This is a genomic window from Pseudoclavibacter sp. RFBB5 (assembly GCF_002931555.1).
GTDB lineage: Bacteria > Actinomycetota > Actinomycetes > Actinomycetales > Microbacteriaceae > Pseudoclavibacter.
In genome coordinates this window covers 170,812-286,154 of sequence record NZ_PSTZ01000005.1, presented here as the reverse complement: position 1 = coordinate 286,154, position 115,343 = coordinate 170,812, and the positions used below count along the sequence as shown (strand labels likewise).

Sequence of the window (115,343 nt, the reverse complement as noted above, 5' to 3'; positions counted from 1 at the left end):
CCTCCGACTGCACTTCCGCGGAGAACGTCAGGGTCGCGCTCGCCGGGGCCACCTCCACGGCTTCGTTGGCGGAGGGGCTCGACTCGACCAGCGAGTCGTGCGCGGAGGCGTACTGCGACCCGATCCCGAGCGCGAGCGCCAGGAAGGCCAGCATCGCGGCGATCATCAGGCGGGAGGCGATACGGAGCGAGCGCACGGAGGAGGAAGAGGTCACCGGACCATCGTAGGCCAGGGGCCCGACCTGGCCCCTGGCACCGGCCTCTTCTCGTCCGGCCCCGTCTGGGCGAGCCCCGCTCGCCTGACGGCACCGACCGCGGCCGTCAGGATTTGCCGAGGAACTCCCGCTCCTCGAAGCTGTGGCGGCCTATCGCCGCCTTGAGGTCCGGCCAGCGCTTCAGGCTCCAGTCGTCGTTGATCAGCAGGGCGGCTTCGTCTCGCGCGGAACGGATGAGGTCTGTGTCCTCGATGACCCGGAGCAGCTTCAGGGATGTCCGCCCGCCGGATTGTGCAGTGCCGAGCACGTCGCCCTCGCGGCGCAGCTCGAGGTCGCGCTCGGCGAGCTCGAAGCCGTCGAGCGTCTCGGCCACTGCGTTGATGCGCTCCCGAGCAGTGGATTCCTCCTCGGAGTTCGAGACGAGCAGGCACAGCCCCGGGTGCTCCCCTCGCCCCACGCGACCGCGCAGCTGGTGCAGCTGCGAGACGCCGAAGCGGTCCGCATCCATGACGATCATGACCGACGCGTTCGGCACGTTGACGCCGACCTCGATGACGGTCGTGGCGACGAGCACGTCGATCTTGCCCTCCGCGAAGGCCCGCATGGCGCCGTCCTTCTCGTCGCTCGGCATCGCCCCGTGCACGGCGGCGACGCGCTTGCCCGCGAACAGCGGATGCACGGCGAGCGTCGGCGCGAGCTCCATGACGGCGGCGACCGGCTGCGGTGCCTCCTCACCCTCGGCGGGCTCCGCCGGCTCGGAGGGCTCGATGGCCGGGCACACGACAAACGCCTGCCGCCCGCGGTCGACCTCTTCCGCGACGCGCTGCCAGGCGCGTTCGAGCCAGTGCGGATGCTCGCGAGTCGCGACGACGAACGTCTCGATCTTCTGGCGCCCCTTCGGCATCGTCACGATGCTCGAGATGTCGAGGTCGCCGAACACGGTCATCGCGACCGTGCGCGGGATCGGTGTCGCGGTGAGCACCAGCAGGTGCGGCGGCTGGGCGCCCTTGGCGCGCAGCGACTCGCGCTGCTCGACCCCGAACCGGTGCTGCTCGTCGACGATGACGAGGCCCAGGTCGTCGAACATGACGTCGTCGCTGAGCAGCGCATGGGTGCCCACGATGATCTTCGCCTCGCCGGCGACGACGCGGAGCGCGGCCCGCTTGCGCTCGGCTTTCGGCATGCTTCCGGTGATGAGCGTCGGCTTCAGCCGCTCGGCGAGCTCCGGCCCCAGCGAGTCGATGATCGAGCGGTAGTGCTGGGACGCGAGCACCTCGGTGGGAGCGAGCATGGCCGATTGTCCGCCTGCGTCGGCGACCTGCAGCATCGCGCGCAGGGCGACGAGTGTCTTGCCGGAGCCGACCTCGCCCTGCACGAGGCGGTGCATCGGCACGCCGCGCGCGAGATCCTTCGCGATCTGCCGACCGACGGTCTTCTGGTCGGGTGTCAGCTCGAAGGGCACCAGTTGGTCGAAGGCCGCGAGCATCGGGCCGATGTCGTCGGTCCTGGCCCGGGCGGCGACGAGCTCGGAGATGGCGCGACGCTGCAGCAACGCGGCCTGCAGCACGTAGGCCTCGGTGAAGCGCAGTGACTCCCGCGCTCGTTCGAGCAGCTTGAAGGTCTCGGGTTGGTGGATGGCGCGCATCGCCTCGTCGTAGCTGTACATGCCGAACATGGCGCGCGTCTCGACGGGCACCGGGTCGCGCAGGAACGGGACCGCCTCGAGCACCGCCTGGACGGCGGCCGCGACCTTCCAGGTGGGCAGGCTGGCCGTGGCCGGATAGATCGGGATCGGCTCCTTCAGCCACTGGTCTCGACGCTCCGACAGGGCCTCGAGCGGCGCGTTCTCGAACAGCTCGTACTCGGGATGGGCGAGCTGGATCGCTCCCCGGTAGGCGGACGCCTTGCCGGAGAAGATGCCCGTCACGCCCGGCTGCAGCTGCTTCGCCCGCCAGCTCTGGTTGAAGAAGGTCAGCGAGACGATGCCCTTCTCGTCAGTGATCTCGACTTCCAGGATCGACCCGCGGCGCGCCCGCATCTGGCGGTCGCTGACGCGGAGCACGCGTGCGACCAGGGTGACGTGCTCACCGAGCGGCAGCGACTCGATGGCGGTCATCTCACCCCGACGCGCATATCGGCGCGGGTAGTGCTCGAGCATGCCGGCGACCGTCGTGACGTCGAGCTGCTTCTTGAGCTGTTGAGCGTCGCGCTTCCCGAGCACGTCCTCGAGCGGCGTGTCGAGGCCGAATCCGTCCATCAGCGCCTTCCTGACAGGGAGGCCGGGGCGAGCACCGCCCGGCGACGGACGGCGGGCGGTGCCGAGACTCGGAGTGCTGCCCTGACCACGAGGACATCGTTCCAGAGCGCCGACCGCTCACCTGCGCTCAGCTGCTGCCCGGCTCCCGGGTCCGAGAAGGCGGCGTGCTCATGCTCGACCCGGATGCGGTCGAGCGCGGAGCGTGCGTCATCCACCTCCGCGACTGCGGGGTCGGTGGCAGACGCAGAGGCAGGAGCAGGAGCAGGAGCAGACGTGTCTGCCGCGGCGCCGCGAGTCTCGACGGCGCCAGCGATGGCGGCGACGACCGCCTCAGGGGTGAGTCCGGCGGCGAGCCGGACGCCGTAGTCGACGGCGCTCTCGCAGACCTCCTGCCAAGCCGCGGTCCCCGCGCTCGGATGCTGCGGCGGCGTCCCGGTCAGGACCGCGGTTCGGCGCGCTCGACGTCTGGCGCCGCGCAGGAACGCCGGGATGAGGAGGAGCGCGATGATCGCCAGCGCTCCGGCGATGACCGCCAGCGTGATGAACACCGCGGTGAGATCGATGCCCGCCTCTTCATCCTCCTGCGCGCCGGGGCTGTCCGCCGCATCGGTCGGAGTCGGTGTCGGCGTCTCCGGCGGCACGGTCGGCGCCTCCGTGCTCTGCGTCTCGACAGGGGCCGGCGTCGGCGTCGTGGTCTCGAACGGGTCGATCGTCGGCGCGGTCGTCTCACCCGGGCCGGGCGCGACGAGGTTTCCGAGGGCACCTGCGGGCGTCGTCTCGAACATGACCCAGCCGTGGCCGGGCAGGTAGAGCTCTGCCCATGCGTGCAGCTGATCGCTCGTGACGGTGTAGACAGGCTGCCCCTCGGCGTTCAGCTCCCCCGCGGAGCCCGGCGTGAAGCCGACGCCGATGCGGGAGGGGATGCCGAGCATGCGTGCCATGACCGCCATCGACGACGCGTAATGCACGCAGTATCCCGCTCGTGCGTCCAGGAAGGCGGCGATGACGTCGAGGCTCGTTCCGTCGTACCCCTGCTGGACGGGCGCGGTCTCCGAGTACGCGAAGCCGTCGGCGAAGAACGCCTGGAGCTGCAGCGCCTGCGTCCCGGCGGGGGCACCCTCGTCGACGATTTCGCCCAGCACGTCGCGAACGCGGTCGGCACTCGGCCCCTCCGGCACTTGCGTGAGCGGTTCGAGCTCGGGCGGCACGTCGACCTCGAGCTGCGAGATGGTCTCGAAGCTCGGAGTCGGCACCACCGTCTGGATCTCGTAGTTCTGCGCCAGCGCTTCATCGTTCGCGCTGCGCACGTCACCGGTCCGCTCTTCGAGGAGGAACTCCCCCTGCAGGTCGACGATGCTGGCCGCGAAACCGGGTCGCGGGAGGAACGAGCTCACGCCGTCGTTGAGCACGATGCGCGTCGTGAACTCGCTCGACTGCGCCCCCGCCGAGACGCCGGTCGGGAGTGGCAGCTCGCCCCCGTCGATCGCCACGTTCCCGTCGAACGCGCCGGGAGTCCAGTCGTCGCTGCCGTTCAGGTCGCTGAGCGTCTGCAGCGTCAGGTACGGCAGCGACCCCTGGTCCGTGGTCGTCGCGTAGCGGAGCACCTCGACCGCGTTGTTGCGCCGAAGGTCCTCGCCGAGGTCGATGATGGGGTTCGCCCGGTTCGTGGACAGCCCGGTCGTGGACGTCTGCCGGATCGCGTCGATGCCGGTCGGCGCGGGGACGACGGTCGAGGCGACGAGGACGGCAACCAGCGACACCGCGGTGACGCCCAGCGCCCCGCCGAGGCCGGCCAGGCCTCTGCTGTCGACGAGGAAGCCCTGGTACGAGAGCTCCTCGTCGTGCACACGCTGGTGCCAGCTCGACACCGCGTAGAGGAACACCGCGAGCGCCAGCGCGGCGAAGACGTACGCCCAGCCGTCGAACGCGTCGATGCCGAGGGCCATCGGGATGAGCGGGAACGCGAGCAGCGGCAGCATCGCGAGCGAGCGACCCCTGATGCCGAACACGAAGAAGTCGCAGAGCACCACGATGATCGCGACGCCGATGAGCACGAGCATCGTCATGGCGTCGGTCTCGCGCAGTGGCGCCGCGTCGGAGCGAAGCTGCTCGACGAGCTGCTCGGTGAGCACACCCCAGCCCTCGACCGTCGCCCGCGGCGAGCCGCGCCCTGTGAAGCTCACGAGAACGATGGCGCCGCCCACGATCGAGGCGATGAGCGCCCAGAGCTGCGACCCGGTGAAGGTGCGGACGAGGGCGGCGGCCCCGAGCATGATCGTGACCAGGACGATGGCCTTCGCCGACCACGTGTTGGTGTCGAAGATCGGCCAGAGCAGGTTCGTCGCGCTGTAGATCAGCACGGCGAGCGAGACGGTGACCACCCATGAGCCGTTGGCGCCAGGGGTCCCCTTCCAGCCTTGGCGGCGACGCATCTGCGCCGTGGTCGTGGCCTGCGCGCTCATACGGTGGCCTCCAGCTCGAGCACGGGCGTGAACGGCCGCGCGCGGGCGGGTGAGTAGACGGCGACGTTCCAACCGGCTTCCGTGAACGACGTCAGGGTGGCCGGGGGCACGGGCCCGTCGGAGACGAGCAGCGCGAGGGCTGGCGAGGCGACGGACGAGAGCGATCGGATGGCGGCCAGGCCTTCCCCGCCCAGGTGACGGTGCACGTAGACGACGGGAGTGCGCGCCACGCGGGAGATGTCGTCGACGACCTCGGCGCAGGCCTCCCGTCGCTCGGCGTCGGGCTGCGTGAGCATGAGTCGGCGCATGACCCCTTCGAGGGCCTCCTCCGACGGCGTGCGCGTGCTCTCGGCGTCGCCGTCGAGAGCGGCGTGCGTCTCGAAGAGCTCGGTCTCGTACCCGAAGCGGTGGAAGCGTGCGAGGACCGAAGCGGCGAGAGAGACCGCGAGCTCGAACTCCGCATCCACGGCAGTCGACGGACTGGCCTGCTCGTTCATGAGGTCGATGATCGTCATCGGCGCCTTCGGCTCCTCGACTGCGGGTGCCCCGCTCGTGTCGAGGATCACCACGGAGGTGTCCTCGGCGTGGTGCTCCTCCTGGCGGACGCGTAGCTCTCCCGCGTGCGCCGTCGCACGCCAGTGGATGCGTCGCAGCGGGTCCCCTCGTCGGTAGTCGCGGGTGAGCACGTCGTCGGAGTCACCCGACTGCGCGACACCGGCCTCGACCTCGCCGCCGCTCTTGCCGCTCGGCACCGACATCGCCGGCAGGTCGACGACGCGTGGCCACACCTCGACCTCGGTCGCCTCACCGATCTTCAGGACTCGCCGGGTCAGGCCGAGGCCGTCCATGTTGTCGAAGAACAGGGGCCCGACCTCGTGGACTCCGCGCCGCATCGAATCCACACCGTAGGCGACCCGGCGACGCCGCTTGTCCTCGTTGCGGTTGATGCGTGAGCCGATCGCCGGCAGCACGCCGCCGACGCTGGACGGCTCCGCACCAGGCAGCAGATCCAGGTAGGAACTCGGCTCGAGCGCGATCCAGGACCGGTTGCGGACCTCCGTGACCACTCGCATCCGATCACCCACGGCGAGCGTCGTCGGGTAGATCGTGCGCTCGGCCTCGAGGCGCGGGCGCCAGATGAGGCGAAGCACGTAGGCGACGAGCGGCAACGCGACGAGGAACCCACCGAGGGCGAGCAGCTCGCCCCGACCGAAGACCACGGCGGCGGCTCCGAGCAGCACGCCGACCACCACCAGGCCGATGGCTCGGCTGGTGGGTCTCAGCCGCCTCTCGATGCGCTTCGTCGCCACGCGCTACGCGGTCGCCGCGCTCGTTGGGACGGCGATCTGCTGCGAGATCTGGTCGATGATGCGGGCGGCGGATGCAGACGCGGCGGTGCCCCTCGACCCGCGGGCGCTCAGCACGAGACGGTGCGCGAAGACGGGACCGACGAGCTTTGCGACGTCGTCCGGCACGACGAAGTCGCGTCCGGCGACCGCCGCAGCCGCGCGCGAGGCGCGGACGAGGTGCAGAGTGGCGCGGGGGCTCACGCCGACGCGCACATCTGGATGCTCGCGCGTGGCCCTCGCGAGATCGACGATGTACTGCTTGATGGCGGGGGCCACGTAGATTCGCGAGGCCTGCTCGATCATGGTCGATACGTCGGTCGCGCTCAGCGAGGCGCGCACGCTGGCGAGGGGGTCGCTCGAGTCTCGGCGGTCGACCATCGCGAGCTCGTCGTCGCGCTCGGGGTAGCCCATCGACATCCGCGCCATGAAGCGGTCCCGCTGCGCCTCGGGGAGCGCGTACGTGCCTTCCATCTCCGAAGGGTTCTGCGTGGCGAACACCGTGAACGGCGCGGGGAGCTTGTGCGTGACGCCGTCGACCGTGACCTGGCCCTCCTCCATGCACTCCAGGAGCGCCGACTGGGTCTTCGGGGAGGCGCGGTTGATCTCATCGCCGATGACGACGTTCGCGAACACCGGGCCCTGCTGGAACTCGAAGCGGCGCTCGACCTGGTCGTAGATCGCGACACCCGTCACGTCCGACGGCAGGAGGTCAGGGGTGAACTGGATGCGGCTCACGCTCGAGTCCATCGCCGCCGCGAGCGTCTTCGCGAGCACCGTCTTGCCGACGCCGGGCACGTCCTCCACCAGCAGGTGACCACCGGCAAGGAGCACGACGACGGCGAGATGCACCTGCTCGTCTTTCCCCGAGATGACCGACGACACGCTCTCGCGGATCTGACGCGCGCCATCCTGCAGCGCAACGGCTGTGCTCGATGCGCGCTCGCGCCCAGTAGGCGCGGCTGACAGGGCCGTCGCCGCCGCGGTCTCCGCGCTGTTGCCGTGTTCCATGGCCACCTCCGAATTCAAGTGCCCATCATTCCACGCACCCCCGACAAGTTCGGCCAGAAGCTCGCCACTGTGCATGCAGTCGCGGCCTCACGGCTACGATCGCTCCGTGACACGCATCATCGCAGGAGCCGCCAGGGGCCACTCGCTCTCCGTTCCCAAGAGCGGCACTCGTCCGACGAGCGACCGCGTCCGGGAGGCGATGTTCTCGTCGCTCGAGTCGCTGCTCGATCTCGGCGGTGTCGCCGTGCTCGACCTGTACGCGGGTTCCGGGGCGCTGGCGTTCGAGGCGCTCAGCCGAGGCGCGTCCAGCGCCGTGCTCGTCGAGCAGTCCAAAGCGGCCACGGCCGTGCTGCGCGCCAACGCCGAGCTGCTCGCTCGCGTGACGCGTGAGCAGGGCCGCCGCACGGTGACGACGCGTGTCGCGCAGAGCGCCGTGTCGAGCTTCCTCCGCACTCCCCCTGCCCAGCGTTTCGAGCTCGTGTTCATCGACCCGCCATACGAACTCGGCGAGGCGGAGCTCGCGGAGGCGCTCGAGGCGCTGATGCCGCACCTGGCGCCCGAGGCGGTCGTCGTGATCGAACGCGGCTCGCGCTCCCCCGCCCCGACCGTTCCGCACAGCTTCGATCCGCTGCGCCGCAAAGCCTACGGCGAGACGATCGTGTACAGCTACGAGGCACTGCCCGTCGAGGAATCAGACGCCGAGAAGTCCCAGGCGTAGGGGTCCCAGCCCCGCGCATCCCTCGGCTCACCGTCGACGCGCACCGCCGAAGCGGCCCCGTCTGCGGCCGGATGCACCCGCCCGATCGCGCGGAACCCGTCCGGCAGCGTCGCCCAGGCCGGAAAGGCCGCCAGCAGCCCGTGGTCCTCGCCGCCGACCACGACGAGCTCCACGGCGCGCGCCCGCCGCTGGGTCTCGTCGAGCTCCGGCATCGCGGCGCGCAGCGCCGCGTCGACCGCTTCGATGTCGGAGCCGAGCACTGAGGTGTCGATCTCGAGCCGCACACCGCTGGCCCGGGCCAGCCTGGTCGCATCGAGGAGGAGGCCATCGGAGACATCCATCATCGCCGTCGCGCCGGCCTCCCTGGCCGCGAGCCCCAGCGAGGCGTCGATCGTGGGCGCGAGATGCCAGTCGACCACGGCCGCGACGGCGTCGCCGCGCGAGCGCAGGGCCGCGATGCCCTCGGCGAGCGCCTCGCCCCGCGCATCCCGGGCCAGGGCATAGAGCAGCGAGAGCCCCGCACCGCTGCGCCCGGCCGGGCCGCTGAGGGCCAGGACATCGCCGGCCGCCGCCCCGGACCGCGGCACCGGCTCTCCTCCGCCCAGGTCGCCGAACGCCGTGATCGCGATCACGAGCTGCCCGCTCGTCGAGAGGTCACCGCCGATGACGCCGCAGTCTGGAGCCATCTCGCGGAGGGCCTCGGCGAAGCCCTCGGCCAGCTCCTCGACCCAGGAGACCGCCGTCTCGCCGGGGAGCGCGAGCGCCACGGTGATCGCGGTCGGCGCGGCGCCCATGGCCGCGACGTCGGCGAGGTTCGAGGCACACGCCTTGCGGGCGAGGTCGCGAGCCGACGACCAGGCGAGACGGAAGTCCGGTCCCTCGATCATGAGGTCGGTCGTGATGACGACCCTCCCGTCGCCGGCCGCCAGGACGGCAGCGTCGTCACCGGCTCCGAGCACCCCGGCTCTGGCAGCGGGAACCCTGGCGAGAATGCGCCGCAGCAGCTCGGCTTCGCCGCATTCGCCGACCGTGAACACGGCAGCAGCGGGACGGCGGGACGCTTCATCGGAAAGGGCGGGCACCCGTTCACGATAGCCTGGGAGCAAATGCTTCGAACCTCTCGCTCCGCCTCTCGAATCGGCTCCGCCGTGGTCGCGACCGCCGCATCCATCGTGCTGCTGGCCGCCTGCAACAGCGCCAGCGTGCCCATGGAACCCGCGCCGGACGCGGCAGCGCCGGAGTGCGCGGAAGTCTCGGTCCGTCTCCCCTCCACCGTCGACGGGCTCGAGCTGCGGCTCACGAACGCGCAGGCCACCGGCGCGTGGGGCACCCCGGCCAGCGTGCTGCTGCGCTGCGGCGTGCCGACCCCGGGGCCGACCACCGACTACTGCCAGAACCTCAACGGCATCGACTGGGTGCTCGACGACAGTCAGGCCCCCACGTACCGCTTCACGAGCTACGGTCGCACGCCCGCCGTCGAGGTCATCCTCGACTCAGACGTCGTGTCCGGGACGGCCGTGCTCATCGACCTCGAGGATGCGGTCGAGAAGCTGCCGAAGACGGGCGCCTGCGTGGGCGCCGACGACGTGCTCGGCTCCCAGTAGCGGCCCACCAGGTCGCTTCCGGGTGCTCTCCCCCAGGGCCGCCCGAGCCCCGCCGCTAGCGCGTGAGGCGCGCCTCGCGGGCCGCGGCGTGCGCGCTCGCCACCTCGATGAGCTCGGTGATGAGCTCCGGGTAGCTCATGCCGCTCGCCTGCCAGCACTTCGGGAACATGGAGATGGGCGTGAAACCGGGCATCGTGTTGATCTCGTTGACGACGAAGCCCTCGTCGGTGAGGAAGAAGTCGACGCGCGCGAGACCGGACGCGCCGAGCGCCTCGAAGGCGCGGACGCCGAGCTCCGCCATCTCCTCGAGCAGCTCGTCGCTCAGATCGGCGGGGCAGCGCAACTCGACACCTGAGTCGTCGAGGTACTTCGCCTCGAAGTCGTAGAACTCCGCCTTCGTCATGACGATCTCGCCGGCGACGGACGCGCGCGCACGCTCCCCTGGACGCGACTCGAGCACGGCGATCTCGACCTCTCGGCCGGCGACTGCCGCCTCGACGAGCACGTGGTCGTCCTCAGCGAGGGCTGTGGCCATGGCGCCGGCGAACTCCTCGAGCGCAGCGACCTTGCTCACTCCGACGCTCGAGCCGGCGCGGGCCGGCTTGATGAACACCGGAAGCCCGAGCTGGTCGATGACCTCAGCCGCCAGCGACTCACCCTGGGTGTCCCACTGATGCTGCGTGATCGTGACGCCGGCCGCGACCTGCAGGCCGGCATCCCGCAGCACGATCTTCGTGTAGTGCTTGTCCATGCCGACGCTCGCGGCGAGCACCGACGACCCCACGAAGGGCAGACCGACGAGCTCGAGCATGCCCTGCACGGTTCCGTCCTCTCCGAACGGGCCGTGCAGGATCGGGAAGACGAGGTCGACCTCGCCGAGCGACGTGCGCTCCGTGAGCTCGGCACCGGCTTCGGCACCCAGGGCGTCACCCTCGACTCGGGAGACGGTCACCTCGCGGTGCTTCGCGGAGTCCGGCAGGTGGATGCGCGTGCCGTTGTCGACGACCTCGGGCAGGTTCTCGGGGTCGAGCGCGAACTTGTCCGCGTCGTCGTCCTCCAGCACCCAGGCGCCATCCCGCGTGATGCCGATCGGCAGGACACGGTACTTGTCGCGGTCGATCGCGCCGAGGACACCGCTCGCCGTGGCGCACGAGATCGCGTGCTCGCTCGATCGGCCGCCGAAGACGATGGCGATGAGGGGCCGCGAGTCTGCGACTGCGGTGGCGTTCGGCTGAGCGGTCGACATGAGGGTTCCTTCCACGAGCGACTCTTCGCTCACCGCATCAAGGGTACGGGGTCGCCAGGCTGGGACCGGGCGCTACTCGCCGCTCGGTCCGTCGTCGGTCGCGAGGTGCGGTGCCAGGTCGGCGGGGCTCATGCGGCCGTGGAGGACGTCGTCGATCTGCGTCGCGATGGGCATGTCGACACCGTGGCGCTCGGCGAGCTCGAGGATCGCGCCGACCGACCGAAGCCCTTCGGCCGTCTGCTGCATCTGCGCGACGACGTCGTCGTAGACGTAGCCCTGCCCCAGGAGCCTGCCGGCCGTGAAGTTCCGCGAGAGCGGGGATTCGCAGGTCGCGATGAGGTCGCCGAGCCCGGCCAATCCGATCATGGTCGACGCCTGGGCGCCCATGGCGACGGCGAAGTCGGAGATCTCGGCGAGGCCGCGCGTCATGACCGACGCCTTGGTGTTCTCGCCGTAGCCGACGCCGTCGACGATGCCGACGGCGATCGCGATGAGGTTCTTGAGGACCCCGCCGAACTCGGTGCCGACCACGTCGACGTTCACGAACGACTTCAGGTAGCCGTTGCGGGCGAGTTTCGCGACGCTCACGGCCGTCGCCTCGCTATCCGACGCGACGACGATGGCGGTCGGCTGCTCCTTCGCGATCTCGAGCGCGATGTTGGGCCCGCTGGCGACCGCGATGCGCTCGGCCGGGAGGTCCAGGACGCCTGTGAGCACCTGGCTCATGCGGAGGCCGCTCGAGCGCTCGACGCCCTTCATGAGGCTCACGACGACCGCGTCGTCGTCGATGAGGGTGGCGAGCTGCCCGGCGAGCTCGCGCGCTGTCTGCGCGGGCACCGACACGAAGACGAAGTGCTGCCCTCGAACCGCCTCGACGAGGTCCGGCGTCGCGCGCAGGTTCCTCGGCAGGTCGATGCCGGGCAGGTAGCCCGTGTTGCGGTGCGACTCGTTGATCTCGTTCGCGACCTCAGGACGGCGAGCCCAGATGGTCACCTCGTGCCCCGCGTCCGCGAGCACCTTCGCGAACGTGGTGCCCCAGCTGCCGCTGCCGAGCACGACGGCGCGCTGCACGGAGCTCACGCCCCGCTCCCCGATTCCCGAGAGGTGGTGCCCCGGTCCTGCGGGAACCGGCCGTGCTCCGTCTGCCCGTGCTTGGCCGGGTCGTAGAGCTCGGTCGGAGCCTTCTCACCGCGGATGCCCTCGAGCAGTCCCGTGATGTCGTGCATGATGAGCTCAGTCGCGCCCTTCATGGCGCTCGCGCTGTGCATGCGCCCACTGAACTCGGCGAGGCTGACGGGCTCGCCGACGTGCACCGTGATGGTCTTGCGCCATCCCAGCGTGAGCTTCTTGGAGTAGCGGGGCAGGATGTGCTGCGCGCCCCAGATCGCCGTCGGGTAGACCGGGATGTCGGCACTCAGCGCAACTCGGGCGGCTCCGTTCTTGCCGCGCATGGGCCACAGCTCGGGCTCGCGGGTTAGCGTGCCCTCCGGGTAGATGATGACGCCCTGGCCGAGGCGTGCGAGCTGCTGCGCGGATGCGATGGCAGCCTGGTTGGCGCCGCGGACGTCACGCGAGACGGGGATCTGCCCGCTCTTGCGGAGGATCCAGCCGAGCCCCTTCACCCGGAAGAGCCGGTCGGCCGCCATGAAGCGCGGCGCGCGGCCGAGCTTCCAGACGGCCATCCCCATGATGAGCGGGTCGATCTCGCTGGTGTGGTTCGGGGCGACGATGAACGCGCCGTCGACCGGCAGCTCGCCCTTGATCTCCCACCGCATGATCGGCCAGCTCAACGGGAAGGCGATCGCCGCCAGGAACCAGAAGATCGACGGCCTGCTCTTCTCCGGCGAGACGCGCTTCCCCGCAGATCCCCGCTTCGCAGCGGTCACTCCTACGCCTCTACCGTGAAGTCAGCTCCGAGGGTCTCGAGCTTCGCGATGAAGTTCTCGTAGCCGCGCGCGATGATGCCGACGTTGGAGACACGCGAGGTGCCCTCCGCTGCGAGCGCCGCGATGAGGTGGCTGAAACCGCCGCGCAGGTCGGGGACCTCGATGTCGGCTGCCTTGAGCTTCGTCGGGCCGGAGATGACGGCGGAGTGCTGGAAGTTGCGCTGTCCGAAGCGGCACTCCTGGCTGCCGAGGCACTCGCGGTGCAGCTGGATGTCGCTGCCCATCTCGACGAGCGCGTCGACGAAGCCGAAGCGCTGCTCGTACACGGTCTCGTGCACGATCGAGACGCCGTGCGCCTGTGTCAGCGCGACGACGAGCGGCTGCTGCCAGTCGGTCATGAAGCCGGGGTGCACGTCCGTCTCGATGACGACGGGGCGCAGCTCACCGCCGGGGTGGTAGAAGCGGATGCCGTCGTCGTGGATCTCGAACGCTCCACCGGCCTTGCGGAAGACGTTGAGGAACGTGAGCATCTCGGGCTGCTTGGCGCCGCCGACGTAGATGTCGCCCTTCGTGACGAGCGCCGCGGAGGCCCAGCTGGCTGCCTCGTTGCGGTCGAAGAGCGCCTTGTGGCTGTAGCCGCCGAGGCGTTCGACGCCCTCGATGCGGATGACGCGGTCTGCGTCGACCGAGATGATGGCGCCCATCTTCTGCAGGATGTTGATGAGGTCCATGATCTCGGGCTCGATGGCCGCGTTGCGCAGCTCCGTGCGCCCGTTGGCGCGCACGGCCGTGAGGAGGACCTGCTCGGTGGCGCCGACGGACGGGTACGGGAGCGTGACCTTCGCGCCGTGCAGGCCTTCTGGCGCGCTCATCCGGATGCCGCTCGGCAGCTTCTCGATGACGGCGCCGAAGTTGCGGAGCACCTCGAGGTGGAAGTCGATCGGGCGGTCGCCGATGCGGCAGCCGCCGAGGTCGGGGATGAACGCCTCGCCGAGGCGGTGCAGGAGCGGGCCGCAGAAGAGGATCGGGATGCGGCTGGAGCCGGCGTGCGCGTTGATCTCGGCCATGTGGGCCGTCTCGACGTTCGTCGGGTCGAGGCGCAGGTCGCCAGACACCTCGTTGCGGTCGATCTTCACGCCGTGGAGGGTGAGGAGGCCGGCGACGACGCGGACGTCGGAGATGTCCGGCACGTCGCGGAGCACGCTGACGTCCTCGCCGAGGAGGGCCGCGACCATGGCCTTGGTCACGAGGTTCTTCGCGCCACGGACCTCGATGCGACCGGCGAGCGGGCGTCCGCCGTTGAAGACGATGGTGTCGCCGGTCAGGCCGACTGATGCGCCGGCGCGAGCCGAGTCGTTGGTGATCGTGTTCACTGAGTTGCACTCCCTGCGGTGGTGGACCTGCGGATCGGAAGAGTCCGCGGACGCCACGCCTCTCGGCGTGACTCAAAGGTGGAGATCGCGTGTTCGTCACGCAACGTCAACGAGATGTCGTCGAGGCCCTCGAGCAGACGCCATCTCGTGTAGTCGTCGATCTCGAACATCGCCGTCATGTCTCCGACAGTAACGGTGTTCGTGGTGAGGTCAACGACCGCAGCCGCACCCGGGTCCGCTTCCGCGGCATCCCAGAGCTGTTCTACGAGGTGCTCCTCCAGCGTGGCGACAAGCAGCCCTTGCTTGCCGGCGTTGCCGAGGAAGATGTCTCCGAAGCGGGAGCCGATGACGGCTCGGAAGCCGTAATCCTTGAGCGCCCAGACGGCGTGCTCTCGGGATGACCCGGTGCCGAAGTCGGGTCCAACGAGCAGGATGCGGGGGGTCTCCTGGTATTCGGGTCGGTTGAGGACGAAGTCGGGGTCTTGCCGCCACCCGTTGAAGAGCGCGTCTTCGTAGCCCGTCTTGGTGACGCGCTTGAGGTAGACCGCCGGGAGGATCTGGTCGGTGTCGACGTTGGAGCGGCGAAGCGGGACGGCGGCGCCTTCGATGCGGGTGATCTTCTCCATCAGACGGTCACCTCCTGTGGCTGCTGCGCGCTGCCCGGGGTCGCGGATGCGGCGGGCGGGTCGAGATCGGACGGACTGGAGAGCGTACCGCGAACCGCCGTCGCGGCGGCCACGAGGGGCGACACGAGATGCGTCCGCCCGCCCTTGCCCTGACGACCTTCGAAGTTGCGGTTGGAGGTGGAGGCGCAGCGCTGGCCAGGTTCGAGCTGGTCGGGGTTCATGCCGAGGCACATCGAGCAGCCCGCGAAGCGCCACTCCGCGCCGAAGTCGGTGATGATCCTGTCGAGGCCCTCGGCTTCCGCCTCGAGGCGCACTCGCGCGGAACCGGGGACGACCATGACGCGCACGCCCTCTGCCTTCTGGCGTCCCGCGATCACCGAGGTGAAGGCGCGGAGGTCTTCGATGCGGCTGTTCGTGCACGAGCCCATGAAGACGACGTCGACGGGGATGCTCTTCAGCGGGCGGCCCGCTTCGAGCGCCATGTACTCGAGGGCACGCTCGGCCGCCTGCCGGTCGTTGGGGTCGGCGAACTCGGACGGCTCTGGGACGACGCCGCTGAGGGAGACGCCCTGGCCGGGGTTGGTGCCCCAGGTGACGAACGGCTCGAGGGTGTCGGCGTCGATGGAGACCTCAGCGTCGAAGACGGCGCCGTCGTCGCTTCGCAGCGTTCTCCAGTAGTCGAGTGCCGCGTCCCAGTCTTCGCCCACGGGGGCGTGATCGCGGCCTTCGAGATACGCGAAGGTCTTCTCGTCCGGTGCGACCATGCCCGCGCGCGCTCCGGCCTCGATCGACATGTTGCAGATCGTCATGCGCCCCTCCATGGAGAGGGCCTCGATGGCGGAGCCACGGTACTCGAGCACGTAGCCTGCGCCGCCGCCCGTGCCGATCTTGGCGATGACGGCGAGGATGACGTCCTTCGCCGTGACACCTTCCCTGAGGGTTCCGTCGACGTTGATGGCCATCGTCTTGAACGGCTTGATGGCGAGCGTCTGCGTGGCGAGCACGTGCTCGACCTCGCTGGTGCCGATGCCGAACGCGATGGCGCCGAAGGCACCGTGGGTCGAGGTGTGCGAGTCGCCGCAGACCACGGTGATGCCGGGCTGCGTGAGGCCGAGCTGCGGTCCGACGACGTGCACGATGCCCTGCTCGGCGTCGCCGAGCGGGTGGAGGCGGATGCCGAACTCCTCGGCGTTGCGGCGCAGCGTCTCGATCTGCGTGCGGCTCGTGGTGTCGGTGATGCGGTTCAGGATGTCGACCGTCGGCGTGTTGTGGTCTTCCGTCGCGATCGTGAGGTCGGGGCGGCGCACGGGGCGGCCGGCGACGCGCAGGCCGTCGAATGCCTGTGGGCTGGTGACCTCGTGCATGATGTGCAGGTCGATGTAGATGAGGTCCGGTGAGCCGTCCTCGCCCTTGGCGACGAGGTGGTCTTCCCACACCTTCTGCGCCAGGGTCTTCGGCTGCGCCGTTGGAGGTGCGCCGTGTGCGTTGCTGCGTTCCGTCTTCATGCTGCTTGTGTCTCCTCGCATCTGGTCAGGCGCCTTGAACACCGCGACGGGATGCACCTGCGAAGTCAGGCCCCGTCGCGGCAGCAAAGGAGGAGCAGACCGGCAGACATGCGGACCATGCTAACACTGCGCCGTTTTCCGGTTTTCGGGCTTCGGGCGTCGGCGTTCGGAGGGTGAGTCGCGGCGGCGAGACCATGCGGCTCCTGACGGGACGAGGCTGAACGCGTCGCTCAGCTGCGGCGGATCGACAGTCGGTATTCGCCGAGCTGCACGACGTCGCCGGAGCGGAGTTCCGCTGGGACTCCAGGCTCAACCGCGAGGGCGCCGTGCGCATTCCCGCCAGGGAAGAGGGCGACGCCGTTGGTCGAGTTCAGGTCGTCGACGTACAGGCGATCTCCGTCGGCCCAGAACCTGGCGTGGGTCTTCGACATGGTCTGTGTGATGTCGGCGACCGCGGAGACCGAGGCGTCTGGGAAGCGTTCCTGCGAGGGGTTGCGCCCGATCACCACCGGACCGTAGATGGGGAGGCTGACGCCGTCGGAGAGCACGATCACCCATTCTGGGAGCGGCTGCTCGGCCTGCACGCCTGGCTCTTGCGGGTTCGGCTGTCGGGCGTCGATCTCCGTGGTGGTCGACGGGCCCTGGAACGGCGCTGCGGGCTGCGCACGATCGACCGGGGCGAACGGCGGTGCGAGCGGCGACTCGAGCGGCGCGCTGGTGACCTGCGCTGCCGCGCCGAACTGCGGCGCCGCCGGAGGGAGGCTCTGCACAGCCGGAGGGAGGCCCTGCGCAGCCGGAGGGAGGCCCTGCGCGGCTGGCTGCGGCGTGAGCCTGGGCCGTGGGGCAGGGAGGGGCGGCAGCGGGTAGTCGTCGTCGAGCTCGGCGCGGAGCCAGTCGTCGGCCGAGCCTTCCGTCGAGCTTCCGCCGCGTGCTGATTGCTCCGACCGAGCTACCCGGTCGGGCTCGTCTGCCGTTTCAGACATGCTCGCCCCCTGGCCGATCATTCCCGGCGGTACCTCGATGAACCCCGAACGTTCCACGTCGCCATGATACGGCTCGCGGGCGGCGCCGGAACGCAAATCGTCCTCGGAGGCGGCGCCAGAAGCCGACAGTCTTGCGCGCCTCGGCGACGGAGGCATCCGCATCCGCCCAGAGGAGCGCGAGCTGCTCATCCGTCGGCAGCTCGTCGCCGAACACAGCCTGGTCGCTCCGGTCGGCGATGGAGGCGAGCGATGGATGCACTGCCGCGGCCGTCTGCACCCGGGTGCTTCGTGGCGGCACTGCGTAGCCGAGCTCGGCGAATCGGTCGATGCTGTCGCTCCACGCCCCGGCCGCCCGGAGGTGCGGGGGCCCCTCGTGCTGTCGTTTCCTGCGTCGTCGCCGTTTGAGGATCCCGATCACGAGCAGCGGCACGAAGAACAGCGCGAGCGGAACGGCGAGCGATACGCCGAGGGTGAGGATCCAGCCGGGGAGGGTCTCCTCGTCGTCAGGCTCTTCCTCCTGTCGACGCTCGTCGGCACTCGTCAGCAGCTCGTCCGGCTTCTCCTGGGTCTGCGGCGGCTGACGCACCTGCGCCTTGGGCTTCGACTGGGGGTCGGTCGTCGTGTTGACGGGCACGTCGGTGCGCTCCGGTGTGGGGTCGAACGCGACCCATCCGAAGCGCTCGAATGGGACCTCGACCCAGGCGGTGACGTCGGAACCGCGGACTTCCGTGGTGCCGTCGCTCGTGACCTGCTCTGGCGCGTAGCCCATGACGACACGTGCCGGGAAGCCGAGCTGGCGGGCCATGATCGCCATGGCTGACGCGTACTGCTCCTCGTCGCCGACGAGGTAGCGGAGCTCGAAGAGCTCCTGCATGCGGTCGAGCCCGTGCCCGGCACGGGAGGGCACGGTGTCGCTGGCGGTGCCGTGGCTGAAGTATCCCTCGGCCATGAGCGCGTTCTCGATGGCCTTCAGCTGCAGGTAGGGCGACGTCTCGCCCGCGACGTAGCTCTGCAGCCGCTCGACGAGCGCGGTTGGCGCGGCGGGCATCTCCGGGTAGGCGAGGTCGACGACGTCCGCGTTGTCGAGCTGCCCTTCGATCGGGAGGTCCTGCACGAGTGCGGCGATCTCGTAGGTGTCGCCTTCTCGGAGCCCCGAGGTGACGAGGCCCCCGCTGGCACGAGCGTTGAAGCGGAAGTCCCCGCTGCGCTCTGGCAGGCTGCCGCCGGTGAGGTTCACGTCCGTCGGGACGCCGATGCTTGGCAGCCAGATGTCGGAGTAGTCGCGGATGGTGACGTCGAGATGCCGTTGGGACGACGCGGTCACGAAGGGGTTGCTCGGCACGACTCGCCCCGAGAGGGTGTAGCTGCCGGCTGCTTCGAGGGACTGCTGGGGGTCGGCGATCTGCCAGGACTTGCCCGAGTAGCTCTCGAGCGTCGCGAGGCGGATGCGGTCTCCACCCTGGAGTCCGGTCGCGTCGAAGAGCACGGCGTCTGGGTTCAGCTTGGAGTACTCGCGGAAGCCGGCGAGCGGGCTCGTGTGCGAGAGGGGGTCGAACGGCGGCGTGATCTGCTCGCGTGCGACGACCCGCTGGTCTGCGACGGTCGCCGCGGCGACGAAGCCACCGGCGGTCGTGAGCAGGGCGGCGACGAGGACGAGCACACCGGTGCCGAGCGCGCGGGAACGGAAGAGCGCGCGCCTGGCGTCCTTCGAGGCGACGTTGCCGAAGCCTCGGCGCCAGCTGAGCCAGACGAGGGCGACGGCGGCGAAGACTCCGCCGCGCAGCACGCCGGCGACGCTGTCGTCTGTTCCGATGAAGATCGCGCTGGCGAGAACGGCGAGGGGGCCGAGCAGCGCGACGCTCGGCGGCCAGACCGCGCGGGGCCGTGCGGGTGCGACCCAGAGGAGCAGCATCATCGACACGAGGGAGCAGGCGGCGGCGACGAAGTAGGGCAGCGCCGCCAGATGGCCGGGCTCGAGCAGCGGGGTCGAGAGGGTCACGGCGTCGCGCCACGCGAACACGGGGGCGCGGGCGAGGTCGGCGAGCGTCGCGAGGGTGGGCAGCACCCCGCCGAGGTCGGTCTGGGGCAGCGCGAACGCGGTTCCGAAGAGGAAGTAGCTGGCGATCGCCACGAGGAGCGTGTTGACGCGGGTGAGGCCCAGGCGGGCCCCGATGAGGGAGGAGCCGATGCCGACGATCAGTCCGCCGGCAACGGCCAGCAGGAACCAGCCGCTGCCGTAGGCGGGCGCGAACCCGAGGGATGCGACCATCGTGAGCACCGCGATGACACCCGCGTCGACGAGGGAACGGGCCCCTATGAGGGACGAGGTCGCTGTCTCCTGCGGTGCCCGGGTGGCTCGGTCGCGCCGGGGTGAGGACGTCTCCCGGGGTCCGCCGCCTGTCTGCCCCTTGGTCGCCGCGGTCATGTGCGCACCCGCGTCTCGCGCACCAGGCGCGGCAGGTCGTCGAGATCAGGCACCGTGCACACGACGGTCTCGCGGAGGCGCGTGCGGCTGGCGGGGTGTCCGATGGCGCAGCGGAAGACGACGAGGGTCACGTCGGCGGTGAAGACGGACTGCAGCTGCCCGAGCTGCGCGTCGGTCGTGGCGCTGCCGCAGACGAGGAAGACGATGCTGGCCTGCGGAAGCCGTCGGACGCTGAGGGCGACGAAGTCGCGCAGCGATGAGGCTGCCGTCGCGTGGGGCTGCAGCCTGCTGGTGCCGTCGAGCATCGATGAGACGGCGCGCGTCGGCAGCCGCCCGCTCTGGGTCATGGCGCTGAGGGCGACCCCTGAGCGGATGAGTTCTTGCGCGAGGGAGGCGAGCACCTCGACACCGAGCTCGAACTCCTCCTCGGACGCGTAGGCGGACGCCTCGAGTGTCTGCAGCACGTTGGCCTGCGAGCGACGGGTCTCCTGGAACTGACGGACCATGAGCAGGCCGGTCCGCGCGCTGGTGCGCCAGTGGATGTTCCTGCGGTCGTCACCGGGCTCGTAGGGGCGGAGGGCGTGGAAGGCGAGGTCGTCGTCGGTGATGCGCTCGCCGGTGACACCTTCGAGGTCGCGAAGGAGGCCCGCCACCTGGGCGGTGATGCGCACGGTCCTGGGGTGCACGAACAGCTCGAGCACGCCCGTCCATCTCGTGGCCCGCTCGAGCAGGCCGATGGGGTCGCCCCGCAGCGAACGGGCAGGACCTGCTTCGATGACGGCGCGGCGCGTGGTGGGCACGGCGAAGAGGTCCTCGTGCGTCTCGTCCGGCCCCAGCTGGGGCACGCTGAACTCGGCGGTCGCGTGACCGACCGGGAGGGCGAGGCGGGTCGGGAGGACGCGGCGCTCGCCGAGGTTGGTGACCTGCAGCCGGCCGAGCGCGCGGTCGCCGACGCGAACGCGCCGCGGCTCGAGGTCGACCTGCACGCCGAAGCTCTCGCGTCCGATGGTGAAAGGCACCGCGGCGGCGAACACGCCGACGAGCACTCCCCCGATTCCGATGAGCTCGAGCCACCCGAACACCGTCCCGACGACGAGCAGCAGGACGCCGGAGACGAGCACGACCCAGCCGAGCGGCGTGACGCACCTGATGGCGTCGCCGATCGTGAGCCGGTCGCGGTCCGCGATGTCGGCGTCGGTGGATTCGTGCGCGTCGGTCACTACGCGGCTCGGTGCTGGGGTGGGTCGACCTCGAGGAGGCACCGGTCGATGACCTGGTCTGGCGTGGTGCCCGAGAACTCGGCTTCCGGGTCGAGGATGAGCCGGTGTGCGAGCACGGGGTGCGCGAGGGTGCGCACATCGTCGGGAATGACGTAGCGGCGGCCGTGCGCGAGGGCCCAGGCCTTCACGGCGCGGGCGAGCGCAAGCGCGCCGCGGACGGAGACGCCGACGAGCACGTCTCGGTCGGCGCGCGTGGCGGTGACGATCTCCGAGACGTAGGCCATGATCGACTCGTCGACGTGCACGTCGGCGGCGAGCTGCTGCATGACGACGACGTTCTCGGCGTGGAGGATGGCGGGCACGCTGTCGGCTCGCTGCCGGTTTCCCGCATCCATGAGCAGGCGCACGGTGCTCTCGTGGTCGGGATAGCCGAGGGAGGTCTTCATGAGGAAGCGGTCGAGCTGCGCTTCCGGCAGCTTGTAGGTGCCGGCCTGCTCGACGGGGTTCTGGGTCGCGATGACGAGGAACGGCGACGGCACGGGATGCGGCGTTCCGTCGACGGTGACCCGCCCCTCCTCCATGACCTCGAGCAGCGCGGACTGCGTCTTCGGCGAGGCGCGGTTGATCTCGTCGGCGAGCACGATGGAGGCGAAGATGGGGCCGGGGTGGAACTCGAAGTCGCGCTTCACCTGATCGAAGATCGTGACGCCGGTGACGTCGGAGGGCAGCAGGTCTGGCGTGAACTGCACGCGGCTGTTGGTGCCATCGATCGTCTTGGCGAGGGCCTTCGCGAGCACCGTCTTGCCGGTGCCTGGCACGTCCTCGAGGAGGAGGTGCCCCTGACTGAAGAGGGTCGTGAGGGTGAGCTCGACGACGTGCCGCTTGCCGACGACCGCCTGCTCGATGTTGGCGGTCAGTCGCTCGAAGGCGTCCTGGAACCAGGCGGCCTGCTCTTCGGTCACGGTCATAGGGGCTCCTCCTGCTGGCGACGCCGCTGCGCGCCGGTTCTGGTCATTGTCTGCTCGGCCACCGACATTCGGGCTACCACTTCTCGAGCACGTCGCTCTTGACGACGAAGACGCCGTCCTGGAAGATCTCCACCCAGTACCCGCCGAGGCTGCCCTTGCATTCCGGGACGACGACGCCGCCCTCCGCCTTGAGTGCGGTGCCGCTTACGTTCGACTGCTCTCCGACCGACTTGTCGGCGCCCTGCTTGCCGTTGCTGTAGCACTTGACCGTGTAGGAGTCGACATCCGAGAAGTCCTCGCCCTTGATGATGAAGCTCTTCACCTCATCCGGTTGTCCGGGCACGGCCTTGCCGCCCGTGACCGCGACCTTGTAGAGCGGCGTGTAGCGCAGGTTGCCGATGGCGGGGTTCGCGGAGGTGGCCGTTCCGGCGGTGTTCTTCGCGGTGACGACGACGCGGACAGGGGTCGATCCGTACTTCGGCACGGTGATGCCGGTGATGTCGAGACTGAGTTGGGTCGGGGGGACGCTGGTGACCGCTGGGGTGGCCGTGCCGATCTGCACGCTCACGTCGTAGCCGGTGAGCCCGCCCCCGTCGCTGCTGGGCGCGGACCACTCGGCGGTGAGCGTGCCGGTCGTCTCGCCCGGAGCGGTCAGGCGGTCAGGGACGCTCACCGACTGGGGCGCCGTCGGCAGGTTGATCGGCTTGTCGGTTCCAGAGGGCTCCGAGGGGTTTCCGATTCCGAGCGCGTTCGTCGCGCGCACCGTGGCCGAGTACTGGACGCCGACCTTGAGCCCGTCCTCGCCCGTGAACGTGACGCTGAACACCGACCCATCGACGTTGCGCACGATGGGGCTGTTTCCCCCGGTGAGCGTCACCTCGTATCCGGTGATCTCGGAGCCGTTGGAGATGGCGCTCGACCAGCCCACGACGAGCGTGCCGAGCGAGCTGCCCTTCTCGAGCGTCACCGACGTGGGGATGCCTGGCACGTCCTGCACCTCGACGGTTGCCAGGCCGGTCGTCTCGCGGAGGGGGTCGCCGGTCTGGTCGCCGATGCGGTAGCTGACCGTGATGGTGCCGATGAAGTTCGTGGCCGGGACGATCCGCAGCTGCCCGTCCACGATTGACACGGCAGCCTTCTCGGCACCGCCAGACACGTCGCTCGCGGCGAGGAGCTCGAGGGGCGACTCGGGGAACGGGTTGAAGTCGTTTGCGGTGACGTTCATGGTGACGGGCTCGTTGCGTCGGGCGAGCTGCTCGTCCGGCACGGCGCGCGGCAGCGGCTTCGAGGTCGAGACGACCGTTACGGTGACGGTGCCCGTCTGCACGAACTCGCGGAACGTGTACGTGACCGTGTACTTCGCGACCGTGCCGACCTTCGCGGTGACGCCGGCCCCGACCTTGACGGTGCTGCCGTCGAGGGACGCCGTGAGGTCTCCCGCTCCGCCCGTGAGCTTCGAGAACTGCACCTGGGGCACGACGTCCTTGTTGGGGTGCCCCGTGGCGGTGCTCAGGTCGAAGCTCTGCTCCGTGCCCTGCTCGATGGTGAGCTGCGGGGCGACGAATGTGGGGGCCACGTCGAAGAAGTCGGGGTCGCCGACGGCGATCGGCACCCGGATGGTCGCGATGCCGGCGTTCGGGTCGTTGTCGCCGTCCGCATCCGACACCTGGAAGGTGATGGATGCGGGCCCGCGGAACCCTGGCTTCGGCGTGAACCTGAGCTCGGTGTCGCTCTGCACGATGGGGCTGCCGTCTGCCTGCTCGGCCCACGCCTCCTCCGGGTTGATGATCACGACGCGGTTGCCGGAGGGCGCCCGGACGAGGTCGTTGACGTTCCACGAGATCGACTCGCCGACCTTGACCTTCTGCGCGGGGAGGTCGGGGATGAGGAACGGCGACTGCCGCTTCGACTCCTCGGTGATGAGGGCGGGGACCATGAGGAATCCGGCCGCCGTGAGCCCTGTGTCCGCTGCTGTCAGCCGGTAGACGATGATCTGCCTGACGTCGCTGAGCGTCACCGTCACGCGTCCGTCCTCTTCGACCTGCGCCGCCCCGGCCCCGGCCCCCACGAGGTCGACGGCGAGCTCGCTCACCCGCCCGCCTGGGTTCGTCGCGCCGTCGCGCACGTTGACGCTCAGCGTCTCCGCGCCGGCGAAGTCGTCGAGACGGACGACGTGGTCGGTCGCGGTCGGCGGGAGGGTCGGGGCATCCGCGCTGATCGTGATGTGGATGAACGCGGCGTCCTGACCTCCCTGGCCGTTGGTGATCGTGTAGGGCACGGAGACGAACTCGCCGTCGCCCGGGACCGTGACGATGACGGAGTCGCCGTCGACCTCGGCGTCGAGGCTCGCGTCGACCCCGACGAGCTCCGGAACGAGCTCGAGCGGGTAGCCGTTCGGGTCGGAGTCGTTCTGCAGCGCGGGGACCGCGATGCGCGAGCCGGGCTTGGCGCGCACGGTGTCATCGACGGCGACTGGTGGCGCCGTGGCGGTGGGGCGGGCGACGACGCCCACCTTGATGGTGCCCTCGGCTCGCTGGCCGTAGCCGTCGACGACCTCGTAGCGCAGCACGTCCGTTCCGGAGGCGCCCGCGAAGGCCTCGTAGATGAAGGAGGTCTGCGTGACTTCCCGCACCGAGCCGAGCTTGGGGACGTCGACGAGCTGCGTGAGCTCGACGGAGTCGCCGTCCGGGTCGATGCCGTTCAGGGGCACCTCGATGCGCACGCTGGCGCCCTCGAAGACCCTGGCGGTGTCGGTGCCTGGCTCCGGCGGCCGGTTGCTCGACTCGTCTGGGGCCGTCACCTGGAAGGTGAGGTTCGCGCCGGCCTGCTCGCCGTGCTCGTCGACGACGGTGTACCCGAGCGAGTAGGTGCCCGGCTCGCTCGGCGCCTGGAGGCGGACGTCGTCGCCGGAGACGAACGTGTAGCCGTCGCCGACCTGCACGTTGTTGAGCTCCGGCGCGAGCGACATCTGCGCCTCGTCCGGGTGCGAGTCGTTCTCGAGCACGGAGACGCTCGTGTAGTCGCCGGCCCGCACCCGCCTGGTGTCGTCGACGGCGACGGGGGGCTCGTGTGTGACGGCTGGCTCGACCGGGACGACGACGATGTAGCCGACGGACGTCGACGCCCCGTCGGTGATCGTGTACGGCAGCTCGATGGCCTGCTGGATCGCCGCCTGCGAGGAGAGGCGGACGATCGTGTTGTCGATGAGTTCGACGGCGAGTCCCGCGATCCGCGCCTCATCCGTCGTCTCGACGCTCTGCACGGAGAGCACACCCGTGCCCGTCGACACGTCGTTGCCCAGCACGTCGACGGCGTTCGACTGGCCAGGGCGCAGGTAGGCGAGGTCGCGGACGGCGGTCACCTGCGTGGGCTCCGCCGCGGCGTCCTCGACGTCGAAGCGGATGATCCCGACCGAGGTGGCGGCCCCGGCCGTGACGGTGTACTGCACGTAGGCGGTCATCGCGGTCTCGGAGGTGAAGGTCACCGTGCCGAGGTCGGGGTTGAAGCTGGCCCCTCCGGTCGCCGTGCCGAGCTCCGCGATCTCGACGAGGCCGAGGGCCTGCCCGTTCGGCGAGAGGTCGTTGACGAGCGGCTGCGCGGTCACGGTCTCGCCGAGCACGCCCCTCGCGTAGTCGGGCGTCCCGATCGGGCCGAGTGTGCCTGGCGCCTCGACGCGGATGCGCAGCTCGCCGGCGGCCTGCGAGGAGCCGTCCGAGACGAGATAGGGCACGACGCGCTCCCCCAGCTCCGCACTGGCCGCCGTGAAGGTGATGCGGCCGTCTGGTGTGAAGCCGATGGCGTCGCCGACCGGTGCCGTCGCCCCCTGCAGGAAGATGGGGTCGCCGTCCGGGTCGATCCAGTCGGGGATGACGTTGTAGGAGATCTTCTGGCCGGCCTCGACGGCGACCGTGCTGGTCCTGTTCGTCGTGGGCGCCTGGTTCTCGGCATCCGCGGGCTGGATCCGGATCGTGAGCCGCGCCTCGGCGACGCCGCCCTGTCTGCCGTCGGTCGCCGTGTAGGTGAGCGTCTGCTCGCCGGAGGCCCCGTCTGCGGCACGGAACTGGAGGGCGCGCCCGTCGTCGATGAGGCGCAGCTCGCCGAAGGACTCCGGCACGTCCCCCGCGAGTCCGGTGATCGTGAGGATGTCGCCGTCGACATCCGAGTCGTTGTCGAGCACCGTCAGATACCCCGTGGATCCGGCGCGCACGCCGAAGACGTCATCCACCAGGTCTGGTGGCGTGTTCACCTCGCCCCGCTCGGCGAGTGTCGCCTCGAACGACTCCTCGGTCGCCTCGTTCTCCCCCTCGACGCCGTCGGCGTCCTCGGGCGGCACGAGCTCGTTCCAGTTCTCGACGAGCCGCATGTTCTCCTGCGGCAGCCACACCTGGCCCGTCGCGACGTCGTTGAGGGCGACGACGTTGCGGTTGACCCGGAAGAGGATCTCGCCGAGCGGCGGCGTCGACATCGACTGGATGCGCGGCTCGCCGCCACCGCACGCGACCATCGTCGTGGCGGTCTGCGCCCACGCCGCGTGCGTGCATCCGCCGACCACCGCGGGACGCGCGGTGCCCTCCGGCGTGGCCAGAGAGCCGTCGATGCCGGCGGGCACGCTGACCGGGTCGCCGCCGTCCAGGGGCACACGAAGGGCTCCGTCGACGGTCGCGAACACGATCTCGGGGGCCGCCGCGCCTGGCAGCTGCACGCGGAGCGCCGTCTCAGGAACCGGCCTGGCCTCGCCGTCGACCAGCAGCGAGCCAGCCTCGCGGTCGAAGACCACCGGCTGCTCCCCGACAGCGGTCAGCTCGTACTCGCCGGGGGAACCCGCGAGGGGTTCCCAGCTCTGCTCGGCGCCGAGGCCCTCCATGCGCAGGATCTGCTGCTTCTCGGGCGAGACCGCGAGCACCGTGCCGAGCGGCGTGACGACGACCTGCGCGTGGGCGCCGAGCTCCGCGACCGGCTCCGCGGTCGCCGCGTCGAAGGCGAGCGGCTGGGCGGCATCGATGAGCCATAGCCTGCCGGTTGCCGGGTCGAGGAGCGCGATCACACCGCCCCCATACGAGCTGCGACTGCCGGCAGGCGTCAGGATGCTCTCCCGCAGGTCGGTGAGCGCCGGGTCGACCCGTCCGAGGGAGCCGCTCGTCTGGTCATGCAGGAACACGGTGTCACCGTCCTGCAGGATGCCCACGTCTGCGGTGACGAGGCTCACGCTCGCGTCGAGCTCCTGGATCTGCGCGTTCAGGCGCCCCGCCCGGAGGTCCTGGCTGTTCGAGACCCAGACGTCGCTGCTCTCCACCTCGATCTCGGCGGCCGCGAACCCCTCGTGGAGGAGCGCGAACAGCAGGGGGGTTCCCACGAGGAGGGCGAGGACGAGCGTCATCGCCAGCTGGCGGCGGCCCCTCGGCCTCGGCGCTGTTCGGCGCATGCTTCCCCACCCCCAGCAGAGATCCTCAGCGCCTCACGCAAGGCGCACCGGACATCATTGTGCACGAGGAGCGGACGCGGGCGCGACCGCGCGGGCTCCCCTCCTCCTCGGGAGTCGGCGATGCTCCTCGGAACTCGGCGAGGCTGCCGGGCGCTCGGCGGGACTCTCCCGGACGACTCTGGCGGCTGCCAGGCGGTGTCAGCGGCGGTCGAGGATGTCGAGGTCCTCCGGAGTCACGAGACGCGTCGAGATGGCGTACTCGACGAGGCGGGCGCGGCGGTTGGACGCGAGCTTGCTGCGCCCGCCCCGCAGTCCAGAGACGCCGAACTTGTCGAGCTTGTCGCACACGTTGTCGAGCTTCCGGTTGAAGGTCGGGAGCGTCCAGCCGAGGCGAGCGGCCGCATCCGCCGAGCTCGGGATGACGCCGCGCCCCGGAACGGAGTTGCGCAGGACGTCCTCCGCCAGCGCGAGGATCAGCTCGCGCTGCGTCTCGGTGAGGTGGATGACGGCCTGCGTCGTGTTGCCGGATGGGGACATGTTGACGTGGGACGTGTTGTAGAAGTCCGACGCCGAGTGGATGGCGAAGTCGTACGTCGTGGAGCCGGCCGTGAACATGACCTGCATGTGCTGGAAGACGACCGGCAGCTTCGCGCCGGGCGACAGCCAGGACTGCACCTGGCCCGAGTCGTCGGTGACCGTGGCCGAGAGCACGGAGCCCACGTTGGAGAGCCACCACATGCCGAACTCGGCCTGGAGCACGAGGAACTGTCGGTGCAGGTACGGGTTCTCGTCGATGACGAGGTCCGCGTCGCGGCCGATCGTGAACGGCGCCGCCGGGTCCAGTTCGTACCATTCCCCCACGAATTCGACGCGCAGCGGTCCGAGTGGCGGCACCTCGCTGACGACTCGCTCGTCGCTGTCGGAGATCTCGACGGCCTCTTCCGGGATCTCGCTCGCGTCGACCGCAGAGGTGTACTTGCTTTCACTCATGGGTCCATCATGGCGGATCGGCGCGCTCATTGCGGGTAGCAGACATCGAGCGGTTCCGGACTGACCTTCCCGCCGCGCCGCACTTCCACCTCGATGCAGGCCTGGGCGCCCTCCGGTACTCCCGGGATCACGACCCATGTCTCACTTGTCGTCGCGCCGTCCTTGCCGTTCTCTCCGACGGTCCAGTAGTAGACGTCGCCGGGCTGCGGGTCGGGGTTCGACCACGAGAAGGTGACGGCGCCGTCTGGGCTGCGGACGGCGACGGGGGCGACGAGCACGGGAGGGAAGCCACCAGCGTCGATGGACACTGGGGTGGCGGTGGCGCGGCCGATCTCCTCGTCCCCGGGGGTGAGCATCCACGCGGCGGCGGCGGCAACGCCGATGACGACGACGAGGCCGCCCGCGATGAGACCGACGAGCGCGTTCCGCGAGGGCCTGCGCCTGGCGGCCGCCGCGTTGGCCTCGCTGACACCGGCCAGGTCGTCGGCCATCGTCGCCTCGACGCGCGCGTCACCGATCTGCTGGCTTCCGGGTGCGCCCCCGAATGAGGGCGCGATCGGCGCTGGACCGGCGGATGCGTGGCCCGGTGTCGTGATGCGGCGGGCTGTCGTCGGTCCGGAGTCATCGCTCGGCTGCGCGGCCGGGTGCTCGGCGCCCCGGGGCCTCCTGCCGGTCCGTGGGCCGCTGGCCGTCTCGTACCGCGCGGCGAACCCACCTGGCGACTGCTGCGCGGCGACTCGGACGACCGCGCGGGCGGACGTCAGCTCGGCCTTGCTCGCGCGGGCCCCTTCGTGGACCTGCGCGTTGACCAGCGAGACGGGCCGCAGGCTCGTCGCATCCGCATCCCCACCCCCGGTCGCGATGGGAGCGGAGATCGTCATGTTGGGCACGTCGATCGCGGTCGGCGCGTAGTTCAGCTCGAGCTCGACCCGCTGCAGCGCGTACGCGAACTCGACCGCGCTCTGGTAGCGGTGGGCGGGGTTGCGGGCCATCGCCTTGTGGAGCACGCTCACGAGCGACCTGGGGACGTCCCCGCGGTCGATGGGTGAGATGGATCCGCGCTCGATGCGGGAGATGAGGTCGAGCGTTGAGTTCTTCTGCCCCGGGCGTTCGAACGGGGTGTGCCCTGCGACCAGCGAGTAGACGGTCGCGCCGAGCGAGAAGACCTCGCTGCGCACGTCGGGCTTCGGTTCGTCCTCGAACATCTCCGGCGGGGACCAGGGCACCGACAACCCGCCGCCCCCTGCCGGGGCGGACTCGACGAGATCGCCGGCGTCCGCGAGCTCATCGTCGACCGCGGAGGAGATGCCGAAGTCGGTGAGCGCCGGCCAGCCGAAGTCGTTCGTGAGGATGTTCGCTGGCTTCACGTCGCGGTGCAGGATGCCGACGGCGTGTGCGGTCGCGACGGCGCTCGAGATGCGCACCCCCGTGCGCAGCACTTCCTCGACGGGGATCCGCTCTCGCTTGTAGCGTTCGGAGAGGCTGAGGCCCGACGCGAACTCCATCACGAAGTAGGGGCGGCCGTCGCCCGCGACGTCGGCCTGGAAGATCGTGACGATGTAGGGGTGCGACGACATCTGCGCCATGAGGTTGGCCTCGCCGATGAACGCCTGCCTGCTCGTCTCGCCGAGGTCGTCACCGCCCAGCAGCACCTTGACCGCGACGAGTCTTCGCGGGAACTGCTGCTCGTAGAGGAAGACGTCGGAGAAGCCGCCAGAACCTAAGTGCTTTCGGTAGAGGTAGCCAGGAATCTCGGGCGGCTCCGCTGGCGTTCGTCGCGGCCCGGCCACCGTCAGTGGCTCGCCGTCATGGACAGGTTGCGCACGGTCAGGAAGATGCCGCTGCCGAGGTCGATGACCGTGTTCGGCATGACCGCTGTCGGCTCGCCGGCTCGCAGCCGCTGCGGGCCGCGGCCGGGCATGACGACGTCGGTGCCGTTGCGCGAATGCAGGTCGGTGACGACGATGACGCCACCTTCGACGCTCATCAGCACGTGGTTGCGGGAGATATCGGTCGCTCCGGTGAGCTTGACGTGCTGGGGCTCGACACCCCCGGTCTGCTCTGCCCCCATGCTCGGCGCCCTGCCGAGCACAAGCGGACCCGCGAGCCCGACCGTGCCGCCCGTGGACAGCTCGACGACGTAGGCGGGCGCGTTCGGGGCAGTGGGATGCGCGGGCGCATGCGGGCGCGCAGCCGGCGGGGCGGATGGTGCTGTCAGGCGTGGCGCTGCGGGCTCTGCGGCCGGGGCCGCGACTGGCCCTGCCGGCGGTGCGGCCGGCGCAGCGAACGCCGCGCCCCCGCCTTCGGGGTGCGTCTCGAACGACAGCGCCTGCGCGAGCACCGTCTCACCGAGGTCGCCGAGCCCGACCTGGCTGGCACGGTCGCGCCTGAGGTCCTGGATCGATCCTCCGGCGACCGTGAGACCGTCGTGCTCCCCCTGCTCGGGGCGGTCGGTGAGCTCGGGGTGACCGCTTCGGCCTGCCGAGGCGACGTGGTGGGGCGGGAGCGACCCGAGCTGGGTCGCCGCCGGGTCGGGGTGGTCCTGGGATTCTCGGCGCGCGGCGCGGCGCGCAGATGCGGCTTGGCGGATGCGGCTCGCTTCGTCGCTCAGGATCGTGCGGCCGTCATGCTCCCCGATCAGGTCGGCCTGCGCTTCCGCGTCGAGGATCGGCACGGGGAACGTCTGCGCGTCGCGATTCGAGGGGTCCGCGTCCTCGCTCGCCTCGGGCTCCGATGCGCCTTCGGCTGCTGCATCACCGTCGGCGGGCGCGTCACCTTCGGCTGCAGGCTCGGATTCGGATTCGGAGGCGGGCTTGTCGAGCGCGGCCGATTCGTCGCGGGAACGTCCTTCGTCATCTGAGGGAAGCTCGAGGTCGACGGGCAGCTCGAGAATCGTCGCCTCTGGGAACGCCTCGCCGGATTCCGCCTTCGCTGTGTGCGAGCGTGGGGCCCCTTCGAGCTGCGCCTCGAGCGACTGCGAATGCTCCTGCACGGCCTCCCCCGGGCCGACGGTGCCGTCGAGGTCGGGGTCGGCGGTCGTCTCCACGGCCTCGAGGTTCGGGACTGATGCCTCGGCGACCTCGTGGTCGCGGTCCGCGAACAGCAGCTGGATCGGCACCTCGTCGCGTCCGAGCCTGTCGTCCTCGACGGTGACCTCGACGCCGCGCGCGGCCGGGAGCAGGGCTTCGACCCAGGTGAGCGCCTCCCGCGCATTGATGACGGCGGGGCGCATCCCGACCCGTGGCGAGTTCGGCAGCTCGACGACGCGCAGCGGCCCTCGCGCGAGGACCCGCAGGCCGTTCCCGTCGCGGATCAGGTACACGAACGGGGCGACCTCGCTGAGCGGGCCGCCGCCGAGAAGAGCCGCGAGGACGCGGTCGCACGAGAGGGCGCCGTCCGTGAACGCCAGGCGGGCCGCGTCGACGGCTCCCGCGGCCTCAGGGGCGTCAGGGGCGTCAGGGGCGTCGCCAGCGTCGAGCGCCGGGTCCGCGCGCTGCGACGATGCGAGCGGACGCGGGATCAGCAGCGCGTGACGGCGCTGACGAAAGATCACGGGAGCGTGTGCCGTGGCCTCGTGGGGTGCCTCGGTCATCGTTACCTCGGCGTCGTGTCTTCGAAGCTGTCGTCGGCCGGCGGAGCCGCGATCGGCCCCGTCGTCACGGTGGGCGCAGCGGATGCCTGGTCGGCGTTCGCGTATTCGGAGTCGATGACGACGACGCTCACGTTGTCGCGTCCGCCGACCTCGACCGCCGTCTGCACGAGCGTCTCGGCGAGCGTCAGCTCGGGCTCCGGGTCGGAGTGGTACTCGAGCATGACCTGCGAGATCTGCTCGTCGCTGAGCTCCTTCGTGAGCCCATCCGAGCAGACGAGGAACACCTGGTGGCCGTGCACCGGCATGAGCCAGATGTCGGCCTCCACGTCGCTCTCGGAGCCGACGGCGCGGGTGATGACGTTGCGGTCGGGGTGGATGAGCGCGTCGGCGGCCGAGATGAGCCCCATGGCGACCATCTCCTGCACGGCCGAGTGGTCGACGGTGACCTGCACGAGCGCGCGGCCGTTCCAGCCGTACACGCGCGAGTCCCCGACGTTGAAGATCATCCAGTGCAGCAGCTCTGCGCCGAGGTCGGCAAGGTCGACGAGCGCGATGCCGGAGAGCGTCGTGCCCGCGACGGCGCCGGGGCCGTCGGCCTCGGTCACGAGGTCCTGCACCGCACGGTTCGCGCGGTCGATGGTGCGCAGCACGCGATCCGGCGTCGCGGGCTCCTCGACCTGGAACTCCTCGTCGAAGGTCGCGACCACGGTCTGGCTCGCGCGGTCGCCGTAGGCGTGACCGCCCATGCCATCGGCGACGAAGAAGACGGGCATTCGTGCGAGCACGGAGTCCTCGTTGACCTGGCGCACACTTCCGACATCGCTGGCGGCACTCACGCGCAACGCGACGGCTTCCTCCGCGCGCGCGTACGACGAAGCCAGTTCAGTATTCACAAATAGCACCTCTGGAACTCTGCCCGGGTGGCCTGCCCCGAAGGCACACCTTGTACGCGTAGATCGCGCGTGCATCCATTGTGGCATTGCGGCGGCCCTGCTGCGAGACCCGCCGCGACCCCGTCCCGGCCTCACGCCTCTGCGATGACGCTTCCTGCCGGGTCGAGACCGAGTCGTCTGGTCACCCCCAGCCTCCCGAGGAACCGCTCGTCGTGGCTCACGACGAGGAGCGCTCCCCGGTAGTCGCCGAGCGCGCTGACGAGCTGCGCGGTCGATTCCCGGTCGAGGTTGTTGGTCGGCTCGTCCAGCAGCAGGAGCTGGGAGGCGGGGGTCGCGAGGAGGAGCCGAACGAGCGAGACCCGGAAGCGCTCGCCTCCGGAGAGCGAGGACACGGGCCGTTCGACGACGGCCCCGCGCAGCAGGAACCGAGCGAGCTGCGCTCTGAGCTCCTGCACGGAGGTCTCCGGCGCCGCCCGCTGCACGTTGTCCAGCACACTCGCCCCGTCGTCCAGACCGTCGAGGCGCTGGCGCAGGTATCCGACACGGTTGGTGGACGCGGTGACCCACGCTCCCCCGCGCGTGCCGATGCGCGCAGCCCCCTCGGCGCCGTCCGCGTCGGCCGAGGTGGCGATCGCCTCGAGGATCGTCGTCTTGCCCGAGCCGTTCGGACCGGTGAGGGCGATGCGCTCCGGCCCCATGATCACGATCGGCCGCAGCTCGCCCGCGGTATCCGGCAGTTCGAGGGTCGCGAGCCGACGCGACGACGCGACGTCGGGGTCGGGCAGCTGGATGCGGATGCTCGCGTCGTCCCTCACGCGCTCCTCAGCCCGGTCCACGGCGGCACGAGCGTCGGCGAGGCGCGCGTCGTGCTCCCCTCGGAGCTTGCCCGCGGACACCTGGGCGCGCGCCTTCTGCCCGTTCATGAGGATCTTCGGCGCCCGCTTGTTGGCCTGCGCCTTCTTCCCCGCTCGGAGGCTGCTCGCGATCTTCGCCTCCGCTTCTCGACGGTCGCGCTGCTCGGATCTGAGCGTGCCCTCGGCTGAGCGGAGGGCCTGGGCGGCCGCCATTCGCTCGCGTTCGAGCTGCTCGAGGTACGCGCTGTACCCGCCGCCGGTCAGGCTGAGCTCCCCTCGCCGGAGCTCGGCGATCTGGTCGACGTGCTCGAGCAGCTCCTCGTCGTGGCTGGCGATGACGAGCGTTCCACGCCACGATGCGACGAGCTCGGTGAGCCTGTCGCGCGCCTCCCGATCGAGGTTGTTGCTGGGCTCGTCGAGCAGCACGATCGGCGCACCGCCGAGGCGCAGACCGGCGACGGCCACGAGCATGGCCTCGCCGCCGGACAGGCTGCCGACGGTGCGGGTCAGCATCGCCTCGTCGAGACCGAGGCTTCGCAGCTCTGCCTCGGCGCGCATCTCGATGTCCCAGTCATCCCCGAGCACGTCGTACACGGCCGTGTCGATGGAGCCGCCCTCGATGGCGCGCAGGGCCGCGATCTTCTTCTCGACGCCCAAGAGGGCGGTGACGGGGAGGCCAGTATGGAGGGTCAGCTGCTGCGGCAGGTAGGCGACGTCCGCATCCGCCCGGATCGTCCCGCCGCTCGGCGTGAGCGTGCCTGCGAGGAGGCGAAGCAGGGTCGATTTGCCGCTGCCGTTGCGGCCTACGAGGCCGGTCCTCCCCGGTGGGAAGGCGCCCGTGAGCGAGTCGAGTGCCCGCGTCCCGTCGGGCCAGCTCAGGCTGAGGCGCTCGAAGGCGAGTGGGGTGATGGTGTGAGGTGTCGACGTAGACACGATGCTCCCTGGTGGTTCAGTGCGCGCACTGACACCGGAAGCCTCAGAAGGTGGGTTCGACGGTCGTCAGCGCACAGTGTGCGTTACGGGGGCGTCGAGAATCCTCACCGGCCTGCCAATCTGTCGGGAACAGGAACCATCCCAACGTATCCCCGAGCAGGATTGCCGTCAACCGAACCCGAGTGCGGGACCCTTGACCACGCATGCAGAAAGCTGACCACGCATGCAGAAAGCCCGGTTCGAGATGTCTCGAACCGGGCTTTCGTTGGTGATCCCAGCGGGATTCGAACCCGCGCTGCCGCCGTGAGAGGGCGGTGTCCTAGGCCGCTAAACGATGGGACCGTTTTGGCAACTCGGATATTCTGGCACACGGCGCGAAGACAATGCAAGTCCGGTTTCGGGTACGGCGCGTCGCGCGTCGTTCCGCGGGTCCTGTGCGGCCGACCAGACGCGGGTTGCTAGCGTTGTCGCATCGTCGCGCGTCCCACGGAGGCCGCATCTCATCAAGGGGGAACATGCGCCTCACCAAGCTCGAGCACGCCGCGCTTTCGATCGAGAAGAGCGGGTCGCGGCTCTTCATAGATCCGGGCAAGTTCACGACCCCGATCACCGAGGCGGCGGGGACGGTCGCCATCGTCATCACGCACGAGCACGACGACCACTGGACTCCGGAGCAGCTGACCCGCATCCTGGCCAGGAACCCGAAAACCCCGATCTTCACGACGCCCTCGGCGGCCGAGAAGATCCTCGCCGCCGATCTCCCGGACATCGGAGAGGTCATCGACGTCTCCGCTGGCGAATCGGTGCTGGTCGGGGGCTTCGATCTCGCGTTCTTCGGCGGCGAGCATGCCATCATCCACAGCTCGATCCCCCGCATCGAGAACGTCGGCGTGCTCGTCGAGCACGGCGCGCTCTACTACGGGGGCGACGCCTACAGTGCGCCGGAGGGCATCGACATCGACGTGCTGGCTGTGTGCGCGAACGCACCGTGGATGCGCATCGCGGAGTCGATGGACTACATCGAGCGGGTGCGCCCCAAGCGGGTGCTGCCCGTGCACGAGATGCTGCTCGCCAAGGTCGGGAAGTCGCTGGCGACGACTCGGCTCCGCGAGTCGGCGGAGCGCGCAGGTGCACTGCTCGTGGACCTGCAGCCCTTCGAGACGCTCGAACTTGACTGACGGCCGCCGCCCCGCTCGGGACGGGCTCTCGTGAGCTCATCCCCAGCGGGGCAGGCAAGTCCGCTCAGTGCTCGCGGAGCATCTCGATGAGCTCGTCCTTGCGCTTGTCCGAATAGCCCGTGAGGTCGAGCTCCTTCGCGCGCTGCTTGAGGTCCGCGACGGTCCAGTCCTCGTACGATCCGGATTCGCCGCCCTTCTTCCCGACCTCACTCCGCCCCTTCTTGGCGGCGGCGTTCGAGATGCGTGCGGCCTTCTCCTTCGAGTTGCCCTCGTCGCGCAGCTTCTCGTAGAGCTCCTGGTCCTTCAGGCTCGGCTGGTCGTCGGCGTTCGAGTTCTTGGGCATGATCCGCTCCTCTCGCTTCGATCCGGGTCGGGTCGCCTGTTCGGCGTCCGTCGACGTCAGAGGTTCTTGCCGCCCGTGACGGCGATGATCGCTCCGGTCGTGTAGGTGGCGTCGTCGGAGGCCAGGTAGACGTAGGCGCCCGCCAGCTCAGCCGGCTGACCGGCCCGCCCCAGGGGCGTGTCCTGGCCGAAGCTCGCGAGCTTCTCCTCGTCCCAGCCCGTGGCCGGGATGAGGGGCGTCCAGATTGGGCCAGGGGCGACGGCGTTGACGCGGACGCCCTTCGGACCGAACTCCTTCGCCATCGACTCGGTGAGCGACACGAGGGCTGCCTTCGTCATGGCGTAGTCGAACAGGCCGTCGCTCGGCTCGTAGCCCTGCACGGACGACGAGAAGATGACGGATGCGCCCGGCGGCAGGTGCTCTTCCGCGGCTCGAAGCGTGTAGATGGGCGCCTCGAGGTTCGTCTCGATGACGCGACGGATCTCCTCCGTCGGCGTCTCGCCGATGCTCGTCCGGTCGCGCTGGTAGGCGGCGTTGAGGACAAGCAGGTCGATGCCTCCGAAGGCGGCGACCGTCGCGTGCACGATCTCGGAGCAGTACTGCTCGTTCCGGAGGTCACCAGGGAGCAGGAGTCCGGTCTCGCCGGCCTCGTTGATCAGGCGCGCGGTCTCCTGCGCGTCCGCCTCCTCTTCCGGCAGGTACGAGATTGCGACCTTGGCGCCCTCCCGTGCGTAAGCGAGGGCGACGGCGCGACCGATGCCGGAGTCGCCACCGGTGATGAGGGCGCGGCGGCCTTTGAGCCGCCCGTGGCCCGTGTAGCTGCTCTCCCCGTGGTCGGGGGCGGGTGTGGTCTCGGTGGTGAGGCCGGGCTGCTGCTGCTCCTGGCCGGGGAAGCCGGAGTCGCTGAAGCGGTTTCTGGGGTCGGTGAGTGCGGTCATCGTTCGCCTCCGTCTGATCGGTGGTTCGTGGTGATCGTGGTCTGGCATCGACGCGGCGGTTCGCGGCGCAATGTACCGACGACGCTAGGGATCGAACGTTGACGTTCCCTGATCAGCAGGTGCGTGCGCGCTCAGTGCGGCGCGCGTCACCGGGTGCGTCGCACGCTGGACGCGACCAGGGCGGCGCATCCGCTCGCCACGACGGCGACGGTCACGAGCAGGGAGGTCATGCCGAACGTCGGTGCCAGCGCGGAGAGGATGGCGGGGAGGGCGAAGCCGATGTAGGTGAGCGCGTAGTACAGGCCGGTGATGCCCGCCAGGTTGCGGCTCCCCGCCATCGCCTGCACCTCCACGAGGCCGGTGAGCATGCAGATGCCGTACGCCCCACCGAGGAGGACGCCGGCCGCGCACGCGAGCAGCGGAGACTGGACGGCGACGTTGGCGGCGACGATGAGGGCCCCAACGGCGAGGAGTCCGAGGCCGACCGAGCCGGAGGCGCCGCCGACGCGCGCGGCGATGCGCGGCACGCTGGGCTGGATGAGGAACCCGACCGTGAGCGTGACGAGCGTGAGGAGGGCGGCGAACGCTATCTCGAGTCCCCCGAGCCGCTCGACGACGATGGCCGGCGAGACGGCGAACGCGAGCGCGGGAGCCGCGAAGACCCACGGTGCCATCGGCAGGATGACCGTGAGGAAGCGACGACGGTGCTCGGGCGTGATAGCCACGTCGACGATCGGTCGAGGCGGCCGATCCTCACCCGATCGAAGGGACCGCGGGCCGGCGGTCTCGGCTCCGCGCGCGATCGCGATGGCGGCGATGGCCGTGAGCGCGAGCTGCACGACGTACGGGGTCACGGTGGGCCAGGGAGCCCACTGCGCGAGGAGGCCGGCGACGACGGCGCCGAGGAGGAATCCGCCGGTGATGGTGAGCGAGGCGCGCCTCGCCGCGATGGCGGGTGCCACGGTTCCGCTCGAGAGCTCGCGGATCCAGGTCGTGCCGACGACCATCGCGAAGGCCACCGAGACGCCGGACAAGAGGCGCCCGACCATCATCGCGGTCGGGCTCGCGCTGCCGAGGGCGAGCACAACCGCGGCGACGACGCTCAGCGTCACCGAGGCGATCATGACCGGCTTGCGGCCGAAGCGGTCGGAGAGGGAGCCTGCGATGAGGAAGCCGGGGATGAGGCCCAGGATGTAGGCGCCGAAGAAGAGGTCGACCTGCAGCGCCGAGTAGCCCTCGACCTTGCGGTAGAGGAGCAGGAGCGGCGTGAACTGGTTGCCGCCCCAGGCCATCATGAGGACAGCGGGGGCCGCGGCGATCCAGGCCCGCTCGCGTCGTGGCGCGGGCGACGGGGACGCCGCGCTCACCCCTTGAGCACCTTCATCGTGAAGTGGGAGGTGACGCGGTGGACGCCGGGGAGCCGCCAGATCTTCTCGCGCAGCAGCTTCTCGAAGCTCTCGAGGTCGGCGACCTCGACGCGGAACGCGTAGTCGGGCGAGCCGAACATGCGGCGCACCTCGGTCACCTCGGTGAGCTCGACGGCCTGCGACTCGAACGCCTCCACCGTGGAGTGCGCCTGACTCGTGAGGTCGACGTCGATGAGCACCTTGAAGGCCCGCCCCACCTTGTCCGGGTTGACCTCGGCGTGATAGCCGAGCAGCACGCCGTCCTCCTCCAAGCGCCGCACGCGGCGCAGGCAGGGCGCCGGCGTCAGCCCCACGCGCTGCGCGAGTTCGGCGTTCGTGAGTCGGGCGTTCGCTTGCAGTTCGCGCAGGATTGCGCGATCGATGGTGTCCACACTTGATTATTGCCGAATCTGACGCCGCAAGGCTCCAATTCGCTCTCGGCATGCGCGCCCGACGTGCCAAGATCTCCGCATGACCACCCCAGACGCCGAAGCGCGCGACGCCGCGCCCCCTAGGCCCGCCGCGACGAGGCCTCGGGATGCGCGTGCGCTGGGCATGCGCGCAGGCACGGGCAGGGCCGCGAACGCGGGAGCAGGAGGGAATGAGCGCGCGAACGCTGCCGCGAGCCCGGATCCGAGCCTGACCGCGACACTGGCCCCAACCCTGGCGGCCCCATCGACCCGCGGCGCGCGCATCCGAGCTGGACTCCGCGACTCGCTCGCGGCGGGCCTCGGCGTGGTGCCGCTCGGGGTGGCCTTCGGGGTGCTGGTCATGCAGGCTGGGCTGCCCTGGTGGGTCGCGCCGTCGCTGTCGGTGTTCGTCTACGCGGGGTCGATCGAGCTCCTGCTCGTGGGCCTCATCGCGGCGGGAACACCGATCGCGACGATGGCGCTCACGACCTTCTTCGTCAACTTCCGGCACGTGTTCTACGCGTTCTCGTTCCCGCTGCACCTCGTGCGCGGGCGCCTCGCCCGCCTCTACTCGATCTGGGCGATGACCGATGAGGCCTACGCGATCGTGACACCCATCCCTCCCGCGCAGCGCTCCGCGACTCGCCTCCTCACCCTGCAGCTCGCCCTCCAGGCCTACTGGGTCGGCGGGGGCCTGGCCGGCGTGGCGCTGGCAAGCATCCTCCCCGGCGAGATCAAGGGCCTCGAGTTCTCGCTGTGTGCGCTCTTCACGGTGCTGGCTCTTGACGCGATCCGCTGCCGCGAGGATGTGCCGTCGCTGCTCATCGCCGGTTTGAGCGTCTCGCTGGGGCTGCTCTTCGTGCCGGACGCTCCGCTCTTCGCGGCGCTCATCCTCTTCGCCGTGGCGCTCGCGGTGCGCGCGCTGTTGGCCGCGAGGCGCGACCGCGGGGAGGCGCAGGTGAGCGATGTCTGACGTGTGGTGGTTCGTCGGGGCGCTCGCCGTCTGCGGTGGCATCACGTTCGCGCTGCGCGCGGTGCCGTTCGCGGCGCTCAAGCCGTTGCGCGATTCGAAGACGGTGCAGCGGCTTGCCGTGTGGATGCCCGCGGGGATCCTCGCGATCCTCGCGGTGGTCACCTTCAGCGATTTCGCCGTCGAGCCGCGCACATCCTTGTGGGCGGCGATTGCGCTTGCCGTGACGATCGGCGTGCACCTGGGGTTCGGGCGCAGGACACTGCTCAGCGTCGGGCTCGGGACGGCAACCTTCGTCGTGCTCGTGAACCTCTTCTAGACGATCACCCGCACGGCCGGCGCTCGCGCTCGCGCCCCTGAGCCATCTCGACGGCCCGCTTCACCTCCACCCCTGATGCACCTCGGCCCCTGCCTCACCGCGGCTCTTGCTTCACCGCGGCCCTGTGGGCTTCCAGCAGCGCGACTCGCGGACGTCGTACCCGGTGGCTGCCCTACCTGGCGGCCATCATGCGTGGCGCCGTCGTTGCTGGCGGCCGTCTCACCTGGCAGCGCTGTGGCGTCGTCGCAGCCAGCTGAAGGCGATGACCGAGATGGTCGCGTAGCCGGCGAAGAAGAGCAGCATGCCGAGGTCGTCCATCTCGTACCGGACGCTCTCGCCGCCGAGCACGAGGCGGTTCATGGTGAGCCACCCGAGGTGGGCGCCGATGCTCGTCCAGACGGTGGCGGATGCGGTGGCGTCGCGCGCGCAGATCAGGAGGTATCCGAAGGCGGTGAGCATCGTGTAGTAGACGATGGGGTCCTCGCCCGCCGGCGCCAGCAGGACCTCGTCGCCCGTCCCGCGAGCTGCTGCGAGGGCACCTTGGAGCGTGATGGCCAGAATCGGGACGACGAGGAACGTCGCGATGTTGAGGAGGGCTGCCGGGGCGGGCGGGAAGGCATCGCGGAGGTTCGTGAGCGCGTAGCCGCGGATCGCGAGTTCCTCCGGGACGGCTTCGAGGAGGAGCGCGACGACGGTGTTGGTGGCGAGGAACCCGAGGAGTCGCACGGGGTCGATGGCGATGAGGCTCACGACGCCGGTGACCTCGAGCGCCAGGAGCATGGCGAGGCCGGCGGCGACGAGGGTGCCGAGGCCGAGGGCGAACCCGGAGGCGTCGGCCCGGAGGCCCGTGAGCCCGATGCCGGCGAGCGATCGGCGATCCCACCGACGCCGAAGGAGCAGGATGACGCCGACGACGATGAGCGTGACGCAGCACGCCACGAGCACTCGGGATCCGAACCCGCTCGCGGCGGTCGCGTCGACCCCGAAGAGGAACGACGAGACCTCGGTGGAGACCACGAGGCCGGTCGCCATGACGGCGGCAGCCACCAGGGCTCGAGCGGTTGCGACCCCTCGGCCGAGGGTCGCAACTCGCCGCCGTCCGTGCTCTGCGCCTGCCATGCCGCCTCCCCCAGCTTGCGGCCAGTGTATTGGTCGCGACGTCGCATCACGGGCGGGGGCACGAGGGCCGAGTCGTTGGCGTCGGTCGTGAACTGGTTCGAGCGCGTGGGTCGTGGCCGGGCGCCGGCCGGGTCGTGAGCGCGGGCTGACTAGAGCGGCTGGCGCGAGTCGTAATTGGACTGCAGTGGGCGCGCCCGGTAGCCGTCCCGCATCATGACGACGAGGGTGGCTGCCACCCCGGCTGCAGCGATGAGGGCGACGATGATCCCGATGACGATGAGCGGGCTGAGTTCCATGGGCCACCTCCGTGATGGTGCGCGAGTCGTGCGGATGGGCACATCCAATCGCTGTATTGGTCTGGCCGTCGCGGTCCACTTCGCGCATACTGGATCCATGGAGTCAACGTCTGGTTCTCGTATCTCTGCCCGCACCCTGCTGTCGTTGGCGGGTGAGCTGCGCGACGATTCGGCGGCGTACGAGGCTCTGGCCGAGCGCATCCGCCTGCTGATCGTCGACGGGCGCATTCCGGTCGGCACTCGCCTGCCGTCCGAGCGGGAGCTTGCGGTGCAGTCCGGCCGGAGCCGCACGACGATCGTGGCCGCGTATCAGTCGCTGCGCGACAGCGGGCACGTGCTGAGCCGCCAGGGGTCCGGGAGTCGTGTGACGCTCCCCCGGCTCGGTCGGCAGGACTACCGTCCGACTGGGGAGGGTGAGAACTTCGGCGTGGACTTCGCGCGGGCGGTGCCGCCACCGGTCGAGGGGCTCGCGGAGATCATCGCGGACGCGTCGAGCTCGATGCCGCTCGCGCTCGCGGCCCCGGGTTTCGACCTCCTGGGAACGCTGTCGCTGCGGTCGGCTATCGCGGACCGGTACACGGCGCGGGGTCTTCCGACGACGGCAGACCAGATCATCGTGACGATGGGTGCGCAGCACGCGATCTCGTTGACGGCGCACACGCTGCTCACGCGGTCGGACGTGGTGCTCGTGGAGTCGCCCACGTATCCGCACGCCTACGAGGCGATGCGGCGGGCGGGCGCACGGCTCATCGCGACTCCGGTCACGACGGGCGGGTGGGAGATCGATCATCTGGTCGAGACGATCGAGCGCATGCGTCCGGCGCTCGCGTACCTGATCCCGGACTTCCATAATCCGACGGGGGCGTCGATGCGGCCCGAGGATCGCGTGCGCGTGACGGAGGCGGCGCGTGCGGCTGGCACGATTCTGATCGTGGACGAGACGACCGCTGACCTGTCCATCGACCGGCCGTGGGACGACGGCCCCTTTGCGCGCCACGCGCGGGGGGCGTCGCCGTTCTCCGGTTCGGGGGTCGTGACGGTCGGGTCGCTGAGCAAGGCCGCTTGGGCTGGCCTGCGCATCGGCTGGATCCGGGCCGATGCGGCCCTGATTCGCCGGTTCGTGCAGGCGCGCCCCGCGGGTGATCTTGGGACGCCGCAGATCGAGCAGCTTCTTGCGGAGCGGATCGTGCGGGCCCTGCCCGAGCTGCTGCCGCGGCGCCGCGAGCAGATGCGTCGCCACCGGGACGCACTGCATGAGGCGCTGAGCTTGCATCTGCCGGAGTGGCACGTGCCTCTGCCTGATGGTGGCTTGTCGATGTGGGTGCATCTCGCGCAGTCGGCGAGCTCCGCCATGACGTCGCTGTCGGAGGCGCGCGGGTTGGCGCTGGTCGCTGGGCCGAAGTTCTCGATCGATGGGAGCCTGGAGCGGTTCCTGCGGGTGCCGTTCACGGCGCCGATCGCTGACCTGGAGGCGGGCACTCGGATGCTTGCTGATGCGTGGGCGCAGCTGTCGGTTCGTGACGTCCGGACGATGGCGGATACGCGTCTTCCTGAGATGGTGTAGTCCATGGCTCTCTTCATCAGCGACATCGACGGCACCTTGCTGAGCGCGCAGCGGACTCTTTCGTCCAGGACGATCGAGGCGATCTCGGCGGTTCGGGCCGCCGGCCACCACTTCGTGCTCTGTTCGTCGAGGCCCCCCGAGTCGATGAGGGTGCTCGAGCGCCTGTACGGCGGTATCGGGTCGCCTTTGGTGGCGTACAACGGCGGGCTGGTGCTCTCGGGGAGCGGTGAGGTGCAGCATGATGTGCCGATCGCGCCCGCGGATGCGCGGTTCGTCGCCGATCACTGCGAGGCGTCCGGGTTGCATGCGAGTTTCTTCGCCGGTGAGCACTGGTACGCCTGGAACGAGGACGAGTGGACCGAGCGGGAGCGCACGCACACGTGGGTGCACCCGGAGGCGACTTCGGCGTTGGAGTTCGTCGCGTCTGGGGAGGTGGATGCGACTCCTCCGCACAAGATCATGTGCATGGGTGCTCCGGCGCTGGTGGATGCGCTTGAGGTGGCGCTTGGTGCGCGTTCCGGTGTTGTGAGCTACCGGTCGAAGGACACCTACTTGGAGATCGCGAACGCGGACTGTTCGAAGGGCACTGGCCTGCTTGCTGTTGCGCAGCAGCTGGGGGTTGGTTCCGAGGACCTGTATTACTTCGGCGACAACTACAACGATCTGCCGGCGTTCGAGGTGGTCGGCCATCCGATCGCGGTGGCGAACGCGCGGGCCGAGGCGCTCGCGGTGGTCGAGTCGGTGATTCCGAGCAACATTGACGATGGGGTTGCGGTCTTCCTCGAGGAGTGGCTCGGGGCGTGGCTCGAGGCGCAGATTGATGCGGCGCGACCAGTCCACTGACCCCCGAGTGGACCGCGACACGCCCGGGCGGATGCGATTGGATTGCAATATCCGGCATCCGCCGGCAGATCACGGAGGTGGACCCATGGAACTTCTTGTTATTGGTATCGGGGTTGTGGCGGTTGTCGCCTTCGCCGCTGAGACTGTCCGCGCTGTCCGCAAGGACGGCTATGCGCAGCGCCCCACGCGCTTCGGCTACAACACTCGTCAGCCGCAGCTCTAGTCGCGCTGCTGCACGCCGCTCCTTCCGAGCGGAATTGGACAGCAACCGGTGCCGCCCTGGTCTTCGTGATCTCGGCGGCACTTTCGCGTTTCGGCGCCGACCTTTCGATGTTCCGCGCCAGGCCCGCGGAGAACTGAGCCTGCCACACGGGAGGCTTCAGGGTCCTCGGTTGATCAGGGCCTTCGCTTGATCACGGTCATCGGCTGGTCAGGGTCCTCGGTTGATCAAGGTCTTCGGTTGAACACGGTCATCGGCTGGTCAGGGTCCTCGACTGGTTGAGGTCCTCGGTTGATCAGAGTCATCGGTTGGTCAAGGTCATCGGCTGGTCAGGGTCTTCGGTTCATCAGGGTCTTCGGTTGATCAGGGTCTTCGGTTGATTGCGGGGCGTGCGGTTGGGACGCTGCTGGTGGTGTAGCTGCCGCGGCGGGCGGTTCTGCGTGGGGCGTGATGTCCGAGGGCGGGGACGACGTGCCAGCGTCCGCTGCTGCCGTTGCCGTTGCTGTTGTTGCCGTTGCGTCCGTTGCTGCCGTTGTTGCCGTTGGTGAGGACGAGCCGTCCCCGGTGGACTTCGTGGTGGTGGAAGGAGCAGAGCAGGATGCCGTGTTTCGCGTCGGTGGGTCCGCCTTCGCTCCAGGGCTGCGCGTGGTGCACTTCGCACCAGCGCACGGGTGCGCTGCAGCCGGGGGCCCGGCATTGCCGGTCTCGGATCGCGATGGCTCGGCGTTGGGCGGTGGTGAAGAGTCGCTGCTTGCGGCCGAGGTCGAGGATCTCCCCGGCGCTGCTGCGGGTCGCGACGCGGATGAAGCTGTCGCACATCAGCTGCGCGGCGACGCTCGGCGGGATGGGTTCCCCGGTGCGCTCCAGGTGGGGGACGTCTTCGGGACGTTCCGCTGTTCCGACGATGCCGGCTTCGGTGGTCACGATGATGACGGTGGGGGCTTCCCCGCCGGTTCTGGGCGCGTCTGGTGACTCGGCGTAGGCGCGGACGAGCATCGTGAGCGCGTCGATCCGCTGCTGCTCGATCGACCGCGGATCCACGAGCGGAACCTCAACGTCGAGGTCAGCGTCCCCGCCCACGTCCCTCTCCTCGCCGGGGATTCCGCCTCCGGTTCCCACTCCGGCTCGGCCGCGGCTGTCGCTGTCGCTGAGCGCGTTGATTACGCCACCAAAGCTGTGGCCGTCGCTGTCGGTAGTTGACGGGAATCCATCCGGACCGAGGGCTGGGGCGAGGGGTTCCCCGCACTCGGACGCCGCCGGGAACTCCACCCTGCGCCGCGGCGAGAGCAGCGCATCGAACACCGACAGCAGCTGCTCGCCCTGCTCGGGCGTCGCCACGAACTTCCCGGTGACCGCGCCGTCGCTGCGCCGGGAGATCCACAGCCCGCGTTCCTCGGCGATCTTGTCGGCCCGCGGCTCGTCACCGTCCGGGTCCAGGTACGACACCCACGTCGCCGCCTGCACCTCCAGCACCTTCGGCACGGCTGGTTGTTCGTCTTCCGGGTTCACCCCGCACGCCGACGCGACCAGCTCCATTTCGGCCCGCTCGAGCTCGCCGACGCCCACGCGGTTCCCGGTTTGGTCCAGGCCCTTCGTGATCGCCGACGCCTGCGCGATCGACATGACCGCTGACCCGACCGCTTTCGATACGGCCGGATACTTCGCCGGGATCGGCTCGCCCGTGACGCTCAGCCGCTCCCGCGTCGCCGCCGCCACCCGCACCAGCGTGCTCGCCTCGAACGGCCGCACCGCAAGCACCTGCTCCACCATCGCCGTCAGGTTCCGAAACCCCGACTTCCGCGCCACCGACTCCGCACGCGGCGACTCATCCTCCCGCCGCAGCAACTCCCCAGCGACCTCCACCAACGCCGCATCCAACACACGCCGACGAGCCGCCAACTCCCGCAACGCGACCACGATCTCCGCATCCGGAAACCCCGCCAACTGACACCGCGCCTCGAGCAGCGCATCGACCACAGCCGTCTCCACTGACGACTGGCGATGCGACTCCTGCTCGAACTTCGATGCCACGATAACCTCCCCCAAGATCACCACCAGCGTAGCACTGGACCGCACCAGAAACCAGTCGTTGACCAGGGATTGTGGAAGAACATCGAAACTAGTTTCGACACCATTCGCGCTCACGGATATCCCCTGATGGCAAGAGTGATTCCTTCGGAAGACAGGCGATCTCGGTTGCTCCTGCGCCCCAGCAATCGCGCGCGACCTACGCTGACGGGATGACCTTCACGCCGCGAGTTGTCGCCCACGAGGCGCTCACGCGTGCCGACCTCGCGGCCCTGCGGACGCTCTTCGATCGCGAGTACCTCGACGAGCACGGGCCGTGGGATCCCGACCACCCATACGGCTACGCGGCGGCTTCCATGCACGCCATCGTCCACGACGCGGCCGGGACTGTCGTGGCGCACGTCGGATTTCAGCCCCGAGAGATCACGGTCGGCGAGTCCAGCGTTCTCGTCGCGGGCACGGGAGGAGTCCTCGTCGACGCCCGCTTCCGCGACAGAGGGCTGGGCGACCTGGCCATGTCGGCCGCTCAAGCAGCCATGCGAGCCAACCTGGACCTTGAGTACGGCTACCTCGGTTGCCGAGAGGAGGTCGTCCCGTTCTACGAGCGCACCGGCTGGCACCGCATCCGCGTGACAGAGCAGAGCGTCTCGCGCGCGCCCGCGACGAGACGCACGCCCACGCCGGACGGCACGCCAACGCCGAGCGGAACTGCTGCGCCACGCGGCATTCCCGAGACGAGCGCGACTCCCGAGACGAGCGGCATGTCCACGCCGGACGGCACTCCCGCGATGAGTGGCACGCCTTCGACGAGCGGCACTCCCGAGACGATCCTCGAGCACGGCGCACCCGTGCTCATCTACCCGCTCCGAGGCGACGTCTACGCCTGGCCCGGTCGATCTGCGGGGCCGACCCTGGTGAGTGCGCGCGAACTCGAGAGCTGAGCGTCCTCCGCGTCAGAACGTTCGGACTCCCCCAGCCAGGGAGCCGTGATAGAAGCACGCTCGGGCCCCCTCAGCCTGGCGGGCCGTGACGGCACCGTGCTCGGCTGCGTCCGCCGCCGCCCCGCGACCGCCGACCAACGGCTGACGGCTGTCGGTTAGCTAGGACGACGACCTCGGCCCTTCGCCGGCATCCCCCGCCGCCTGCGCCTCGAGTTCGCGGAGGCGCTTGAGCCGTGCCCAGGGCACGAACCCGATCCACATGACGGATGCGATGGCTGCGCCCATGATCATCGACGAGATATCCATGTCATCCACCCTACGAACTGCGCCTGGGCCACCGCATCGGCTGCACGACGGACGTCACCCTGGCCTGCTGATGGACCCGCGCGGTCCGAAGGCCACGCGGTAATCGCTCGATCGCCTCGCCACCAACGTCACCGGCTCAGCTGAGCACCGCACGACCGCCGCACGCTCACCGCACCCAGCCCGCACCGCCCGGTCACCCTGCACAGAGGACTCCGGTCACCGCGAACCCCGCCAGGACTTCGGTCACCGCAGACACCGCCAGGTCATCCGCGAACCCCGCCAGGCCGCCCGCAAATGCCTCCCGGCCATCCCATCAACACCACCCAGCGCCGCACCTCCCCTACTCGCCGCCCCACCGCCGGTCGCTGCGGTCAAGGAGCACGTAGACCGTGCGGATGAACGCGACGAACGCCCCGACCCCGCACACGCCGCTGACGGCGATGGACGCCCACAGCACGACGCCGAGCGTCTCCTGGTGATCCGTGCCGACGGCGAGCTGCGTGGAGGCGAGCGTCGAGACGACCCCGCTGAGCACCCCGATGAGGAGGAACACGGTCCACCACATGAACGACGTCGCCGCCGACCCGTCTGCGGCTGATCTGAAGGTGCGCTGGTGGTGCGGGGTCATGCGTCCAGTCTGCCGATCTGGTGCAGCCGATGAATCCCCGGAGACCCACGCGAGACCTGGGTCGTCGCGCAGTCGTGGCGCGCCGCCGCGTGCGAGGATGACCGCATGTCGCGCACCCCGACCGAGCTCCTGAGTCCTGCCGATCAGGAGCGCCGTCGCAGCCTTCGGGTCATGAAGGCGGTCGCCCTGGGTGCCCTGCTGTTCATGGCGGTCGTGTTCGTCGTCGCGTTCGCGCTGCAGCGCGACGTGCCCGCGTTCGCCTATGTGCGCGCCGCGGCCGAGGGCGGCATGGTCGGCGCCCTCGCCGACTGGTTCGCGGTGACGGCCCTGTTCCGGCATCCGCTCGGCATCCCGATCCCGCACACAGCGATCATCCCGAAGCGGAAGGACGAGATCGGCAGGACCCTCGGCGAGTTCGTCGAGACCGAGTTCCTGCGCGGCGACGTGGTGCGCGCGAAGCTGCAGGCCACGTCGATCGCGTCTCGCCTCGGCGAGTGGATCGAGCAGCCGGAGCATGCCGAGCGCATCGCCTCGGAGGCGTCGATCATGGCGACCGGCGTGCTCGAGGCCCTCAGCGACGACGATGTGCAGGGCCTCATCGAGGATCTCGCCCGCGAGCACCTCGTGGAGCCGCAGTGGGCGCCGCCCCTCGGCGAGTGGATGTCGCGTGTCGTCGCGACGGGCGCGCACCGGGGTGCCGTCGACCTCGCCGCCGACAGCGCCGCCGCGTGGCTGGCCGCGAACCAGTCCGCGTTCGACGGCCTCGTCTCGAAGCGCCTCCCCTCATGGGTGCCGTCGGTTGCGACGAGGCTCGTCGACACCACCGCCTACAACGAGGCCGTGAAGTTCGTGGCCGCCGTGCGGGCCGACGACGCGCATCCGGCCCGCGCCGCCATCGACGGCTACCTCGCGCGCCTCTCGGACCAGCTGCAGCACGACCCCGAGCTCATCGCCCGCTTCGAGGGCGCCAAGGGGAACATCTTCGACAGCCCGCGCATGCGCGAGCTGGCCGCCGAGGCGTGGAACGCCGCGAAGAGCGGACTCCTGCGCTCACTCGCCGACCCCGAGAGCACCCTGCGCACGCGCGTCACGGCGGCGCTCGTCGACATCGGCCAGCGGTTGACGACGGATGCGCAGCTGCAGCAGCGCGTGAACACGTGGGTCATCGACGCGGCCGTGTTCCTCGTCGACCGGTATCGGCACGAGATCTCGTCGATCATCTCGGACACCGTCGCGAGCTGGGATGCCGAGGAGACGAGCGAGAAGATCGAGCTCATGGTGGGCCGCGACCTGCAGTACATCCGCCTCAACGGCACGATCGTCGGGGCGCTCGCCGGCGTCACGATCTTCACGGTCGCGCATGCCTTCCTGGGCTGAGCACGAGCACGAGCACCACCCGACCGCGCCCCGCCCCCGCCGCCCAGCGAAGCGGCCTCAGCGTGGCCCCGTCGACTATCCGTACAGCTGCCGGTACCGGCGCTGAGCCGCGGGATGCAGCTCGATGGGGGTCGTGTCGATGAGGTTCGACGCCGTGAGGTACTGCACGCCGAGCGAGCCATCTGGAACGAGCTGTGCGGCATCCCGGATCAGCACGTCGACCAGGGCCCGGGCGACGTCGTCAGGCAGGTCGGGGCGCGCGAGCAGGTAGTTGGAGACGCCGATGGCCGGCACCGCCTCATCGCTCCCGTAGGTGCTCGCCGGCACCGCCGTGAGCGTGTAGACACCGGGATGCTCCGCTTCGAGGGACTCGAGCGCGCTCGTGAGGTCGAGCAGATCGACCGCCGCGTCGAGGTCCTGCACCGCCGGCAGCGGCAACCCGCCTGACCAGAAGATCGCGTCGACGGTGTCAGCCTCGATCGCGGCGATGGCCTCGTCGAGGTACAGCTCGGACACCACGGCGGCCTGGTCCCCGTCGAGGAGGCCGAGGGAGTCGAGCACACGCCTGGCGGTCAGCGCCGCCCCGGACTGCGGCGCCCCGACCGAGACCCGCCGCCCCGCGAGGTCTTCCACGCCACCGACCGGCCCATCCTTGCGCACGAAGCACTGCAGGTAGTTCTGGTAGACGCGTCCGATCGCGACCTTGTTCTGCGCGTCGGTCGCGGCCGCGTCGGCGAGCACGATGGCCAGCTCGGCGTCTCGCGCCTGCAGCAGGGCGAGGTTGGCGACGCTGCCGCCCGTCGTCACGACCTCGAGCCCCGTCGTGCCGGTCCTGCCGAGTGCGTCGCGGAGCAGCTCGCCGAACTGCACATAGGTGCCGCCCTGCTCACCGCACGCCATGCGGATGCGCGTGGGCGCCTGCCCGAGCGAGCACCCGGCGAGCGAGAGGGTCGCGGCCGCCGCCGCGCCTGCGCCCAGCAGGAAACCACGCCTCGTGACGCTCACCACGTGCGCACCAGACGCACTCGTGCCCGGAGCCCACCCTCGGGCGCCCGGTCGTAGCTGACCGAGGCCCGGTTGGCCCTCGCGAGCTCCCCGACGATCGCGAGGCCGAGCCCCGTGCCCGGCTTCGCCCGATGGTCGGGCGAGCGCCAGAACCTCGTGCCGAGCTGCGCGAGCTCGTCGTCGCGAACCCCGGGCCCGTCGTCGCTGATCTCGAGAAGCGCGTGCCCGGCTGCGCCCTCGAACTCGTCGAAACCCTCGTATCCGTCGAAGCCCTCGTGTCCGTCGAAGCCCTCAAGACCGTCCTGCGCGTCGGAAGCCCCGTCGCCCGTGGCGCCGCTGAAGCCTCCACGCTCCGCAGGCTGGCGCGACCCCGGCCCGCCGGCCAGACTCTGCCCGTGCAGCTTCGCCTGCACCGACCCCGACGTCTGCACCGCCTCGCCCCCGTGCTCGGGACCTTCCAGGACGAACCCCATCGTGACCGTCGCCCCGCCCCCCGCGTACTTTCTCGCGTTGTCGAGGAGCGTCTCGACGATCTCCTCGAGGTCGCTCTTGCGACAGACCACGCGCACCTCGCGCTCGTCGACGACGCGCAGCCGCATCCCTTCGTCGCGGAACCGCTCCTCGTGGGGCGCCGCGAGCATGGCCGCGGACGTGACGTGCTCGCGGGCGGCCCCGTCGGCGAACCCCGTCCTCCGCCCGCTGGCCTCCGCCGTCGCGCGATGCTCAGCGTTCGCGAGCACGAGCATCCGGTCGACGACGTGCTCCAGACGGTCCAGGTCGCCACCGACCGCCTCCAGCTCGGCCTCATCGGCGTCGTCTCGGGGCAGGGCGTCGATGCGAAGGCGGATCGCCGCGAGCGGATTGCGCAGCTGGTGGGAGGCCTCCGCGACGAACCCGCGCTGCTGTTCGAGTGCGTCCTCGACACCCCTCGACATGCGGGCGAACGACGAGGACAGGCGCCGCAGCTCGAGCGGTCCGGTCGCCGCAGCCAGGTCCGGCTCTCGCTGCTCCGCGAGCGCGTTGGCGGCGGCGTCGAGCGCGCGGACGGGCCGCAGCACCCAGCTCGTCCAGAACTGCGACGCCGCGAAGAGCAGCAGCAGGAGCAGGACGCCGGCGAGCGCGACAAGCGCCCACCACCCCGTAATCTCGGCTTTCGCCTCCGCCTGGTTCACCTCGAGCAGCACTGCGCCCGATGCCGCGCTCGAGCCGTTCGCGAACGGCTCCGCGACGAGGTGCGTGTCATCGCTCCACGGGTAGATGGTCGGAATGGAGCGCTGGGGCACCGTGCGCGACGCGGCGAGCACCAGCGACGCGGCCCGCGCATCCAGGTCGACGTCGCCGGTCGAGGCGACGAGCGCGCCCTCGCTGTCGACGACCATCGCAGATTCGCCGTAGACGTCGGCGAAACGGTCCAGGTAGCGGATGAGGCCGGCGGCGTCGTCGCTCGCGACCGCCGTCTCGGCGCGCTGCACGATCTGGTCCATGGATGTGGCCCGCTGCAGGGTGAGCTGCTGGGTTCGGTTCACGGCGATGCCCTCGCTCGCGGGGATGATGATGGCGATCACCGTGAGCAGGCCGAAGAGCATGAGGGGCAGCAACACCTGCAGCCTCATCGCGCCGGCTTCGTCTCGAGCCGGTAGCCGAAGCCGCGGATCGTCGTGATCGCGACAGCCGGGAGCTTCTGGCGCAGCTGCGCGAGGTGCACGTCGAAGGACCGCGAGGTCGCCGCGTAGGCATCGCCCCACACCTGGTCGAGCAGCTCCTGCCTGCTGACAGCGCGGCCGACGCGCTTCGCGAGCACAGCGAGCAGCTCGAACTCGGTCGGCGTCAGCGACACCTCGTCGTCGCCGACCGCGACGCGGCGGGAGAGGAGCTCGATGCGGGCCTCGCCGACGTGCACCACCTCTGGCTCGGCCGTCGGGGCTCGACGTCTGGCGACGGCGTCGATGCGGGCGAGCAGCTCGTGCATGCGCACGGGCTTCACGAGGTAGTCGTCGGCGCCGAGCCCGAGGGCGCGCACCGTGGAACGCTCGTCGCCGCGAGCCGTGACCACGATGACGGGCACCTGGCTGACCTGACGCAGACGCCTGAGCACCTCGAGCCCGTCCATGTCCTCGAGGCCGAGGTCGAGCAGCACGAGGTCGACGTCGCGGTGCGTGAGGAGCACGTCGCTGCCCCGGGCGACCTGCTGGCAGGCGTGATCGGCGCGCCCGAGCACGGCCGCGAGGGCGGCGGAGACGGACGCGTCATCCTCGGCGACGAGCACACGCATGCCCCAATGGTAGGCGCGCACCCACGGTGGCCGCCGACACGGGCGAGCGAACGGCACGCACGTAAAGGGAATGTAAGGATCCGCCCGCCGCCCCTTGCGCGCTGTCGAGAGTGGTGCAGTACACCCACACCGAGGTGGGGCCGGGGCTCCACCCCGCGGTCAGCAGCAGATCAACGACGATGGAGAAGTCAATGACGACGACACAGCAGCCGGGCAGCCTTCGCCGCTCGGTTTCCAACACCCTGAAGGGCTCGGCCGGCAACCTCGTCGAGTGGTACGACGTCTACGTCTACTCGGTCTTCGCCTCCTACTTCGAGTTCCAGTTCTTCGATTCCGAGGACAAGAACTCGCAGATCTACATCTGGGCGATCTTCGCCGTCACGTTCCTGATGCGTCCCATCGGCGCCTGGTTCTTCGGGCGCTTCGCGGACAGGCATGGGCGCCGCCTGGCCCTCACCGTCTCCGTGTCGATCATGGCCGGCTGCTCGTTCATCATCGCGCTCACCCCGTCGGCCGAGGTCATCGGTGCGGGTGCGGCGATCATCCTGATCATGTGCCGCCTCGTGCAGGGCTTCGCGACGGGCGGCGAGTACGGCACGAGCGCGACGTACATGTCGGAGGCCGCCATCCGCGGACGCCGCGGCTTCCTGTCGTCGTTCCACTACGTGACGCTCGTCGGTGGGCACGTGCTCGCGCAGGCCACGCTGCTCGTCATGGTCCTGTCCATGCCGACCGAGGCGATCTCCGAGTGGGGCTGGCGCATCGCGTTCGGCATCGGCGGCGTCGCAGCCATCGTCGTCTTCTACCTGCGCCGCACGATGGACGAGTCGCTCAGCGAGTCGGCCATCGAGTCCGTCAAGGACGGCACGTCGCGCTCCTCCGGCTCGATGAAGGAGCTCATCCTGCACCAGTGGCGCCCGCTCCTCCTCTGCTTCCTCATCACGATGGGCGGCACGGTCGCGTTCTACACCTACTCGGTCACGGGCCCCGGCATCGTGAAGAAGGCGTTCGCAGGCGACGACGTCGTCTCCGGCACGATCCTGAACCTCATCGCGCTCACCGTGCTCATGCTGCTGCAGCCCATCGGCGGCTGGCTCTCCGACATCGTCGGCCGCAAGACGCTCCTCGTGTTCTTCGGCGCAGGCGGTGTGCTGTACACCTGGTTCCTGCTCACGTACCTGCCGCAGCAGACCAACGAGCTCGCCGCGTTCGGCATCCTCGTCGGCGGCTTCGTGATCCTCACCGGCTACACGTCCATCAACGCCGTCGTGAAGGCAGAGCTGTTCCCGACGCACATCCGCGCTCTCGGCGTCGGCTTCGGCTACGCCATGGCGAACTCGCTGTTCGGCGGCACCGCGCCGCTGCTCTACACGGCGGCGGGCGAAGCCCAGCAGGTGCCGCTCTTCATCATCTACGTCACCATCGCCATCGCCGCGTCCCTCGTGGTGTACGTGTTCTTCCTCAACAACAAGGGCGTGAACTGGCTCGACGATGAGAAGGCCATGCGCGCCAAGGACGACGAGCGGGACGCCAAGCGCGAGGACCGCGAGGTCGCCGGCATCCGCTGATCTCAACGGTTCGCACCCATACGGGGAATGCAGGCTCGTCGCGCGACGAGCCTGCATTCTTCGTATGGATGCACCTGGACGAACGCGGGCGGAGGTCCGGAGCAGGCGATCGTCGTTGACGGAGGAAGGGCGGATGGCGCGGGCGCGTGAGTCAGATGAGCGCGGGGCGGCGCGTGCTCTCGGCTCCCCCGTCGGCGTAGATGACCTGGCCGGTCACGTAGCCGTTGTCCTCGCTGGTGAGCCACGCGAGGAGGTTCGCGACGTGGCTCGGGTCGCCCGTCAGCTGCCCGTCAGGGACTGCTTCTTCACGACCGAGCGCTGCGCGGCTCTCCGACGTCTCGAGCGCGCCCGCGGTCATGGACATGAACGCGCGCCCCGGAGCCACGACGTTCAGGGCGATGCCCTCGCCGCCCCACTCCGGCAGGGTCGCCGCGCGCCTCGCCCAGCGTGCGACGGACTGCTTCGACGTGGTGAAGAGCACGGACCAGCCGAGGGGCGTCACCGCGGATGCGAGCTCGTCCGCGTAGGCGAGGGCCGCTTCCTCGTCACCCGTCTCGATGAGGTCGAGCAGCTGGGCGTCGACCTCCTCGAGCGCGACGAGCGTGGCGACGACCGCCGCGCGCGGAGCATCCGACAGCGCGAGCAGCGGCCGCAGGCCCTCGAGCGTGGCGACGGCCCCGAAGTGGTTCACCGAGACCGTCTCAGAGGCAGGCCGCATGCGGTCTGCGATCGCGAGCGCACCGTCGACGATGCCCCCGCTGAGCTCGGTGGCCTGCGCGATGAGCTCGGCTCGACCTTCCGCACTCGTGAGGTCGACGTTGATGTCGGCTCCGGCGAGATCGACCCCGATGACGCGGTGCCCGTCTTCTCTGAGCTTCAGCGCCGCCGCCTTGCCGATGCCGGTTGCCGAGCCTGTGACGACGTACGTGCGAGTCATGGGTGAGGGTCCTTAGCACTGGGTGAGCCTTCGCTCAATGACAGAGGTGCCGCAGAGCTACGCGGCGGACCGTGCCCATGAGCACAGTTCAGGAGAGCCGAGGCGTGGGCGCCGAGGGTGGCTCAAGCCTAGAACTGAGGCAAGCGTCCGCCTCGAATTTAGTCCACTTCAGTAGGCCGCCTAACAATTGTCGGAGGTTCGCGACGCATCCGGACGCCACCCAGAGGCTTCACCGGAAGCACCCCCGTACATTGGCCGCATGACTTCTCGGAAGCCTCCCCTCCGTTTCGGATCGCAGACCGTGCTCGTCACGGGCGCGAGCTCTGGCCTCGGTGCCGAGTTCGCGCGCCAGCTCGCGTCGCGCGGCAGCGACCTCGTGCTCGTCGCCCGCCGAGAGGCGAAGCTCGAGAACCTCGCCGACGAGCTGCGAAGCCGGTACGGGGTGACCGTCTCGACGATCGCCGCCGACCTCGGCGCGGCGGGCGCCGCATCCATGCTCAACGCGGAGCTCGAACGCCGAGACGTGCACGTGACGAGTCTCATCAACAACGCCGGATTCGCGACGAGCGGTGCCTTCCATGACGAGGACGCGGAACGCGTGCGCGCGGAGATCGCCCTCAACGTGGCGGCGCTCGTCGACCTGACGCAGACGTTCATCGGGCAGCTCCGGCAGGGTGACGGCTTCCTCGTCAACGTCGCGAGCGTCGCCGGGTACCAGCCGACGCCTGGCTTCGCGGTCTACGGGGCGACGAAGGCCTTCGTGCGGAGCTTCACCGAAGCCCTGTGGGCCGAATCCGCGGGCACCGGCCTGCGGGTGCTCGCACTCGCGCCTGGCCCGACCTCGACGGAGTTCTTCGACGTCGCGGGCGAGGACATCGGCTCCGGGCTGCCGCGCATGACGGCCCGCCGCGTCGTGGCGATCACCCTGCGGGCCCTCAGGAAGCGCGACCCGGGGCCGTCGGTCGTCCCCGGGCCCGTCAACACGATGCTCACGCTCGCGTCGAAGTTCGCGCCTCGCAGGCTGCTGCTGCGCGGGATGAACCGCGCGTCGCGCTGACGAACCGCAAGTGTTCGTCAGCGCGACGCGGGCCGAGCGTGATCAGCGATCAGCGATTGATGGCGAGGTGCCCGAGCGCCGTGACCGGTGTGACGCGCCCGTCGGCGAGCTTGTACTGGCAGCCGACGATGCTGAGGGCGCCGCTCGCGACGGCGTCGCTGAGAACGCGCGAGCTGCGCACGAGCGCGTTGATCGTCGAATAGAGGTGGCGGCGCCCCACGGCGTCCGGGTCGATCTGCGCCTCGTCGACGTACGGCGTCGACTGGTCGCTCGTGAACCACTCCTCCTGGACGGAGGGCTGGATGCGCGCCAGCTCGTCCCTGATCGCGGGCGTCACGTCGTGCGGGTGCGCCGTGGTCTGGTTGATGGCGGCCTTGACGGCGCCGCAGGAGCCGTGGGCGAGGACGACGATGACGGCGACGCCCAGTTCGGCGACGGCGAACTCCATGGTCGCCGTCGTGTTCTCATTGGCGATCTGGCCCATGTTGCGAGCCACGAACAGGTCGCCGAGTCCGCAGTCGAAGAGGATCTCGGCGGCGACTCGCGAGTCGGAGCAGCCGAGGAATGCGGCATTCGGCGCCTGGCTTCCCGAGAGCTCGGTGCGGCGCTCGGTGCTCTGCTGCGGGTGCAGCAGGTCGCCCTTGATGAAGCGCTCGTTGCCGTCGACGAGGGCATCCCAGGCCTCCTGGGGTGTGACGCGTGATGAGGTCATTCGTTCTGTTTCCTTTCGAGGTTGACAGGCATGCGCCTGCACTGGAGGTTCTGCGGGGCAGGGTCAGGCGCGAAGACGCGCCTGAGCGGCCGCGAGACGGGCTCGAAGACCGTCGACGAGGCGCTCCCAGATCGGCAGCGACGTGATGAGCGCGGCGAGGATGATGACGGTGGCGACCCAGCTTGCGACGATGCCCGGGATCGGTGCGATGAGACTCGCCCAGAGCAGGATGCTGAGCGCTCCCAGACAGTAGGCGGCCCCCGCCTTCAGATGCCGGTGGCGTGCGAGGCCGTCGCTCGCGACCACGCGTCCGGTGACCAGCGCGAGCAGGACCGCGCCGACCGTCACTGCCGCCGATGCGATGAGAATCTGCAGGACCGGACTGGGCACAGCCTTGACGGACTGCAGCACGGAAACGCCGTCGAGGATCTCGCACATCAGGAAGATCACGAGCGCGCGCTCGAAGATCACGGTTCCGGCGTGCACGGACACTCGACGCCCGCCTGTGCCGCGGCGAGCCCAGGCGGCGATGCCTTTCGAGAGCGCGTACGTGGCCCCACCGGCGGCACCGCACGCGAAGATGATGAGGGCCGCATGTGGCGGCACGAGGAACGCCCCGACGGTCGCGCCGATCACGGCGGTCGAGACGGATGCGAGCCACGGGCGTCGGACTCGAGCCAGGCGCGCTTCTGCGGGCCCGAGCCACGACCCTCGACTGGTTCGATCGGTGTTGAAGAGGTACTCCGCGAAGACGAGCCACACGAACACCGCTCCGTAGGCGGCAATCGCCGGTCGAATGTGCAGGAGATCGGACGCGAACGCGCTCGGATCGGTGACGACCTCGATGAACGCATTCCAGAGGTGCGTGTCCCCTTCCCGGGCATGCTCGACCGCCACGGCGAATTCAGGCAGCAGCAGGCGCCCGAGGAGCTCGCCCACGACGAGCCCGAAGGTGAGGAAGATTCGACGGGACCGCTCGTCGATGCGAGTTGCGACGCCCGCCATGGGCACTGCGGACTTGACCCCCATCGTCGTCTCGAGCACCACGAGGAAGAGGAACGCGACGGCGATCTGGAGGCCGAGCACCTCCCAGGCGACGACGGCGACGACGGCCGTGAGAATGACCGGCACGGTGAGGACACGGTTGAGCTTTCGAATCAATAGGCTCTCCTGACTGATGAGGCGGACGAGCGGAGTCGGGGCTCCCCCACCTCGTCTTGGACCTGTCCAAGCTAGCAGTGAAGTGAACGACGATGCATTTCTCCTGATCCGCCCGGCGATCTGCCCCACCCAAGGGACCCATGAGACCCGGGGAATAGGGGAACTCCCCGTCAGGAGATCCGGCTCCGACGCTCGGCGTCGCGAGTCGCCAGCACTCGCCGACCGGAAGGTCGTCGTAAACCCCTGACTCGGCTGAGCAGTGCGGGTTTTCCGGCAGCACGCCTGGCGCTGAAGCGGGGTCTCGTGTCACGCTGACGCGGAACGATGACGGAACCCGGCTGCCGAACTCGACAGATCGGACCACTCGCCGCGACCATGCCCGCCAGTGGCACGGTCAGCGTGCGTGCCAGAAAGTGAACTGACATTCCTCGCGCGAAGTGAAGGGCGCGGGTCAGTGGAGGAGGCGTCCGATGCTCGTGAAATGCTGGCTGTAGCCGTCGACGAGCTTTCGGGCCACGGCAACCGAATCGACGAGCGGGTGCGCGGCGAAGCCACGCCAGGCGAGCTCGCGGGAGCCGCTGGTGGCTGCTTCGATGACGAGCTGCTCGGCCGCCTTGACCTGAGTCATGAGCCCGAGCATCTCGCCCTCGACAGGGGCGATCGGCCACGGATGCACGCCGTCGGCATCGACGACGCAGCCGACCTCGACCACCGCATCCTCGGGCAGGGCAGGTACGAGTCCGCCGTTGCGCACATTGAGGATCATGGTCGCCGGCGTTCCGGACGAGAGGGCGGCCATCAGGTCGAGGGCGACGCTCTCGTAGCCGCCTCCAGCGACATCCTCGACATCGCGCTCCTCGCCCTCTTCGCGGCTCTCGGCCATGTAGCTCGCCTCGCGCTCGTGACGTGTGCGCATCCAGGACTCGAAGGGGTCCGTGCCGGGGTTCGCGAAGAACGCCCCCTGCTGCGCGTCGAGATACTCGCCCCTCGTCGAGGCGGCGGCGCGGATGCTCTCGTTCGCTTCGCGCGTGAAGGAGTAGTAGTAGAGGTACTCGTTGGGCAGCGCGCCGAGGGCCCGCACCCAGTCGAAGCCCAGGAGGCGAGCCTCCTCGATGCGCTGCAGCGAGGCGTCCGAGGCGAGCAGTTCCGGCAGGCGCTCGACCCCGTCGACCTCGAGCGAGCGCAGCCAGCCGAGGTGGTTGAGCCCGACGTAGTCGAAGGCGAGCCCCGAGGAGGCGCTGGCGCCCGGACGCGCCGCCGCTGGTGCCCCCGCGACGGCAGCGGCTCGCCGCAGCAGACCGATCGGGGTGTCGCAGATGCCGACGACACGACCGCCGAGCACGCCGCGCATGGCTTCCGTGACGATGCCTGCCGGGTTGGTGAAGTTGATGACCCACGCCTCCGGCGCGACCCGACGGATCGTCTCCGCCAGCGAGATCATGAACGGGATCGTGCGCAGCGCGTAGGCGAGCCCGCCCGGGCCGACCGTCTCCTGGCCGAGCACGCCGAGCTCGAGGGCGATGCGCTCATCCGCCACCCGCCCCGCCGTGCCGCCCACGCGGACGGCGCTGAAGACGAAGTCGGCGCCCTGGAGCGCCTCTTCGAGGTCGGTCGTGACGGTGATCCTTGGTGCGAATCGACGCTCGCTCGCGATGCGCTCGACGATCACACGGATGATGGCGAGCCGCTCAGGTGAGATGTCGTAGAGGCTCAGCTCGTCGATGCGGACGGGGGCCTCGTCGGACGCGACCGCCTCGAACACCTGGGGAACGCGGAACCCTCCGCCTCCGATGATCGTCAGCTTCACGAGAACATCACCTCTACTTCCGCCTCGCGGAGGACGGCGAGCGTCGCCGGGTCCGCTTGTCTCTCCGTCACGACACCCGTGATATCGCTGGCCCCGCAGACCCGCAGCAGTCCGACCCCGGGGAACTTGGTCGCATCCGCGAGCACGACGGTCCGCTGCGACGACGCGATCATCGCGAGCTTGACGGGAACCTCGGTCCCGGTCGTGTCGGAGACCGTGCCGTCTGGACGGATGCCGCTGGTGCCGAGGAAGCAGACGGTGGCCCGGATCTGCGCGAGCGCCTGCTCGGTGAGCACGCCCACCATGGAGCTGTAGTTCTTCCGGACGACCCCGCCGAGCACGATGAGCTCGACCGTGTCGTCGTCCCGCAGCGCATCGACGACGGCGAGGCTCGAGGTGATGACGGTGATGCGTCGGCCGCGCAGCTCTCTCGCGAGGTGGGCCGTGGTCGTGCCGATGTCGATGAGGACGACGTCGCCGTCGCGCACCAGCTCGGCGGCCCGGGCCGCGATGGCGCCCTTCTCGGAGCTCTGGTGCGTCGCGACCTCGGAGAACGGAACCCGGTCGGGCTCGACGCTGCCGCCGCCTCTGACCCGGCGGAGCAGGCCCTCCGCGCTGAGCGCGTTGAGGTCGCGGCGCACCGTCGACGGCGAGACCCCGAACTGCACGGCCAGCTGCTCGACGGTGACCTGCCCGTCGGCGCGCAGCGACTGCAGGATGCGAGCCTGGCGGGTCGTGGTGAGCATGCGAGGCATCGTAGCAGTCACGGACGCGCAGCATTCAAGCGCGAGTGAGCACGACTTGACGCACGAACGATCACCGCGCAGGATGTGTGAGCAACACCGCTGTTGCACCCGAGAGGAGCCGCGATGGACTCCGCACGCGACCCCATGTCGCCCCTGATCCAGGCGCCCGCCCAGTTCCAGGCGCCGCAAGCAGGAGCGACGGCGGATGCACGCTTCGACGTCGTGCTCGCCGGCTCCGTCTTCTTCGACATCGTGTTCACCGACCTGCACGGCGTGCCGAGCGCCGGCACCGAGGTGTGGGCAGACGGCATGGGGTCGACGCCGGGCGGCATCGCGAACCTGGCGGTCGCCGCCAGCCGCCTCGGACTCACGACCTCTCTCGCGTCGGTCTTCGGCGACGACGTCTACGGGCGCTGGTGCTGGGAGCTCCTCGAGGAGCACGAGGGCATCGACCTGAGCCGCTCGCGCCGCTTCGAGAACTGGCACACCGCCGTCACCGTCTCGGTGGCGCAGCACGGCGACCGCAGCATGATCACCCACGGGCACCCGAGCCCGATCTCGAGCGACGCGCTGCTGGGCGACGGCATCTCGAGCCGCACCGCGCTCACCGAGCTGGGCGTCATGTCGAGCCTCGAGCAGGAGCCGTGGTGGCTGCGCGCCGCCGGCCAGGGCACCCGCATCTTCGCCGACGTGGGCTGGGACGACACGGGCGCGTGGGACCCGGCCGTCCTCGAACCGCTCGCCTCCTGCTACGCCTTCCTGCCCAACGAGCGCGAGGCGGTCGAGTACACGCGCACCGAGTCGCCGCTCGCCGCAGCCCGCGCGCTCGCCGCGCACGTGCCGCTCGTCGTCGTGACCTGTGGCAAGGACGGCGCGATCGGCATCGACTCCGCGACCGGCGAGGAGGTCCGAGTGCCGGCCGTGCCGGTTCGCGCGTACGACGCGACCGGGGCCGGAGACGTGTTCGGCGCATCCTTCGTGCTCGGGACCCTGCGCGACTGGCCGCTCGAGCAGCGCCTCACGTTCTCCGCGCTGTGCTCGGCGCTCGCCGTGCAGCAGTTCGGGGGCTCGCTCGCCGCGCCCGGCTGGGGTGACATCGCCGACTGGTGGGAGGCGACGCGAGCTTCCGGCGACGCCGACCTCATCCGCCGCTACGGCTTCCTGCAGGATGTGCTTCCCCCCGAGCGCGCCGGCGCGGTGCGCCGTGCGGAGGCGACCTTCCGCCTCGTCGACCATTTCCCTCCCGGAAGGCACAGCCTCTCGGGCGGACAGGGTCCCGCCCCGCGCGACGAGAATCCCGTCGGCTGACGCCCAAGCGATATCTTTACCCTCTGCTCCCCCGCTGCGATAGGAAGGCCCAACATGTACGAGAAGCACCGGAGAACCGCGGCGGCCGCAGGCGGCTTGGCGCTCATCCTCGCACTGGCGGGCTGCGCGCCAGGCACCGGCCAGACAGACGGCCCCGCCGAGCCGGCAGGCGACATCAGCACCGACATCTCGCAGGTCGGGGACGTGACGCTCACCGTCTGGGACCAGGAGGTGCGCGGCGGGCAGAACGAGCAGATCGAGCAGCTGAACGCGGCGTTCGAGGAGCTGTACCCGAACGTGACGATCGAGCGGAACTCGCAGGCCTTCGACGACCTGGCGACGACGCTGCGCCTGGCGCTCACCGACGACAACGCGCCCGACGTCGTGCAGGCCAACAACGGCCGCAACACGATGGGGGCGTTCGTCGAGGCCGGGCAGCTGCGCCCGCTCGACGACTACGCGGAGGCGTACGGCTGGTTCGACCGCTACCAGGAGTCGATCCTGCAGTACTCGACGTACAGCGACGACGCGAAGGTGTTCGGCGAAGGCAACCTGTACGGCCTCCCCCAGGTCGGTGAGGTCGTCGGCATCTTCTACTCGAAGGCGAAGCTCGACAAGCTCGGCATCGAGGTGCCCGGCACCTGGTCGGAGTTCGATTCCGCGCTCGCGACGGCGAAGGCGGCGGGCGAGACGCCCATGCAGCTCGGCAACATCGAGCAGTGGCCGGCCGGGCACGTGTTCGGCCCGCTGCAGGGCGGCTACGTGGATGCGGAGACCATCACGAACCTCGGGCTCGGCAACCCCGGCGCGAGCTGGACCACGCCGGAGAACGTGGAGGCGGCATCCGCCCTCAAGGGCTGGGTGGATGACGGCTACTTCAACAGCGGCGTGAACGGCACCGACTACGACGCCGCCTGGCAGGCGCTTGCAGACGGCAACGGCGTCTTCCTCATCGGCGGCTCGTGGCTCGCGGCCGACCTCGAGGCGAGCATGGGTGACGACCTGGGCTTCTTCGTGCCGAAGACGGATGACGGTGCGCTGGCGACGACCGGCGGCACCGGCCTCCCGTTCGCGATGACCTCGGCGGCCGACAACACCGACGTCGCGGCCGCGTACATCGACTTCCTGACGAGCGACGACGCGATGCAGATCCTCGCCGACACCGGCAACCTGCCCGTCAACAAGTCCGCCGAGCTGGCGCCCGAGTCCGGTGTCTTCGCCGACATCTACGGCGCCTTCGGCGAGGTCACGGAGTCGGGCAGCGTGCTCCCCTACCTCGACTACGCGACGCCGACCTTCGGCGACACCATCGGCCAGTCCCTGCAGGGGCTCATCGACGGGCAGCTCACGCCTGAGCAGTTCACCGAGGCCCTCGAGACCGACTACGCGGCCTTCACTGCAGCGAACGAGTGACCCCGGTGTCGTCGCTGATGAGGAGCATCCGTCTGGGCCTGGCCGTGCGTGCACGGCCAGAGCGTCTCCGCGGATGACGATCAAGGACCCGACGGCGCGCGAGCGCCGCCCAGCGAGGGGTGCCAGCCGTGGCACCCCCGCCTGGGTGCCCTTCGCGTACCTCGCGCCCGCGTTCCTCCTCTACGGCACGTTCCTGCTGTTCCCGCTCGGTCGGGCCGTGCAGTTCTCGTTCTTCGAGTGGGACGGGCTCGGCGCATCCACCTTCGTCGGCTTCGACAACTACGTGCAGATCGTGCAGGACGAGCGGCTGCGGGAGGCGTTCGGGCACGCGTTCGTGCTCATCTTCTTCTACGCGGTGCTGCCCCTCGCCGTCGGACTCATGCTCGCGGCGATCCTCACGCGGGCGAGGGTGCGGGGCCTCGGCTTCTTCCGGACGCTCATCTTCCTGCCGCAGGTCATCGCGATGGTCGTCGTCGCCGTCACGTGGCGGCAGATCTACGCGCCGGATGGTCCCCTCAACGGGCTGCTGCGCCTCGTCGGGCTGGAGAGCTGGACGCGGGCGTGGCTCGGCGACTACACCTTCACGCTGCCCGCCGTGGGGCTCATCGGCTCGTGGGTGTCGCTCGGCCTCGTGACCGTGCTGCTCATGGCCGGCATGAGCCGCGTGCCGAAGGAGCTCTACGAGGCCGCGCGGCTCGACGGCGCGGGACCCGTGCGCGAGTTCTTCTCGATCACCCTGCCGTCGGTGCGTGGCGAGATCACGGTCGCCCTGACCCTCACGATCGTCGCCGCGCTCAAGACCTTCGACCTCATCTACGTCACCACGAGCGGCGGGCCCGGCACGTCGACGACCGTGCCGAGCTTCGAGGTGTACCGGCGGGCGTTCGAGCTCGGCGAGGTCGGGGCCGCCACGGCAGTCGGCGCTGTGCTGACCCTCATCGTCTTCGCCATCAACTTCGTCGTGAACCGGATCGGGGACCGCGCATGAACGTCTCCGTCTTCGAGAAGGTCGCCAACTACCTGATCCTCGGCGTCTTCGGGCTCGTCATCCTCGGACCGATCAGCGTCATCGTGACCCTCGCGTTCGGGCCGGAGAACGCGACCGTCGCCCAGGAGGGGCGCATCTTCCACTGGGAGAACTTCCCCACGGCCTGGGAGGTCGCCCGCTTCGGGCAGTACATGCTCACGTCGGTGGTCGTCGCGGCGATCGTGGTCGTCGTCGCCGTGCTCGCCTCCATCCTTGCCGGCTACGCGCTCGGCACCATGAAGTTCCGGGGCGCGACGCCGATCTTCTACCTGTTCCTCCTCGGCATCATGGTGCCGACGGAGGCGTTCATCGTGCCCCTCTACTTCGACCTGCGCACCGTCGGGCTGACGAACACGGTGTGGGGGGTCGCGTTCCCGCAGATCGCCATGTCGATCGCCTTCGGCACGTTCTGGATGCGCACCTACTTCCGCTCCTCCAGCCAGGCCCTCATCGACGCGGCCAAGCTCGACGGGGCCGGCTCCATGCGCATCCTCTGGCAGGTGCTCGTGCCGATCGGCCGGCCCGCCATCCTCACGCTCGTGCTGCTGACGTTCATGTGGACCTGGAACGAGTTCCTCATCCCCCTCGTGATGTCGCCGAACGGCAGCGTGCGCACGGCGCCCCTCGGCCTCGCGTTCTTCCAGGGCCAGTACACGCAGGGCACCGCGCTGCTCGCGGCCGGCGCCATCATGGTGGCGCTGCCCGTCGTCGTGCTCTACATCTTCCTGCAGCGCCACTTCATCCAGGGGATGCTCGAGGGGGCGGTCAGGGAGTAGCCGGCCGGCGGGCGCCGGGCACGTCGCGCGTCGCCTCACCCGTGTAGTCGGCGAGCAAGGGCGGCGGCAGCGGGCCCTTGATGCGCTGCCCCGCCTGCTTCTCCTCCCACGCGTGGGCGAGGATCCCCACGGAGCGCGAGAGCACGAAGAGGCCCCTCGCGAGCTCCGGCTGCACGCCGAGCTCGGCGTACACGATGGCGGAGATGCCGTCGATGTTCATCGGGATGCGCCGCTCCCCCCGCTCGAGTGCGCGCTCGAGCGCCAGACCGGCGGCGAGGTAGCGGCCCGAGATGTCCCCCCTGGCGACGGACTCTTCGACGAGCCGCAGCAGCGGGTCGCGGCGCGGGTCGCGGGGGTGGAACCGGTGCCCGAAGCCCGGGACGAACATTCCCCGGCTCTTGTGGTCGGCGATCGCCTCGCGGGCGAGCTGCTCCAGCGCGACGCCCTCGGACTCGTGCCGGGTGACGAGGTCGTTGAGCAGCTGGACGCACTGCTGGCCGGCTCCGCCGTGCGTGTCGCCGAGCACGTTCACCCCGTTGGCGACGGCCGAGTTGAGGCCGACGCCGCAGGTGGCCGCCATGCGCGCGCTGGCAATCGACGGCGCCTGGGGACCGTGGTCGACGCTCGCGACGAGCGTCGCCTCGAGGAGCTCGGACACGGCCCGCGTCGGGAGCGCCCCGGTCGTGAGGAGCCAGATCGTGCTCACGAATCCGACGTTGCCGATGACGTCCTCGATCGGGTAGCCGCGGAGCTCGATCTCCCCCGGGGCGATGCGGGTGACGCTGGTGCTCCACCACGCGGTCGCGTCGTCGACGGTGGGCTGGCGGTCGGTCGTGCTGCTCATACGGCTCGCTCCTCGTGAAGTGCTCGGATCTCCGCCTCGTCGTAGCCGAGCTCGTGCAGGATCTCGTCGGTGTGCTGGCCGAGCCCCGGCGGGGGAACGGTGGGGGCGCTCGGTCGGTCATCGAGGCGGATGCCGTTGCCGAGCACCCGCAGGGTCTCGCCGTCGCGCCCGGGGAAGGGCAGATCGTGCACGAGCTCCCGGTCGACGATCTGCGGGCTGGCGAGCATCTCCGGAACCGTGAGGACGGCGGCCGCCGGCACGCCCCGCGCCGAGAGCAGGTCCTCCCAGTGCGCCGTGTCGTGCGCGCTCAGCGCCTGCTCGATCTCACGCGTGAGCTCCGCCCGGAAGCGCTTGCGGTCCTCCCGGTCGTGGAAGCGCGGGTCGTCGGCCAGCTCCGGGCGGCCGATCGCCTCGGTGAGCGCGACGAACTGCTCCTGCTTGTTGGCCGCGATGTTGAGCGCCCCGGTCGCTGTCTGGAAGGTCCCGGACGGCGCCGCCGTGCCGTTGTCGTTGCCGAGGGCGCGCGGCACCTGGTCGGCGACCAGGTGGTTCGACACGACCCAGCCCATCGCGGTGACGGCGGTCTCGAGCATCGACACGTCGATGCACGAGCCCGCACCGGTGCGCTCGCGTCCGTGGAGCGCGGAGGAGATCGCGAACGCGGCCGCGAGCCCGCCGAGCGTGTCGGCGATCGGGTAGCCGGCCCGGAGGGGGGAGGTCTCCGGGGTGCCGGTGACGCTCATCATCCCGGACCCACCTTGGATGATCTGGTCGTAGGCCGGCTTCGAGCGCAGCGGCCCCGTCTGGCCGAAGCCCGAGATGGCGCAGTACACGAGCCTGCTGTTGATGGCGCGCAGCGCCTCCCAGCCGAAGCCGAGCCGCTCGAGCACGCCTGGCCGGAAGTTCTCGCAGAGCACGTCGGCCTCGGCGACCAGGCGCTGCATGACCTCCCGGCCGCCGTCCGACTTCAGATCGAGCGTGATCGAGCGCTTCTGGGCGTTCTGCGCCAGGAAGGAGACCCCCATCAGGCTGCCGTTGAGCTCGGAGTCGGCCCCGAGCCTGCGGGCGAGGTCTCCGCCGTCCGGCACTTCGACCTTGATGACCTCCGCCCCCATGAGGGCGAGCTGGTAGCAGGCGTACGGCCCCGCCAGCACGTTGGTCATGTCGAGCACGCGGACTCCCGCGAGTGGGCCTGATGGGGTCTCGGTCATACCGTGACTTCCTTTCTCGCAGCGAGCTTCGTGCGGATGACCCGCACGATGACGAACGCCACGGTGAGTGCGAGGACGGAGTAGAGGGTGATGGTGATGGGGCTGTCGATGAGCACGCCGGGGTCGCCCTCGCTGACGGCCATCGCCCGGCGGAACTCGGTCTCGGCGAGCGGCCCGAGGATGATCGCGATGAGCATCGGGGCGACGGGCAGCCCGTAGCGCCGCATCGTGAATCCGATGAGCCCGATCACCACGACGAGCACGAGGTCGAGGATCTTGCCGCTCGTGGCGTAGACGCCGAGCATCGCGAAGAGCGTGATGCTCGCGTAGAGGTAGTGGCGCGGGATCTTCAGCAGCTTCGCCCAGAGCGGCGCGAACGGGAGGTTGAGGATGAGGAGCACGACCATGCCGATGAAGAAGCTCGCGAGCAGCGCCCAGACGAGTTCGCTGGAGCGCTCGAACAGGAGCGGCCCTGGCTGCAGACCGTACTGCCGGAACGCGGCGAGGAGGATCGCAGCGGTGGCCGAGGTGGGCAGGCCGAGCGCGAGCAGAGCACCCATGGCGGTTCCCGCGGTGGCGTTTCCCGCAGCTTCCGGGCCGGCGACACCCTGGATGGCGCCGAAGCCGAACATCGGCTTCTTGCGGCGCTTGTCGAGTCGACGCTCGGCGCCGTAGGAGAGGAACGTCGGCACCTCGGCGCCGCCGACGGGGATGATGCCGAAGGGAACGCCGATCGCGGTCCCCCGCAGCCAGGCCGGCATCGCCTGGCGGAGCTCGCTGAGCGAGAGCCAGAGGCGCCCCTTCGACTGGATGAGACCGGTGTCGTCGGAGTAGCCGCGGCGCCCTGCGACGGCGAAGACCTCGCCGAGCGCGAGCAGACCGACAGTGATGACGACGATGTCGATGCCGTCGAAGAGCTCGGGGATGCCGGCCGTGAAGCGCGATGTGCCCGAGATCGAGTCGATGCCGACGACGGAGATGGCCAGGCCGAGGACGAGCGCGGCGAGACCGCGGATGATGGACTGCGTCACGACCGCAGAGATCGCGATGAACGCGAAGATGGCGAGCGCCAGGTACTCGGCGGGGCCGAACAGGGTCGCGAGTTCAGCGAGACGGGGCGCGAAGAAGACGACGAGGATCGACGCGAGGATGCCGCCGATGAAGGCGCCGATGGCCGAGGTGGCGAGGGCCTGAGCCGCTCGTCCGCTCTTGGCCATGGCATGGCCTTCGATCGATCCGGCGATCGCCGTGCTGTTGCCCGGCGTGTTCATGAGGATGCCGGCGATCGAATCGCCGAAGAGCCCGCCGAAGAGCACGCCAGCGAACATGATGAAGGCGCCGATGGGGTCGAGCGAGAACGTGACGGGGAGGAGCAGGGCGACGGCCATCGCTGAGCCGAGGCCGGGGAGGACCCCGACGGCCGTGCCGAGCACGGCGCCGATGAGCACCCAGAGCATGTTGATGGGGGTCAGGACCGTGAGGAACCCTTCCCCGAGGTTTGCGAGCGTATCCATCAGAGGACTCCTACGAAGATGCCGGGAGGAAGGTTGAGGCCGAGCCCGATCGAGAACGCGATCTGCACGATGGACGACATCGCGAGCGCGAGGAAGATGTCGTACACGGGTCGGCGGCTGCCGAGGGCCCTGGAGATACCCCAGAAGAGGAAGGCGCCGGAGAGCAGCCAGCCGAGCGGGGTGAGCGCGGCGATGAAGACGATCGTCGTGCCGAGGGCGCCAAGCAGGGAGCGGACGTTGGTGCGCGGCCTGATGTGCTCGGCCGCGAGCTCCTTGTCCTGCACGACCGCGAGCTCGTCGCGGTCGAAGTCGGAGAGCTCGTCGACCTCTTGGTCGACGACCCTCTTCTCGCCTCGGAGCTCAGCAAGGTCCGGCTCTGCCACTCGCGTCGGTTCCGGGTTGCGGATGACGTCGACGGCCAGGAAGGCCGCCACGATGAAGATCGCGACCGAGATGATCGCCGGGAACACCTGCGGGCCCGGCTGCGAGACGTTGCTCGGCACGGCCATCGTGACGGTGCCGATGACGAGGCCGATCCCCACGAGGGTGAGGATCCCCGGCACGATGAGTCCGGTGCGGCGGCGCCACCAGCCAGGGCTCGCGGTGGTGTCGTGCTGCGTCCACGCTGAGGTGGGGATGACGCCGGTCATAGTCCGAGCTCCTCGATGATCTGGTCGACTCTCGCCTGGTCTTCTTCGATGAAGGCGGCGAATTCGTCGCCGGTGAGCACTGCTGGCTCCCAGTTGTTGCGTTCGAGCGTGTCCTGCCATTCGGGAGTGGCGACCATGTCCTCGAAGATCCCGACGAGCTGGTCGCGTTCTGCGTCCGTGATGCCGGGAGGGGCGACGATGCCTCGCCAGTTGGGGAGGTGGACGTCGACGCCCTGGTCCATGAGGGAGGGGATGTCGATGCCGTCGACGGGCTCTTCCGCTGACACGGCGAGCGCGCGGAGGTTGCCCGCCTCGATCTGGTCGCTGAACTCGTTGTAGCCGCTGACCCCGACGGCGACGGTGTTCGAGAGCAGCGCGGTGAGCACCTCGCCACCGCCCGCGTACGAGACGTAGTTGAGCTCGGCCGGGTCGATGCCGACATCCTCCGCGACGAGGCCGGCGAGGAGATGGTCGGTGCCGCCGACACCGCCACCGCCGACGGCGAGCGCGTGCGGGTCCGTCTTCCAGTCGGCGATGAAGTCATCCAGGGTCTGGTACGGCGAGTCCGCCGGCACGATGAAGACCTCGTAGTCCTCGGCGAGCCGCACGATCGGTGTCGTGTCGGAGAGGTCGACGGCGGAGTCGTTGACGTTGATCGCGCCCATCATGACCGTCCCCGTCATCATGAGGTTGGTCGGGTCAGCGCCCAGGCCCACGAACTGCGACAGTCCGATGGTGCCTCCGGCGCCGGGCACGTTGACGACCTGGACGTTGTTGACGATCCCGTCTGCACGCAGCGCCTGCTGTGCCTCCCGTGCCACTCCGTCCCATCCACCGCCTGGCGCCGCTGGCGCCATGAACGTGAGCTTCGTGCTCGGGTCGGTCCCGGTCGTCGAGTCGCTGGCGTCGAACGCCGCGATCCCGACGAGCACGGCGGTCGCGGCGATGCCGAGTCCGCCCATGAGCTTCCGTCTTGCTGTCACGATCACTCCCTTGTGATTGACTTGTCCACACAGCGGACACTTCTGTCCACCAGATGGTACGCTAGTGTGACCGGGCAAGCAAACGATCCGAAGCCGGAGACCCCATGACAAGCGCCGACGACGCCCCCGCCCAGCGGTCAGAGCCGGGTGGCATCCGCGCCGTGAGCCGCGCCCTCGATGTCCTCGACTGCTTCGAGAACGAGGGCCAGTCGCTGGCCGTCTCCGACATCGTCCGCCGCTGCGAGCTCCCTCGCACGACCGTGCTCCGCCTCGTCGACACCCTCGTGGGCGAGCGGATGCTGCAGCTCCTGCCCGATGGCCGCGTGAGCGTCGGCCCCCGCATGATCCGCTGGGGAGCCTTCGCGAAGGCGGCCTGGTCCGCTCCGGCAGCCACGCTCGATCGACTCCGGGAGCTTGCCGAGCAGACCGGTGAGACCGTGAGCCTCTACGTCCGCCGCGACCTCAAGCGCGTCGCCATCGCGCAGGCACCCGGGCGGCACACCATCCGCCACGTCGTCCAGGTCGGCGACGAGCTGCCCATCTGGCTCGGCGCCGCATCCACGACCCTCCTCAGCGGAGAGCGGCCCGAAGCCCTCGACGCGGTGCTCGCGCAGCTCGACGCCGACGAGAGCATCGACGTGGACACCGCCGCGCTGCGCCGTCGTGTGGATGAGATCCGCGAGCAGGGCTGGGGCCTCAGCCACGGCGAGCGGGAGTCCGGCAACAGCGGCCTGGCGATGCTCGTGCCCGAGAACCCGGACCGACCCCACCTGCAGCCCGTCGTCGTCGTGCTCGGCGGACCGACGGCCAGATTCGTCGACGCCCGCATCCCCGAGTTCGTCGACGCGCTCCGCGCCTGCGTCCGCGACGTGCCACGAACCGGGCTGCCGCCCGCACTCGAATGACCTCGCGGTGCGGTTCGAGACCGCCCGCGCCCGCAATCCAAGCAGGACCCTGAACCGACGAAGGAGACGGTGCGATGAGCGCAACGGTGTTCGTGACGGCCCCACGACTCGGTCACGCCGGGGTTCGAACCCTGGAGGAGGCCGGAAGCAGGATCATCTACCTGCCTGACGGCGGGGGTCGCGCCGAGGTCGAGGAGATCATGGCCAGCGAGGCCGTCGACGCGGTCATCTCCCGCACCGTCGAGCTGTCGGCCGCAGCCATCGAGGCCTGCCCGACGCTCCGGGTCATCTCGAAGCACGGCGTCGGCGTCGGCAACATCGACGTCGACGCGGCGACCGCCCACGGCATCCCGGTCTTCACCACGCCGGGCGCCAACGCCCAGTCGGTCGCCGAGCTCACGATCGCGCTCATGTTCAACGCCGCACGTCGGGTGTCCTGGATGGACGCGGAGATCCGGCAGGGACGCTGGAGCAGGGCTCAGGACGGGCGGCAGCTCGCTGGCGCCACGCTCGCCCTCGTCGGTGCCGGCCAGATCGGTCAGCGGGTCGCGCGCACTGCGGCGGCGACGGGGATGCGCGTGCTGGCCTTCGACCCGGGATTCGGACTGGACTCCCCCATCCCGGAGCTGACCATGGTCGGCAGCCTCGAAGAGCTGCTCGCGCAGGCCGAGGTGCTGAGCATCCACGTGCCGCTCAGCGAACGGACGCGCGGCCTCATCGGGGCCGAACAGCTCGCCCTGCTGCCGGCGGATGCGATCGTGCTGAACACGGCCCGCGGCGAGGTCATCGACGAGCCCGCCCTCGTCGAGGCGCTTCGCAGCGGCCAGCTCTTCGCTGCGGGCCTCGACACCACCTGGTCGGAGCCCATGGAGCCCGGCAACCCGCTGCTGGACTGCCCGAACGTCGTCGTCACACCCCACGTCGGGGGCTCCACCCCAGCGGCCCTGGAAGCCATGGCGCTGGCCGCCGCCCGGAACATCCTCGGCTGCCTCGAGGGCACGCCCCCGGACGCACGGTCCTGCGTGAACCCCACCACTCTCTCGATCGAACGGAGCAACGCATGACCGAGCAGGACCCCACCGCGGCACCCGCCTGGCCGACCGGCTACTTCATCGGCGAGCGTGCACCCGACCTCCCCGCATCCCTGATCGACGCGTTCCGTGAGATCCCCGTCGCCGTCGCCGGCGACTGCCTCGGGCGCTCCGTCGGCGCGCTCGGCCTCCACGCCTATCACGGCGACGCGCCGCTCTCGGGGCAGGCCGTCACCGTGAAGATCCGGCCTGGCGACAACCTCATGGTGCACAAGGCCATGATGGATGCCCACCCGGGCGACGTCATCGTGATCGAAGGCGGCGGCGACCTCAGCCAGGCGGTCATCGGAGGGCTCATCCGCACGAGCGCCATCACCAAGCGACTCGGCGGCTTCGTCATCGACGGGGCCCTGCGCGACGTCGCCGAATGGCGGGACGGCGGCATGCCCGCCTACGCGCGCGGACACACGCACCGCGGACCCACGAAGGACGGCCCGGGCCAGATCAACGTGCCCGTGTCCATCGCGGGCCTCGTCGTGAACCCAGGCGACCTGGTGCTCGGGGACCTCGACGGCGTCCTCGCCGTTCCAGCACCGCGAGCGGAGTCGCTCCTGCAGGACGCACGCAGGCACCTCGACCGGGAAGCCCGCATCCGCAAGCACAACGAGGAGGGCACCTCCGACCCCGAACGGTTCAACGCGCTCCTGCGCCAGAAGGGCCTGCCCGTCTGATAGCACTCGCCGCCGGACGGGGCGCGAGGCGCGGCTTGTCAAGCGCCGGGACCTCCCACCCGGCGCCGCGTACAGTGATCCGTCGGTCGTCGCGGCACCCCCGAGCCGCGGCCCAAGAGAGGCTTCCCGTGCGACGGTTCCACTGCGATGTGTGCGAGAACGAGGTCTTCTTCGACTCCGTGTCCTGCGAGCGCTGCTCGTCGAAGCTGGGCTACGTGCTCGGCCTCGACGACGTGCTCGTCGAGGGCGGCGACGCGGCGGCGGACGCGGGCCTGCGGCGATGCAGCAACGCCGAGCTCGCCGGATGCACGTGGCTGACGGCGCAGCCTGGCGGGCTGTGCGAGAGCTGCCAGCTCACCCGCACCCGGCCGAGCGACGCCGACGCGAAGGGGCTGCGCCTCTTCCCCATCGCCGAGGAATCGAAGCGCCACCTCGTGCGCGACCTCACGCGCCTCGGCTTCGCGACCCGCCCGAAGGCGAGCGGGGAGCCCGCGACCGTCGGCCAGACGCCCGTCTTCGACCTGCTCTCGAGCGTGTCCGAGAGCGTCACGATCGGCCACGCCAACGGCGTCATCACGATCGACCTCGCAGAGGGCGACGACAGCTACCGCGAGCAGGTGCGGCAGCGCCTCGCCGAGCCGTACCGCACGATGCTCGGGCACTTCCGCCACGAGAGCGGGCACTACTACGAGTGGCAGCTGGTCGAGCAGACCGACCGCATCGACGAGGCACGGGAGCTGTTCGGCGACGAGCGCGCCGACTACCAGGCCGAGATCGACCGGCACTACGACCAAGGCCCTCCCGAGGGGTGGCAGCGCGACTACCTGAGCAGCTACGCGACCATGCACCCGTACGAGGACTTCGCCGAGACCTGGGCCCACTACCTGCACATCCAGGACACCCTCGAGACGGCCGTGGCCTTCGAGCTGCTGCCCGCGCCGGAACCCGGCGCGTCGGCCCGCGACGTGGTCCTCGACAGCTGGATGCCGTTCGCGACGGCCATGAACGTCGTCAACCGCTCGCTGGGGCAGCGCGACCTCTACCCGTTCGTCCTGCCGGACACGGTCATCGAGAAGCTCGCGTTCATCCACTCGCTGCGCGAGCCCTCGAGCATCCCGGCCTGACCTGGGCACGGCAACGAGCAATCGCCGGCCGGAAGCCCGTTGCGCGCTGTCGTCAGTCTGACGGCGCCCCTCAATCACGTCCGGTGTCGTCGACGGTGAGCAGTTGGAAGCCGATCGCAGCCTGCACCGCCTCGGCCCGAGTTGAGCAGGACAGCTTCTTGTAGATGGAGCTGAGCTGAGACTTGATCGTGTTCGGCGAAACGTGCAGCTGCGCGGCGATCTCGGCAGTCGTCTGCCGACGTCGGAGGGTGTGCAGGACACGCAGCTCGCCCTGGGTCAGCTTCGGCCGCGTCTCGACGCGGATGTGGTTGAGGCCAGCAATCGTCGCATCGAACGACAGCTTCGCGTGCTCGTCGAGTTCTGACCTCACGTGCGCGAGTACCTGCTGCGGAATCTGGCTCAGCATCCTCCGAGCGTTGCGGCGCTGTGCAATGTGGACTACGCGCTGTGCCGAGACAGAGTCGAGCGATCCCGTCCTCGCGACGGAGAACCACGCGGTGAGCAGTATCCGTTCAGTGTGCTCAACCGGGGAGAGCGTGCGGTGCTCAGCCATGCGCCCGAGATGCGCGTCCGCGAAGTCCAGTCGATCGTCGGCCAGCGCCAGGCGCACGGCTGCACTGGCCTCGAGAAACCCTTTCCGCTCCCCGTTCAGTGCCGCGCTGCGCGCCTGTTTCTTCGCGCCGAGCGCCCAGAGCGCATCGATGGACGCTGCATTCATAACATCGATGGCCAGGGACCCGTGTTGTTCGGGATGGGCGTCCCGCGACAGCTGCACGTACTCGAGAGCCTCCTCCGGGCGATGACGCGTGATCAGCGACCGAGTCCGCGCGAGCAGCGCATACGGCCAGGTCATTTGGAAGCTGTCGAATGGCTCGAGGCGCGCCAGCCTCGCATCAATGTCATCCACCATGCGCTCCGCGCCCATGAGCGCCGCGGCCGCGTGCTCCGCGACGTAGCTGGGTTCGCAGTATGGGGAGGTCGATTCGGTGAGGCGCGGGAGCTCCGCCAGGATGCGCTCCGCCTCCTCGAACGACCCGCGCTTGGCGTGTGCAAGGGCGATCCGCGACAGGGCAAGGCGCTGCACGTCCGGGCGATTCTCGATCTGGCCGATCTGGTGGGAGGTCGCGAGCTCAGTGAGCGCGGCACCGGTCTCGCCAGCGGCGAGCATCGTCGAGCCGATCTGCTGGTGGTAGAACCACAAGGGCCCATCCGCTCGCTCACGGAACCGGGTTCCTCTCGAACGGATGCGGTCGGAGAGACGCGTGCCATACGCCTGCGCTGCCGTCACATCACCGCTGTACCGGTAGGCGATCATCTGCGCCAGCGTGAGCATGTCGATCTCGTCCGTAGACATCGCCCGGAGGGATTCTGGACTGACCTTCGGCTTGAACATCGGGCGGCGATGCGTGAGCACCGGATTCACCCGGTGCATCACCCAAAGAACCGGGTAATCTTCCAGCAAGGAATTTGGGATCTGCTCGATTGCCGCGGTGAGCGCAAGATAGTGATTGTCGAAGAGCGGCCAGATCCCGGCCATTGCCGCTTGTGCGATCCTTCTCGGATCCCCTGACGCGAGCGCATCATTGAGAGCGTCGAGTGATTCCGAGGCAATTGCGGCATTCATCGATCACCATTCTCTAGGCACTCACTAACGTCTCTACCGACGCTTATGAAAGCGCCCACGAATCACGAACCGGAGCGCGCGCACCAATTGGAGACGCAGGACGACGCTCACTCTGGGGGTCGAGTGAGAGCGCCCTTTCGCGCTCGCCGACAACGTTCTCCTCAAACCAACTTCATCGCTGGACTGGAACGAGACTGCCGGGCAACAGAGGGTGAGTTCCGGGGTGAAACTCGACTTCACCCTAACGCGATCCAGCCACATACGCCAACATCCGGCTTTTCGGGCGTGGCTTGACGAGGAATCGGCCGGGTGATAGTGCGGGTGATGCGGGTGACGACGCCGCGGATGAAATCCCCGAAAGGTCGAACCAGCGTTCCCACGCCGAAGATATGGTGACGAACATGACCCCGAAAACGATCGATCGGCAACGAACCCCTCTCCGCGGACTGATCATTTCGATGACTCAAACAGGCGCATTCACGAGGGAATAGACAGCCGAATCGTGGAGAACGGTCTCCGACCGCGCAATGCGCTGGAACATAAGTCAGGAGAGCATCGCGTGAGCGACCTACAGCAGCTATTCGGCGAACAGCCGCAGCCGAAAACCCGTGAGGTCAACCTCGCCGCCGCCGGTGAGCCGATCCTCGTCGCCGAGGGCATGGGCGTCAAGGCGTCCTGGGGGCACATCTACGGGCCCGTGGATCTCACCATCGGATCTGGCGGCGTCACGGTACTGGTCGGGGCCGGCGGACGCGGACGAACGGCGTTGCTCCTGACGCTCGCGGGCCGCATGAAGCCCACAAGCGGCCGCCTCGAGTCGTTCGGGCGCGACAACGACGCGCACCACCTCTTCAAACAAGCAGCCCTCGCGAACATCGACGAAGTCGACGGCATCGGCCAGACAATCCGCGTGCACGACATCATCACCGAGCAGATCAGATGGGCCGCGCCGGGCGCACGCTGGGTCCGCCAGTCGAAGGTGGCCGACCTGGAGCGAATCTGCGCACCGGTCTTCGGCGAATACTCGCTCCCCAGCATGGGAGCCATGGTCGAGGAGCTCCCAGAGCTCACCTGCGCGCTTCTTCGCATCGCCGTAGCCAACATCCGCAAACCCCCAGTGCTCGTCGTCGGCGGCATCGACAAGCTGTCGAGCATCGAGAGCGCCCACAAGCTCCTCGGCCGCCTCATCACACTGGGCAAAGAGCAGACGGTCATCACCGCCGACGTCAACGGCGTCGCTCCGGACGCCGGAATCCGCGAGCAGATCGTCGTCGACAACCTCACCGACAAGGAGTTCGCCGTGCTCGAACGAGAGGCAGACGAACGATGATCGCCGCGTTCTCCCCAGGGAGCGACTTCAAGCGCTACTACCGCGGCCGCATGCCACGACTCGCGCTCGCCGTCGTCATCCTCATGCCGCTGCTCTACGGAGCTCTCTACCTGTGGGCGTTCTGGAACCCGTTCGGCAACGTCGACAAGATCCCGGTCGCGATCATCAACCTCGACCAGGGCGCCACCGTAGAGGGTGAGCCACTCACCGCCGGTGACTCGGTCGTCCAAGGCCTCATCGACTCCAAGCAGTTAGACCTCACCGAGACCAGCGAGCAGGACGGCGTCGACGGTCTCGCCCACGGCAAGTACTACTTCACGATCACGGTGCCCGCCGACTTCAGCGAAGCCGTGGCATCCGTGACCACCAACGAGTCCCGCTCCGCAGAGCTGGAGTTCACGTACAACGACTCCAATAACTACCTCTCGACGATCATCGGCCAGGACGCGGCCGAAGAGGTCATCGTCATGGTCAACCAGCAGGTCTCAGCGCAGATGTTCGACCAGGCACTGGCAGCAGTCAGAGCCGAGATTCCCACGCTCAAGGAAGCCGTCAGCAGCGTCGAGGAGCTCAACTCCGGCATGCAGACGGCGAACAGCGGTGCGAAGGAGATCGCGGACAACCTGGTGACCGCGAAGGAAGGATCGGCCACGCTGGCAGGCGCCATTGACACGCTCGATGAGGCCGTCCAGGGAGCGGTCACCCGCGTCGACAGCGCTATCTCGGCATCCGGGATCACAGGTGCCGAGCTGCGCGAGCTGTCGTCCGACGTCGTCACGAGCACCGACACCATCGCGACAGCACTCAACGAAGCGGCAGCAGCCCAAGCGCGAGCAGACAGCGAGCTCACGACCATCATGAATGAGCTCGCGGCAAGCGACAATCCAGTCGAGCAGTCCATCGCCGCCCGCCTCGAGAGCGTGCACACGCACATCAAGGACTCCAGGCTGACGGAGGAGTTCGTCACGGTCTTCGATGCCCTGCACGCTGACATGGACCTGCTCGCCGGCGAATTCAACGACCCGGAGAGCCGCGTCAACGTCATCATGACGGCCATCGAGGACGGCGCCGTGCAGCGCGACCTCGCGACCGCCTCCTCAGACGCGGAGCAGCTGCGCTCCGGAGCCGATCAGCTGGACACCGGCCTCGGTGAGCTCTCCGCGGGCGCCACACAGCTGTCGTCGGGCACGGACCAGCTCGCGGCCGGCACGATCGAGCTCGCCGACGCCGCCGACACCGCACTCAACCTCTTCCCCGACTGGGACGAAGACCAGCAGTCGAACTTCGTGCAGGCACTCGCCCAGCCGGTGGAGCTGAAGGAGACGATCAACAACGAGGCCAAGACCTTCGGCTACGGCTTCGCACCGTTCTTCCTCGGCCTCGCGCTCTTCGTCGGCGGCATCATCGCGTGGATGCTCTTCACCCCGCTGCAGGCGCGTCCACTCGCCCAGGGCCTCGGTTCCTTCCGCGTGATCCTCGCCTCGTACGTACCGACCGTGTTCGTCGGATTCCTGCAGGCGACCATCCTGTACCTGGTCATCTACTTCGGCATCGGGCTGCATCCCGAGCACACCTGGGGAACGTACGGCTTCCTCCTGCTGATGGTGATGATGTTCATGGCCATGATCCAGATGTTCAACGCAGTCTTCGGCCCGGCAGTCGGACGTGTGTTCACGCTCGCCTTCCTCATGGTCCAGCTGACCTCCGCAGGCGGTATCTATCCCGTCCCGACGACCACCAACGTCTTCCAGTACATCAACGTCATCGACCCGATGACCTACACGAACAACGGACTGAGACAGCTGATCCTCGGCGGCATCGACGACCGTCTGCTCACTGCGATCATCGTCATCCTCTCCATGACCGTCGCCTTCATCGCCATCTCGACCTGGGCAGCGAGAAGGAACCGGCAGTACAACATGGACCGGCTCTACCCACCCGTCGAGGTCTAGCAGCCAACACCCCTCCGCCACGCGGAAGCTCGAGCCCACCAGACCTACCCATTCGTTCCTCGAAGTCCCTGCACTCACGAAAAGAGAGCCCCATGGAGAACAGCACCAGCAACGGCCACCACCGAAACGTCAACCCGGATCTCGACGTCAACCCCGTCTTCGTCCGACCCGGTGAGGCGACGGTCTTCGACAAGTTCAAGCTGCCATCAGACCAGAGCCTCCCGGAGACGGCCTACCAGATCGTGCACGACGAGGCCATGCTCGACGGCAATTCCCGACTCAACCTCGCGACCTTCGTGTCGACATGGATGGACGACGAGGCGAAGAAGCTCTACGCCGAAGCGGCGGACAAAAACATGATCGACAAGGACGAGTACCCGGGTACCGCCGCGATCGAGGACCGCTGCTGGCGGATGCTCGCAGACCTCTGGAGCATCCCGGACGCGAAGGACACCATCGGCACCTCCACGATCGGCTCCTCCGAGGCCTGCATGCTCGGCGGCCTGGCGCTCAAGCGCCTCTGGCAGGAGAAGCGCCGCGCCGAAGGCAAGTCGACGGAAAAGCCGAACCTCATCATGTCCGCCGCCGTGCAGGTCGTGTGGGAGAAGTTCTGCAACTACTGGGACATCGAGGCGCGCTACGTGCCCGTCTCCCCCAACCACCTCGTGCTCGACGGACACGACCTCGAGAAGTACGTCGACGAGAACACCATCGGCGTCGTCGCTATCCTCGGCCAGACCTTCACGGGCCTCTACGACGACGTCGCGGCCCTCGCCAAGAAGCTCGACGAGATCCAGGCCTCGACCGGCCTCGACGTGAAGATCCACGTCGACGGCGCATCCGGCGCAATGGTCGCCCCCTTCTGCCAGCCCGAGCTGAGCTGGGACTTCGCGCTCGACCGCGTGAACTCCATCAGCACCTCCGGCCACAAGTACGGCCTCGTCTACCCCGGAGTCGGCTGGGTCGTCTGGCGCAGCACGGCAGTGCTCCCCGAGAGCATGATCTTCCACGTCAGCTACCTCGGTGGTGACATGCCCACTCTCGCACTGAACTTCTCCCGACCAGGCGCGCAGGTACTGCTGCAGTACTACCAGTTCCTCCGCCTCGGCTTCGAGGGCTACCGCCTCGTACAGCAGAACTCCATCGACGTCGCGACGTACCTCTCCTCGGAGATCGAGAAGATGGGCCCATTCGAGCTCGTCAGCCGCGGTGACACGATCCCCGTGTTCGCGTGGGTCCTGAAGGACGGCCACACGAAGAACTGGAGCCTCTACGACCTCGCCGACCGCCTGCGAATGAAGGGCTGGCTCGTGCCGGCCTACCCCATGGCAGATGACATGAGCGACGTCATCCTGCAGCGCATCGTCGTGAAGGTCGGCCTCAGCCGCGACCTCGCCTCCTCTCTGCTCGCCGACATCAAGAACGACATCACGTACCTCGACTCTCTTGAAGTGCCCCTGCCCCGCGAAGCAGGCCGCGGCGTGCACTTCCATCACTGATCGAGCATCGGGCGGGGATCACCGGTCCCCGCCCGACGCCGTGCACCACAACTCCCCCACGCACCCCACGGAGAATCGGACATGACGAGCGCCGCCCTTCCCCTCGCGCGAACGAGCTCCCTGCTCGTGCCGACAGTCGTCAAGCAATGCTGGCTGTTCATGATCGGCTCCGCCCTCTTCGCCGCCGGGTCCGCCCCCGTGCTCAGCGAGCAGATGGGATCCCAGCTCTCCAACCTCCTCTTCTTCATCGGCGCCTGGTTCTTCACTGCAGCAGGGCTCATCCAGGTGTTCCTCAGCGGAGCCGTCGCCGTCGCCGTCCCATACGCACCCGGCCGCATGGTGCGCGCGGAATGGCTCACCGCATCCACCCAGTCCTTCGGCACCCTCCTCTTCAACGTGAGCACCACCGCCGCCCTCCACGCGAAGAGCCTCACCGCGCAGGAGAAGCTCGTCTGGAACCCGGATGCTGGAGGTTCCGTCGCATTCCTGATCAGCGGCTGCGTGGCCTTCATCGCCTTCGCCCACACCGGGTCCAGGTGGAAGCTCAGCTCACCCGCCTGCTGGTCCGTTGTCATCAACTTCGTCGGCTGCGTCGCCTTCGGCATCTCAGCTATCGGCTCCTTCATCCTCCCGGGTGGAAACACAGTCAATGACGACTTCGCGACCTGGGGAACGTTTATCGGCGCGATCTGCTTCTTCGTCGCCTCCCTCGTCGTGCTCCCCGGCGCAGCATCACGCCACCGCAGCCAGCAGCGCACCGCTGCGCCGACTTCACAGAACGGCTAGCGCGTGCTCATCGGCGTAGCCCTCGCCCTCACCTCTGCCGCGTTCATGGCGGGTGGCAACCTCCTGCAGTCGCGCGGAGTACACCTCGCGGAGACCAAGTCGATCGGCCGCAAGGACGCGGCCTTGCACATGTTGCGTAACCGCGTCTGGCTCTTCGGCAGCGTGGCGCTCGTCGCCGCCATGGTCGTGCAGGTCGCGAGTCTCGCCTTCGCGCCCCTCATCGTCGTGCAGCCGATCGGCGTTGCGGCTCTCGTCTTCTCCGTCGTCATCACCAGCCTCGTGCACAAGACTCGCCCCTCCGCTGCCGTGCTCCGTTCGATTCTGCTGTGCGTGATCGGCGTCGGCGGCTTCGTGGTCGTCGCCGCCATGGTCAGCACGCAAGAGCCCATCGAAGACACGCAGCTGATCGCCGTGCTCGTCACCCTCGCAGTCGTGCTCCTCGTGACAGGCACCATCGAGATCCTCGGAAAGGGACGACCAACTCCGCCACTTCTCTGGGTTCTCCTCGGAGGAATCTACTCGGCGTTCGTCGCAACCTTGGGTAAGACAGTCATCCTTCGAGTGCAGGCCATTCTCAAAGCACACGAAATGCCCTTTAATTCCACCGACGTGCTCACGATCGTCAGCATTCTCGGAATCGGCATCGCAGGCGGACTCTCCGTCATCTTCGTGCAGCGCGCCCACCTCGAGAATCCGCCAGAGGTCGTCGTGGCGGGGCTCACGGTCATAGACCCCACGATCGCGGTCATCCTGGGCATCGTGATCCTCCGCGAGGCCACGAACGCGCCCCCGTGGGCTGTCCTCGCCTTCCTGGCCGCGGGAGCAGTCGCCGCGCTGGGAGTCCTCAAGCTGGCCCGGGCCGAAAACGCACCATCAACACCCGACACGAGTTCCGCGAGAAAGGGTGATGAAGCGGGTTAGGGGTCGGGTGAAATAAAACCACCTACTGGCGAGTGTAAAAAGACTTCTCCCTAGGATCAAATGACGTCGGAAATGAGCTCGGACAACTTGCCCGGTTAGCGGTCAGTGCCGACGAGAAATGAGTTGACAATGCATTACAGCAGCGGTAACTATGAAGCGTTCGCACGCCCGCGAAAGCCCCAGGGCGTCGACAAGAAAAGCGCATGGCTCGTCGGAGCGGGGCTCGGCAGCCTCGCAGCTGCGATCTTCCTCATCCGCGACGGGCAGATGAGCGGCGACCGCATCACCATCCTCGAGGAGATGCACATCGCGGGCGGCGCGCTCGACGGCATCAAGTACCCCGAGAAGGGGTTCGTCATCCGCGGCGGGCGTGAACTCGAAGACCACATGGAATGCCTCTGGGATCTCCTGCGCACCGTCCCATCGCTCGAGATCGAAGACGCCAGCGTCCTCGATGAGTTCTACTGGCTGAACCTCGACGACCCGAACTCCTCGAAGCGCCGCGTCACCGAGAATCAGGGGCAGGATGCAGGCACGAACTTCAAGTTCGGCCTGTCGGAGAAGGCGCAGAAGGAAATCGTTGGCGTCTTCCTCGCAACACGCGAGCAGATGGAAGACAAGCGCATCGACGAGGTCTTCAGCCCCGACTTCCTCAGCAGCAACTTCTGGCTGTACTGGCGCACGATGTTCGCGTTCGAGGAGTGGCACTCGGCCCTCGAGATGAAGCTCTACCTGCACCGATTCGTGCACCAGCTCGGCGGCTTCCCCGACATGTCGGCCCTCAAGTTCACCAAGTACAACCAGTACGAGTCGTTTGTGCTCCCCATGCAGAAGTGGCTCCTCGAGCGAGGCGTCACCTTCCAGTACGGCACCAAGGTCACCGACGTGCACTTCGACCTCGAGGGCGACACCAAGCAGGCGACTCGCATCGACTGGGTCCGAGACGGCCAGGAGGGCGGCGTCGACCTCACCGCCAACGACCTCGCCTACATCACGATCGGATCCCTGACCGAGAACTCCGACCAGGGCGACCACCACACGGCGGCCCGCCTCGACACCGGGCCCGCACCCGCGTGGGACCTGTGGCGCAGCATTGCAGCGAAGGATGAAGCGTTCGGTCGACCAGAGGTCTTCTGCGGCGACATCCAGAAGTCCAAGTGGGAATCGGCCACCGCCACCACGCTGGACGAGCGGGTCCCCAAGTACATCGAACGTATCGCCGAGCGCGACCCGTTCTCGGGCAAAGTCGTCACAGGCGGCATCGTCACGGTCAGAGACTCGCCGTGGCTCATGAGCTGGACTGTCAACCGTCAGCCCCACTTCAAGGCGCAGAAGGACACCGAGATCGTCGTGTGGATCTATGGGCTCTTCGTCGACACTCCCGGCGCCTTCGTGAAGAAGAGTATGCAGGAGTGCACCGGCGAGGAGATCACGCAGGAATGGCTCTTCCACATGGGCGTGCCCGTCGACGAGATCGCGGAACTCGCGTCCACCGGAGTCAAGACCGTGCCCGTCATGATGCCGTACGTCACCTCGTTCTTCATGCCACGCAAGGCAGGTGACCGGCCGGCAGTCGTCCCGCAGGGCAGCGTCAACTTCGCGTTCATCGGCCAGTTCGCCGAGACCACGCGCGACTGCATCTTCACGACGGAATACTCCGTGCGCACCGCCATGGAAGCGACCTACGAGCTCCTGGGCGTCGAACGCGGCGTGCCCGAGGTCTTCAACTCCACCTACGACCTCCGTTTCCTCTTGCACTCGACGAACATCCTCCGCGACGGCGAGCAACTCGACGTCCCAGGGCCGAGCTTCGTCAAGCGGCACCTCGTGAACCGATTCGACAAGACAGAACTCGGACAACTCCTTACGGACTTCAGCCTCATCCCCGCCACACAGGACACCGGCGTACGCAGCCGCAGCGACGACGCCATCGCCTGACGCACCACCAGCGCAAACACATTCACCATCACGAAAGGACGGCGCATACGCATGTGCACTCGAGTTGTCTGGCCTGACGCAAACGGAGCGGTCATCGTCGGCAGGAACATGGACTTCCACATGGACCTCCTCACGAACATCTGGAAGTACCCAAGGGGCATCGAACGCACCGACGGCGTGGCAGGTGACCTCACCTGGACAGCCAGGTACGGGAGCATCGTCGCCACCGCGTTCGATCTCATCGCGACCGACGGGATGAACGAGGAAGGGTTCGCCGGCCACATCTTGTGGCTCGCAGAGTCGAACTACGGGAAGCCAGAGGCCTCTGCAACCCAGCTCAGCCAGGCCATCTGGCTGCAGTACTACCTCGACAACTTCGCGACCGTCGCTGAAGCCGTCGAATGGACCGAGTCGACCGGTGTGCAGATCGCACAGCTCTTCGATCCCACCGGCCACCTCGTGCCGACGCTGCACCTCGCGATCAACGATGCCACGGGCGACTCAGCGATCATCGAATACACCGACGGCACCCCAACGGTCCACCACAGCCGCGACTACAAGGTCATGACGAACTCGCCGACCTTCGACAAGCAGCTCGAACTCGTCAAACAGTACGACGGACTGGGCGGCGACAAGCCCCTGCCGGGTTCGACGCTCGCGAGCGACCGCTTCGCGCGCGCATCCTGGTACGTGGAGCACCAGGTCCAGCCGAAGACACAACTCGACGCGATCGCCGCGATGTTCAGCATCATCCGCAACGCCGCACAGCCGTTCCGCACGCCGGAACCCGGCAAGCCAGACGCCTCGCAGACGATCTGGCAGGTTGTGCTCGACCTGACGAACAAGCGGTACGTGTTCGAATCCACGACCCGCCCCAACATCGTCTGGATCGACCTGGATGACATGAGCTTCGCCGAAGGCAGCAAGGTGCTCAAGCTCGACCTCATCAGCCAGCTCGCCCTCGAAGGCGGGCTTGCAGGCAACGTGAGCCACAAGTTCACCGATGTCGGGCCGGAAGTCACCGAGGTGCTCGCCACAGGCGTCAAGGCACTGGAATTCGTCGCCAACAAGAAGGACGAGTTCACCGCACTGAAGACGCTCGTGCAGGGGTACGTCGGCAGCAAGAAGTAGCACCAGCGCAGCGGCGGCCCCTCTTCCGAGGGGCCGCCGCTCGCTCACTCAACGGGTCAAGAATCCGCTGACCCAGACCTTGAGAGAGAAGTCCTCGACGTGGAGCACAACCCTCGGCTGAACGACAAGCAGCTCAGCGCCGCGATCTCCCCGAAGCAGCTGCTGATCGCCGTCGCACTGGTCGCCGTCGCCGCAGCGATCCTCGGACTGAGCCAACTGCTGATCGGCCCGAACACGGCCACATCCGGCTACCTGACCCTCCTGTTCCTCCTCAGCGTCGTCCGCGCGGGCAGCTGGCGCACGCGCCTCTTCTCCGTCATGTGGTCGCTGACCGTCGCAGCACTCGGGTTCGCCGTCGGCGGTTTCGGGCTCTGGGCGACGCTGGCAGCACTTGTCCTCGTCTCCATCGTGCAGGCCTTCGTCACCATCGGCGAGGCGTCCTTCCTGACCAGGTCCCCCGTGAACCTCCTCGCGTTCGCGTCGCTCTCCCAATCGGGGGCCGAGCTCTGGCAGGCGATGCTGGGGTCCGCGATCGGCGCAGCCGTCATCGTTGCCTTCGCGGCGCTCACAAAATCCAGGAAGCAGCCGGATGCAGCCGATGTCCCGCTGTCCGACCGAATCAGCTACGCAGCAGTCACCGCGATCGGATCGTTCCTGATCGTCTACCTCGCCGAGCTGCTGGACTTCCCCTACCGAGAGTGGACGCTGCTGTCCTTCAGCGTCATCCTCGCGGTCAGCGCAGATCAGCAGTCGCAGCGCGGCTGGTCGCGCATCCTCGGCTCCGTCGCTGGCGTCGCTCTCGCACTGATGGTGTCGCTGCTGCCAGCACCGATCCCGCTGGTGCTCGCCGCCATCTTCATCGTGCTCTGCGTGGCCTACATCAACGCCGGAAACTACGCGCTGTTCGTCCTCTTCCTCACACCCGCCATCCTGCTCACGACGGCTTCAGAGCACTCCGCCTTCGCACTCGGCCTGTACCGCCTCGAGTCCGTCGTCTTCGCCACGGTCATCGCCCTCGTAGGAAGCCTCGCGGTTGCGTGTCTGCGACGCCCCGCCGTGGATCGCTAGGCGCTTCCGGCTCTTGCTTCTTCGCTACCCGCGGGCAGCTTTCGGGATGACGAGCTCCCGCACCAGCAGCACGACGCCAGCGGCAAGGGGGATCGCGACGAGCGCTCCCACAAGGCCCAGCAGGGTGCCGCCGGCGAGCGCCGCGATGAGCACGAGGGAGCCGGGAATCTGCACGGCCTTCGACATGACCTTCGGGGTGAGGATGTAGGCCTCGACCTGCATGTAGACGAGCATCGCGATGAGCACGATAAGCGCGGCGACCGGCGAGGTGAAGATGGCGATGACGGTCATGAAGACCGTCGTGATGATCGTTCCGATGAGCGGGATGAGCGTGATGAAGAAGCAGATCACGGCGACGATGAACGCGTAGGGAGTGCCGACGATCCAGAGCAGCAGGCCGCTGAAGACCGCGTTGATGAACGCGAGCACGACCATGCCATTGAGGTAGGAACCGACCGAGGCCATGATGCGCTCGGCGTACTCCTCGAATCGCGGCCGCACGGAGGCGTTGACGAGCGAGTAGCCGGCCTTCTTGATATTGCCGAGCGTCGCGATGAAGTTCAGCGTGAGAATGAAGACGAAGAGGCCGGTGCTGACACCGTTGACGACGCTCGAGCCAACCTTCAGCGCGCCCCCGCCGACCGTCGCCCAGGTTTTCGGGTCCGTCGCCGTCTTCTGCGCCCAGTCGAGGGCGTTGGTTGCCGCGCCGTTCGTCGCGGTGTTGATCGTGTCGAACCACCCCTCGTTGTTCAGGCGGGCGATCTCCTTGGGCACGCTCGTCGCTAGCGAAGTGACCTGGTTGACGAGGATGGGGACGACGATCCACACCAGCCCCGCGACGAGCAGGACAACGGCGATGATCACGGTGATGATCGCCATGCCGCGCTTCAGGCCCCAGCGCTGCAGCAAGCGGATGAGCGGATCAAGACCCAGGGTGACGAAGAAGGCGATGAACACCGAGAGGAGCACCGACTGCAGCTGAACGACGGTCGTGGCGAGCAGCGCGGCGAGCAGCAAGCCGATGGCCACAGAGAATCCCCACATGACGGGGTTTCGTCGGAACAGGCCGGGGGCAAGATCGCGATCTTCGGGCATGAAGAGGAACCTCTCGGCGGATACACTCCGCATTCTTCGGGGACAACCACGTGGGCATCAACACTTCCGCATGGAGACGCTGCAACCTCGAATTCCGCGCAGAGGACATGCAGAAGATCACCCGCGGACTAACCTGCCGCCCTCCCGGTTTTCACCCGCAGGTAAGCCTCCCGTTTCCGTACTTGGCGGACCTAGGATCGTGAGTGACGTGCAGAAACGCACCAATGTCCGCGAATCAGAGGCGACGCCCCTCCGCCTGGATTGTGAATCGAGCGCATGAATCTCCGCCAGACACGCGTGCAGCGACTGCTGGCAGCCATCGAACCCACCGGCGCCGACGATGATGCCGCCTCGAGCGACATCGACCTGAGAGCGATGTTCGGGGCGCTCGGGCCCGCACTGCTTGAGGCGTCGCAGGCCACGAACGAGGTCGAGGTGACCCTGCTGGGACTGGCCCGCGCGTATGGGCGGCCGGATCTTCGCGTGTGCGTGCTTCCGACGCTGATCATCATCGAGGACCCGAAGACCGAGAAGGCGGCGGTGTTCCCGGCGACCGGAGAGCCACTGCGCCTCGACCAGGCCGGCTCCATCGAGGAGCTCGTGCAGCGGGCCGCGAGCGACCAGCTTGAGCCGGCGCGTGTGGTGAGCGAGGTGGAGCGCATCACGCGCTCGAAGCCGCGCTTCGGCTTCCTCCTCTCGCTGCTCGGGCAGGTGCTCCTCACACTCGGGTTCGGGATGGTCATGAACCCGACCCCCACTGCCGTGCCGATCTACGCCGCCCTCGGTCTGGTGGTGGGCCTCATCCTCATGATCGGGTCGAAGGCGCGCACCCTGTCGCTCGTTCTCCCGGTCCTCACCGCGTTCGTGGCGACGGTCGCGGTGTCATTCGCGAGCCAGAGCGTCACCGAGGGGAACGTGCTGCTGCTCGTAGCGCCCGCCCTCGTTAGCCTGCTACCTGGACTCACGTTGACGATCGCGGCTGTCGAGTTGACGAACGGGCAGATCATGGCTGGAGCGAGCCGGCTCGTCTATGGGTTCGCGCGTCTCGGCCTGCTGGCATTCGGCGTGTACGTCGGCATCACTGTGACGGGAGCGTCGCTCACCGAGAACACCTCAAGCGAGCGCCTCGGGGCGTGGGCGCCGTGGGTTGGAATCCTGCTCGTCGGTGTGGGCTACTACTTCTCTGAGGTCGCGCCGAAGCGGTCGATGGTGTGGATCGTGTTCGCGCTGGCCCTGGCCTACGCGGCACAGCTGCTCGGGCACACGCTGCTCGGTACGGAACTTTCCGGCATGATCGGCGCGCTCGTCGCGGTTCCCGCCATCTACCTGGCTTCGCACCTCAGGACGGCGCCTCCGCCCGCCGTCATGCTGACGTGCGCGTATTGGATGCTCGTGCCGGGCGCGCTCGGCTTCATCGGTCTGAGTGAGGCCGCTTCTGGGACGGCAGGTGCTGCAGGGACGCTTATGCAGACCATCGGCTCGATCGTCGCGATCGCGATCGGAATGGTACTGGGAACTGGGATCAGTCGGGACACAGGAGCTGCAGCTCGTGCTTGGAATCGCCACGGGACCGCGCACCGGGCCGCGGTCAGCTCGAACGCGCCCAGCGACACGAGGCGCTAGGTTTCCGAGACTCGCAGTGTCAGTGTGCGCTCGAGTGGGACCCACGACCCCCCCGTCGACTGGAGAGGTTCGAGGCGCCACATGCTGTCAGGCGAGCAAGCGCGGCACGGGCCGTCGCTGAGGGTGGCTTCCTCAAGCCCCCGCTGCGCGCGTGGCGACGATCGCGCCGTGCGGCCGGGCTCCCGCATCCGTTCGCGCGTGCGCTTGCTCGACGATGAACCCGGCGTCGTCGAGCAGCCGCGCGAGGTCGGCGATGGGCCAGGTGAAGGCCGTCGCGACCGTGTGTCCGAACGGCTCCACCACCGACCCCTCGAAGAAGCCGAGCAGCAGCCCGCCGCCCGGGCGGATGCAGCTCGCCAGCTCGGCGAGGGCGACGGGCAGCCCGGACGGCTCGGTGTGGATGAGCGAGTACCAGACGAGCGCGCCGCCGAGGCTCGCGGACGGGACCCCGAGCGCCTCCGCCGTTCCCTGGCGATACACGCAGTCGGGGTGCCGGTGCGCCGCGATGTCGACGAACTCCTGAACGGGGTCGATGCCCTCGACGTCGACGCCGAGCTCGTGCAGCCAGGCCGTCCAGTGCCCGGGCCCGCAGCCGACATCGAGCACCGGGCCGTCGGTCGCCCTCGCCCAGGTCTCGATGAGCGCGCGATCTTGCGCCGCCGTCGCCGAGATGCTGCCGAGGAGGTCCGCGTACTCCCGCGCCCGGCGGCCGTACGCCTCGAACGTGTGCCGCGCCATCATTCGGTCGCCCCGGCGCGACCGCTGGAGGCGACTCGGGAGGCGACGTCCATGGCGACGGGCCCTAGCGGGTGATGGTCAGCTGGCCGATCGCCGTCACGGGCGCGACGCGGCCGTCCGAGAGCTCGTACTGGCAGCCGACGATGCTCAGCGCGCCGCTCGCGACGGCGTCACTGATGACGCGCGAGCTGCGCACAAGAGCGTTGATCGTCGAGTACAGGTGGCGGCGCCCCACAGCATCCGGGTCGATCTGCGCCTCGTCGACGTACGGCGTCGACTGGTCGCTCGTGAACCACTCCTCCTGCACCGAGGGCTGGATGCGAGCGAGCTCGTCCTTGATGGCGGGCGTCACGTCGCGCGGGTGCGCCGTGGTCTGGTTGATGGCGGCCTTGACCGCGCCGCAGGAGCCGTGGGCGAGCACCACGATGACCGCGACGCCGAGCTCCGCGACGGCGAACTCCATGGTCGCCGTCGTGTTCTCATTGGCGATCTGCCCCATGTTGCGGGCGACGAAGAGGTCGCCGAGGCCGCAGTCGAAGAGGATCTCCGCGGCGACTCGCGAGTCGGAGCAGCCGAGGAACGCGGCGTTCGGCGCCTGGCTCCCCGAGATCTCGGTGCGGCGGGCCGCGCTCTGCTGGGGGTGGAGGAGGTCGCCCTTGATGAAGCGCTCGTTGCCCTGGACGAGGTCATCCCAGGCCTGCTGGGGGGTGACTCTTGCTGCCGTCATCGTTGCTCCTTCGTGCTGAAACCTGTGACTGCCGGGGTGCATCCGTTGCCGGATGCTCATGCCACGTACGGGGGCGTGGCGCCGTCCAAGCGTACTCACCCTCGGGGGGCGAGATTCTCCTGATGAATCGCCAGGCGTCAACGATATTCCGGAATATGTGAGAACGTCAGTTCCCAAGATCAGGGCCGATGGGAGGTGGCGCGTGCGCCGTGGACACAATCTGGGAGCGGTCGGCGAGTTCAACCAGGCCGTCATCCTCGACCTCATCCGCCGCGCCCCGGACGGCCTGAGCCGGGTCGAGGTCGCGCAGGCCAGCGGCCTCTCCGCGCAGACGGCATCGAACATCACGCGCCGCCTCATCGACGGTGGCCTCGTGCGCGAGGGCGAACGCCTCATCACGGGGCCAGGGAAGCCGCGCACGCTGCTCCGCCTCAACGCGTCGAGCCGGTACACCGTGGGCGTGCACCTCGACCCGACCGTCATCACGTACGCCCTCCTCGATCTCGCGGGCTCGGTCGTCGCAGATCACCGCGCACGCACGCCGACGGCACCGGACCCCGCGGGCGTCATCGCTGACATGGCGCACGAGATCTCGGCGATCCTCGAACGCCAGTCGATCCCCCGCGAGCAGGTGCTCGGCGTCGGCATCGCGGCCCCGGGCCCCCTCGACGCCTCCCGCGGCAACGTCCTCGACCCGCCGATGCTCGACGGCTGGGACGTCGTGCCGCTGCGGGATGCGCTCAGCCAGGCGACCGGCTTCCCGGTTGTCCTCGAGAAGGACGTCACGGCGGCCGCGATCGCGGAGCTGTGGGTCGACTCGGGCCCGCGGCGGGACAACTTCGCGTTCTTCTACTACGGCACGGGCATCGGCATCGGGCTCGTCATCAACCACGAGGTGCTGCGCGGCGCGAGCGACAACGCGGGCGACATGGGGCACATCATGGTGCAGGCGGATGGCCCCGTCTGCTCGTGCGGGAGGCGCGGCTGCGTCGGCGACCTGGTCGTCCCGCACCGCATCGTGCAGCGGGCGCTCGCCGCCGGGCTCATCGCGTCGGACTCCCCCGTCGACCGCGCCGACTTCGACGACGTCGATCGACTCTTCACGGAGTTCACGGCGCTCGCCATGCGGCACGACCCCGTCTCGCGCGAGATCGTCACGGGGGTCGCCACGCAGATCTCGCGAGCCATCGTCTCCATCGTGAACCTCCTCGACGTCGACACGATCGTGTTCGGCGGCCCGTTCTGGCGCCGCATCGAGCCGGCCCTCCTCGGTGCCATCCGCCACCTCGTGAACACCGACCCCGCGCTCATCCCGAAGCACCCGATCCACATCGAGAACTCCGGGATCGGCGAGGATGTCGCCGCCATCGGGGCCGGCTGCCTCGTGCTCGACCAGAGCCTCGCGCCGCATACCTCCGCGCTGCTGATCTCGCGCTGAAGTCGCGCTGATCTGCCTCTGACCTCTCCCTGATCGGGCTGCGCCTCACGTTCCCTGACGCGCTTCGGGAGCTTGCGAGAATGTCTTGACACGAGTTAATCCAATCGGTTTACTTATGGCAGGCCGAAGGCTCGACACCGATGTCGGACCACACGGAGAACGGTCGTGGAGCAAAGGAGCACCATGAAAAATCGCACACTCGGGGCCGTGGCAGTCGCCGCCGCCGCTGTGCTTGCACTGTCTGCCTGCGCTGGAGGCGACTCGGGCGGAGGCGACTCGAACACCCTGAAGGTCGCCTACCAGAAGTTCGGGCAGTTCACGCAGATGGACGACCACATGCAGAAGGTCAAGGCCGAGTACGAGGCGGCCAACGAGGGGATGACCGTCGAGCTCATCCCGATCGAGGCGCAGGAAGCCGACTACTTCGCGAAGCTCGCCCTCATGAACCGCTCCCCCGCGACGGCACCCGACGTCATGTACGAGGACACGTTCATGGTCAAGACCGACGTCGAGGCCGGCTACCTCGCGCCCCTCGACGACTACGTCGCCGACTGGGCCGACTGGGAGCAGTTCCCCGAGAACGCCCGCCAGGCTGGGCTCGGCGACGACGGCAAGGTCTACGGCATCCCCATGGGCACCGACACCCGCGCCCTCTGGTACAACCAGGACATCCTGAAGGCCGCGGGCGTGCAGGTGCCGTGGGAGCCGAAGACCTGGGACGACATCATCGCCGCGGCCGAGGCAGTGAAGGCCCACGACCCCAGCATCCGCCCCTTCAACATCTACTCCGGCAAGGCCATGTCCGAGGGTGCCTCGATGCAGGGCTTCCAGATGCTGCTCACTGGCACCGAGGACGAGCTGTTCAACACCGACGAGCAGAAGTGGGTGACCGGCTCGCAGGGCTTTATCGACTCCCTCACGTTCGTCGGTGACATCTACCAGGGCGGCCTCGGGCCGACCCCGCAGGAGGCGCTCGACAAGAACGTCGGCACGAACATCAACACCGACTGGATCCCCAGCGGCCAGCTCGCGATGAGCCTCGACGGCTCGTGGGTGAGCGGCACCTGGCTCGAGTCGGGCTCCAAGCCCTGGCCGGAATGGTCCGACGTCATGCAGGTCACCCCGATGCCGACGCAGGACGGGCAGGACCCTGGCGTCACGAGCATGTCGGGCGGATGGACGCTCGCCATGGGTGCGGGAACGAAGAACCCGGATGCGGCGTGGGACTTCATCAGCCTCGCCCTCAACCAGGAGAACGCGCTGAGCTACGACGTCGCGGCCAGCCAGGTGCCGGTGCGCACCGACGTCGCCGAGGCGCCCGAGTACACGGAGGCGAACCCGACGTTCGGGTTCTTCGCGGACCTCGTGCCCGACACGAACTTCCGCCCAGCCAACTCCGACTACTCGCAGGTCTCCGCAGCCATCACCGTGGCCATGGAGGCCGTCATGACCGGCCAGCAGACGCCTGAAGAGGCTGCCGCCGCCTACGACAAGGCCGTCATCGGCATCGTCGGCGAAGAGAACACGACGTCGGCGTCGAGCTGATGACCGCCACCCTCACACCGGCCTCGGGGGCGCCCCGCGCCCCCGAGGCCGGGAGGCCGCCGAAGCGACGGAACGCGGTGACACGCCTCACGCGCGGCGTGCCGCTCCTGCCCGCCGTCGGCCTCCTCGCCGTCTTCCTCCTGGGCCCCGTCATCTCGTCGTTCTACGGCTCCTTCACCAACTCGTCACTGAGCGGTGTCGGCGCCTCGAGCGCGGAGTTCGTGGGCTTCCAGAACTACACCGACCTCTTCGCGAGCCCCGACTTCCCGAAGTCGGTGCTCATCACGCTCATCTTCCTCGTCGCCTCCGCGATCCTCGGCCAGAACGTGCTCGGGCTGGGGCTCGCCGTGCTCATGCAGTCGTCGAACAAGGTCGTCCGCAGCACGGTCAGCACGATCGTCGTGACCGCGTGGGTGCTGCCGGAGATCGTGGCGGCCTTCGCCGCGTACGCGTTCTTCAGCGACGCGGGCACACTCAACACGATGCTCGCGGCCATCGGCATCACCGGCCCCAACTGGCTGTACACGCTGCCGCTGCTGAGCGTGATCCTCGCCAACACGTGGCGCGGCACCGCGTTCTCGATGCTGGTCTACCGGGCCGCCCTCAACGACGTGCCGCCCGAGATCACCGAGGCGGCCGAGGTCGACGGCGCCAAGGGATGGCAGCGGTTCACCCTCATCACGCTGCCCATGATCCGCCGCAGCATCTCCACGAACCTCATGCTCACGACCCTGCAGACGCTCTCCGTCTTCGCGCTCATCTTCGTGATGACCAACGGCGGGCCAGGCACAGACAGCACGACGCTGCCGCTCCTCGCCTACCAGGAGGCGTTCCGCTTCGGCCAGCTCGGCTTCGGCACCGCCATCGCCACCATGCTCCTGCTCGTCGGCGCGCTCTTCTCGGTCGCCTACATTCGGGCGCTCAAACCGGAGGTGGACTGACCATGACAACCCACACATCCGTGGCCGCGGCTGACCCCGCGCCCACCACCAGATCCATCGCAACCGGCAGCCACCACGTCGAGACGAGCGCGGCCGCCCCACGGGGGCGCGCGATGCGCTGGTTCGCCAACATCGTGCTCAGCGTCATCGGCGTGATCTTCCTCCTCCCCCTCGTCTGGCTCGTGCTCGCGTCCTTCGACGAGGTCGCCACCCTGTCGGTGAAATGGCCGGAAGCACCGTCGCTCGCCAACTTCACGGCCGTCCTCACCCCCGAGATCTCGCTCGTCCCGCTCTGGAACAGCCTCGTGCTCTCCGGCGGATGCGCGATCGTGACGGTGCTCGCGGCGATCCTTGCCGCGTATCCGCTCTCCCGGTACAAGTCGCGCATCAACAAGCCGTTCCTCTACGGGGTGCTGTTCGGGACCTGCCTGCCGATCACCGCGATGATGGTGCCCGTCTACGCCCTGTTCGTGGCGTTCAACCTCATCGACAACATGTTCGGCACCATCCTGTTCCTGGCCGCCACCTCGCTGCCCATGGCGATCTGGATGATGAAGAACTTCATGGACTCGGTACCCGTCTCCCTTGAGGAGGCGGCCTGGACGGACGGCGCCTCCGCCATGGCGACGCTGCGACTCATCGTCGTGCCGCTCATGCGGCCAGGCATCGCGGTCGTGTTCATCTTCGTCTTCATCCAGACGTGGGGGAACTTCTTCATCCCGTTCATCCTGCTGCTGAGCCCCGACAAGCTGCCCGCCGCGGTGAGCATCTTCTCGTTCTTCGGCCAGTACGGGGCAGTCGCCTACGGGCAGCTCGCCGCGTTCTCCCTCCTCTACTCCGTGCCGGTCCTGGCGCTGTACGTGCTCGTGTCCCGCCTCGGCGGCGGCTCGTTCGCGCTCGCCGGCGCCGTCAAGGGCTGACCCGACTTCCAACGTCTCCTTCAACGCAGAAAGGCGCCCCATGCCTGACCCCACACAGTTCGTCGATCTCCGCATCCGCCGGTTCGTGTCCGAACGCCTCACCCCCGCCATCTACCGCGAGCGCGAACAGCTCACGGTCACCTCGTGGGATGTGCCGGGCGAGCCCGTTCCGTTCGCCGAGGCGATCACCCAGCAGTTCGCGCCCTTCCGGGTCGGCTCCGAGTGGAGCCGGCCGTGGGGAACCACGTGGTTCCACATCACCGGCACCGTGCCCTCGGACTGGGAGATGACGGATGCGCGCGTCGAGGTGCTCGTCGACCTCGGCTTCGTGAGCGGGCACCCCGGCTTCCAGGCCGAGGGCCTCGTCTGGACCCCCGAGGGGCACATCCTCAAGGCCATCGAGCCGCGCAACACCGCGGTGCCGCTGAAGATCGGGCCAGGCGACAGCATCGACCTCTACATAGAGGCCGCTTCGAACCCGGATGTGCAGGGCGAGTCGGTCTACGCGCCGACCCCCATGGGCGACCTCGCCACCTCGGGTGATGCCCCCATCTACCGGACGCGGGTCCTCGACATCGGCCTGCGCGACGTCCCCGTGTGGGAGCTCGCGCAGGACGTGTGGACGCTGGACGGCCTCTGGCGCGAGCTCGGCGAGGAGCAGCCGAGGCGCGCGGAGATCCTCCGCGGACTCGAGCGGCTCATCGACACGCTCGACCCGGATGACGTCTCCGGCACGGCGAAGGCCGGGCGCGAGGTGCTCGCGCCACTGCTCGCCTCCCCCGCCTACGCGAGCGCCCACCACCTGGTTGCCGTCGGGCACGCGCACATCGACTCCGCCTGGCTGTGGCCCGTCCGGGAGACGATCCGCAAGTGCGCCCGCACCTTCTCGAACGTGCTGTCGCTCATGGACGAGAACGACGACTTCCTGTTCGCCTGCTCGTCCGCGCAGCAGTTCGCGTGGATGAAGGAGCACTACCCGGACCTCTTCGAGCGCATCAAGGTGCGGGTCCTCGAGGGTCGCTTCGTGCCCGTCGGCGGCATGTGGGTGGAGTCGGACACGAACCTGCCCGGCGGCGAGGCCATGGCCCGCCAGTTCGTCGCGGGCAAGGGCTTCTTCATCCGCGAGTTCGGGATCGAACCGCCAGAGGTGTGGCTGCCCGACTCCTTCGGCTACTCGGCGGCGCTCCCCCAGATCGTCAAGGCAGCAGGGTCGAAGTACTTCCTGACGCAGAAGCCGTCGTGGAACGAAACGAACGTCATGCCGCACCACACGTTCAACTGGGAGGGCATCGACGGCTCGCAGGTGTTCACGCACTTCCCGCCCGTCGCCACCTACAACTCCGTCCTCTCGCAGGAGGAGCTGCACAAGGCGCAGCGCGACTACAAGGAGAAGGGCGAGGCCAACTCGTCGCTCGTGCCGTTCGGCTACGGCAATGGCGGCGGCGGCCCGACGCGCGAGATGGTCGCGGCGGCTGAGCGCACCCGCAACCTCGAGGGCTCCCCGACCGTCGAGATGACCAGCCCGCAGGCCTTCTTCGAGCAGGCCGAGGCCGAGCTCGCGCAGCCGCCGGTGTGGTCAGGCGAGATCTACCTCGAGTTCCACCGAGGCACGTACACGTCGCAGGCGCGCACGAAGCGCGGCAACCGCCGCAGCGAGCACCTGCTGCGCGAGGCAGAGCTGTGGGCGACCGCCGCCACCATCCGCACGGGCACGGCCTACCCCTACGCCGAGCTCGAGTCTGCCTGGCAGACGGTGCTGCTGCAGCAGTTCCACGACATCCTGCCCGGCTCCTCCATCGCCTGGGTGCACCAGGTCGCGGAGGAGCACTACGAGCGGGTCGCGGGTGAACTCGAGACGCTCATCTCCTCGGCGCTCGGCTCGCTGACCGGTGCCGGCGAGACGGCGCTGCTCGCGAACGCCGGACCGTACGCAGTGGACGGCGTGCCCGCGCTCGGTGGTGGCGCATCCGTTGCGGGCTCGACTGCCGACACCTCTCCCGTGACGCTCACGCGGTCCGGCGACGACCTGGTGCTCGACAACTCGCTCGTGCGGGTCACGATCGACGCCGACGGGCTCGTCTCGTCGCTCTTCGACGTCGCCGCCGACCGCGAGCTGGTCCCGGCCGGCGAGCGCGCTGCCGAGCTCTGGGTCTACCGCGATACGCCCGCACAGTGGGATGCGTGGGACATCGACGTGCACTACCAGCGCCACGGCCGGCCGATCCGATCGGTCGACTCGATCGAGGTCGTCTCGGAGAGCACCGACCGGGTCGTCGTCAAGGTGTCGCGTTCGGACGGAGCGAGCACGTTCGTGCAGGAGCTGTCGCTGAGCGCGGGGCGCCCGACGCTCGACCTGACGACGGACGTCGACTGGCACGAGCGGCAGAAGCTGCTGAAGCTGGCGTTCCCGCTGGACGTGCACGCGGAGCGGTCGTCGTCGGAGATCCAGTTCGGGCACGTGAACCGGCCGATCCATCGCAACACGTCGTGGGATGTGGCGCGGTTCGAGACGAGCGCGCACCGTTGGGTGCACGTCGGCGAGACCGGTTACGGCGTCGCCGTCGCGAACGACTCGACGTACGGCCACGACGTGACGCGCACGACCCGGGATGGTGGTGGCACGACAACCCTCGTGCGGGAATCGCTGCTGCGGGCGCCCACGTTCCCGGACCCGCACGCCGATCAGGGACGGCATGTGCTGCGGACCTCGGTGCGCGTGGGCGCGGATGTGCTGGATGCGGCCGCTGAGGGCTACCGGCTGAACGTCGGCCCGCGCCCGGTGACGGGTTCGGCGCCGATCGAGCCGCTGCTCACGGTCGACAACCCCGCGGTTGTCGTCGAGGCCGTGAAGCTGGCGGAGGACAGGAGCGGCGACGTGGTCGTCCGCTTCTATGAGGCTCGCGGTGCGAAGGCTCGGGCAGTCGTGACGCCCGGGTTCGCGTTCGAGTCGGTCGCTGAGACCGACCTGCTCGAGCGTGACGTCGACCAGACGGCGATCGTGGATGCTGAGGGCGCGCTGGCGCTGTCGGTGCGCCCGTTCCAGCTGGTCACGCTGCGCTTCCGTGGGGTGTCAGCGCTGCGCTGACATCTGGGGAGACCGGGCGGCGCAGACTGCGCTGCCCGCCCGGTCCGACGCTGTGGCGAACCGCACCTCCCGCTCCTGGGGTGCAGGTTCGCCACAGCTTTTTCACGCCGCGCCCCGGGATCTCACGGGGGCGGCGTGAGACGGTGAGCGGAGCGCGCATCCCCCGAGGCGCGCAGGAATGAGCGATGATGCCCACCTTCACGAACCTCCACCACGTCGCGGTCACCGTGCGCGACCTCCAAGCGAGCGTCGCCTTCTACGAGCAGGTGTTCGGCTTCGAGCCAGCGACCGAGATCGACGACGCGACCCTGCACCGCAAGCTGTTCGCGCTGCCCGGCGGCACGAACCTCGGCCTGACACAGCACGATCGCGGCGACGACGCCGGGTTCTCCCCCTTCTCTCCGGGGCTCGACCACCTCGGGTTCGAGGTAGAGAACCAGGATGAGCTCGAGGCCTGGGCGCAGCACCTGACCGCGCGCGGCATCGAGCACGGCGGCATCGTCGAGGCTCCGTACGGCTACGCGCTGAGCTTCAAGGACCCCGACCAGATCGCGCTGGAGTTCTTCGTCTCGAAGTGAGGCCCGCGTCCTCCCGCGGAGTTGTGGCAGAGCGCTGGTCGCCGCGCTCGGAACCGCACTACGCCACAACGCTGCGCCCCTGAAGCGAGCCGGGACCAGCGGCTGCGCGGGCTACACCGGCAGCAGCACCGACAGCGTGAAGCTCCACACGCAGATGAAGGCGAGCATCCCGAGGCTGTAGCCGATGGACGTGCGCAGTATCTCGCCCTCCCGCCCTGAGAGCCCGACGGCACCGGCCGCGATCGCGATGGACTGCGGTGAGATGACCTTCGCGGTCGTGCCGCCCGCCGTGTTCGCGGCGACAAGCAGTTCGGGCGAGACGCCGATGCGTCCCGCCGTCGCGACCTGCAGGGGGCCGAAGAGGGTGTTGTTGTTGACGACGGACCCCGTGAGGAACACGCCGAGCCACCCGATGATGGGTGCGAGAAGCGGGAAGACGGGGCCGACGGCGGCGAGGGCGCTGCCGATGCTGGCCGACCCGCCGGAGTAGTTGGCGATGTTCGCGAGCACGAGGATGAGCGCGATCAGGACGAGCGCCTGCCAGAGCTCGCGGAGGGTTGCGACGAGCTCGTGCCAGAGGTCGGCTGCCCTGAGGCTCGGCGTCGTGAGGAACGACACGATGACGGCGAGCAGGATGGCGGTGCCGGTGGCGCTGATGGGCGCGAAGTCCCAGGTGCTGGCGACGGGGTCGTCGCTCGGGAGGGCGATCTGGCCGGTGAGTCCCGGGATGGGGAGCTTGATGACCGCGGCGGCGAGGGGACCGTCGGCGGCGAAGAGCTGCTTGAACGCGGGGATGCTCCACACCAGGATGAGGGCGGTGAGGATGTAGAACGGGCTCCAGGCGACGGCGATCTCGCGGACGCTGTGTCGCTCGACGGCGGGTGCCGCTTCCCCGCTCTCGCGGAAGATGCGCTTCGGCTGCCACACGCGGCCGAAGGCGAAGAGGGCGAGCATGGCGGCGAGGCCGGAGCCGAGGTCGGCCAGCTCGGGGCCGAGGAACCAGAGGACGCTTGCCTGCACCCCGCTGAAGACGACGCTGACCAGGAGGGTCGCCGGCCAGGTCTCGCGGAGTCCGCGCCATCCGTCGAGGATGATGACGAGCAGGAACGGGACGAGGAACGTGAGGGGCTGCAGGAGCAGCATCATCGTGCGGGACATCTCGAGCACTTCGACGCCAGCGACCTGCGCGCCCACGATGACCGGGATGCCGATGGCTCCGTAGGCGCCGGCGGCGACGTTCGCGACGAGCGACAGCATGGCGGCTTTCACGGGCTTGAAGCCGAGCTGCACGAGCAGGGCGGCACAGATCGCGATGGGCACGCCGAAGCCTGCCGCGCCTTCGAGGAACGCGCCGAAGGCGAAGCTGATGAGCAGCACCTGGATGCGCTGGTCGGGTGAGATGCCGGAGATGGATGCGCGGATCACGTCGAAGCGTCCGCTGGCGACGGCGAGGCGGTAGAGCCACACGGCCATGACGATGATGTAGGCGATGGGCCAGATGGCGGTGAGGATGCCGAGGAGTCCGGACCCTGCGACGGCGGTGCCCGGCATCCCGAACGCGATGAGGGCGACGAGGATCTCTGCGACGACCGCGATGCTCGCCGCGAGGATGCCCTTCATCTTCAGCGCCGTGAGGCAGATGAGGAAGATGGCGATGGGGATCACGGCGACGAGCGCCGACAGCCACGGGTTCCCGAACGGGTCGATGTCCTGCATCCACAGTGCTTCAGTGACCACGGGAGGCTCCGTTCGCTGCGAGGCGGAGCGCATCGGGGAGAGCGCGCTCAGCTCTGCTCGTCACAGTAGCGGGCGCGGGTGCCGGCATGCGAGCGTTTCCCTCCAACACTTGCTTAGTAACACTTTCCGCGAGAAGTGTTACTAAGCTCGGAAGATGATGACATCGGCAGGAAGCCGCAGTCGCGCTGACGGAGCGTCTGTCCGTCTCGGCCATCCTGTCCATGCACCGTGAGCTGCTCGCGCACCAGCCGGGCATGGAAGAGCATGCCGGTCAGCTCCGCGGGGAACTCGTCTGGATCGGGAAGGGGAATGCGGGTCCACGCGATGCCGACTTCGTCGCCCCCCCAACCCGACATCATCACCTCGGCGCTCGCCGATCTGCTTGCGTTCGCGGATCGCGTGGACCTGCCGGCCATGCTGCAGATCGCTGTCGCGCACGCGCAGTTCGAGACGATCCATCCGTTCATCGATGGGAACGGACGAACGGGCCGCGCCCTCGTGCAGATCATGCTGCGCGCCAGCGGCATCGCCTCGCACACCACCGTGCCGCTTTCCGCAGGGCTGCTGACCGATCTTGATCGCTATTTCGATGCCCTCGGTGCATTCAGGGCCGGGGACGCCGAGCCGATCGTGCGTACCTTCGCGGGGGCCGCGAGGTTCGCGGCAGCAGCAGGTGGGGACCTCGTGGATGCGCTGCGGTCGGCACTCGACGAATCACGCGAGCTCCTCGCGGGCGTGCGCCCCCAGGCGACCGGGCTGCGACTGCTGCCGTTGCTGGTAGGGCAGCCGATCGTCGATTCGGCCTTCGTGCAGCGTGCACTCGCTGTCGATGCCGTGACCGCGAACCGTGCACTGTCTCTGCTGACGGAACGCGGCGTCCTCACGGAGCGAACCGGCAGGCGCCGAGGGAAGGTGTGGCAGCACTCTGGGATCCTCGACGCCCTGGAGGACTTCGCCGCGGGCATCCGGCGCGCCCGTCGTTGATCTCCGCGTCGCATTCACCGGTTCCGTTGACGCTGCTGCGCGAGACTGCTCGCATGACGCGCATCGTGCCGGTTCTCGGCGACATCACCCAGCAGGAGGTCGACGCGGTGGTGAACGCCGCCAACAACGGCATGCGCGGAGGTGGCGGCGTCGACGGAGCCATCCACCGCGCGGGCGGGCCAGCCGTGCTGCGCGACTGCATCGCCCGCTTTCCCCACGGCCTCGCGACAGGGGACGCCGGATACACGACGGCCGGCGACCTGCCGGCTCGGTGGGTCATCCACACGGTTGGGCCGGATTACGGCTCGGGCCAGCGCGACCGCTCGCTCCTCACCTCCTGCTACCGGCGCTCGCTCGAGGTCGCCGACGAGCTGGGCGCGACTACGATCGCGTTTCCGCTCATCAGTGCCGGCATCTACGCGTGGCCGCTCGACGATGCGATCGCCGCGGCCGCCGACACCATCGCGGGATCGGGGACCCGCGTCGATGAGGTGCGCCTCGTGGCACGCGACCAGCAGATCTTCGCGGACGTCGAGCGTGCGCTCAGCGCTCGAGGCCTCGGCAGCTGAGCCCCGCCAGCCCGCCGCCTAGAACTCGAACGCCCGCGCCATCCGCTCCCCTGCGACCTCGACCCAGTGCAGGGTCTCCTCCATGGCGCGTTGCCCCGAGCCGGCGAGCTCCGACAGCGACAGGATGCTGACCCCGGCGAGCGCCAGGGTCTCGCGCTGCTCCGCGTCGAGCCCGACCCGCCCTGCGATCACTCCGAAGCGCGCGCCCTCCTCTTCCGCGAGCGCGCGGACGAGCGACGGCACCTTGCCCGCCTCGGACTGCGCGTCGAAGCTGCCCTCCCCTGTGATGACGAGGTCCGCCCCGCGTACGAGGGCCGGCAGGCCGATCGCGTCAGCGACGGCGATGGCCCCTGCCGAGATCTCCCCGCCGATGGCGAGCACCCCGAATCCCGTGCCACCTGCGGCTCCGGACCCCGCCCGGGCGGTGAGCGCGGCGACGTCCCCGCTCGTCTCCGGCGCACCGCCGAGCACCTCGGCGAATCGAGCGAGCCCCGCCTCGAGCGTCGGCACGTCATCGACGGCTGCACCCTTCTGCGGTCCGAAGACGGACGCGGCCCCGAGCTCGCCGAACAGCGGATTCACGACGTCCGTCAGGGCGACGACGCCGTCCACGGGGAGCGGCGCGAGGCCGGACACGTCCAGCGTCTCGAGCGCGTGCAGCCCGCCGTTTCCTGGCGGGATGCTCGCCCCGCCGCCGTCGAGGAGTCGAACCCCGAGCCCCGTGAGCAAGCCGGCCCCGCCGTCCGTCGACGCGCTGCTGCCCAGCCCGACCAGCACGCGCCTCGCGCCGTGCTCGGTCGCGTACCGGATGGCCTGCCCGAGCCCGACGGTCGACGCGCGGAAGCAGGAGTCCCGGTCGACCCGCTCGAGGAGGGCGATCCCGCTCGTCTCGGCGAGCTCGACCACCCACGTGCCGTCGGGCAGCTCGACGAGCGCAGCATCCACCGGGTCGCCGAGCGGCCCCTCGACCGGCACGACGACAACTCGCGCCCCAGGCACCGAACCTGCGATCGCAGCCGTCGTGCCCTCACCTCCGTCAGCCATCGGCACCTCGACGCACCCGTCATCCGGCCTCGCGCGCTGCCAACCCCGCCTGATCGCCGCGGCGACCTCCGCCGCCGAAGCGGTGCCCTTGAACGAGTCCGGTGCGATGACGATTCGACGCTGCATGCCGCCAATCTACCGAGGAGCCCAGCGCGAGGAAAGCGTTTCCCACTAGGCTCCTTCTCGTCAGAGTGGCGCGCAACGCTGCACGCCGGGGAGGAGACCCGTGAGTCGGCACGGAAATCACGTCACGCTCGGGGAGGTCGCGCAGGCTGCGGGCGTCTCCATCGCCACGGCCTCGCGCGCCATCAACGGCAGCGCTGGCAGGCGCGTGAACGAGGAGATCCGCAAGCGCGTCCAGGAGACCGCGGATCGACTCGGCTACTCGCCGAACCTCAGCGCGCAGGCCGTCGCACGCGGTGCTTCCTCGACCATCGCCGTCGTCGTCAGCGACATCGCCGACCCCTACTTCAGCGCCATCGCCGCCGGCGTCATGCGCGGAGCCGAGGAGGCGAACCTCATCGTGACGATCGCCGCGGCCGAGCGCAGCGTCACGAATGAACTCGAGATCGTGCGAACCCTGCGCGGGCAGCGCCCCCGCGCCATCATCCTGACCGGCTCGCGTCGCATCGACGACCCCCAGCAGTCGGCGCTCGAAGAGCAGCTGCTCGCCTACGCGGCTTCCGGTGGACGAGTCGTGCTGGTCGCTCAGGCTCCGTCGCCGTTCGACGTCGTCGAGCTTCGCAACCGGGCAGGCGCGCAGGAACTCGCCCGCCAGCTCGTGGGGCAGGGCGGACGCGAGTTCGGGATCATCACGGGCCCGCTCGACCTGCTCACGAACCGCGACCGCGTGGATGGGTTCCGTGCGGGCCTCGACGAGGCGGACCTCAGCGTCGACGACGACGCCGTCATCTCGGCGGCCTTCACGCGCGATGGCGGCTACGAGGCCCTTCGCACGCTCCTCTCCCGGTTTCCGGACACCGACACGATCTTCGCGACCAGCGATCTCATGGCCACCGGCGTCCTCACCGCGCTCCGGGACCTCGGCCGGGAACCGGGTCGGGATGTGTCGGTCGCGGGCTTCGACGACATCGCGCTCGTCCGCGACGTCACGCCCCCGCTGACCACCGTCGTCGCGCCGTTGAGCGACATGGGCTATCGCGCGGTTCGGCTCGCTCTCGCCGAACGCGGTGAGGACGGGCCGGTCGTACTCCCCGTCAACACGGCCGTCGTCATCCGGGAGAGCACGCCGCGGCGCAGCTGACGGCAGCATGCTCCGACGTTCGATCTTGTTCGTTCTGCTTGTCTTGGTAAGCGCTTTCCAATACGCTGATCAGAGCCTCAACGCCGAGGCTCAGACGAGAGGATGAATATGACCACGGACAAGCTCGGGATCATCGTCAATGGCGCGACGGGGCGCATGGGCTACCGCCAGCACCTCGTCCGCTCGCTGCTGGCGCTTCGCGACGAAGGCGGCATCCCGCTCTCGGACGGGACACGCCGCCCGATCGAGCTCTACCTGGTTGCCCGCAACGAGGAACGACTTCGCGAGCTGGCAGCGAAGCACGGCATCGAGAAGTACACGACCGACCTCGACGTGGCGCTCGCCGACGACGACTTCCCCGTCTACTTCGACGCCCTCATCACCCGCCTGCGGGTGCCCGCGATCCACAAGGCCATCGCGGCCGGCAAGGCCATCTACACCGAGAAGCCCACCGCCGAGAGCTACGCGGATGCGCTGGCGCTCGCCGAGGAGGCCGAAGCCGCTGGCGTCAAGAACGGCGTCGTGCACGACAAGCTCTACCTGCCGGGCCTCCTGAAGCTGCGCCGCCTCATCGAGAGCGGCTTCTTCGGCGAGATCCTCTCGGTGCGCGGCGAATTCGGCTACTGGGTCTTCGAGGGCGACTGGCAGCCGTCGCAGCGTCCGAGCTGGAACTACCGCTCCGAAGACGGCGGCGGGATCGTCGTCGACATGTTCCCGCATTGGAACTACGTCATCGAGAACCTCTTCGGTGAGATCTCGTCCGTCTACGCAGAGACGCGCACGCACATCCCGGAGCGCGTCGACGAGTCAGGAAAGCGCTACACGGCCACCGCCGATGACGCCGCCTACGCGATCTTCGACCTCGCCGACGGCCCGATCGTGCAGTTCAACTCGAGCTGGACTGTGCGCGTCAACCGTGACGAGCTCGTCGAGATCCACGTCGACGGCACGCACGGCAGCGCCGTCGTCGGCCTGTTCGGCGCGAAGGTGCAGCCGCGGAATGTGACGCCGAAGCCCACCTGGAACCCCGATCTGCGTGATGAGCACGACTACTCAGCCGATTGGGTCGAGGTGCCGCAGAACGACGCCGTCGACAACGGCTTCAAGCTGCAGTGGATCGAGTTCCTCCGCTACGTGCTCGACGACGGCACGCACGACTACGACTTCCGCTCAGGCGCCAAGGGCATGCTGCTCGCCGAGGCCGCTCTCGAGTCGAACGCCTCGGGCCGCCGGGTGTCGCTGGCTGATCAGGGTGGCGCAAAGTGACCACGACGCAGCTGATCGACGGGATGCGCCAAGCGACCGGCACCCGCCTCGCACTGCTGTCCCCCGAAGGCGCCGCGTCACGCGTCGGGTTGCTCGAGGCACCGGAGTTCCAGCGACCTGTGGGTCCGCTCCGCTCGCGCGAGCTCTATGCGGCGGCACACGTCATCCCGCGGGTGACGGCGGACAACGTGCCGGGCGCGCCGGCCGACATCGACTGGGATGCGACGCTCGACTACCGCAGGCAGCTGTGGTCGTGGGGGCTCGGCGTCGCGGACGCCATGGACACGGCGCAGCGCAACATGGGTCTCGACGCCGCCGCGACGCGCGAGCTCATCGCCCGAAGCGCGGCGGCAGCGAACGAGGCCGGTGGCAGCATCGCCGTCGGTGTCAACACGGATTCCCGCACCGAGGAGGTGCTGACGCTCGACGAGATCGAGCGCGCGTACCTGGAGCAGCTGGAGTTCGCGGAGGCACAGGGCGCGCTTCCCGTCATCATGGCGAGCCGGCACCTCGCACGCGCGGCGCAATCCCCCGCCGACTACCTCCGCGTCTACAACCGCGTGCTCGGAGCAGTCTCGTCGAAGGCGGTGCTGCACTGGCTCGGCACCGCCTTCGACCCGTCCCTGCGCGGCTACTTCGGGGCCGACGCCTGGCAGCGGGCGTCCGACACCGTCATCGCCCTCATCGAGGAGCACGCCGACAAGGTCAGCGGCATCAAGATGAGCCTGCTGGACGCTGACGCCGAGCGGGACGTGCGGGCACGACTCCCCCAGGGCGTCACGATGTTCACCGGCGACGACTTCAACTACGTCGAGCTCATCGAGGACGACGCCAGGGGCATCCACTCGGACGCGCTGCTCGGGGCCTTCAGCGTGCTCGCGCCGAACGCCTCCGCTGCCGTGCAGGCACTGGACGCGGGCGACCCCGCGGAGTTCCGGCGCATCCTCGAGCCCACCCAGGAGCTCTCGCGTCAGGTGTTCGCGGCACCCACGTTCTACTACAAGACGGGCGTCGCGTTCCTGAGCTGGCTCAACGGGCATCAGGATGCGTTCCAGATGGTGGGCGGCCTGCACGCGGCCCGCAGCCTCCCGCACCTCTCCCGCATCGTGGAACTCGCGAACGCGTCCGGGGCGCTCGAACGCCCCGAGCTCGCCGCCGACCGCTGGCACTCGATGCTGCGCCTGAACGGAGTCGACGCGTGAGCCCGCATCCACGCCTGTCGATCAACCAGGCCACCATCAAGCACGCCTCGCTCCGCGACGCCATCGACGCGACCGTCCGCCAGGGCGTGCAGAGCATCGGGCTCTGGCGTGAGCCGGTCGCCGAGGCCGGCCTCGCCGAGTCGGCGCGCATGCTCGCCGACTCCGGGCTGCGCTTCTCGAGCCACTGCCGCGGCGGTTTCGTGACGATGACGGAAGGCGCCGAGCGACGTGCCGCGATCGACGACAACCGCAGGGCCATCGAGGAGGCGGCGACCCTCGCGGCCGCCGGCGCCGACGGGTCATCGGCGTCGCTCATCATCGTCGCGGGCGGCATCCCCGAGGGCAGCCGCGACCTCGCCGGCGCCCGAGGCCGCCTCGAGGAAGCCATCGCCGAGCTGGCCCCCGAGGCGCACGCCGCCGGTGTGACGCTCGTGCTCGAGCCGCTGCACCCGATGTACGCGTCCGACCGCGCGGTGCTCTCGACGCTCAAGCAGGCGCTCGACCTCGCCGACCGCGTCGGCAGTCCCGCTGTCGGCGTGGTCATCGATTCCTTCCACGTCTGGTGGGATCCGGAGGCCGAGGAGCAGATCGCGCGCGCCGGTCGCGCCGGTCGCATCGCGTCCTACCAGGTGTGCGACTGGGCGACGCCTCTGCCCGCTGACGTGCTGCTGAGCCGGCACCTCCCGGGTGCGGGCGTGATCGACTTCACGCAGCTCACGGCGTGGGTGAACGCTGCCGGCTACAGCGGCGACGTGGAGGTCGAGGTCTTCAACGCCGAGCTGTGGGCGAAGGGCTACGACGAGGCCGTCTCAGACACGGTGGCGGCGTTCGACGCGCACGTCGGCACCCACCTCGCTGTGCCCGTCCACGGCTGAACCGCCACACCGCGAGACCGCAGAGCGCCTGCCCCAACCGGGGCAGGCGCTCTGCTATGTCCGTTCCGATCTGCTTCTCTGCGTCCTGACCGCTCGTGCCGCCGCTATCGAGTCTGGCGAGAGACTCTCGCGCGCGAAGAGGCCCGCCCACCGTGGGGTGAGCGGGCCCGGCGCGTGGCTGTCGCCGGTTCGGGGGCTGTCAGTCACCACCCATGGGGCTGCCGAGCAGCTCGCGGATGCGGCCGGCGACCTTGTGGAACCGCGGGTCCTCGAGGGTCGGCTCGTACTCGCGCTCGCGAGGAAGATCGACGTCGAACTCCTGGATGATCGTGCCGGGACGCGGCCCCATGAGGACGACCCTGCTCGCGAGGTAGACCGCCTCAGGCACGGAGTGCGTGACGAGGAGCACGGTCAGGTCGGTCTGCGCCCAGAGGCGCTGGAGCTCGACGTTGAGGTGCTCCCTGGTGAGCGCATCCAACGCTCCGAAGGGCTCGTCCATGAGGAGCACATCGGGGTCATGCAGCAGAGCGCGGCAGAGCGAGACACGCTGCTGCATGCCGCCGGATAGCTCGTGCGGGAGCGCTTTGGCGAAGTCGGAGAGGCTCGTGAGCTCCAGGAGCTCGTCGCAGCGCTTGGACGCCGCGGCCTTGTCGAGGTTTCGCATCTCGGCCTGCAGCATGATGTTGCCGCGCACGTCGCGCCACGGCAGCAGCGCGGGGCGCTGGAACACGAACCCGACATCTTGTCTCGGCGAGGTGACGCGGGAGCCGCGAAGCTCGATGGTGCCCTCGGTCGGGATCGTGAGCCCGGCGACGGCTCGGAGGAGCGTCGACTTGCCGCATCCGGATGGCCCGACGATGGAGACGAACTCGCCCTTGCGGACGTGCAGGTCGACGTCGCGGAGCGCCTGCACGCTGCGGCGCTTCGTCTCGAAGCGGATGCCGACGTCGTAGATGCCGAGGAGGTAGTCCTGGCTGCCGCCGGTCGAGGCGGGGGCGGTGCGCTCGTTGATCGTCATGCTCATTCTGCCGCTCCGCTTGGCTCGAAGCTCGCGTCGAAGTACTCCTCGACGGGCTTGGCCTCGTCGATGAGCCCCGCGGTGGAGAGGACGTCGATGGTCGCTTCCCAGTCGGCGGTCGTGTTGACGCCGGGGGCGTTGCCGTCGCTCTCTGGCGAGGTGAGCAGCGGGATGGTGTTGTTCCACTGTTCGATGAGCACCTCGGCGGCGGGCATCTGCGGGTCCTTGCCATCCATCGCGGCGACCGCGTCTTCTGGGGCCTCAGTGGCGGCCGCGTACGCCTCGGACGTGGCCGCGACCATGTTCTCGACGAGATCGGGGTCGCTCTCGATGAGGTCGGTGTTGGCGATGAGGCCGTTGCTGAAGAAGTTCAGGCCGACATCGGAGTACTTGAGGTAGGTGACATCCTTGCCGCTCTGGGCGGCGATGGTCGGGCCCTGGTCGTGCGCGAAGCCGATGAGGCCGTCGACCTGCTCGTTGATCATGGCCGCCATCTTCCCGGCGGCGTCGAGGTTCTGCTGCGTGACGTCGCCTTCTTCGAGGCCGGCGGCTTCGAGGAAGAGCGGGAAGGTCGTCGTCGGCGCGTCACCGGCCGAGGTCGCGATCGTCTTGCCCTTGAGGTCGGCGGGCGTGGCGATGCCGGAGTCGGTGAACACCTGCACTGCGGACGGGGTGGTCTGGAGGAAGACGCCGACGCTGCGGATGCTCACGCCCTTGTCGATGTTCGCGAGCACGGCGGGGGTGTCGGCCCAGCCGAAGTCGACCTGCCCCTGGCCGACGGCCTGTGCCGTCTTGGTCGACCCTTGACCTGCCTGGATCGTGAGGTTGATGCCGTGCTCTTCGAAGATGCCCTGCTCGACCCCGTAGTAGAACGGCGCGTGCTCGCCGTACGGGTACCAGTTGAGCATGAGGGTCACGTCGGTGAGGCCACCTTCGCCTCCTGCGTCACCTCCTCCGGCTGCGGGCTCGGTGGATGCGTTGCCCGAGCAGGCGGTCAGCAGCAAGGCGCTGGCGGCGACGGCGGCGACGAGCCCGGTGCGGATTGTCTTCTTTGACATGAGGGGCCTTTCGTAGTTCGGTACGGGGTCTTGGGTGGGTGGACGCTGCAGCGCGGGGCGCGGGTCAGCTTTCGAGGTTGCGGCGTGAGGCGTGCCAGGGCACCAGGAAGCGCTCGGCGACGAGGATGACGGCGAAGAGCAGGATGCCGAGCAGCGACATGATGATGAGGGCTGCGAAGAGCATGGCCGTGTCGACGTTGCCGTTTGCCTGCAGGATGACGTAGCCGAGGCCCGCGTTGGCGCCGACGAACTCGCCGACCACGGCACCGGTGACGGCGAGGGTCGCGGCGACCTTCATCCCGGAGAGCAGTTCCGGGAGGGCGGCCGGGAAGCGCACCTTCACGAAGGTCTTCCACCGGGAGGCGCCCATGGTGCTCGTGAGTTCCAGGATCTCCGGGTCGATCGTGCGGAGGCCGCTGATGCCGGCGATCACGATCGGGAAGAACGCCATGAGCACGGCGACGAGGATCTTGGGCTCGGGCCCGAACCCCATCCACACGATGAAGAGCGGCGCGATGGCGATCTTGGGGATGACCTGCGCGAAGAGGATGAGCGGGTAGAAGGTGCGCTCGAGGGTGCGCGAGTAGACCATGATGACGGCGACGGCGATGCCGAGGACCACGGAGAGTGCGAAGCCGATGACGGTCTCGACCGTGGTCACCCACGTGTTGTCCCAGAGGTACTGCGGGTTGTCGGTGAACGCCGCGAGCGTGTCGGCCGGCGAGGGCAGGATGTAGGAGGCGACGGTTCCGGTTTCGGTCACGGCCCACCAGGCCGCGAAGGCGACGATCAGGAAGATGGCCGGGTAGGTGTAGCCGGAGAGCCCCTTGGCGATGGAGCGTCGCTTCGCGGGGACGGGTCGGGTGGCATCGCTCGGCGAGCCGATGACCGGGGTGTTGGTGGTAGCGCTCGTCATGCGGAGCTCCTTACAGCGTTGTAAGAGTTGGATTCGGGTGAGGGAGCGACTGGCGGTAACCGCTTTCCCGATGGCTCAAACATAACGCGGAATGATCCGCGAGACAACCGTCAGTGATGCAGGGAGCGCTTTCCGTGGCGGTGGGCCCCGGGGTTCCCGAACGCATCCGCGTGGCGCGGGTCTTCCCAGCCACCACCCGAGCGCGGTTCGTAGCCTCGATGGCATGAGCGCTTACGACTACCTGATCATCGGCGGCGGAATGGTGGCGGATGCGGCGGCCCGCGGCATCCGGGAACGAGACGAGGCGGGGACCATCGGCATCCTCAGCGCCGACGTCGACGAACCCTACGCGCGGCCCGCGCTGTCGAAGAAGCTCTGGGTCGACCCCGACTTCACCTGGGACCAGACGCCGCTCGGCACGAGCGAGGCGACAGGCGCGGAGATCATGCTCGGGACCCTCGCGACCGGCATCGATCGTGCAGCGAAGACGGTGACGACGGGCGGCGGTGAGACCATCACCTACGGGAGGCTGCTGATCGCGACCGGTTCGAAGCCCGTCGAGGTGGCCGCCCCCGAGAGCGACCGCATCTTCTTCTTCCGCTCGGCGAGCGACTACCGACGCCTCCGCGCGCTGGCGGCCCATGGCTCGCACGCCGTCGTCGTCGGCGGGGGCTACATCGGCACCGAGATCGCCGCCGCCCTCGCCCAGAACGACGTCGAGGTCGACCTGGTGTTCCCTGACGACGTGCTTGGCGCGTCGACCTTCCCGCCCGCCCTCGCGTCGCGATTCCAGGAGCTCTACGTCGAGCACGGCGTCGGCCTCATCCCGGGCCGCCGCGTCGAGGCGGTGCGCGACGAGGTGCGTGCCGACTTCGAGGTGGCCGCGGATGCGCACACGCTCGAGGATGCGTCCGCGCAGGCCGCCGACGGGGTCGCGGCGGAAGCCGCCGCCGCCGAGGTGCGAGCATCGCCGACCGCCACCACGGGTGTCACGGTCGTCTTCGACAACGGCGCTGAGACGGAGGCCGACTTCGTGGTGTTCGGGCTGGGTGTGACCCCCGTCGTCGACCTCGCGGAGGAGGCAGGCCTCGTCGTGGACGAGGGTGGCGTGGTCGTCGACGAGCAGCTGCGCACCAGCGACCCGTTCATCTGGGCGGCCGGCGACATCGCCGTCTACCCCGACCCTGTGCTCGGGCAGACGCGTGTCGAGCACGTCGACAACGCCACCGAGATGGGCACCGCCGTAGGCCGCTCGATGGCAGGCGCCACTGACCCCTACTCGCACACCCCGTACTTCTACTCGATGGTCTTCGGCACGCGGTGGGAGGCGGTCGGCACGCTCGATCCCGACCTCGACGTGCTCGAGGCGGAGCTGCCCGAATCGGGCGAGTCCGACGCGAGCCGCGTCTTCTACTACCGCGACGACTCGGGTGCCCCGGTTGGCGTGCTGCTCTGGGACGTCGGCGAGGATGAGGCACTGCGCGACGCCGCGCGCGCGGTCATCGACGAGGGCGTGACGTCGACGGAAGCACTGCGCACGCGCATCCGCTGACCACCTGATGTACGGAGGCGGGGCGGGGTCACCAGTCGGCGACCCCGCCCCGCCTCGCGCGGTAGCAGACGTCGGTAACGTGGTCGGCAACCTCCCCGTCACCTGCCATCGACCTCAGGTCACCGGCCGGTTGCTCGCGAGTCATACGGTTCCCCGGGTCCCCCACATGCTCCCGGAGGTGCATTCCCCCATGCCACGCCACCACGTCAGGGCCCCGCTCGCGGCGCTGACCACCGCCTGCGTCGCGGCCGCCGTCCTCACGGTGGCCCCCGCCGCGTCCGCCGCCGTCTCAGGCCGGCTGCCAGCGGCGCCCGTCTCGTCGCCCGCAGACGCGGGCCAGTCCGCCATCATCGTCACCGAGATCGTCGCGAACAACGTCGGCGATGACAACTTCGAGTACTTCGAAGTGCACAACACGTCGGCGGCCCCCGTCGACCTCGCGGCCGAGGGCTACTCGTTCGCGTACTCGTACGTCGACTCGGACGACCGGTCGCGAGACGTCCCCCTCAGCGTCGAGGAGCCGCTTGTCCTCGCGCCGGGCGAGACCGCCGTGCTCTGGCTCAGCTACACGAGCGCGAACGGGGCCGTCGACTCGTCGGCCCGCACCGTCGACGAGTTCCGCGACCACCACGGGGTGGATGCGGGCGTCCAGGTCGCGCGCGTGACCGGCCAGGCCGGCATGGCGAACGGTGGCGACCGCGGCATCCGCGTGCTCCGCGGCGAGGCGCTGACCTCGTGGTCGCATGCACCCAAGGACTCCATGGGCGAGGACCTCGCCGTGCACTTCCGGGTGCCTGAGGAAGCCTCGAAGCTGAGCCTCGACGTCTTCGGGCAGCAGGCCGAGCGCTCCCCCGGCGTGGTCGTGCCGGAAGCGCTCCAGCCCGGCGCGCCCGAGGACGGCGAGGAGGAACCCGCCGAGCCGGAACCCACCGAGCCGACGCCCACGGAGCCGACGCCCACGCTCCCACCAGAACCGGGCTTCGACCCGCAGCCGGACGCGAGCGTCGTGACGTCGCCGCTGCAGATCACCGAGCTGCTCCCCGACTCGAGCAACGTCGGCACGGGCGACGGCTACGAGTTCATCGAGGTGTACAACGCGTCGAGCGAGGCGATCGGCTTCGGCGACTATGCCCTCACCTACCTGTACCCGGACAGCGGCACGTCCGCGCTCTGGCCCGCCACCCCGGCGGAGGTCAGCATCCCCGCCGGCGAGACCCTCGTGCTGTGGGTGAAGAACGGCCAGAACGACGACCTCGGCGATGCCGAGTTCAACGCCACGTTCGGCACCGAGCTGACGCTCGGCGAGAACCTCGTCGAGGTCTTCTCCGGCGGCATGGCGAACAGCGGAGCCCGCGGCATGGAGATCGCCACCAACACGGGGCACACCGTCAACCAGGCGTTCTACAACGTGACCCCCGGCACCGATGACACGCAGGCGGATCAGGGCATCCGCTACACGACGTCGGCCGCGGACCTCACGAAGCAGGACCTCCTCGACCTCGCTCCGGCGACCCCGGGCTCGGTGCAGGCCGACCAGGTGCCGGCCGGGCTCACGATCGTCCCGGCGGATGCGACGCCGCCCACCATCGAGGACCGCACCGCGGCCGAGATCGACCCGGCCGCCGACTTCGAGCTGCGCTTCGCTGCGAGCGAAGAGACGCAGCTGCGCACCGTCGCCGTCGAGCTCCGCAACGACGTCGACGCGACCCCGGTGCAGCTGAACCTGACGGACGCGGGCGACGGCATGTTCACGACCTCGGTGAACGTCGCCGACCTGACGGGCAAGAGCTGGTACGAGTACACGGTCACGGTCTCGGACGGCACCAACCGTGTCGTCACTGAGCCGCGGCGGGTGCAGGTGGCCGGCGCGAGCTCGGCCCCCGTGCGGTTGAACGTCGACGAAGGCCAGTACGTGGGCGGCACCACGACGATCGCCGCTGCGGGTGACCGGTACCCGAGCCCGATCGAGCTGTCGATCGGCGGGCAGCGGCAGCAGACGTCGCCGTCGCTCGAGGGGGCTCCCGTCTTCGCCTTCGAGGCGACCGGGGTCGACTACTACTTCAAGAACGGCGTGCGAGTGGGCGACGACGTGCTCACGATCTTCGACCAGGGCATCTACGAGGGGTCGGAGACCATCGTCACGCCCGTGCCGCTCGAGTACACGAAGCTCGGCGACGAGCTCGTGGTGAGCATCTGGGCCGGCTCGAAGAAGGCGCCGGAAATCGACGAGGCCGAGAACAACGACGACTTCACGGTCTGGGACCTGCGCCTCGTGCTGCCCGACGGCCGCACGCTGCGCCCCATCGGCTACGACGACCCAGCTCTGCGCCTGGCCATGGGCGACAGCGCCGGGAAGTACGACTTCTACGACGCGCGCTTCGCCCTGCCGGACGACGCGTTCGCCGCGGCCTCGACGCAGTGGGACACGACGAGCGCGGCGGATGGCCCCGTCGAGATCTCGGCGACCGACGGCACCGACAGCGTCACCAGGCAGGTGCTGGTCGACAACACCGCCCCCACCGTCTCCTCCGAGCTCCGCGACGGCGGCGAGTACCAGGGCGAGTTCGTCATCGAGGCCCAGGTGAGCGACGCCGGGTCCGGGGTCCGCGAGGTCACCGCGACCCTCGACGGCGCGCCGATCGCGCTGCCGCACACCACCTCCTCGGTGACGCTGCCCGCGGGCGGCCACGAGGTCGAGGTGACGGCGACGGATGCGCTCGGCA

General features: G+C 69.1%; 96 protein-coding genes and 1 tRNA gene (2 of these 97 only partly in view). 43 read left to right on the top strand and 54 right to left on the bottom strand.

Annotation, left to right across the window (positions count from 1 at the left end; all coding sequences use genetic code 11):
• The 5 genes from C5B97_RS06340 to C5B97_RS06320 form a co-directional block, all read right to left on the bottom strand.
• Positions 1-214: the beginning of a copper resistance CopC family protein gene (locus C5B97_RS06340; protein WP_104311267.1), read on the bottom strand. The gene continues 527 nt to the left of window position 1, outside the view; the window shows 214 of its 741 coding nt (coding positions 1-214); its start codon is at positions 212-214; the stop codon falls past the left edge of the window.
• A 106-nt stretch (positions 215-320) separates the two neighbouring features.
• Positions 321-2,471: an ATP-dependent DNA helicase RecG gene (locus tag C5B97_RS06335; RefSeq protein ID WP_104311266.1), complete on the bottom strand. Its 2,151-nt coding sequence runs from the start codon at positions 2,469-2,471 to the stop codon at positions 321-323.
• On the bottom strand, positions 2,471-4,933 hold the full coding sequence (locus tag C5B97_RS06330) for a DUF3488 and transglutaminase-like domain-containing protein (RefSeq protein WP_104311265.1): 2,463 nt from the start codon (positions 4,931-4,933) through the stop codon (positions 2,471-2,473). The genes C5B97_RS06335 and C5B97_RS06330 overlap by 1 nt, the downstream gene beginning before the upstream one ends.
• Entirely contained in the window at positions 4,930-6,243 is a 1,314-nt protein-coding gene (locus C5B97_RS06325; RefSeq protein ID WP_104311264.1) for a DUF58 domain-containing protein, read from the bottom strand. The genes C5B97_RS06330 and C5B97_RS06325 overlap by 4 nt, the downstream gene beginning before the upstream one ends.
• Before the next feature lie 3 nt (positions 6,244-6,246).
• Complete coding sequence (locus C5B97_RS06320) at positions 6,247-7,290, bottom strand: MoxR family ATPase (protein WP_104311263.1); 1,044 nt, start codon at positions 7,288-7,290, stop codon at positions 6,247-6,249.
• 106 nt (positions 7,291-7,396) lie between these two features.
• On the opposite strand from C5B97_RS06320, the gene rsmD reads away from it, so the two are divergent.
• Positions 7,397-8,008, top strand: coding sequence for a 16S rRNA (guanine(966)-N(2))-methyltransferase RsmD (gene rsmD / locus C5B97_RS06315; RefSeq protein ID WP_104311329.1), 612 nt, complete (start codon positions 7,397-7,399; stop codon positions 8,006-8,008).
• Here rsmD and thiL read toward each other — a convergent pair.
• Entirely contained in the window at positions 7,957-9,090 is a 1,134-nt protein-coding gene (thiL, locus tag C5B97_RS06310) for a thiamine-phosphate kinase (protein WP_104311262.1), read from the bottom strand. The two genes, rsmD and thiL, sit on opposite strands and share 52 nt — an antisense overlap.
• A 24-nt stretch (positions 9,091-9,114) precedes the next feature.
• On the opposite strand from thiL, the gene C5B97_RS06305 reads away from it, so the two are divergent.
• Positions 9,115-9,612: a DUF3515 family protein gene (locus C5B97_RS06305; protein ID WP_104311261.1), complete on the top strand. Its 498-nt coding sequence runs from the start codon at positions 9,115-9,117 to the stop codon at positions 9,610-9,612.
• A gap of 55 nt (positions 9,613-9,667) precedes the next feature.
• On the opposite strand, the gene C5B97_RS06300 is transcribed toward C5B97_RS06305, so the two are convergent.
• The 17 genes from C5B97_RS06300 to C5B97_RS06220 form a co-directional block, all read right to left on the bottom strand.
• The gene (locus C5B97_RS06300; protein WP_104311328.1) at positions 9,668-10,858 is read right to left on the bottom strand and encodes a D-alanine--D-alanine ligase family protein; all 1,191 of its coding nucleotides are present in this window, start codon (positions 10,856-10,858) and stop codon (positions 9,668-9,670) included.
• A gap of 72 nt (positions 10,859-10,930) precedes the next feature.
• Positions 10,931-11,938 (bottom strand): NAD(P)H-dependent glycerol-3-phosphate dehydrogenase, encoded by a 1,008-nt coding sequence (locus tag C5B97_RS06295; protein WP_258068025.1) that lies wholly within the window; start codon positions 11,936-11,938, stop codon positions 10,931-10,933.
• Positions 11,935-12,744, bottom strand: coding sequence for a 1-acyl-sn-glycerol-3-phosphate acyltransferase (locus C5B97_RS06290; RefSeq protein WP_258068023.1), 810 nt, complete (start codon positions 12,742-12,744; stop codon positions 11,935-11,937). The genes C5B97_RS06295 and C5B97_RS06290 overlap by 4 nt, the downstream gene beginning before the upstream one ends.
• Before the next feature lie 2 nt (positions 12,745-12,746).
• The gene (gene murA / locus C5B97_RS06285; RefSeq protein WP_104252457.1) at positions 12,747-14,117 is read right to left on the bottom strand and encodes a UDP-N-acetylglucosamine 1-carboxyvinyltransferase; all 1,371 of its coding nucleotides are present in this window, start codon (positions 14,115-14,117) and stop codon (positions 12,747-12,749) included.
• On the bottom strand, positions 14,114-14,743 hold the full coding sequence (gene leuD, locus C5B97_RS06280; protein ID WP_104311260.1) for a 3-isopropylmalate dehydratase small subunit: 630 nt from the start codon (positions 14,741-14,743) through the stop codon (positions 14,114-14,116). Before leuD ends, murA begins: the two co-directional genes overlap by 4 nt.
• A complete protein-coding gene (gene leuC, locus C5B97_RS06275; protein WP_104311259.1) occupies positions 14,743-16,248 on the bottom strand; it encodes a 3-isopropylmalate dehydratase large subunit in 1,506 nt (501 codons plus the stop codon). Before leuC ends, leuD begins: the two co-directional genes overlap by 1 nt.
• A gap of 230 nt (positions 16,249-16,478) precedes the next feature.
• Positions 16,479-17,231 carry an FHA domain-containing protein gene (locus C5B97_RS06270; RefSeq protein ID WP_181026927.1) on the bottom strand — a complete coding sequence of 251 codons (753 nt, stop codon included), beginning with the start codon at positions 17,229-17,231 and terminating at the stop codon, positions 16,479-16,481.
• Positions 17,224-19,656 carry a transglutaminase domain-containing protein gene (locus tag C5B97_RS06265; protein ID WP_104311257.1) on the bottom strand — a complete coding sequence of 811 codons (2,433 nt, stop codon included), beginning with the start codon at positions 19,654-19,656 and terminating at the stop codon, positions 17,224-17,226. Before C5B97_RS06265 ends, C5B97_RS06270 begins: the two co-directional genes overlap by 8 nt.
• Entirely contained in the window at positions 19,653-20,876 is a 1,224-nt protein-coding gene (locus tag C5B97_RS06260) for a DUF58 domain-containing protein (protein WP_181026926.1), read from the bottom strand. Before C5B97_RS06260 ends, C5B97_RS06265 begins: the two co-directional genes overlap by 4 nt.
• Positions 20,876-21,844 (bottom strand): MoxR family ATPase, encoded by a 969-nt coding sequence (locus C5B97_RS06255; RefSeq protein ID WP_181026925.1) that lies wholly within the window; start codon positions 21,842-21,844, stop codon positions 20,876-20,878. The genes C5B97_RS06260 and C5B97_RS06255 overlap by 1 nt, the downstream gene beginning before the upstream one ends.
• A 73-nt stretch (positions 21,845-21,917) precedes the next feature.
• Positions 21,918-27,266 (bottom strand): Ig-like domain-containing protein, encoded by a 5,349-nt coding sequence (locus tag C5B97_RS06250; protein ID WP_146080747.1) that lies wholly within the window; start codon positions 27,264-27,266, stop codon positions 21,918-21,920.
• Positions 27,267-27,464: 198 nt separating this feature from the next.
• Positions 27,465-28,256, bottom strand: a complete 792-nt coding sequence (locus C5B97_RS06245; protein ID WP_249312502.1) for a hypothetical protein — start codon at positions 28,254-28,256, stop codon at positions 27,465-27,467.
• Between the two features lie 26 nt (positions 28,257-28,282).
• Entirely contained in the window at positions 28,283-30,046 is a 1,764-nt protein-coding gene (locus C5B97_RS06240; RefSeq protein WP_181026924.1) for a serine/threonine-protein kinase, read from the bottom strand.
• Between the two features lie 2 nt (positions 30,047-30,048).
• Positions 30,049-31,848: an FHA domain-containing protein gene (locus C5B97_RS18190; protein WP_258068021.1), complete on the bottom strand. Its 1,800-nt coding sequence runs from the start codon at positions 31,846-31,848 to the stop codon at positions 30,049-30,051.
• Between the two features lie 2 nt (positions 31,849-31,850).
• Positions 31,851-32,741: a PP2C family serine/threonine-protein phosphatase gene (locus tag C5B97_RS06230; RefSeq protein ID WP_244296311.1), complete on the bottom strand. Its 891-nt coding sequence runs from the start codon at positions 32,739-32,741 to the stop codon at positions 31,851-31,853.
• A gap of 131 nt (positions 32,742-32,872) precedes the next feature.
• The gene (locus tag C5B97_RS06225; RefSeq protein WP_104311252.1) at positions 32,873-34,528 is read right to left on the bottom strand and encodes an ABC-F family ATP-binding cassette domain-containing protein; all 1,656 of its coding nucleotides are present in this window, start codon (positions 34,526-34,528) and stop codon (positions 32,873-32,875) included.
• Between the two features lie 266 nt (positions 34,529-34,794).
• Positions 34,795-34,870 (bottom strand) — tRNA-Glu (locus C5B97_RS06220).
• 173 nt (positions 34,871-35,043) lie between these two features.
• On the opposite strand from C5B97_RS06220, the gene C5B97_RS06215 reads away from it, so the two are divergent.
• Positions 35,044-35,706, top strand: a complete 663-nt coding sequence (locus tag C5B97_RS06215; protein ID WP_104311251.1) for an MBL fold metallo-hydrolase — start codon at positions 35,044-35,046, stop codon at positions 35,704-35,706.
• Between the two features lie 64 nt (positions 35,707-35,770).
• Here the strand turns inward: C5B97_RS06215 and C5B97_RS06210 are convergent, their stop codons facing one another.
• The 4 genes from C5B97_RS06210 to C5B97_RS06195 form a co-directional block, all read right to left on the bottom strand.
• Entirely contained in the window at positions 35,771-36,049 is a 279-nt protein-coding gene (locus C5B97_RS06210) for a Rho termination factor N-terminal domain-containing protein (protein ID WP_104311250.1), read from the bottom strand.
• 56 nt (positions 36,050-36,105) lie between these two features.
• Positions 36,106-36,987 (bottom strand): SDR family oxidoreductase, encoded by an 882-nt coding sequence (locus C5B97_RS06205; RefSeq protein ID WP_104311249.1) that lies wholly within the window; start codon positions 36,985-36,987, stop codon positions 36,106-36,108.
• A 146-nt stretch (positions 36,988-37,133) separates the two neighbouring features.
• The gene (locus C5B97_RS06200; protein ID WP_104311248.1) at positions 37,134-38,354 is read right to left on the bottom strand and encodes an MFS transporter; all 1,221 of its coding nucleotides are present in this window, start codon (positions 38,352-38,354) and stop codon (positions 37,134-37,136) included.
• Complete coding sequence (locus tag C5B97_RS06195; RefSeq protein WP_104311247.1) at positions 38,351-38,785, bottom strand: Lrp/AsnC family transcriptional regulator; 435 nt, start codon at positions 38,783-38,785, stop codon at positions 38,351-38,353. Before C5B97_RS06195 ends, C5B97_RS06200 begins: the two co-directional genes overlap by 4 nt.
• Before the next feature lie 79 nt (positions 38,786-38,864).
• Here C5B97_RS06195 and C5B97_RS06190 point away from each other — a divergent pair, with 79 nt between their 5' ends.
• A complete protein-coding gene (locus C5B97_RS06190) occupies positions 38,865-39,776 on the top strand; it encodes an AzlC family ABC transporter permease (protein ID WP_258068019.1) in 912 nt (303 codons plus the stop codon).
• The gene (locus C5B97_RS06185) at positions 39,769-40,092 is read left to right on the top strand and encodes a branched-chain amino acid transporter permease (protein WP_104311245.1); all 324 of its coding nucleotides are present in this window, start codon (positions 39,769-39,771) and stop codon (positions 40,090-40,092) included. Before C5B97_RS06190 ends, C5B97_RS06185 begins: the two co-directional genes overlap by 8 nt.
• Before the next feature lie 219 nt (positions 40,093-40,311).
• Here the strand turns inward: C5B97_RS06185 and C5B97_RS06180 are convergent, their stop codons facing one another.
• Both C5B97_RS06180 and C5B97_RS17900 read right to left on the bottom strand, forming a co-directional pair.
• On the bottom strand, positions 40,312-41,211 hold the full coding sequence (locus tag C5B97_RS06180) for a CPBP family glutamic-type intramembrane protease (protein WP_146080746.1): 900 nt from the start codon (positions 41,209-41,211) through the stop codon (positions 40,312-40,314).
• 149 nt (positions 41,212-41,360) lie between these two features.
• Positions 41,361-41,507: a hypothetical protein gene (locus C5B97_RS17900; protein WP_181026923.1), complete on the bottom strand. Its 147-nt coding sequence runs from the start codon at positions 41,505-41,507 to the stop codon at positions 41,361-41,363.
• Between the two features lie 97 nt (positions 41,508-41,604).
• Between C5B97_RS17900 and C5B97_RS06175 the strand changes: the two genes are divergently transcribed.
• The 3 genes from C5B97_RS06175 (at position 41,605) to C5B97_RS17895 (ending at position 44,137) form a co-directional block, all read left to right on the top strand.
• Positions 41,605-43,071: a PLP-dependent aminotransferase family protein gene (locus C5B97_RS06175; protein WP_104311243.1), complete on the top strand. Its 1,467-nt coding sequence runs from the start codon at positions 41,605-41,607 to the stop codon at positions 43,069-43,071.
• Between the two features lie 3 nt (positions 43,072-43,074).
• Positions 43,075-43,914, top strand: coding sequence for a Cof-type HAD-IIB family hydrolase (locus C5B97_RS06170; protein WP_104311242.1), 840 nt, complete (start codon positions 43,075-43,077; stop codon positions 43,912-43,914).
• Between the two features lie 85 nt (positions 43,915-43,999).
• On the top strand, positions 44,000-44,137 hold the full coding sequence (locus C5B97_RS17895; protein ID WP_181026922.1) for a hypothetical protein: 138 nt from the start codon (positions 44,000-44,002) through the stop codon (positions 44,135-44,137).
• 360 nt (positions 44,138-44,497) lie between these two features.
• On the opposite strand, the gene C5B97_RS06165 is transcribed toward C5B97_RS17895, so the two are convergent.
• On the bottom strand, positions 44,498-45,997 hold the full coding sequence (locus C5B97_RS06165) for an HNH endonuclease signature motif containing protein (protein WP_258068041.1): 1,500 nt from the start codon (positions 45,995-45,997) through the stop codon (positions 44,498-44,500).
• 377 nt (positions 45,998-46,374) lie between these two features.
• Here C5B97_RS06165 and C5B97_RS06160 point away from each other — a divergent pair, with 377 nt between their 5' ends.
• Positions 46,375-47,103 (top strand): GNAT family N-acetyltransferase, encoded by a 729-nt coding sequence (locus C5B97_RS06160; RefSeq protein ID WP_104311240.1) that lies wholly within the window; start codon positions 46,375-46,377, stop codon positions 47,101-47,103.
• A 159-nt stretch (positions 47,104-47,262) separates the two neighbouring features.
• Here C5B97_RS06160 and C5B97_RS17890 read toward each other — a convergent pair whose 3' ends face one another.
• Entirely contained in the window at positions 47,263-47,409 is a 147-nt protein-coding gene (locus C5B97_RS17890; RefSeq protein ID WP_181026920.1) for a hypothetical protein, read from the bottom strand.
• 340 nt (positions 47,410-47,749) lie between these two features.
• Positions 47,750-48,037, bottom strand: a complete 288-nt coding sequence (locus C5B97_RS06155) for a hypothetical protein (RefSeq protein WP_104311239.1) — start codon at positions 48,035-48,037, stop codon at positions 47,750-47,752.
• Positions 48,038-48,142: 105 nt separating this feature from the next.
• Here C5B97_RS06155 and C5B97_RS06150 point away from each other — a divergent pair, with 105 nt between their 5' ends.
• Positions 48,143-49,414: a DUF445 domain-containing protein gene (locus C5B97_RS06150; RefSeq protein WP_104311238.1), complete on the top strand. Its 1,272-nt coding sequence runs from the start codon at positions 48,143-48,145 to the stop codon at positions 49,412-49,414.
• 75 nt (positions 49,415-49,489) lie between these two features.
• Here C5B97_RS06150 and C5B97_RS06145 read toward each other — a convergent pair whose 3' ends face one another.
• Genes C5B97_RS06145 through C5B97_RS06135 form a run of 3 tightly spaced genes read right to left on the bottom strand, consistent with a single transcriptional unit; the run spans position 49,490 to position 52,691 of the window.
• Positions 49,490-50,419 (bottom strand): TAXI family TRAP transporter solute-binding subunit, encoded by a 930-nt coding sequence (locus C5B97_RS06145; RefSeq protein ID WP_181026919.1) that lies wholly within the window; start codon positions 50,417-50,419, stop codon positions 49,490-49,492.
• A complete protein-coding gene (locus C5B97_RS06140) occupies positions 50,416-52,032 on the bottom strand; it encodes a HAMP domain-containing sensor histidine kinase (protein ID WP_104311236.1) in 1,617 nt (538 codons plus the stop codon). Before C5B97_RS06140 ends, C5B97_RS06145 begins: the two co-directional genes overlap by 4 nt.
• Positions 52,029-52,691: a response regulator transcription factor gene (locus tag C5B97_RS06135; RefSeq protein WP_104311235.1), complete on the bottom strand. Its 663-nt coding sequence runs from the start codon at positions 52,689-52,691 to the stop codon at positions 52,029-52,031. Before C5B97_RS06135 ends, C5B97_RS06140 begins: the two co-directional genes overlap by 4 nt.
• A 191-nt stretch (positions 52,692-52,882) precedes the next feature.
• Here C5B97_RS06135 and C5B97_RS06130 point away from each other — a divergent pair, with 191 nt between their 5' ends.
• A complete protein-coding gene (locus tag C5B97_RS06130; protein WP_258068017.1) occupies positions 52,883-54,259 on the top strand; it encodes an MFS transporter in 1,377 nt (458 codons plus the stop codon).
• Between the two features lie 151 nt (positions 54,260-54,410).
• On the opposite strand, the gene C5B97_RS06125 is transcribed toward C5B97_RS06130, so the two are convergent.
• Complete coding sequence (locus C5B97_RS06125) at positions 54,411-55,196, bottom strand: SDR family oxidoreductase (RefSeq protein WP_104311234.1); 786 nt, start codon at positions 55,194-55,196, stop codon at positions 54,411-54,413.
• 259 nt (positions 55,197-55,455) lie between these two features.
• Here C5B97_RS06125 and C5B97_RS06120 point away from each other — a divergent pair, with 259 nt between their 5' ends.
• A complete protein-coding gene (locus C5B97_RS06120; protein ID WP_104311233.1) occupies positions 55,456-56,253 on the top strand; it encodes an SDR family oxidoreductase in 798 nt (265 codons plus the stop codon).
• Between the two features lie 49 nt (positions 56,254-56,302).
• Here C5B97_RS06120 and C5B97_RS06115 read toward each other — a convergent pair whose 3' ends face one another.
• The 4 genes from C5B97_RS06115 to C5B97_RS06100 form a co-directional block, all read right to left on the bottom strand.
• Positions 56,303-56,965, bottom strand: a complete 663-nt coding sequence (locus C5B97_RS06115) for a carbonic anhydrase (protein WP_104311232.1) — start codon at positions 56,963-56,965, stop codon at positions 56,303-56,305.
• Positions 56,966-57,028: 63 nt separating this feature from the next.
• Positions 57,029-58,126 (bottom strand): DUF475 domain-containing protein, encoded by a 1,098-nt coding sequence (locus C5B97_RS06110; protein WP_104311231.1) that lies wholly within the window; start codon positions 58,124-58,126, stop codon positions 57,029-57,031.
• A 451-nt stretch (positions 58,127-58,577) separates the two neighbouring features.
• Complete coding sequence (locus tag C5B97_RS06105) at positions 58,578-59,933, bottom strand: 6-phospho-beta-glucosidase (RefSeq protein ID WP_104311230.1); 1,356 nt, start codon at positions 59,931-59,933, stop codon at positions 58,578-58,580.
• Entirely contained in the window at positions 59,930-60,679 is a 750-nt protein-coding gene (locus C5B97_RS06100) for a DeoR/GlpR family DNA-binding transcription regulator (RefSeq protein WP_104311229.1), read from the bottom strand. Before C5B97_RS06100 ends, C5B97_RS06105 begins: the two co-directional genes overlap by 4 nt.
• 123 nt (positions 60,680-60,802) lie before the next feature.
• Between C5B97_RS06100 and C5B97_RS06095 the strand changes: the two genes are divergently transcribed.
• The 4 genes from C5B97_RS06095 to C5B97_RS06080 all read left to right on the top strand — a co-directional run bounded on the left by C5B97_RS06095 (position 60,803) and on the right by C5B97_RS06080 (position 65,203).
• Entirely contained in the window at positions 60,803-61,987 is a 1,185-nt protein-coding gene (locus C5B97_RS06095; protein WP_258068015.1) for a PfkB family carbohydrate kinase, read from the top strand.
• A 54-nt stretch (positions 61,988-62,041) separates the two neighbouring features.
• Positions 62,042-63,400: an ABC transporter substrate-binding protein gene (locus tag C5B97_RS06090; protein WP_104311228.1), complete on the top strand. Its 1,359-nt coding sequence runs from the start codon at positions 62,042-62,044 to the stop codon at positions 63,398-63,400.
• Between the two features lie 73 nt (positions 63,401-63,473).
• Positions 63,474-64,388, top strand: a complete 915-nt coding sequence (locus tag C5B97_RS06085; protein WP_104311227.1) for a carbohydrate ABC transporter permease — start codon at positions 63,474-63,476, stop codon at positions 64,386-64,388.
• Positions 64,385-65,203, top strand: a complete 819-nt coding sequence (locus C5B97_RS06080; RefSeq protein ID WP_104311226.1) for a carbohydrate ABC transporter permease — start codon at positions 64,385-64,387, stop codon at positions 65,201-65,203. The genes C5B97_RS06085 and C5B97_RS06080 overlap by 4 nt, the downstream gene beginning before the upstream one ends.
• Here C5B97_RS06080 and C5B97_RS06075 read toward each other — a convergent pair.
• From C5B97_RS06075 to C5B97_RS06055, 5 genes are read right to left on the bottom strand one after another with little or no spacing between them, the layout of a single operon-like run.
• Positions 65,193-66,047 (bottom strand): citryl-CoA lyase, encoded by an 855-nt coding sequence (locus C5B97_RS06075; protein WP_104311225.1) that lies wholly within the window; start codon positions 66,045-66,047, stop codon positions 65,193-65,195. The genes C5B97_RS06080 and C5B97_RS06075 overlap by 11 nt on opposite strands.
• A complete protein-coding gene (locus C5B97_RS06070; RefSeq protein WP_104311224.1) occupies positions 66,044-67,258 on the bottom strand; it encodes a CaiB/BaiF CoA-transferase family protein in 1,215 nt (404 codons plus the stop codon). Before C5B97_RS06070 ends, C5B97_RS06075 begins: the two co-directional genes overlap by 4 nt.
• Positions 67,255-68,772, bottom strand: coding sequence for a tripartite tricarboxylate transporter permease (locus tag C5B97_RS06065; protein WP_104311223.1), 1,518 nt, complete (start codon positions 68,770-68,772; stop codon positions 67,255-67,257). Before C5B97_RS06065 ends, C5B97_RS06070 begins: the two co-directional genes overlap by 4 nt.
• On the bottom strand, positions 68,772-69,422 hold the full coding sequence (locus C5B97_RS06060; RefSeq protein WP_104311222.1) for a tripartite tricarboxylate transporter TctB family protein: 651 nt from the start codon (positions 69,420-69,422) through the stop codon (positions 68,772-68,774). The genes C5B97_RS06065 and C5B97_RS06060 overlap by 1 nt, the downstream gene beginning before the upstream one ends.
• Positions 69,419-70,405, bottom strand: coding sequence for a tripartite tricarboxylate transporter substrate binding protein (locus tag C5B97_RS06055; protein ID WP_258068013.1), 987 nt, complete (start codon positions 70,403-70,405; stop codon positions 69,419-69,421). Before C5B97_RS06055 ends, C5B97_RS06060 begins: the two co-directional genes overlap by 4 nt.
• Before the next feature lie 104 nt (positions 70,406-70,509).
• On the opposite strand from C5B97_RS06055, the gene C5B97_RS06050 reads away from it, so the two are divergent.
• The 4 genes from C5B97_RS06050 to C5B97_RS06035 all read left to right on the top strand — a co-directional run bounded on the left by C5B97_RS06050 (position 70,510) and on the right by C5B97_RS06035 (position 74,196).
• On the top strand, positions 70,510-71,310 hold the full coding sequence (locus C5B97_RS06050) for an IclR family transcriptional regulator (protein ID WP_104311220.1): 801 nt from the start codon (positions 70,510-70,512) through the stop codon (positions 71,308-71,310).
• 74 nt (positions 71,311-71,384) lie between these two features.
• Positions 71,385-72,374 carry a hydroxyacid dehydrogenase gene (locus C5B97_RS06045; protein ID WP_104311219.1) on the top strand — a complete coding sequence of 330 codons (990 nt, stop codon included), beginning with the start codon at positions 71,385-71,387 and terminating at the stop codon, positions 72,372-72,374.
• Complete coding sequence (locus C5B97_RS06040) at positions 72,371-73,072, top strand: RraA family protein (protein WP_104311218.1); 702 nt, start codon at positions 72,371-72,373, stop codon at positions 73,070-73,072. The genes C5B97_RS06045 and C5B97_RS06040 overlap by 4 nt, the downstream gene beginning before the upstream one ends.
• 128 nt (positions 73,073-73,200) lie before the next feature.
• A complete protein-coding gene (locus tag C5B97_RS06035) occupies positions 73,201-74,196 on the top strand; it encodes a putative zinc-binding metallopeptidase (RefSeq protein WP_104311217.1) in 996 nt (331 codons plus the stop codon).
• Positions 74,197-74,266: 70 nt separating this feature from the next.
• Here C5B97_RS06035 and C5B97_RS06030 read toward each other — a convergent pair whose 3' ends face one another.
• Complete coding sequence (locus C5B97_RS06030; RefSeq protein ID WP_104311216.1) at positions 74,267-75,820, bottom strand: LuxR family transcriptional regulator; 1,554 nt, start codon at positions 75,818-75,820, stop codon at positions 74,267-74,269.
• A gap of 559 nt (positions 75,821-76,379) precedes the next feature.
• Here C5B97_RS06030 and C5B97_RS06025 point away from each other — a divergent pair.
• The 8 genes from C5B97_RS06025 to C5B97_RS05990 all read left to right on the top strand — a co-directional run bounded on the left by C5B97_RS06025 (position 76,380) and on the right by C5B97_RS05990 (position 86,445).
• The gene (locus C5B97_RS06025; RefSeq protein ID WP_219819772.1) at positions 76,380-77,150 is read left to right on the top strand and encodes an ATP-binding cassette domain-containing protein; all 771 of its coding nucleotides are present in this window, start codon (positions 76,380-76,382) and stop codon (positions 77,148-77,150) included.
• A complete protein-coding gene (locus C5B97_RS06020) occupies positions 77,147-79,102 on the top strand; it encodes a YhgE/Pip domain-containing protein (RefSeq protein WP_104311215.1) in 1,956 nt (651 codons plus the stop codon). Before C5B97_RS06025 ends, C5B97_RS06020 begins: the two co-directional genes overlap by 4 nt.
• Before the next feature lie 92 nt (positions 79,103-79,194).
• Entirely contained in the window at positions 79,195-80,601 is a 1,407-nt protein-coding gene (locus C5B97_RS06015; protein ID WP_104311214.1) for a glutamate decarboxylase, read from the top strand.
• Between the two features lie 81 nt (positions 80,602-80,682).
• Complete coding sequence (locus C5B97_RS06010) at positions 80,683-81,387, top strand: hypothetical protein (protein ID WP_104311213.1); 705 nt, start codon at positions 80,683-80,685, stop codon at positions 81,385-81,387.
• 3 nt (positions 81,388-81,390) lie between these two features.
• Positions 81,391-82,308, top strand: coding sequence for a DMT family transporter (locus C5B97_RS06005; protein ID WP_104311212.1), 918 nt, complete (start codon positions 81,391-81,393; stop codon positions 82,306-82,308).
• Positions 82,309-82,437: 129 nt separating this feature from the next.
• Positions 82,438-84,246, top strand: a complete 1,809-nt coding sequence (locus tag C5B97_RS06000) for an oleate hydratase (protein ID WP_104311211.1) — start codon at positions 82,438-82,440, stop codon at positions 84,244-84,246.
• A gap of 51 nt (positions 84,247-84,297) precedes the next feature.
• A complete protein-coding gene (locus C5B97_RS05995) occupies positions 84,298-85,377 on the top strand; it encodes a linear amide C-N hydrolase (RefSeq protein WP_104311210.1) in 1,080 nt (359 codons plus the stop codon).
• A gap of 99 nt (positions 85,378-85,476) precedes the next feature.
• The gene (locus C5B97_RS05990; protein WP_104311209.1) at positions 85,477-86,445 is read left to right on the top strand and encodes an FUSC family protein; all 969 of its coding nucleotides are present in this window, start codon (positions 85,477-85,479) and stop codon (positions 86,443-86,445) included.
• A 24-nt stretch (positions 86,446-86,469) separates the two neighbouring features.
• Here C5B97_RS05990 and C5B97_RS05985 read toward each other — a convergent pair whose 3' ends face one another.
• Positions 86,470-87,540, bottom strand: a complete 1,071-nt coding sequence (locus C5B97_RS05985; RefSeq protein ID WP_258068012.1) for an AI-2E family transporter — start codon at positions 87,538-87,540, stop codon at positions 86,470-86,472.
• A gap of 276 nt (positions 87,541-87,816) precedes the next feature.
• Between C5B97_RS05985 and C5B97_RS05980 the strand changes: the two genes are divergently transcribed.
• On the top strand, positions 87,817-89,163 hold the full coding sequence (locus C5B97_RS05980) for a threonine/serine exporter ThrE family protein (RefSeq protein ID WP_104311208.1): 1,347 nt from the start codon (positions 87,817-87,819) through the stop codon (positions 89,161-89,163).
• 132 nt (positions 89,164-89,295) lie between these two features.
• Here the strand turns inward: C5B97_RS05980 and C5B97_RS05975 are convergent, their stop codons facing one another.
• Together C5B97_RS05975 and C5B97_RS05970 are read right to left on the bottom strand one after the other, a co-directional pair.
• Positions 89,296-89,904, bottom strand: coding sequence for a class I SAM-dependent methyltransferase (locus C5B97_RS05975; RefSeq protein ID WP_104311207.1), 609 nt, complete (start codon positions 89,902-89,904; stop codon positions 89,296-89,298).
• Between the two features lie 61 nt (positions 89,905-89,965).
• A complete protein-coding gene (locus C5B97_RS05970) occupies positions 89,966-90,628 on the bottom strand; it encodes a carbonic anhydrase (RefSeq protein WP_104311206.1) in 663 nt (220 codons plus the stop codon).
• A gap of 202 nt (positions 90,629-90,830) precedes the next feature.
• On the opposite strand from C5B97_RS05970, the gene C5B97_RS05965 reads away from it, so the two are divergent.
• The 6 genes from C5B97_RS05965 to C5B97_RS05940 all read left to right on the top strand — a co-directional run bounded on the left by C5B97_RS05965 (position 90,831) and on the right by C5B97_RS05940 (position 99,135).
• Complete coding sequence (locus C5B97_RS05965) at positions 90,831-92,066, top strand: ROK family transcriptional regulator (protein ID WP_104311205.1); 1,236 nt, start codon at positions 90,831-90,833, stop codon at positions 92,064-92,066.
• 183 nt (positions 92,067-92,249) lie between these two features.
• Entirely contained in the window at positions 92,250-93,611 is a 1,362-nt protein-coding gene (locus C5B97_RS05960) for an extracellular solute-binding protein (protein ID WP_104311204.1), read from the top strand.
• Complete coding sequence (locus C5B97_RS05955; protein ID WP_104311203.1) at positions 93,611-94,552, top strand: carbohydrate ABC transporter permease; 942 nt, start codon at positions 93,611-93,613, stop codon at positions 94,550-94,552. The genes C5B97_RS05960 and C5B97_RS05955 overlap by 1 nt, the downstream gene beginning before the upstream one ends.
• Positions 94,553-94,665: 113 nt before the next feature.
• Complete coding sequence (locus C5B97_RS05950) at positions 94,666-95,472, top strand: carbohydrate ABC transporter permease (protein WP_249312579.1); 807 nt, start codon at positions 94,666-94,668, stop codon at positions 95,470-95,472.
• Positions 95,473-95,512: 40 nt separating this feature from the next.
• Positions 95,513-98,557 (top strand): glycoside hydrolase family 38 C-terminal domain-containing protein, encoded by a 3,045-nt coding sequence (locus C5B97_RS05945; protein ID WP_104311201.1) that lies wholly within the window; start codon positions 95,513-95,515, stop codon positions 98,555-98,557.
• 185 nt (positions 98,558-98,742) lie between these two features.
• A complete protein-coding gene (locus tag C5B97_RS05940; RefSeq protein ID WP_219819771.1) occupies positions 98,743-99,135 on the top strand; it encodes a VOC family protein in 393 nt (130 codons plus the stop codon).
• A gap of 111 nt (positions 99,136-99,246) precedes the next feature.
• Here the strand turns inward: C5B97_RS05940 and C5B97_RS05935 are convergent, their stop codons facing one another.
• Complete coding sequence (locus C5B97_RS05935; protein ID WP_104311318.1) at positions 99,247-100,857, bottom strand: L-lactate permease; 1,611 nt, start codon at positions 100,855-100,857, stop codon at positions 99,247-99,249.
• A gap of 339 nt (positions 100,858-101,196) precedes the next feature.
• Here C5B97_RS05935 and C5B97_RS05930 point away from each other — a divergent pair, with 339 nt between their 5' ends.
• A complete protein-coding gene (locus tag C5B97_RS05930; RefSeq protein WP_219819770.1) occupies positions 101,197-101,856 on the top strand; it encodes a Fic family protein in 660 nt (219 codons plus the stop codon).
• Between the two features lie 53 nt (positions 101,857-101,909).
• Complete coding sequence (locus C5B97_RS05925) at positions 101,910-102,425, top strand: O-acetyl-ADP-ribose deacetylase (protein ID WP_104311200.1); 516 nt, start codon at positions 101,910-101,912, stop codon at positions 102,423-102,425.
• A gap of 18 nt (positions 102,426-102,443) precedes the next feature.
• On the opposite strand, the gene C5B97_RS05920 is transcribed toward C5B97_RS05925, so the two are convergent.
• Positions 102,444-103,595, bottom strand: a complete 1,152-nt coding sequence (locus C5B97_RS05920) for a glycerate kinase (protein ID WP_104311199.1) — start codon at positions 103,593-103,595, stop codon at positions 102,444-102,446.
• Between the two features lie 100 nt (positions 103,596-103,695).
• Between C5B97_RS05920 and C5B97_RS05915 the strand changes: the two genes are divergently transcribed.
• The 4 genes from C5B97_RS05915 (at position 103,696) to C5B97_RS05900 (ending at position 108,076) form a co-directional block, all read left to right on the top strand.
• A complete protein-coding gene (locus C5B97_RS05915) occupies positions 103,696-104,733 on the top strand; it encodes a LacI family DNA-binding transcriptional regulator (protein WP_104311198.1) in 1,038 nt (345 codons plus the stop codon).
• A gap of 108 nt (positions 104,734-104,841) precedes the next feature.
• Positions 104,842-105,999: a Gfo/Idh/MocA family protein gene (locus tag C5B97_RS05910; protein ID WP_104311197.1), complete on the top strand. Its 1,158-nt coding sequence runs from the start codon at positions 104,842-104,844 to the stop codon at positions 105,997-105,999.
• A 23-nt stretch (positions 106,000-106,022) separates the two neighbouring features.
• Positions 106,023-107,201, top strand: a complete 1,179-nt coding sequence (locus tag C5B97_RS05905) for a dihydrodipicolinate synthase family protein (protein ID WP_104311317.1) — start codon at positions 106,023-106,025, stop codon at positions 107,199-107,201.
• Entirely contained in the window at positions 107,198-108,076 is an 879-nt protein-coding gene (locus C5B97_RS05900; RefSeq protein ID WP_104311196.1) for a sugar phosphate isomerase/epimerase, read from the top strand. The genes C5B97_RS05905 and C5B97_RS05900 overlap by 4 nt, the downstream gene beginning before the upstream one ends.
• Positions 108,077-108,275: 199 nt before the next feature.
• On the opposite strand, the gene C5B97_RS05895 is transcribed toward C5B97_RS05900, so the two are convergent.
• The 3 genes from C5B97_RS05895 to C5B97_RS05885 form a co-directional block, all read right to left on the bottom strand.
• Positions 108,276-109,100, bottom strand: coding sequence for an ABC transporter ATP-binding protein (locus C5B97_RS05895; protein WP_258068010.1), 825 nt, complete (start codon positions 109,098-109,100; stop codon positions 108,276-108,278).
• Complete coding sequence (locus C5B97_RS05890; protein ID WP_104311194.1) at positions 109,097-110,152, bottom strand: ABC transporter substrate-binding protein; 1,056 nt, start codon at positions 110,150-110,152, stop codon at positions 109,097-109,099. The genes C5B97_RS05895 and C5B97_RS05890 overlap by 4 nt, the downstream gene beginning before the upstream one ends.
• 64 nt (positions 110,153-110,216) lie before the next feature.
• Positions 110,217-111,068, bottom strand: a complete 852-nt coding sequence (locus tag C5B97_RS05885; RefSeq protein WP_104311193.1) for an ABC transporter permease — start codon at positions 111,066-111,068, stop codon at positions 110,217-110,219.
• A 223-nt stretch (positions 111,069-111,291) separates the two neighbouring features.
• Here C5B97_RS05885 and C5B97_RS05880 point away from each other — a divergent pair, with 223 nt between their 5' ends.
• Both C5B97_RS05880 and C5B97_RS05875 read left to right on the top strand, forming a co-directional pair.
• Positions 111,292-112,620, top strand: a complete 1,329-nt coding sequence (locus tag C5B97_RS05880) for an NAD(P)/FAD-dependent oxidoreductase (RefSeq protein WP_104311192.1) — start codon at positions 111,292-111,294, stop codon at positions 112,618-112,620.
• Between the two features lie 190 nt (positions 112,621-112,810).
• Positions 112,811-115,343, top strand: the 5' portion of a protein-coding gene (locus tag C5B97_RS05875) for a metallophosphoesterase (protein ID WP_104311191.1). The gene runs 2,060 nt beyond the window's last position; 2,533 of the gene's 4,593 nt are visible here — the first part of the coding sequence; it begins with the start codon at positions 112,811-112,813; its stop codon lies off the right edge, out of view.

Coding starts and splice junctions, on each gene's coding strand:
- C5B97_RS06335 (WP_104311266.1), bottom strand. CDS start 2,471: ATGGACGGATTCGGCCTCGACACGCCGCTCGAGGACGTGCTCGGGAAG.
- C5B97_RS06330 (WP_104311265.1), bottom strand. CDS start 4,933: ATGAGCGCGCAGGCCACGACCACGGCGCAGATGCGTCGCCGCCAAGGC.
- C5B97_RS06320 (WP_104311263.1), bottom strand. CDS start 7,290: ATGGAACACGGCAACAGCGCGGAGACCGCGGCGGCGACGGCCCTGTCA.
- C5B97_RS06305 (WP_104311261.1), top strand. CDS start 9,115: ATGCTTCGAACCTCTCGCTCCGCCTCTCGAATCGGCTCCGCCGTGGTC.
- C5B97_RS06300 (WP_104311328.1), bottom strand. CDS start 10,858: ATGTCGACCGCTCAGCCGAACGCCACCGCAGTCGCAGACTCGCGGCCC.
- leuD (WP_104311260.1), bottom strand. CDS start 14,743: ATGGAGAAGATCACCCGCATCGAAGGCGCCGCCGTCCCGCTTCGCCGC.
- leuC (WP_104311259.1), bottom strand. CDS start 16,248: ATGAAGACGGAACGCAGCAACGCACACGGCGCACCTCCAACGGCGCAG.
- C5B97_RS06270 (WP_181026927.1), bottom strand. CDS start 17,231: ATGTCTGAAACGGCAGACGAGCCCGACCGGGTAGCTCGGTCGGAGCAA.
- C5B97_RS06265 (WP_104311257.1), bottom strand. CDS start 19,656: ATGACCGCGGCGACCAAGGGGCAGACAGGCGGCGGACCCCGGGAGACG.
- C5B97_RS06255 (WP_181026925.1), bottom strand. CDS start 21,844: ATGACCGTGACCGAAGAGCAGGCCGCCTGGTTCCAGGACGCCTTCGAG.
- C5B97_RS06250 (WP_146080747.1), bottom strand. CDS start 27,266: ATGCGCCGAACAGCGCCGAGGCCGAGGGGCCGCCGCCAGCTGGCGATG.
- C5B97_RS06245 (WP_249312502.1), bottom strand. CDS start 28,256: ATGAGTGAAAGCAAGTACACCTCTGCGGTCGACGCGAGCGAGATCCCG.
- C5B97_RS18190 (WP_258068021.1), bottom strand. CDS start 31,848: ATGACCGAGGCACCCCACGAGGCCACGGCACACGCTCCCGTGATCTTT.
- C5B97_RS06215 (WP_104311251.1), top strand. CDS start 35,044: ATGCGCCTCACCAAGCTCGAGCACGCCGCGCTTTCGATCGAGAAGAGC.
- C5B97_RS06210 (WP_104311250.1), bottom strand. CDS start 36,049: ATGCCCAAGAACTCGAACGCCGACGACCAGCCGAGCCTGAAGGACCAG.
- C5B97_RS06205 (WP_104311249.1), bottom strand. CDS start 36,987: ATGACCGCACTCACCGACCCCAGAAACCGCTTCAGCGACTCCGGCTTC.
- C5B97_RS06190 (WP_258068019.1), top strand. CDS start 38,865: ATGACCACCCCAGACGCCGAAGCGCGCGACGCCGCGCCCCCTAGGCCC.
- C5B97_RS06185 (WP_104311245.1), top strand. CDS start 39,769: ATGTCTGACGTGTGGTGGTTCGTCGGGGCGCTCGCCGTCTGCGGTGGC.
- C5B97_RS06180 (WP_146080746.1), bottom strand. CDS start 41,211: ATGGCAGGCGCAGAGCACGGACGGCGGCGAGTTGCGACCCTCGGCCGA.
- C5B97_RS17900 (WP_181026923.1), bottom strand. CDS start 41,507: ATGGAACTCAGCCCGCTCATCGTCATCGGGATCATCGTCGCCCTCATC.
- C5B97_RS06175 (WP_104311243.1), top strand. CDS start 41,605: ATGGAGTCAACGTCTGGTTCTCGTATCTCTGCCCGCACCCTGCTGTCG.
- C5B97_RS06170 (WP_104311242.1), top strand. CDS start 43,075: ATGGCTCTCTTCATCAGCGACATCGACGGCACCTTGCTGAGCGCGCAG.
- C5B97_RS17895 (WP_181026922.1), top strand. CDS start 44,000: ATGGAACTTCTTGTTATTGGTATCGGGGTTGTGGCGGTTGTCGCCTTC.
- C5B97_RS06160 (WP_104311240.1), top strand. CDS start 46,375: ATGACCTTCACGCCGCGAGTTGTCGCCCACGAGGCGCTCACGCGTGCC.
- C5B97_RS17890 (WP_181026920.1), bottom strand. CDS start 47,409: ATGGATATCTCGTCGATGATCATGGGCGCAGCCATCGCATCCGTCATG.
- C5B97_RS06155 (WP_104311239.1), bottom strand. CDS start 48,037: ATGACCCCGCACCACCAGCGCACCTTCAGATCAGCCGCAGACGGGTCG.
- C5B97_RS06150 (WP_104311238.1), top strand. CDS start 48,143: ATGTCGCGCACCCCGACCGAGCTCCTGAGTCCTGCCGATCAGGAGCGC.
- C5B97_RS06140 (WP_104311236.1), bottom strand. CDS start 52,032: ATGAGGCTGCAGGTGTTGCTGCCCCTCATGCTCTTCGGCCTGCTCACG.
- C5B97_RS06135 (WP_104311235.1), bottom strand. CDS start 52,691: ATGCGTGTGCTCGTCGCCGAGGATGACGCGTCCGTCTCCGCCGCCCTC.
- C5B97_RS06130 (WP_258068017.1), top strand. CDS start 52,883: ATGACGACGACACAGCAGCCGGGCAGCCTTCGCCGCTCGGTTTCCAAC.
- C5B97_RS06125 (WP_104311234.1), bottom strand. CDS start 55,196: ATGACTCGCACGTACGTCGTCACAGGCTCGGCAACCGGCATCGGCAAG.
- C5B97_RS06120 (WP_104311233.1), top strand. CDS start 55,456: ATGACTTCTCGGAAGCCTCCCCTCCGTTTCGGATCGCAGACCGTGCTC.
- C5B97_RS06115 (WP_104311232.1), bottom strand. CDS start 56,965: ATGACCTCATCACGCGTCACACCCCAGGAGGCCTGGGATGCCCTCGTC.
- C5B97_RS06100 (WP_104311229.1), bottom strand. CDS start 60,679: ATGCTCACCACGACCCGCCAGGCTCGCATCCTGCAGTCGCTGCGCGCC.
- C5B97_RS06095 (WP_258068015.1), top strand. CDS start 60,803: ATGGACTCCGCACGCGACCCCATGTCGCCCCTGATCCAGGCGCCCGCC.
- C5B97_RS06090 (WP_104311228.1), top strand. CDS start 62,042: ATGTACGAGAAGCACCGGAGAACCGCGGCGGCCGCAGGCGGCTTGGCG.
- C5B97_RS06085 (WP_104311227.1), top strand. CDS start 63,474: ATGACGATCAAGGACCCGACGGCGCGCGAGCGCCGCCCAGCGAGGGGT.
- C5B97_RS06080 (WP_104311226.1), top strand. CDS start 64,385: ATGAACGTCTCCGTCTTCGAGAAGGTCGCCAACTACCTGATCCTCGGC.
- C5B97_RS06075 (WP_104311225.1), bottom strand. CDS start 66,047: ATGAGCAGCACGACCGACCGCCAGCCCACCGTCGACGACGCGACCGCG.
- C5B97_RS06070 (WP_104311224.1), bottom strand. CDS start 67,258: ATGACCGAGACCCCATCAGGCCCACTCGCGGGAGTCCGCGTGCTCGAC.
- C5B97_RS06065 (WP_104311223.1), bottom strand. CDS start 68,772: ATGGATACGCTCGCAAACCTCGGGGAAGGGTTCCTCACGGTCCTGACC.
- C5B97_RS06060 (WP_104311222.1), bottom strand. CDS start 69,422: ATGACCGGCGTCATCCCCACCTCAGCGTGGACGCAGCACGACACCACC.
- C5B97_RS06050 (WP_104311220.1), top strand. CDS start 70,510: ATGACAAGCGCCGACGACGCCCCCGCCCAGCGGTCAGAGCCGGGTGGC.
- C5B97_RS06045 (WP_104311219.1), top strand. CDS start 71,385: ATGAGCGCAACGGTGTTCGTGACGGCCCCACGACTCGGTCACGCCGGG.
- C5B97_RS06040 (WP_104311218.1), top strand. CDS start 72,371: ATGACCGAGCAGGACCCCACCGCGGCACCCGCCTGGCCGACCGGCTAC.
- C5B97_RS06030 (WP_104311216.1), bottom strand. CDS start 75,820: ATGAATGCCGCAATTGCCTCGGAATCACTCGACGCTCTCAATGATGCG.
- C5B97_RS06020 (WP_104311215.1), top strand. CDS start 77,147: ATGATCGCCGCGTTCTCCCCAGGGAGCGACTTCAAGCGCTACTACCGC.
- C5B97_RS06015 (WP_104311214.1), top strand. CDS start 79,195: ATGGAGAACAGCACCAGCAACGGCCACCACCGAAACGTCAACCCGGAT.
- C5B97_RS06010 (WP_104311213.1), top strand. CDS start 80,683: ATGACGAGCGCCGCCCTTCCCCTCGCGCGAACGAGCTCCCTGCTCGTG.
- C5B97_RS06000 (WP_104311211.1), top strand. CDS start 82,438: ATGCATTACAGCAGCGGTAACTATGAAGCGTTCGCACGCCCGCGAAAG.
- C5B97_RS05995 (WP_104311210.1), top strand. CDS start 84,298: ATGTGCACTCGAGTTGTCTGGCCTGACGCAAACGGAGCGGTCATCGTC.
- C5B97_RS05985 (WP_258068012.1), bottom strand. CDS start 87,540: ATGCCCGAAGATCGCGATCTTGCCCCCGGCCTGTTCCGACGAAACCCC.
- C5B97_RS05980 (WP_104311208.1), top strand. CDS start 87,817: ATGAATCTCCGCCAGACACGCGTGCAGCGACTGCTGGCAGCCATCGAA.
- C5B97_RS05975 (WP_104311207.1), bottom strand. CDS start 89,904: ATGATGGCGCGGCACACGTTCGAGGCGTACGGCCGCCGGGCGCGGGAG.
- C5B97_RS05970 (WP_104311206.1), bottom strand. CDS start 90,628: ATGACGGCAGCAAGAGTCACCCCCCAGCAGGCCTGGGATGACCTCGTC.
- C5B97_RS05960 (WP_104311204.1), top strand. CDS start 92,250: ATGAAAAATCGCACACTCGGGGCCGTGGCAGTCGCCGCCGCCGCTGTG.
- C5B97_RS05955 (WP_104311203.1), top strand. CDS start 93,611: ATGACCGCCACCCTCACACCGGCCTCGGGGGCGCCCCGCGCCCCCGAG.
- C5B97_RS05950 (WP_249312579.1), top strand. CDS start 94,666: ATGCGCTGGTTCGCCAACATCGTGCTCAGCGTCATCGGCGTGATCTTC.
- C5B97_RS05945 (WP_104311201.1), top strand. CDS start 95,513: ATGCCTGACCCCACACAGTTCGTCGATCTCCGCATCCGCCGGTTCGTG.
- C5B97_RS05940 (WP_219819771.1), top strand. CDS start 98,743: ATGATGCCCACCTTCACGAACCTCCACCACGTCGCGGTCACCGTGCGC.
- C5B97_RS05930 (WP_219819770.1), top strand. CDS start 101,197: ATGCCGACTTCGTCGCCCCCCCAACCCGACATCATCACCTCGGCGCTC.
- C5B97_RS05925 (WP_104311200.1), top strand. CDS start 101,910: ATGACGCGCATCGTGCCGGTTCTCGGCGACATCACCCAGCAGGAGGTC.
- C5B97_RS05920 (WP_104311199.1), bottom strand. CDS start 103,595: ATGCAGCGTCGAATCGTCATCGCACCGGACTCGTTCAAGGGCACCGCT.
- C5B97_RS05910 (WP_104311197.1), top strand. CDS start 104,842: ATGACCACGGACAAGCTCGGGATCATCGTCAATGGCGCGACGGGGCGC.
- C5B97_RS05905 (WP_104311317.1), top strand. CDS start 106,023: ATGCGCCAAGCGACCGGCACCCGCCTCGCACTGCTGTCCCCCGAAGGC.
- C5B97_RS05895 (WP_258068010.1), bottom strand. CDS start 109,100: ATGAGCATGACGATCAACGAGCGCACCGCCCCCGCCTCGACCGGCGGC.
- C5B97_RS05890 (WP_104311194.1), bottom strand. CDS start 110,152: ATGTCAAAGAAGACAATCCGCACCGGGCTCGTCGCCGCCGTCGCCGCC.
- C5B97_RS05885 (WP_104311193.1), bottom strand. CDS start 111,068: ATGACGAGCGCTACCACCAACACCCCGGTCATCGGCTCGCCGAGCGAT.
- C5B97_RS05880 (WP_104311192.1), top strand. CDS start 111,292: ATGAGCGCTTACGACTACCTGATCATCGGCGGCGGAATGGTGGCGGAT.